Origin of the sequence: Streptococcus sp. HF-2466 (genome assembly GCF_015594645.1) — a bacterium.
Classification (GTDB): domain Bacteria; phylum Bacillota; class Bacilli; order Lactobacillales; family Streptococcaceae; genus Streptococcus; species Streptococcus anginosus.
In genome coordinates this window covers 230686-346028 of record NZ_JADNQU010000001.1, presented here as the reverse complement: position 1 = coordinate 346028, position 115343 = coordinate 230686, and the positions used below count along the sequence as shown (strand labels likewise).

Sequence of the window (115343 nt, the reverse complement as noted above, 5' to 3'; positions counted from 1 at the left end):
GGATTGCTAGGTTTTTCAACTTTCTTGAAACTATCCACTTCAAGTGTTGGCAAGCTTTGTCCCAGTTGCTTATGGTAGCGAATAGTGATTTTTCCACTTGCTCTTATCCAAGTATTATTGTCAAAATGCTCTGTATTACCAGTTGTCAGAAGTCCATAAACCCCTGAATCTGCGATACAGTGGATAATACCGAAACGGAAAAGAAACTGGCTGTTTTTATCACTTGGGTCGTTGTAGACAAAGCCAGTAAATTCTAACCGTTTCCCTGCAAATTCATCTGGATAATCATAGAGGACTTCCATGACTTCCATATAATTTTCCGTCGTAACGGAGATGACATCTTTTTTCAGATATTTTTTTGCAGCTGCCCGCATTTCCTTCTCGTAAGCACTTTTAGTAAAATAGGTACTGGTATCAGGCTTCAGGTATTGATTGGTAGTACCTTCATCAGCCTGAATGCTCTTTGAACTACCATCAGCTAGAGGAAAATGGTAGCCCTTAGCAGAAACGGTTGTAGAGTCCAAATTGACCGTTGGAAAGAAGAGAGCAACGATAAGTGGTACAACAAGAAAAGCAATGCTAGCAAATTTTGCTGAGCGGCTCGTCAAATGGCTGTGTACTTTCATTTTTTTCATCCAGACGATGAGCTGCACAATAGCTAGCACAAAAGAAAGTATCATGGAAATATATGCCAAATAAGAAAAATGCATGTTGATGTATTGATTGAGCTTGCCAGAAAGTTGCAAATACATGGTGATTTCAAAGTAACCAGCTAAAATTAGAAAACGAATCATAGCACCACCCCCACAAGCCAAGAGTAAATGACAACAACTAAACTAACAATTCCAATGAATTGCCAGATGAATCGTCCTTTGAGGTAATTTTTCATCATGAGGATATTTTTCACATCTAGCATTGGTCCAATGACGAGAAAAGCCAGAACTGGCGCTAAACCAAAGCTAGAAATGAGCGAACTGCCGATAAAGGCATCTGCTTCACTGCAAAGTGAGAGAAGAAATGCAAGCAGCATCAATAGCAAAATAGCCATAAGCGGTGTTGCACTAATGGAAGTCAGGATGCGTGTAGGCACATAGACTTGGACAATACTGGCAAAGAGACAACCAAAGACTAAGTAACGACCTGTATCAAAAAATTCGTCAATAGACTGCACAAACACTTGAAATACTTTCTTTGGCTGACTTAAATGGGAGAAGTCGTGTTCATGCTGAATGACTCGATTCTCTTTTTGAATAGTTGCTGTGTTGAGAAAGCCAAAGAAAATTCCTAGAACAATTGCTACAATAATAGAACCAAGCGCTCTGAGCAAAGCCATCTTAAAGGAATTCCCGAAGGCAGAATAGGTCGCAAAAAGAACGATAGGATTGATAACAGGTGCTGTCACCATAAAAGGCACAGCCGTGTAACTTGGTACTTTTTTTTCCAAAAAGCGATTGATAATAGGGACAATTCCACATTCGCAAGAAGGGAAAATGAAGCCAATAAACGTACCAAAGAAAATCCTACCCCATTTATTTTTAGGCAGATAGCGATAAACTTTGTCTGGTGTGATATAAACCTCTATAAAACCTGAAATAATGCTCCCAATCAGCACAAAAGGTAGTGCTTCAATAATAATGGAGAGGAAAATCGCACCAGCTTGCAAAACGCTAGGTGGCAGTTGATTAAAAAAGCTCATGACTTTTTAGCCTTTTGCTCTTTTGGGGTCTTTTTTTCTTTTTCATCAGGAAATTCTACTTTTTCAATTTTAGGTAATGTTGCAAATTCTTCAAACATTTTGTCCAAATCATCTGAACGTGTAAATTTAATAGCCATAACAGCCTCCTTTTCCTTTTTAACTATTATACTATCATTTTGAAAATTATGGTGAAATAAAGTCAGCAGAATAGGAATTAGCTTGTGAAAGAAGGAGAGGAATGTGGTATAATGTTCTTTATGGAAACAAATATTATCGAACTATCGCAAAGTTTAAAGATTAGTCAGAAGCAAATTGAAAAAGTATTGGAACTGACAGCAGAGGGCAATACGATTCCGTTTATTGCTCGTTATCGGAAAGAAATGACAGGTAATTTGGATGAGGTAGAGATTAAGGCTATTCTTGATTTGGATAAAAGTCTGACGAACCTCAGAGAGCGTAAGGCAACGGTGCTGGCAAAGATTGAGGAACAAGGAAAGCTGACGGACAAATTGCGTGCGGCCATTGAAGCAGCTGAAAAGTTGGCTGATGTGGAGGAACTCTATCTTCCTTACAAAGAAAAGCGTCGGACAAAAGCTACGATTGCACGTGAAGCAGGACTTTTTCCTTTGGCACGACTCATATTACAAAATGCTGCCACTCTTCAAGAGGAAGCAACTGCCTTAACTAACGAAACATTTCCGACGGTAGAAGCAGCTCTAGCTGGAGCTGTAGATATTTTAGTGGAAGCCATTTCAGAAGATGTACAACTGCGTGCTTGGACTTATCATGAAATGCTGACAAATTCAAGCATTGTTTCAACTTTAAAAGATCAAGATTTGGACGAAAAGCAAGTGTTTCAAATTTATTATGACTTTTCCGAAAAAATCGCAGATATGCAGGGGTATCGCACCTTAGCACTGAATCGTGGTGAAAAGCTAGGTGTTCTCAAAGTTAGTTTTGAGAATAATGTAGATAAGATTATCCGCTTCTTTGAAGTGCGCTTTAAGGTCAAAAATGACTACATTCATGAAGCAATCCAGCAAGCTGTGAAAAAGAAAATCATTCCAGCTATGGAACGTCGGATTAGGGCAGAATTGACCGAGACTGCAGAAGACGGAGCGATTCAGCTTTTTTCAGATAATCTGCGAAATCTGCTCTTGATTGCGCCACTCAAAGGACGCGTGGTACTAGGATTTGACCCAGCTTTCCGGACAGGAGCAAAATTAGCAGTCGTAGATGCAACTGGAAAAATGCTGACAACTCAGGTTATCTATCCTGTTCCACCGGCAAAAGCAGCGCAAATTGAAGCTTCTAAGCAAGATTTGTCAGACTTGATTGACCAATTTGGTGTTGAAATCATTGCTATTGGGAATGGAACAGCTAGTCGTGAAAGTGAAGCATTTGTCGCTGAAGTATTGAAAACTCATCCAAACGTCAGCTATGTTATTGTCAATGAAAGCGGTGCGTCTGTTTATTCTGCTAGCGAATTGGCGCGGCATGAGTTCCCTGATTTGACCGTTGAGAAACGTTCGGCTATCTCTATCGCACGTCGACTGCAAGACCCTCTTGCAGAGCTAGTTAAAATTGACCCAAAATCAATCGGTGTCGGTCAATACCAACATGATGTGAGCCAGAAGAAATTATCTGAAAGCTTGGATTTTGTCGTAGATACCGTTGTTAACCAAGTCGGCGTTAATATCAATACCGCAAGCCCATCTCTTCTATCGCATGTGGCAGGGTTAAACAAAACGATTTCTGAAAATATTGTCAAATATCGTGAAGAAGAAGGTGTGATTCGCTCGCGTGAGGAGATTAAAAAAGTTCCTCGTCTAGGTGCTAAAGCATTTGAACAGGCGGCAGGGTTCTTACGGATTCCCGAAAGTGATAATGTTTTGGATAATACAGGTGTTCACCCAGAGAGTTATCCAGCTGTTGAGAAATTGTTCCAAACGCTTGCAATTACGGACTTAGATCAAGCCGCTCAAGAAAAATTGCAGTCTTTAGATGTCAAAAAAGTTGCTGCAGATTTGAACTTGGGAGAAGTTACCCTCAAGGATATCATTGCAGACTTGCTCAAGCCAGGACGTGATATGCGTGATTCATTTGATGCACCAGTTCTGCGTCAAGATGTCCTTGATATAAAGGACTTACAAATTGGGCAAAAGTTAGAAGGCGTTGTCCGCAATGTTGTTGATTTTGGTGCTTTTGTCGATATTGGCATTCACGAAGATGGCTTGATTCACATTTCTAAGCTCAGCAACAGCTATGTCAAACATCCGAGTCAAGTTGTTTCTGTTGGTGATTTGGTAACCGTTTGGGTAGACAAATTGGATATAGAAAGAGAAAAGGTCAATCTTTCCTTGGTGGCACCGCGTGAATCTAACTAACTATGTCAGACAAGTCTCTTTGGAAGATTTTGGCAAAGAATTTCGACATATGGCTTCTTGGAATAAGCGTCTTCGCTCAACAGGTGGACGCTTTTTTCCAAAGGATGGTCATCTCGATTTTAATCCTAAAATCTATGAACAGTTTGGTTTAGAAACTTTCCGAAAAATTGTGCGGCATGAGTTGTGCCATTATCATCTTTACTTTGAAAAGAAAGGTTATCGACATAAGGATCGAGATTTCAAGCAATTATTGAAATCCGTGGACGGTTTGCGCTATGCGCCTACTTTATCAAACCAATCATCTGCAAAAATGCTTGTTTATCAATGCTTGCATTGTCGTGCACAATATCATAGAAAAAGACGAATCAATACTGAGCGGTATTGCTGCGGACATTGTCAAGGGAAACTCATTTTTATCAGACAGTTGCAGTCTTAATGACTATTTTCGCGAAACAATCAGAAATCCGCCTAGGGACGGATGGCATGATGACTGAAATGTGCTACACTAGATTTAGTATCAATGAAAGAGGCTAAATGATTATGAAAACAAAATTTTATAAATTACGCCGAAATAGCGCTGTATCAGGAGTCTTGGCTGGTTTGTCGGACAAATTTGGTTTAGATGTAGGGCTTGTTCGCTTTTTATTCGTTTTATTTACCATTTCTAATTTGGGCTTAGGAATTATCATCTACATCATTTTATCATCTGTGATGCCTTACAAGGAAGACGTAGAAGAAGAAATGTATGGAACAGGACCTCGTAAGCGCAAAGAAGCAGAAGCAATCAAAGAAGATGACGGCTGGTTTTGGTGAGTGTGTTGGAGCAAGCGTTTGGTTATATATGCTAGAAAGGAGTTCGGACAATGGACTCCTTTATTTTGGGAGGAGGAGAAATGGAATATTGGGATGCTTATAATGAGCAAAGAGAGCGACAAGGAAAGTTTCTAAAGAGAGGGCAACCAATTGCGGAAGGGCAGTATTACCTCTGTGTCAATGTCTTCGTTCGTCATATAGATGGGGAATTTCTCCTGATGCACCGCAGTCCAAAAAAAGAAATTCATCCTAATTATTATGAGTTTGGTGCAGGAGGAAGTGTGTTGGCTGGTGAAGATAGCATGACCGCAGCCTATCGTGAATTGCGGGAAGAAACTGGGCTGATTCCTAGAAAAATACAACTGATTGAGCAGACGACTTCACCTAAAGATCACTGCCATTTTGATTTTTATGAGGCAATCGTCACAGAGAAAGACGTGAAATATCAAGAAGGTGAAACGGATAGCCACATCTGGCTGAAACCTAGTGAACTCCGTTATTTTATGAATCGTTATCCTTTATTTCAAAATCAAAAACAAATTGTAGAAAAAATGCTCCAGTCAGAGAAGTAGTAAATGCTATATATTATATATGGTTGCATCCATTTTCTTTGCAAAATCAAGGATGAAACTCTCCTTTAATCTCAAAATTTGCTATAATAGAAAAAGAAACTATCAAAGGGGAAGAATATGACTGTAAAGATCAAAGATCTATTAAAAAAAGTCAGATTAAATGTGGTTTATGGCGATGAGAAAATGTTGGAAAGAGAAATTACGACCTCTGATATTTCCCGCCCAGGACTTGAAATGACAGGCTATTTTGACTATTACACACCAGAACGTATCCAGCTAATGGGAATGAAAGAATGGTCTTACTTGATGAAGATGACCTCTCACAATCGCTATCAGGTTTTACGGAAAATGTTTGAACGAGACACTGTTATGATTGTGGCGCGTGATCTGAAAGTACCTGATGAGATGTTGAAGGCTGCAAAGGAAAATAAAATTGTTGTTCTCAGCAGCCGCACACCGACGAGTCGTTTATCCGGTGAAATTTCTAGCTATCTAGATTCACGTTTGGCTGAGCGAACCAGTATTCATGGCGTTCTAATGGATATTTATGGCATGGGTGTCTTGATTCAAGGAGATAGTGGAATCGGAAAAAGCGAGACTGGTTTAGAACTGGTGAAACGGGGACATCGTTTAGTTGCGGATGACCGCGTAGATATCTACGCAAAAGATGAAATGACTCTCTGGGGCGAGCCAGCGGAAATTTTGCGCCATTTACTTGAAATACGCGGTGTTGGGATTATTGATGTCATGAGCCTTTATGGAGCTAGTGCTGTCAAGGATTCATCACAGGTTCAATTGGCTGTTTATCTGGAAAATTATGATGTCAATAAAACATTTGACCGTTTGGGAAATAATGGTGAAGAGTTTGAAGTATCAGGTGTGTCCATTCCAAGGATTCGTATTCCTGTGAAAACGGGTCGCAACATTTCGGTGGTGATTGAAGCAGCAGCGATGAATTACCGTGCTAAAGAGATGGGCTTTGATGCCACGAAGACTTTTGAGGAACGCTTGACCAATCTCATTAGTGAGAATGAGGTGTCTCATGATTAATCCAATTGCATTTAAAATAGGACCTCTAAGTATTCGCTGGTATGCGATTTGTATTGTAACAGGTTTAGTTTTAGCTGTTTATCTGGCTATGCGTGAAGCGCCGCGAAAGAAAATCATTCCAGATGACATTCTTGATTTTATCCTCATTGCGTTTCCCTTAGCAATCGTTGGAGCTCGCATTTATTATGTCATTTTTGATTGGGGCTATTATGCTAAAAATCCTGCTGAGATTTTTGCCATTTGGCACGGAGGAATTGCTATCTATGGCGGTTTAATCACCGGAGCGATTGTCTTGTATTTTTTCTCACAAAGAAAGCTTATCAATACGCTAGACTTTTTAGATATTGCGGTTCCAGGAGTGATGATTGCCCAAAGTCTTGGGCGCTGGGGAAATTTCTTCAATCAAGAGGCTTACGGAGCGGTTGTTAAAAGTCTAAATTACTTACCAAGTTTTATGCGCAACCAAATGTACATTGATGGTCATTACCGACAACCAACTTTTCTTTATGAGTCGGTTTGGAATTTGTTAGGATTTGCTTTAGTGATGGTTGCGAGAAGAAAGAAAAATTTCCTCAAACGTGGAGAAATGACTGGATTTTATCTTGTTTGGTATGGAATAGGTCGCATGGTGATTGAAGGTATGCGAACAGATAGTCTCATGTTTGCGGGCTTGCGTGTGTCGCAATGGTTGTCTGCTGTTCTAGTGGTTGCAGGAATCATTCTCGTCATTTACCAACGCAGAAAAAAAGATACCCCTTATTATTAAAAAGTTAGGAGAAGAAAAATGCTTGAAATTGCTTATAGTCTAGTTGCCCTCGCTTTGATTGCTTTGATTGTTTATACGATTTTTTTGGTTAGGAAAATCTCAAATGTCGTTGATGAAACAGAAAAAACAATTCAGGTGTTGACGACAGATGTCAATGTGACACTTTATCAAACCAATGAATTGTTAACGAAAGTGAATGTTTTAGCAGATGATATTAATGGAAAAATGACAACCATTGACCCGCTTTTCACTGCAGTTGCAGATTTATCTGAGTCCGTTTCGGATTTGAATGATTCCGCTCGTCATTTGAGCAAAAAAGCTGCTGCAGCAGGAAAAAATAGTATCAAAGCTGGTGCAACTTTATCGGCTTTACGTATGGTTACTAAACTATTTAAAAAATAAGAAAGAAGGTTTATTATGGGTAAATTTTCATCTATCCTTTTAGGAACAATCTCTGGTGCGGCTGCAGCGGTATTTCTCACAAGTAAAAAAGGAAAAGAAGTGACAGCTAAGGTTTCTGATTTCATGAATGAGGTCAAAGAAAATCCAGATGATTTTAAAGATCAAGTAGTACAAAAAGCCAATCATTTCTCTAATCAAGCTGCAGAAGCAGTCAACCAAGCCAAAGAAAAGGTTGAGAGCGGAGAAATTACAGGTGAAACAATTCTTGACTCTGTGAAAGAAGCAACGAAACAAGTAGTTGACTTCTCACAAGAGAAAATGCAAGAATGGAAAGAAAAAATGACACCAGAAGGTATCTCTCCAGAAGATTTCAAAAAAACTGAGCAAGAACCAGTTGATAAAGAAACCACATCGGAGGATATTGTCATTGATTTGACAGAAAACCAAGAATCGGAAAATGAAGACAAAAAAATTGAGGACTAGCACCTCAATTTTTTTAACTTTTTAACTAAATCGATTTTACATCACAACGAATCACAATAAAAACAGTGCCTTTGAAAAAGCAGGCACTTCAATCCCAAAACTATTTATTTCTTTTTCGACGAATAAATGCTTGCTGCATTTTAATGCAGACTAAACTAACACCAATTGCTAAAGTAAAAGCTAAGAAAGTGTTTATTTTAATAGACAGGAATAAAAAGCTAAATAAAGCTGTCAAGATACAAAATGTAGCAATATTCACGAAAAATAGTAATTCTTTCAGGTTTGGATTCGTTTTTGCTTCAGGAATGTAATCTTGATAAAGGGGATATTGTTCTTGCTCTAGTTCTGGATAGGTGTAGTCCTCTTGATAGGACTGATATTTTCTTGCGGTCATGTTCTCTCTCCTTACAGTACTCTCTTATTTTATCATGATTTTAATTAGATAAATATTACATAACGATTACAAAAAGGCTAAAAATGCTTTTCAAATTAAAAATATAGAAGAGAAATCAAAAATATGTTATAATTTTGCTATGAAAAAGATTATCATTACAGCGACAGCTGAGAGCGTTGAGCAAGTAAAAGAGCTTTTAGAAGCAGGTGTGGATCGCATTTATGTGGGTGAAAAAGAGTATGGTCTTCGATTACCCCATACTTTTTCTTATGACGAATTGCGGCAGATTGCAGCCCTTGTACATGAGGCAGGCAAAAAGTTGACAGTTGCTGTCAATGCTTTGATGCATCAGGAAATGATGAATAAAATCAAGCCATTTCTTGACTTTTTAGTGGATATTCAGGCGGATTATATTACTGTGGGAGATGCCGGTGTCTTTTATGTGTTAAAACGCGATGGTTATCCGTTTAAGACGATTTATGATGCCTCGACTATGGTTGCTAGCAGTCGTCAAGTGAACTTCTGGGGGCAAAAAGCTGGCGCTTCTGAGGCGGTTTTAGCACGGGAAATTCCATCGGCAGAATTGTTTAAAATGCAGGAAGTGTTAGAAATTCCTGTTGAGATACTAGTCTATGGTGCTAGCGTCATTCATCATTCTAAGCGACCGCTTTTGCAGAATTATTACAATTTCACTCATATTGATGACGAAAAGAGTCGTGAGCGTGATTTATTCCTGGCAGAGCCGAGTGATCCGAATAGCCATTATTCTATTTTTGAGGACAATCATGGGACGCATATTTTTGCGAATAATGACTTGGATATGATGACGAAACTTGGAGAGTTGGTAGAACATGGCTTTACACATTGGAAATTAGAAGGGATTTATACGCCAGGACACAATTTTGTTGAAATTGCCAAACTCTTTGTGCAAGCGCGTGAGCTGATTGAGACCAATCAATTTACACATGATCAGGCTTTCCTTTTGGATGATCAGGTTCATCAATTGCATCCAAAGAATCGTTTCTTGGATACTGGATTTTATGAATATGATCCAGATCAGGTGAAATAAGGGACGCAGGTAGTCGCGAGTTGCGACTGCTTGTTTAACTTTCACAATCTGTTTCCTTTAGCTTGATTTCAAGCCCTTTTTGCTATAAAATAAAAAGGCTGAGTATTAGAATTTAGAAAAGAGCGAGAATATGACAAAAACTTTTAAAAGACCAGAAGTTCTGGCACCTGCTGGAACGTTGGAAAAATTAAAAGTCGCCATTCGTTATGGAGCGGATGCTGTTTACATTGGCGGACAAGCTTATGGTTTGCGCAGTCGTGCTGGAAATTTTACGTTTGAAGAAATGGAAGAGGGCGTTCAATTTGCTCGTGAACATGGCGCAAAAGTCTATGTGGCTGCGAACATGGTAACCCACGAAGGCAATGAAGAAGGAGCTGGGGAATGGTTCCGCACTTTGCGGGATATTGGCATTTCTGCCGTTATCGTATCTGACCCAGCTTTGATTGCCATTGCTTGTACAGAAGCGCCAGGTTTGGAAGTACACTTGTCAACACAAGCTAGCGCAACAAACTATGAAACCTTGGAATTTTGGAAAGATTTGGGGTTGACACGTGTCGTTTTGGCGCGCGAAGTTTCCATGGAAGAATTGGCAGAAATTCGCAAACATACCGATGTTGAGATTGAAGCTTTTGTTCACGGTGCTATGTGTATTTCCTACTCAGGACGTTGTACTTTGTCCAATCATATGAGCATGCGGGATGCCAATCGTGGGGGCTGCTCTCAATCTTGCCGCTGGAAATATGATCTCTACGATATGCCCTTTGGACAAGAGCGCAAGAGCTTAAAAGGCGAAATTCCAGAAGAATTTTCTATGTCGGCTGTGGATATGTCCATGATTGACCATATTCCAGATATGATTGAAAATGGAGTAGACAGCTTGAAAATTGAAGGACGCATGAAGTCTATTCACTATGTATCTACTGTTTCAAATTGTTACAAGGCGGCAGTAGATGCTTATCTTGAAAGTCCTGAAAAGTTTGAAGCAATCAAGCAAGATTTAGTAGATGAAATGTGGAAGGTTGCGCAACGTGAGTTGGCGACAGGATTTTATTATCATACACCGACTGAAAATGAGCAGCTTTTTGGAGCACGCCGCAAAATTCCGCAATATAAATTTGTGGCAGAAGTGGTGGCTTATGACCCTGATACGCAAACAGCGACTATTCGGCAACGAAATGTCATCAATGAGGGCGACCCAGTTGAATTTTATGGTCCTGGTTTCCGTCATTTTGATGCAGTCATTACAGATTTACACGATTCAGATGGAAATAAAATTGATCGGGCTCCTAATCCGATGGAATTGTTGACGATTTCCTTACCACATCCAGTTTATCCAGGTGATATGGTACGTAGTCGTAAAGAGGGTTTGATAAATCTTTATAAAGAAGACGGCACAAGTGTCACAGTACGGGCATAAAAATCTATATTGAGAAGAGGTTTGAATGGTTAATTCTGCCTCTTTTCATTTGTAAAAAATATTTAAAAAAAATGAATGTAAACGCTTGCTTTTTTAAAAAAGAAGGTGTACAATATAATTAAAGAAAGATAAGAAAGGGCTGATTCCAATGGGTGTCGGAACTTTCATATTTTAAATCGTTTATGATGTATTAGTTTCTATTTGCTAATTGTTTTTCTTAATTGGAGGTATTTGATAAATATTTCTGAAGATGTCATGTAGTGGTTTGTAGAATTGCATCGCGTATAAAGAACGCAAAGTAAGAATAAATAAGAATGTTATTTGATGCAGTCGGTAGAAGCTTTTTAATGATTTTCACGCTTTGGTATAAAACCGCTATTGTTTTAGATGAAAAAACTTGTTTTTGATATATTGTGGACAAGAAAATCATTCTTTAGTAAAATAACGATGGAATCATCATAAGAATCTCTTTTCAGATAATTACTTTCTGAAAGTCTATCTATCACTTATTAGCAAATAGAGACGGCTCCTAGCTTTCTGTAGGTATACAGTAACTAGGAGTTTTTTGTATGCTCCGTTCTTTGAAAAAAATCATGAAAAGTAGTATAATAAATAAAATATGCAAAATACTTGCAAAACTGTAATTCGACTTGGGATTCCAAGGACCGTTAGTAAAAAAATTTGAAAAGGAGAATCAATGAGCAATATTAAATTGATTGCTTTAGGTGGCGTACGTGAGAATGGGAAAAATCTTTACATCGCTGAAGTGGATGAATCTATTTTTGTCCTGGATGTCGGATTAAAATATCCAGAAAATGAACAGCTTGGTGTGGATTTTGTTATTCCAAATATGGACTATTTGTTTGAAAATAAGGACCGTATTGCAGGGGTCTTTTTGACACACGGGCATGCAGATGCAATTGGTGCCTTGCCTTATTTACTTGCTGAAACGAAAGTTCCTGTATTTGGCTCAGAATTGACGATTGAGTTGGCTAAGTTATTTGTCAAAGGAAATGATACGGTCAAAAAGTTCAATGATTTTCATGTGATTGATGAAGACACAGAGATTGATTTTGGAGGTACAGTTGTATCTTTCTTTAAAACAACGCATTCCATTCCGGAGAGTTTAGGGATTGTTTTGAAAACGTCTGAAGGCAATATTGTTTACACAGGTGATTTCAAGTTTGACCAAACGGCTAGTCAGTCTTATGCAACAGACTTTGCACGTCTAGCAGAAATTGGTCGAGAAGGCGTTCTAGCTCTTCTTAGTGATTCTGCAAATGCGGATAGTAATATTCAAGTGGCAAGCGAGAGCGAAGTTGCAAAAGAAATTAGCAATACGATTGGTGATTGGGAAGGGCGCGTGATTGTTGCGGCGGTTGCAAGCAATCTTTCTCGTATTCAACAGGTTTTTGAAGCTGCTGCTAGAACGGGTCGTCGTGTTGTGCTGACGGGGTTTGACATTGAAAATATCGTTCGTACGGCTATTCGCTTGAAGAAATTATCACTTGTGGATGAACGTCTGTTGATTAAACCTAAAGAAATGTCCAAGTTTGAAGATCATGAACTGATTATTTTGGAAACTGGGCGTATGGGTGAACCAATCAATGGCTTGCGCAAGATGTCTATTGGTCGTCACCGTTATGTAGAGATCAAAGAAGGCGATTTGGTTTATATTGTTACAACGCCGTCTATCGCAAAAGAAGCTTTGGTGGCGCGTGTGGAAAACATGATCTACCAAGCAGGTGGTGTTGTCAAACTAATTACGCAAGATTTACGAGTGTCTGGACATGGAAATGAGCGCGATTTGCAATTGATGTTAAACCTCTTGCAGCCGAAATTCCTGTTCCCAATTCAAGGAGAATATCGTGAATTGGCAGCACATGCTAAAGCTGCCATGGCAATTGGTATGTTGCCAGAGAACATTTTTATTCCAAAACGTGGTAGCATTATGGAATATGAAAAGGGTGATTTTGTACCTTCTGGTGCGGTATCTTCTGGTGATGTCATGATTGATGGAAATGCGATTGGTGATGTCGGAAATATCGTTCTTCGTGACCGCAAAGTTCTGTCTGAAGACGGTATCTTTATCGTAGCTATTACGGTGAACCGTCGTGACAAGAAGATTATTTCCAAAGCCAAGGTTCATACACGTGGATTTGTTTATGTCAAGAAAAGCCGTGATATTTTGCGTGAAAGTGCTGACTTAATCAATAAAACAGTGGAAGATTATCTTGCAAAAGATAACTTTGACTGGGGTGAGTTGAAAGGCTCGGTGCGTGACAATCTTGCGAAATACCTCTTTGAGCAAACTAAACGTCGTCCAGCGATTTTACCCGTTGTAATGGAAGTGCGTTAAGCAAATAAATAAGTACATTTAACCTATAGTAACAAAAATAGTGGGGTCAGGACGTTTGTTCCAACCCCTTTCTTACATTTACATGAAAAGGAGAAAAAATGGCATTTTTCGAAATAGAGTATCATTCAGCAGTGTTGGAAATGGAGCGTCGTGTCAATGTCATCTATCCTGATGCGGATGCAGTAGCTCCCAGTCAGGTAGCAGATACGGATATTCCCGTTCTTTACCTTTTGCACGGTATGGGCGGCAATGAAAATTCGTGGCGAAAACGGACGAATATTGAGCGTTTACTGCGCCATACAAATTTAATTGTCATTATGCCATCAACAGATCTTGCTTGGTACACCAACACTGCTTATGGGTTGAATTATTATGATGCCATAGCAAAAGAATTGCCTGAGGTTATGCAGCGATTCTTCCCCAATATGAGTCGGAAACGGGAGAAAACATTTATTGCAGGCCTGTCGATGGGAGGTTATGGGGCTTATAAAATAGCCTTGACGACAGATCGATTCTCTTATGCAGGGTCATTTTCAGGTGCTATTGGGCTCGGTTTGGATGATGTGGATATAGAGGAACTTCCAGGCGGAACGCTTAACTATTGGCAAGGTGTGTTTGGCGATTTGAAAGCAGCTGATGTTAAGCGACATTTTTTGACGACAATGGCAAAGAAGTCAGATAAAAAGACTAAATTTTACGCTTGGTGTGGGGAGCAAGATTTTCTCTATCAAGCAAATGAAGTAGCTGTTAAACAATTGTGCGAATGTAGCTTAGATATCACCTATCATCATAATCTGGGAAAGCACGAGTGGTATTACTGGGAAAAACAATTAGAGGAATTTCTGAAATGGCTGCCGATTGATTTTGAAGTAGAAGAGCGCTTATCCTAAAGTTGCTTGAGAGATGCCCTTTTTGACAGAAATTTACATTTTTTTGTCAATATTTTATTCTTTCTTTTACAGTTCTCTATGTTAAGAAATTTTTAAGCGAATCTCATTATACTTACTCTTTACATTTGAGATTAGGAGGGAAGTATGAGGTTTATATTTCGAATATTTTCGGCGCTGTTGCGCTTGATATGGCGTTTAGTTTATAGCCTTGCATTAACAGCACTCTTTTTAGTGGGAATCTTGTATGTCATTAGTCCTTCTAAAAGCAATTTTTCGACAACACTTCAGCAAGATGTCAGTCAAATTTATCGATATGTAAGTGGACAGGATAGTCAGCTAGGTGTCGGGCAAAATGTGAAAGACCTGACCAAACAGCTATCGGACAATCATGGTCACCAAGCGTCTGGTGTCCGATGGGACACAGCGAGTGCTACGGTTTATATAGATACACAAGACGAGACATTTCGCTCAGCTTATCAGGAAGCCATTCGTGCCTGGAATCAAACGGGTGCCTTTACTTTCCAGATTGTAAATGATAAAAATCAAGCCAATATTGTAGCTACAGAGATGAATAATAGCACTGTCAGTGCGGGAGGCGAAGCAGAATCCAAAACCAATTTGCTGACCAAGCGTTTTACAAATGTAACTGTTCGACTAAATCGTTATTATCTATTAAACAGTCAATATAGCTACTCTTATGAGCGAATCGTAAACACAGCAGAGCATGAACTGGGACATGCGATTGGATTGGAACACAATGAAGAAAAATCTGTTATGCAATCTGCTGGCTCGTTTTATGGTATTCAAGCAGTAGATGTTCAAGCAGTAAAGGAGTTGTATCAAGCATAAAATGATAAGAAATATGTTTAAAATCATCAGATGTTTCTCAGAGCAAGTTTTCTTGTTTGTCTTTAATTCCAGCATTTTTGCCTGGCTTTGGCAAAGTGGTTCTGATATCGCAAATCGTATTGGAGTGACAGCTGCATGGCGAGAACATATTCCAGCTCCTATCCAAAGTTTTTTTGGCGAAAACAGTCAGGCAGTTCAAGGCTTTTTCAATCATTCAGCCGTGATGTGGTTGATTGGTTCTATGATGATCCTTTGGGTGATTCGTTTTGTAAAAGGAATCATCAAATTAGGGCTTTTTGCTTTGATTATTCTATTAGGTGTTTACCTTGTGATGCAAAATCAAGAAATTTTAAGTAGTTTTAAATGAAAATGCGGTCAAAATGAACCGCATTTTTGTTTTCTAAGATAGCAGTTAGGATAGGAATCTGCTATAATAGGGTTATGATTATTTTACAAGCAAATAAGATTGAACGCTCTTTTGCAGGGGAGGTTCTTTTTGATAATATCAACCTGCAAGTGGATGAACGAGATAGAATTGCCTTAGTCGGGAAAAATGGAGCTGGGAAGTCAACCCTGCTCAAGATTTTAGTGGGTGAGGAAGAGCCTACTTCTGGTCAAATCAATAAAAAACGAGATCTTTCCCTGTCCTATCTGGCTCAGGACAGCCGCTTTGAGTCGGAGAATACCATTTACGATGAAATGCTGCATGTTTTTGATGATTTACGTCAGCAGGAGCAACGATTGCGACAGATGGAGCTGTCTATGGGGGATTTGACTGGGACGGATCTGGAAAAACTGATGACAGATTATGACCGCTTGTCAGAGGATTTCCGTCAGGCAGGCGGCTTTACCTATGAGGCAGATATTCGTGCGATTCTTAATGGTTTCAAGTTTGATGAGTCTATGTGGCAGATGAAGATAGAAGAGCTTTCGGGCGGGCAGAATACTCGACTGGCTTTAGCAAAAATGCTGTTGGAAAAGCCAGATTTATTGGTACTCGATGAGCCAACTAACCACTTAGATATAGAGACGATTGCTTGGCTAGAAAACTACTTGAGCAACTATAGCGGAGCTCTCATCATCGTTAGTCACGACCGTTATTTCCTAGACAAAGTAGCCACTGTGACGCTGGATTTGACCCAGCACTCGTTGGATCGCTATGTGGGAAATTATTCTAGCTTTGTTCAGCAAAAGGAGCAGAAGCTCTTGACAGAGGCCAAGAATTATGAAAAGCAGCAGAAGGAGATTGCTGCTTTGGAGGATTTTGTTAATCGCAATCTAGTTCGGGCATCTACAACCAAGCGCGCTCAATCCAGACGCAAACAGCTAGAAAAAATGGAGCGTCTTGACAAGCCAGACAGAGGCAGTCGTTCTGCTAATATGACCTTTCGCTCGGCTAAGCCTTCTGGAAATGTCGTTCTGACTGTAGAAGATGCGGCTATCGGTTATGATAACCAAGTGTTATCCGAGCCTATCAATCTGGATATTCGCAAATTTAACGCAGTAGCTATTGTTGGACCAAATGGTATTGGCAAAACAACTCTTATCAAGTCCATTGTGGGACAAATTCCTTTTATCCGTGGTCAGGAGCATCTGGGGGCAAATGTGGAGCTGGGCTACTATGACCAGACTCAAAGCCGATTGACACCGAGCAATTCAGTCTTAGACGAGCTTTGGAATGATTTTAAACTAACGCCAGAAGTGGAAATTCGCAATCGTCTGGGTGCCTTTCTCTTTTCAGGCGATGATGTCAAAAAGTCTGTCAGCATGCTGTCAGGTGGGGAACGAGCGCGACTTTTACTGGCTAAGCTATCTATGGAAAACAAGAATTTTCTGGTGCTGGATGAGCCAACCAACCACCTAGATATTGATAGTAAAGAGGTGCTGGAGAATGCCTTGATTGATTTTGACGGCACTCTGCTCTTTGTCAGTCATGACCGCTACTTTATCAACCGAGTTGCCACGCAGATTATCGAGCTTTCTGATACTGGCTCCACTCTTTATCTGGGCGATTATGACTATTATCTGGAGAAAAAAGCAGAGCTGGAAGCTTTGAGAGAGGAGAAAGCTTCCGTGGCAGAACTCGCTCAGCTTCAGCCAGTCACCAACTACCAACTCCAGAAAGAAACGCAGAAAGAAGCTCGAAAATTAGCTCGCCGTTTGGAGCAGCTGGAAGCTGAAATTGAAGAGCTGGAGATGCAAACGACCGAGTTGACTACAGCTATGCAGGAAACCAATGACGCAAGCGAACTCATGGAGCTTCAGCAAAAGCTAGACCAGCTGACTGAACAGCAGGAAGCAGCCATGACGGAGTGGGAAGAAGTGGCAGAACAGGTGTGAGCGAGCTATTTTTAAGTCAAGAAAGTTCATCCGAAGCGAAGAAATTCTTCCCTGAGACTAAATCTCGAACGTTTCAAACGGGGATGAGAGTTTTTTGAGCAAAAAACCTCGTCCTTCATGAAGGATGAGGCAACTTTTAAGTAATTTGCCATTTTCCACATTTGGACGAGAAGTTTTAGGGGGAAATGGCTTTGTTCAGTTTTCGAAAGGAAGTTTTTGGAACAAATTCCGAACATTCTTGTTTCGGACAAAGCTTTTTTGAAAAAATAATGTCGGCCGATTTTCGGACAAGAAGATTTTGACAAAAAAAGACGTGTCCGAAAGTAAAATCCGAACATTTGAGACGGAATTACCCATATCCCTTTTTTTCTAGTAAGGTTATTTTGCTCGCCCGTTTGAATGAAGGAACTTTTAGGGCGAAGAAAGAATTTGATTGACGGGGAAAGTCAGGGGAAGTGTTCCATTTACTTGCTTTATCAGTAGTCCCCAGTCTTTTGAGGGCGATATATAGAAGTAGCAATCTTTGTAGAAGAGCAGATGAAATGCCTGTTGACCTAGAGGTTCAAATACTAGATTTGAAGTAGTACAGCTTTAATGTAATATCTGAAAAGACTAAAAATTGTGAAAGGAGTTAATATTGAAGAAATGGAAGCTTTAGGCAAGGTGTTTCGTGATTTTCGCTTGAATGGTAATTATTCTCTTGCTCAGGCAGCGGGGAATCAGGTATCAACTTCTCAGCTGTCCCGTTTTGAACGAGGAGAGTCTGAGCTAACAGTGGATAAGTTCTTAGCGGTTCTGGATAATATTCAGGTCAGTGTGGAAAATTTTATGGATGCAGCTAGAAACTACCAACGAGCTGAAATTGTTGAATTTATGTCCCACATTGTCCCGCTCTATTATGCTAAAGATATTGAAGGTTTTCAGAAGTTGCAGCATCAGGAGAGAGAAAAAGCTAGACAGCGACAGGATAGCCTCATTCATGAGCTCAATATTATCTTGGTACAAGGACTAATTTGTCAGCGAGATAATCGTTATGAGATGAAACCGACTGACCTAGAGCGTGTGGCGGATTACCTTTTTCAGAGAGAAAATTGGGGAATGTATGAGCTGATTTTAATCGGAAATCTTTATTCGTTCTATGAGGTGGACTATGTTTATCGGATGGGTAAGGAAGTTTTAGAGCGTGAATATTTTTATGAAAATATCAACAAGCATCGTCGGTTGGTTTTGATTTTGGCTCTGAATTTTTACCTGCATTGCTTAGAGGGAAAGGATTTTGAGAAAGCAACGTATTTCAAGAACGCAGTTGCTAAAATTTTAGATAAAGAAATTAAGCTTTACGAGCGGACAATTTTTCTCTATGTCAAGGGCTTTGAAGCATATCAAAAAGGTCAGCAGGAGCAAGGTATTGCAAAAATGAAAGAAGCTATTCAGATTTTTGAGACCTTAGAATTACCCGAACAAGTTGATTATTATCAAGAACATTACCAGAAATTTATTACACCAAAAATATAAAAAGAGAGACACTTTTCCCAAATACGGGAAAAATAGTGCCTTTCTTTTTTTATTTGTTAAAATATAAAAAAAGAATTTGGAGGTTTCTTTATGAACAAACAAGCGGTACAACTCATTGCACGCGGAGCTATCAACAAGATTGGCAATATGCTCTATGATTATGGAAACAGTATTTGGCTAGCGTCGTTAGGAGTTATAGGTCAGACCGTTTTAGGAATTTACCAATTGTCCGATTTAATAACAGCTATTTTATTCAATCCTTTCGGCGGTGTTATCACCGATCGTTTTTCTAAACGAAAAGTCTTAATGACAACTGACTTGATTTGTTCTCTCCTGTGTTTAGGAATTTCCTTTATTACTCATAAACAGTTGATGATTGGAGCTCTCATTTTCGCCAATGTGGTACAAGCTATTGCTTTTTCTTTCTCACGACCAGCAAACAAATCCTATATCACCGAGATTGTAAATAAAGAGGAAATCGTAGCTTACAATTCTCATTTGGAGGTGGTTTTGCAGTTAATCAGTGTGTCAGCTCCTGTCCTCTCTTTCTTAGTCATGAACTATGCCAATCTGCGGATTACTTTGCTTTTAGATGCACTGAGTTTTTTCCTCGCCTTTATTTTGGTTTATTTCCTACCTAACAAAGAACCAGAAATGAAATCAACTGGTAGGCTGACAGTAAGAGCAATTTTGGAAGATATGCGAGAAGGAGTGCTTTATATTCGACAACAAAAGGAAATCTTCTTTCTACTCGTAGTAGCATCTAGCGTTAATTTTTTCTTTGCAGCTTTTAACTACCTCCTACCTTTCACTAATCAGCTTTTTCAGCAAAAAGGAGCTTATGCGACCATTCTGACAATGGGAGCTATCGGCTCTATCATTGGAGCACTCTTGGCAAGTAAGATTAAGGATACTATGGAGAATTTGCTAACCACCCTTTGTCTGACAGGTTTAGGAGTTGTAATAATAGGGAGTTCTGCTATTTTTCCTGTTCCTGCTTATCTAGCTTATGGCGGTAATTTTCTTTGTGAGTTATTCATGACAGTTTTTAACATTCATTTTTTCAGCCAGGTGCAAACCAAGGTTGACAATCAGTATTTAGGTCGAGTATTCTCTGCTATTTTTACACTGGCTATTCTTTTTATGCCGCTTGCAACAGCAATTGTGACATTGATTCCAAGCGTACACCTGTTTTCTTTTATTGTCATTGGCATTGGAGTGATGAGTCTGGCTGTTTTCTCAATTTTTTATCAAAAATCATTGCAAACAAAAGGAAGCTGAGACAAAAGTGCTCAGCTTCCTTTGCTTATATAGTCAGAATGATAAGACGTAGTAGTTTGGAGAAGCTCTATTGACTTTAGTCAATGTAGAGTTTCCAATGCACAATTGATTAGGCACTTTAGTGCCAATCAAACACTGCTGAGTGGACTCTAATGCGTTGATAAATCAACTTTTACATCCCCACTCTCATTTTATACCCCTATTCAAACTCTGCCTTGCTCTTGACGTCGCCGTATTCTTCGGGGACTTCTTGCGCTAGAATGTCCTCGTAGTTGGCGAGTGGAGTATCTTGGCCATATTTATTCTTCAGGGCGGTTGTCACTAGGCGGTAAGCTAGATTGGCATTGCGGGATAGGATAGGACCGTGGAAGTAAGAGCCAAAGACATTCTTGTAGTGCACGCCTTCGCTTTGGTCTTCCTTGTTGTTTCCATTCCCATAAATAATTCTGCCGAGCGGTTTTTCGTCTTCAGATAGAAATGTCCGTCCTTGGTGATTTTCAAAACCATAATAGGTTTCGTCAAATTCATCATTATGAATCTTGATGTCGCCGATATAGCGATTATTTTTTTGATTGAGAGTGTAATGTCCCATAATTCCAAGTCCCTCAATCCGCCGACCAGAAGCTTCAATGTAATATTGACCTAGAAGCTGAAAGCCACCACAAATAGCTAGCACCACGCCGTCATGATGGATAAATTCTTCCAAACTATCTTTTTTTGCAGGCAGATCTCGTGCCACAATGGTCTGCTCGTAGTCTTGCCCTCCGCCGAAAAACGCCAAATCATAGTAATCTTTATCAAACTCATCTTCAAGTGAGACAATATCAACTTGAACGCGAGCGCCTAACTTTTCAGCTACATATTTGAGCATGAGAATATTGCCATTGTCACCGTAGGTATTCATGAGATTGCCATAGAGATGAGCAATCTTCAAATCATAAGTATAATCCCGATTTTCAGGAGAAGTTAGTGATGTATAAACCATTAGTTCATCTCCTTTCTGACGACTTGATGAGAAGCCAGCAATTCGCGAAACTCTAGCATGGCGGTGTAAGTAGCTAGGATATAGGCATGCTTGGTTTCTTGGTTTTTAATTTTTTCAAAGACCCGGCTTAAATCAGCTACTTCACTGATTTGTTCAGCATTATAGCCAGTCACCCGCAAGCGTCGGGCAATCTCAGAATGACGAACCCCGCCAGCAATCATATGCGGGATATCCATGTTTAAAACCTGCTCAAAATCTGCATCCCAGATCCAGCTCGTATCGATACCGTCCGCATAATTAGCATTGAGCAAAACGGACAAGCTAAATGGATAAGGAGCTAGTTTAATCATTTCTAGAGCTTGCGTGGCTCCAACAGGATTTTTAATGAGAACTAGCGTACACTCCTTGTCGCCAATCTTGAAAGTTTCCTGACGTCCGAAAACAGCTCTGCTCTTGTCAAAACCAGTCTTGATAGTAGTTGGCTCAACTCCAAAGAATTGAGCAACGGAAACGGCAGCTAAAGCATTGTAGATATTGTAGAGACCACCGATGTTAATGTGATAGCTTTGACCGTCAATGACAAAATCCGAACTGTTGTGACGAAGACTGGTCAATTGGGTTAGTTTGTAGTCTAATTCAGGGCGCCTAAAGCCACAGTGCTCACAAATATAATCGCCTAGATTGGCATAAGTGTTGAGCTTGTATTTTAGAATGTGCTGACATTTAGGACAGAGAATACCCTCCGTATTGTAATGAGCTAGTTTTGGCTCTCCTTTTTCTGTATCAAAACCATAATATTGAACCGGATTTTTGAGAGTAACAGAGTTAAACAGCGGACTGTCTCCATTTAGCAAGACGGTTGCCGTAGGAACCTTTTGAGCAGCATCCAAAATCATTTGGTAGGTCGTGTAAATCTCCCCGTAACGATCCATTTGGTCGCGGAAAATATTGGTAAAGACAAAAAGGCTCGGTTTAATGTAGTCGCAAATGCGTGAAAGACTAGCTTCATCAATTTCCAGTACAGCGATATTCTTGCCAGATTTTCCTTTTTTTGCGGTTAGGAAAGTGGTTGTAATGCCGCTAATCATATTGGCTCCGCTGGGATTGGTCACTACTTCGTCAAAAGCCTCTTTGAGGATTCCAACTGTCAGAGCAGTAGTCAAGGTTTTCCCGTTTGTCCCTGTAATCACCACTACTTCGTAATCACGTGCTAGTGTATTTAAAATGTCGTTGTCAAATTTCAGGGCAAGTTTTCCAGGCAGAGTTGAACCACGTCCCAGTTTACTTAAAACAAAATGGGAGGACTTCCCTGCAAGAGTACCCAACATAGTATTTATCTTCATAAGAAATATTTTATCATAAAAAAGTAAAGAAGGTTACAGAAAAATATCTTGAAAAGTGATATAATAATTAAGAATGTTTTTAGGTTGAGAAAGAGAGGACACTGAAAATGAATTTTCAGCAATTGTCCAATCTCCAATATTGGTCTAGTTTATTTTCTAGCCCTTGGAGTATTGTTACCAATATTATCGATATTGCACTGGTTGCTTGGATTTTATTTTATTTTACAAAAGCAATCGCTGGTACTAAAATTATGATTCTCGTTCGAGGGGTTTTAATCTTTGTGCTGGCTCAGATTCTTGCCAATGCCATTGGTTTAACAACGGTTTCTTGGTTGATTAACCAAGTTATCACCTATGGGGTTATTGCGGCAGTTGTGATTTTTACACCTGAGATTCGTACAGGTCTGGAAAGGCTGGGGCGTGCTACCAATTTGTTTTCGACAGCACCCATTAGCTCAGAAGAAAGAATGGTGCAGGCATTTGTCAAAGCAGTGGATTATATGAGTCCGCGGAAAATTGGGGCTCTCGTTGCTATCCAAGGTAGCAGAACCTTGCAAGAATACATTGCAACAGGGATTCCGTTGGACGCTGATGTATCTGGTGAGTTGTTAATCAATATCTTCATTCCCAATACACCGCTGCATGACGGAGCTGTCATTGTAAGAGACAATAAAATAGCCGTTTCTTGCGCTTATCTTCCGCTCACAGAAAACACAGGTATTTCTAAGGAATTTGGAACACGTCACCGCGCGGCAATCGGTCTGTCAGAAGTGTCCGATGCCCTTACTTTTGTAGTATCGGAGGAAACTGGAGGGATTTCAATTACACATAATGGAGTTTTCAAGCATAATTTGACATTAGAGGAATTTGAAGCAGAATTGCGGAAAGTGCTGATCTCAGATGAACAACCAAAATCACCATTTAGAAATCGTGTGCTAGGAGGTTGGAAACATGAAAAATCGTAAACAGATTTGGTACATCATTTCTTCCATCTTTTTTGCGGGTGTTTTATTTATTTACGCCACCACTACAAATTACCAAAATAATTCAAATGCTAGACAAACAACTTCTGAAACCTATACCAACACCTTGCCTAGTGTACCAATTGATATTAAATACAATAGTGAAAAATATTTTATCAGTGGGTTTGCATCTGAAGTGTCAGTAGTGTTGACAGGCTCTAATCGTGTGACTCTTGCTAGTGAAATGCAAGAAAGTACACGAAAGTTTAAAGTTGTGGCGGATTTGACAAAAGCTACAGAAGGAACGAGAGAAGTACCTTTGGCGATTAAAAATTTACCAAGTGGGTTGACTGCGACTGTCACACCAGCTAAGATTACAGTGAAAGTTGGCAAGAAAGCAAGCAAGACAGTTGAAGTGAAAACAACTATCAGTTCAGCCCAGTTAGCAGATGGGTTGATGGTTGATCGCGTGACGGTTGGTGACAATAAGGTAACTGTTACAAGTGACGAAGATACGCTGGCTAAGGTCGATCATGTAGAAGCGGTAGTGCCAACTAGTGAAAAAATATCAGCTAACTATTCAGGAAATGCCCCACTACAGGCAGTTGATGCAAATGGCACAGTTTTGCCAAGTGTGATTACTCCTTATGAGACAACCATAAAAATTACTGTTAAATCATCAAGTTCGTCTTCGAGTTCGACGAGCTCATCCAAATAAAAGTATTGAAAGGATTTTATAAAAATGGGAAAATATTTCGGAACGGACGGAGTTCGTGGAGAAGCAAATGTGGAGTTAACACCAGAGTTAGCTTTTAAATTAGGGCGTTTTGGTGGTTATGTATTAAGCCAGCATGAGAAAGATGTACCCCGTGTCTTTGTAGGACGTGACACACGTATTTCAGGAGAAATGCTGGAAAGTGCTTTAGTAGCTGGACTTCTGTCTGTTGGGATTCGTGTTTATAAGCTCGGAGTTATTGCCACACCAGGCGTTGCTTATCTGGTGAAATCTGAGAGAGCAAGTGCTGGTGTCATGATTTCAGCTAGCCACAATCCAGCGCTTGACAACGGTATTAAATTCTTTGGTGGCGATGGCTATAAATTGGACGATGAGCGTGAATTGGAAATTGAAGCTCTTCTTGATGCCAAGGAAGACGATTTACCGCGTCCAAGTGCGGAAGGTTTAGGAACTCTTATGGATTATCCAGAAGGGTTGCGCAAATATCAACAATATCTCGTGTCCACTGGTCTTGATTTAGAGGGAATGAAAGTTGCCCTTGATACAGCAAATGGTGCTGCTTCAACGAGTGCTCGTCAGGTATTTGCGGATTTGGGAGCTAGATTGACGGTCATCGGGGAAAATCCAGATGGGCTAAATATCAACTTGAATGTTGGCTCTACACATCCTGAAAAATTGCAAGAAACAGTCCGTGAATCAGGTTCAGCACTTGGTCTGGCATTTGACGGCGATAGCGATCGCTTGATTGCAGTTGATGAGAATGGTGAGATTGTCGATGGCGATAAAGTTATGTATATCATCGGAAAATACCTCTCTGAAAAAGGTTTGCTTGCTCAAAATACAATTGTAACAACTGTTATGTCAAATCTTGGTTTCCATAAAGCTTTGGATCGTGAAGGCATTAACAAGGTGATTACAGCTGTTGGTGACCGCTATGTTGTAGAAGAAATGCGCAAATCTGGTTACAATCTGGGCGGTGAGCAATCCGGTCATGTCATTATCATGGATTATAATACGACGGGTGACGGTCAGTTGACAGCTGTTCAATTGACAAAAGTAATGAAAGAAACAGGTAAACCTTTGTCTGAATTAGCGTCGGAAGTAACGATTTATCCACAAAAATTGGTCAATATTCGTGTTGAAAACAGCATGAAGCACAAGGCCATGGAAGTTCCTGCTATTAAAGCTGTGATTGAAAAAATGGAAGAAGAAATGGCTGGCAATGGTCGCATTCTTGTTCGTCCAAGCGGAACAGAGCCACTTTTACGGGTCATGGCAGAAGCACCAAGCCATGAGGAAGTAGATTACTACGTCGATACAATTGCAGATATTGTGCGCGCTGAAATCGGTATTGAATAAAGTAAAGAAGCTCTTGTTTGTACAGCAAACAAGGCTTTTTTCTTTCTATTGTAACTTGTTTTGTCAATCAATTTTTTATATAATACAAGCAATATATGAGGTGATGATGTGAAAACAAGAGGATTATTGGTACTGGATGTAGACAGTACCTTGATTAGAGAAGAAGGAATCGATTTGCTAGGTGCTGCAGCAGGAGTTGGTGAGCAAGTCGCATCCATTACAGAACGGGCTATGCAAGGGAAATATGATTTTGAGACAGCTTTGATAGAACGCGTGGCCTTGCTCAAAGGACTTCCTAAAACAATTTTTAAACGAGTTTTTAAGCAAATTCATTTTAGCAAAGGTGCTCAAGAGTTGATAGAGGAAATGCATCAGCGTGGATACAAGGTTGGCATTGTATCAGGCGGATTTCATGAAATGGTAGACGAATTAGCCACGAAATTGAACGTAGATTATGTAAAAGCTAATCGTTTAGAAGTGAAAGATGGTAAGCTAACCGGCAAAGTTTTAGGAACAATTGTCACAAAAGAAGTCAAAAAAGCAATACTAAGACAATGGGCGGAGGAAAATAACTTGACTCTGGCTCAAACTATTGCTGTAGGAGACGGTGCCAATGACCTCCCGATGATATTGACGGCAGGAATCGGGATTGCTTTTAACGCCAAGCCTCTTGTGAGAGAACAAGCGCCGTATCAAATCAATCAAACGGACTTGTATCAGGTTGTAAAACTTTTAGAGGGGATAGAAAGTGAGGACTAAGCCATGCATATTTTAATTGTACCGGATTCTTTTAAAGAAAGTTTATCAGCCCAAAGTGTTGCAGGGGCTATAAAAGCAGGATTTTCCAAGGCACTCCCTGAAGCAACATTTGACTTGCTACCCATTGGAGATGGTGGTGAGGGAACAATGGCAGCTTTGATTGCAGCCTTGCAGTTAGACACTTATACTCACATCGTAACTGGACCTTTCGGAGAACCTGTTTCGATGAAATATGCTCGAAAAGGTGATATCGCGCTCTTTGAAATGGCTGATTTGGTTGGTTTAGCCTCTATTTCGCCAGAAAAAAGAAATCCTCTGACCCTTGATACCAGAGGACTGGGAGAGTTAATTTTGTATCTAGCCAAGGAAGGTGTGCGGCAAATTTATATTGGCGTAGGGGGCTCTGCTACCAATGATGGTGGAATTGGAATGGCAGCTGGGCTGGGTTATGAATTTTTTGATAAAGACAATCATTTGCTTCAAGCAAAAGGTGCGTCTTTAGGTCGTGTGGCTCGCATTTCAGCTGATAATGTTCCTGCAATTTTGGAAAATCTGGACATTCAGATTTTGACAGATGTCACAAATCCTCTCTGTGGTGAAAATGGCGCCACGTACGTCTTTGGAGGGCAAAAAGGTTTGCCCGCTCTGCTATTTTCTCAAGTGGATCAGGCAATGGTGACTTTTTATAAACAGGCTAATCCAACAATTTTTTCGCTAGCTGGTGCAGGTGCCGGAGGAGGTATGGCGGCTGGTCTGGTGACATTTGCGCATGGAAAAATTGTTTCAGGAATTGATACTTGTCTTAACTTGCTTGATTTTGATAATCGTGTCAAAAGGGCTGATTTAGTCATCGTGGGTGAAGGACGAATGGATCAACAAAGTTTGGCAGGCAAAGCCCCGATTGGAGTGGCAAGAAGAACACCAAGGAATGTCCCCGTTATCGCTATTTGTGGGAGCCTAAGTGATGACTTACCTGCTTTTCCAGTAGAAAACATTCAAGCTGCTTTCCCAATCATTTCTCAAGTCGAACCTCTAGCTATTATTCTAGCCAAGGCAGAAGAAAATCTCATCCGAACAGCTCAAAATATTGGAAATCTATTAAAAATGAAAATATAAGATTTAACTCTATCGGCTGAATCTTGAGAAAGTGGAATTTGACCTATTTGCATTTTCGTTGAGGCGATTATCTCTATCACATCTGCCATTTTCGACTAATTTAATAAGGGATTAGAGCTAGTATTCTTTCACTTCCTTAATTTTTTCTTTTGTTGTCCAATCTCACTCCCATTTTTCTTTTTTTTATGATAAACTATATAAGAGGGGGTGTAGACATGATAAAGATATTTGGTCAGTTGCGCTATCATTGGCAACCAGATCTTTCTCTTCTAATCATTTATTGGTCTTTATCGGTCATTCCGATTTTTATAGGTTTTGCATTTTTATTTGAGAGTTCAGAAGTTCCGTTTTTAGTTCTTTTCTCTTTCTTTTTGTTCATGGTATTATTGGGGATTGGTGTACATAGATATTTTACGATATATGACAACGGGATTTTAAGAATTACTACGGCAAATCCATTTACACCTTCGAAGATTGAAATTTCAACAATTCGTAAAGTAGAAGTGACAAAAACTTCTATTACTCTTTTATTTGATGGCAAAGAAAAAGGCCGTACGTTTTGTATGCGTAAGTGGCCTAAGAAGTATTTTGTAAATGCTTTGGCTTTGAATGACCATTTTAAAGGTGAAGTTGAACTAATGGACAACTTCACCCACGTAGACTATTTTGAAACCTATTATGCTCATCCTAAAAAAACTACTCTTTCTTAAGAGCTTTTGTAGGACAGTTTTTGATAGCTTCAATAACATCAGGTGTTTCAGGAATTTCTTTTTCCAGAAGTTCATCTTCTTGATGAAATTTAACAATGCCATTGTCATGATAATCAAATAGTTCAGAATAAGTTTGGCAAAGCCCGCAGGCAATGCATCGTTCAGGAATGAGTGTAACTTTCATACTCATATTGTAATCGGAATTTTGAAAAAATACAAGGAGGAAGTCATGGCAAAGGAACCATGGGAAGAAGATATTTACGACAAGGGAGAAAAAGAATTGACGAGAAGTAAAAAAACGAGCGATGTAGTGGCCAATCGTGTGTTGACAATTTTAGCGGTTATTTTTTTCATCATGGTGATTACCATTGTAGGTATGATGATTTATTTATCAACTGGCGGAAGCAGCAAAAAAGCAGCAACACAGGGCTTTTATAATACTAAGGCTACCAGCAAACCAAGTGAAAGTTCTAGTGTTCCAGAGTCTTCTAAGGCAACAAGTGATAGCAGTCAAACGCAATCATCTGAAGGAACGCTTACTGTTCAAGCTGGAGAAGGGGAGGCGGCCATTGCTGCGCGTGCAGGGATTTCGATTGCTGAATTGGAGCGTTTAAATCCTTCTCATATGACAACGGGTGCTTGGTATGCCAATCCAGGTGATGTGGTGAAAATTCGATAGGAGTGTAGAATGAAACAAATTCAAATTGCCATTGATGGTCCGGCTTCAAGCGGAAAGTCAACGGTTGCTAAGATTATTGCGAAAGATTTCGACTACACTTACTTGGATACAGGCGCTATGTATCGTGCGGCGACTTACTTAGCTTTAAAGAATGATTTATCGGCAGAAAAGTGGTCTGAAATTGTCGCATTATTAGACACTTATCCAGTTAGTTTTGGGCGTGATAAAAATGGGGAGCAGCTTGTTTTTGTTGGAGATGTAGATGTGACGCATCCGATTCGTGAAAACGAAGTGACCAACAATGTCTCTTGGGTATCTGCAATTCCAGAAGTACGAGAAAAGTTGGTGGATTTACAGCGAGAAATTGCAGCTCAAGGTGGTATTGTCATGGACGGCCGTGACATTGGAACGGTTGTGCTACCTCATGCGGAATTAAAAATTTTTCTCGTAGCCTCAGTTGACGAAAGAGCTGAGCGCCGTTATAAAGAAAATCTTGAAAAAGGCATTCCGACGGACTTGGAAACTTTGAAAAAAGAAATTGCAGAGCGGGACTATAAAGACAGTCACCGAGCGGTTTCTCCTTTAAAACCAGCAGTTGATGCCATTCATTTTGATACAACGGGTATCGGAATTGCTGAAGTTGTGGCTTTTATCGAAGAAAAAGCTAAAAAAATCCTTGACAAATAATCTGAAACTTGATATTATATAAAAGTTGAGAAAAGCAGAAGTGAGAGCTTCTCGCCTTGCGACTAACGTTGTCTGGCTCTACGGATTAAGTTTCAGAGATGAAATACTATCATGTAGTGCGGGCTTGCGTTAGCAAGTCCGCTCTTGTTTTTCTCTAAAAATAAAAAAGAGGTGAAAACCATAGCAAAACAAGACTTATTCATCAATGATGAAATTCGTGTGCGTGAAGTTCGTTTGATCGGTCTTGATGGTGAGCAATTGGGCATTAAACCACTTAGCGAAGCACAAGCAATTGCTGACGATGCAAATGTGGACCTTGTTCTAATTCAACCACAAGCTAAACCGCCTGTTGCGAAAATTATGGACTACGGAAAGTTCAAATTTGAGTATCAGAAAAAACAAAAAGAACAACGCAAAAAGCAAAGTGTTGTTACCGTGAAAGAAGTTCGTCTCAGTCCAACGATTGACAAAGGTGACTTTGATACAAAACTTCGCAACGCACGCAAGTTCCTTGAAAAAGGAAATAAAGTGAAGATTTCTATTCGCTTTAAAGGGCGGATGATTACTCACAAAGAAATCGGAGCTAAAGTATTAGCCGACTTTGCTCAAGCAACGCAAGACATTGCGATTATTGAACAAAGAGCTAAAATGGATGGACGTCAAATGTTCATGCAATTAGCACCAATCCCTGACAAAAAGTAATTTGTCAGAAGTTAGAAAAAGGAGAAAAATATCATGCCAAAACAAAAAACACACCGCGCATCAGCTAAACGTTTCAAACGTACAGGTTCTGGTGGCTTGAAACGTTTCCGTGCTTACACTTCTCACCGTTTCCACGGAAAAACTAAAAAACAACGTCGTCATCTTCGTAAAGCAGCAATGGTGCATTCAGGAGATTTCAAACGTATCAAAGCAATGCTGACAGGTCTTAAATAAGAGATTTTGTAGCAGATTATTCTAGGAAATATTGGAGGAAATATAAATGGCACGTGTTAAAGGTGGCGTTGTATCACGCAAACGTCGTAAACGTATTTTAAAATTAGCTAAAGGTTACTATGGTGCAAAACATATCTTGTTCCGTACTGCAAAAGAACAAGTAATGAATTCTTACTACTATGCATACCGTGACCGTCGTCAAAAGAAACGTGATTTCCGCAAATTGTGGATTACACGTATCAATGCGGCAGCTCGTATGAATGGTTTGTCATACTCACAATTGATGCACGGTTTGAAATTGGCTGAAATTGAAGTAAACCGTAAAATGCTGGCTGACTTGGCTGTCAACGATGCAGCAGCTTTCACAGCTCTTGCAGATGCAGCTAAAGCAAAATTAGGTAAATAATGAAAATAGGCTGGGAGAATGTTTTCAGCCTTAAATCATACTGTGTCATAAAATAACGATGCAGTGGTTGATTGTTCAAAGTATAGCTTTGAAGTTGCAAGATAGAATTTGCGAAACAAGTCTCAAGACTGTTCGTTTTTCAAACTCAGCAACTTTACAGGAGTGGGATGGAACTAAATGCTATCTCACTCCTTATTTTTTTAGCTAAAACTGGAGAAAATTCGTGATTTAGGATATAATGGAAAAAAGCAAAGGAGGATGCTATGGCTTCTAAAATGTTGCATACTTGCTTGCGAGTGGAAAATCTAGAAAAATCTATTGCATTTTATGCAGATGCATTTGAATTTAAAGAATTACGGCGCAAGGACTTCCCAGAACATCAATTTACAATTGTTTATTTGGGACTTGACGGTGATGATTATGAGTTGGAATTAACTTATAATTATGGACACGGACCTTATGTGATTGGCGATGGTTTTGCTCATGTGGCTTTGAGTACGGCTGATTTGCTACAGCTTCACGCTGAACACACTGCTAAAGGATATGAGGTTACACAGCCAAATGGACTTCCTGGAACAAAGCCGAATTATTACTTTATTAAGGATCCGGATGGTTATAAAGTTGAAGTGATTCAAGAAAAAACTTTATAAGTTTGTAAATAATTGAAAATGAAAGGCTTGAAATTATTTTAGCCTTTTTTAGTAGGTAAAGTCTTTTTTAAACGAAAGAGACGAGGTAGAAAGGTAGTGTAGTGAAAAAAATACTTCTCATTGTCCTAAATGTCGCTTTTTTAATGATTATTATTTTTGGGAGTTTTCGGATTAGAAAATTATTGCAAGAAAGAAAATTAAATCGACAAATTTCACAAGTTCTGAAAAGGGCAGATACAAAATATCATTATGGTTCAGTACGAAAGCAGACAGGACGTGTAGGAAGTCAGCTCATTACGTCTTACTATCCATTAACAGAGAGTAAGCAAGATATTGGTGTTATTAAAGAGAAAATCAATGCCGATATTCAGAAATTTTCAGATAAACAAAGTCAAGCATCGCAATACGATAACCTTATTTTTTATGTGAGTCATTTTACAGAGACAAATTTTTCTGGAGTAAAGCAAGTTGACATCAAGCGAATCTCTTATCCAGTGTTGACTACGAAAGTTGGAAAGGCTAGAGAAGAGGTTTTGGACTCGCTTTACATGTTGTCTGACAATAAATTGTTTAGCTTAAATCGACTTTTTAAAAATGTTGAGCAAGCCAAAAAGTTATTGCTAGAAGAAATGCAGCAGAAAATCATCGCTCTTCATAAAACAGAAGGACAGAAGATTCTACAAGCATTTCAAACAAGAGATATCTCCCAATGGACATTCAGTTATGAAAAAGGAAAACTCAATCTATTTTATAAAAACAATGAGCGAGTTTCAAAGGTGGAAATCGCCTTACCAGCCTTATATGAGGTAATTGATGAGCATTATTTAAAGGAAGAGGATTTGGCAGCATATCAGTCCTATCAGGCTAAAAAACAGCAAAAATTAGTAGCTTTGACGTTTGACGATGGTCCCAATGCAGCGACGACACCGCAGGCTTTGGATATTTTAGCTAAATACCATGTCAAAGGAACTTTTTTCATGTTGGGGAAAAATATAGCTGGAAATGAGCAACTTGTCAAACGTGTTCATGATGAGGGGCATGAGATTGGCAATCATAGTTGGAGTCATCCACAATTACCAACTCTTGCTCTTGAGCAAGCAAAAAAACAGATTGAGGATACACAAGCAGCACTTCGGGCTGTTATCGGAGAGAGTCCAAAAATGATGCGTCCGCCTTATGGAGCTATCAACGATACAATCCGAAATGCTATTGACATGTCTTTCATCATGTGGAATGTGGATAGCTTGGATTGGAAAAATCGTAACACTGCGTCTATCATGGAGCAAGTGAAAAAGCAGACTTGTCCAGGATCAATCATTTTAATGCATGATATTCATCAAACAACCATTAATGCCTTGCCGAGTGTGATTGAATATTTGCAAAAGAATGGGTACACTTTGGTTACAGTTAGTGAACTTCTGAATCATCAATTGGAAGGACATCGGCTGTATTACGGTGCAAATTAGATAGAAAAAAAGGATAGAAATGATTGCTTCCTATCCTTTTTCTATACTCTTTTTATTTCACATAGAGTTCACGATTTTTTAAGATAATTTCTTGAACGTGGGCATATTTTTTTAGTGTTTTTAATTCTTCTGGGTGGCTGATGAATGTAATGACATAGCCCTCTTTGCCCATACGACCGGTTCGTCCGGCGCGGTGGGTATAGGTTTCAAAATCGCGAGGCAGGTCATAGTTGATGACACATTCGAGAGAATCAATGTCAATTCCTCTAGCTACCAAGTCAGTAGCAAGTAAGAGTGTGAGTTCGTCGTTTTTAAATTGCTCCAAGATGACTTTGCGGAATTTGACATTGACATCACTTGCCAGAGACACAGCTTGAATGTGACGATATTGTAGTTTTTCCTCAGCATTTCCTAAGTCTGAGAGGGCATTGAAAAAGACAAGGGCGCGAAATTCTGAGACATGAGCGAGCTTTCGCAAATATTCAACTTTGTCGCGCTGTTTAACTTGCATATAAAAATGTTGAATATTGTCAAGATGTTGATCTTCCAGTTTGATTTGGAGAGTATTTTCAGCAAGCTTGTCTTGGTCAAACTTAGCAGTCGCACTCATGTAAATCAATTGATGTTCACGTGGTACATAGTGAAGGATCTGCTGAACAAAATGATATTGCGAATCGCTAAGCAGTTGATCAAATTCATCCAGAATGATCGTATCGACAGTCATCATTTTGATTTTTTTTAGTTTAATCAATTCAAAAATGCGTCCTGGCGTCCCGATGAGAATTTCAGGGCCTTTTTTTAACCGTTCAATTTGTCGTTTTTGGCTGGAGCCAGATAGAAAGAGCTGAGCTGTTAAGCCAAGTAGTTCAGCCCATGTTTTGGTGACGTCGAAAATTTGTCCAGCTAGCTCAGTATTGGGAGCCAAGATAAGTAATTGCTGGGATTTCTTAGGCTTTAGTTTTAGAAGACTAGGAAAAAGATAGGCAAGTGTTTTTCCAGTTCCGGTAGGGCTTATCCCAAGGACATTTTCACCGTCTGTAATAGGTTGAAAGAGTTGTTCTTGAATGGGAGTTAAATACTCAAAGCCAAGTTTGGTAAGTTGGTTTTGCCAACTTTGAGGGAAATTAGTTGTTGTCATGATCAGCCTCAAATCTAATACCAGCATCTTGTCGCATGCTAAACAGAGTTTTATGCACGGCAGCAGCAGCGTCTAGCCAGTTTTGGTAAATTTCTTGTTTTATCTCACCGCTCAATACTTGAGCGAATTGTTTGGCTTCTTCAGCCATGGTGTGAGAAGAGCACGCAATTTCAAGAGTCTTTTTCTCTTTATTTAAATCTTGAAAAACAGCCGAAGTGATGAATTCAATCGAATTTAAGGTCAGTGTACCGTCTGTTGTATAAATTTCAGCAGGGAAAAAACTATTGATATTTTTTCCGGTTTGGATAGTCACTTGAAATTCTGGATAGATTAAGCTTCCTACTCCATTTAGATCGACAGTATTTGGTAATTGCTGAGCGGTGTAACAGGCATTTTCTGGTGCTCCAAAAAGTCGTATGGCTGCATAGACAGGATAAATGCCTAAGTCCATTAGAGCACCGCCTGAAAATTTCGCCGAAAAGACATTTGGTTCTTTTCCAGCTAGCAAGTTTGGCATTTTGGAAGAATACTTCGCATAGGTGAAATGCGCTCCAAGAATGGTTTTGTTTTTGAGAAACTCTGAAATGACGTCAAATGATTGCTCATGATAGTTTCGAGCCGCTTCAAAAATGTACACATGTTGTTCTTGAGCTAATGCTACCAATTCAGCCCATTCTTCTGGGCGTGAGACAGCAGGCTTTTCCACAATCACATGTTTGCCTGCTAAAACGGCAGCTTTTACTTGTGGGAAATGCAGAGAGTTGGGGCTTGCAATATAAATAATGTCTACATCACTAGTTAAAAAATCAGCCATATCTGTGTAGCAATCTACATTTTCATAATGACTGGCAAATGTTTGAGCAGCATGTATCGTCCGTGAATATACTGTAGTCAATTGGTACTCTTTTGTCGAATGAGCAGCCTTGACAAATTGGTGAACAATGTCTCCAGTTCCAATCGTTCCGAGTTTTAACATCGTTTTCTCCTTATTTTTTATCTTGTCATTTATTTTGATTTACCTCTTTCATTATATCATGATTTGTTGTAAAATAGATAAGATGATAAAAAATGGAGTGAATAATGCAAAATAGACCGATTATTATTGGCGTGACTGGTGGATCTGGTGGTGGTAAGACGAGTGTTTCAAGAGCCATTCTGTCAAATTTTCCAAATGAAAAGATTTCTATGATTGAGCATGATTCTTATTATAAGGATCAGTCACATTTGACGTTTGAAGAGCGGATTAAGACCAACTATGACCATCCTTTTGCTTTTGATACAGATTTGATGATTGCGCAAATCAAGGAATTATTGGCAGGACGTCCGGTAGATATTCCGACGTATGACTATACAGCTCATACACGCAGTGATAAAACCTATCGTCAAGACCCACAGGATGTCTTTATTGTAGAAGGAATTCTGGTTTTAGAGGACAAACGCTTACGTGATTTAATGGACATTAAGATTTTTGTTGATACAGATGATGATGTTCGAATCATTCGTCGGATTAAGCGAGATATGGATGAGCGTGGACGTAGTTTAGACAGTGTCATTGAGCAATATCTAGGTGTGGTAAAACCTATGTATCATCAATTTATTGAGCCTACGAAGCGCTATGCGGATGTGATTATTCCAGAAGGAGCTTCTAATACAGTAGCGATTGATTTGATTACAACGAAAATTGAAAAAATCTTGCAGGAAGCAAGAGAGCAATAGAAAGGAAGTCTAGTGAGGGAGTGCTAGACTTTTTAGGTGATGATGATAAATAATGTAAAAAGAAAAAGAGAATTTCATTCACGCTCGAAATTTTTTGCCTGTCTGCTGACTTTTTGTGCGGGATTTATTGATGCTTATACATTTATTGAAAGAGGCGGGACATTGGTTGCGGGCCAAACAGGAAACGTTGTTTTCTTGTCAGTTGAATTGATTCATCATGAGACAGGAGAAATAGAAGTGAAGTTGGCAACGATGCTGGCTTTTATGCTAGGCATTTTTGTGTTAACCATTTTCAAAAATAACTTTGAAAATTCTTTATGGCGCTTATCCAGCATTCTTCCACTGATTTTGGTTTGTGGGCTTACAGGATTTCTACCAGCAACCGTGTCCAATCTTTTCATTGTTCCGCCGATTGGTTTTTGTATGGGGTTGGTGGCAACAGCTTTTGGTGAAGTGGACGGCATTGTCTACAATAATTCTTTTATGACAGGCAATATCAAAAAAACAATGGTAGTTTTTGGTACTTATGTGCGGACAAAAGAAAAAACTTGCTTAGCAGAAGGCATTTTCTTCGTTGCTTTATTAGGAAGTTTTGTGACAGGAGCGATTGTTTCCACTTATTTGATACAATTTTATTTGTTGAAAACAATCTGGCTCGTAGCTATTATTTTACTAGCATTTTTAACTTTTAGAATGGTGCAATACATTCGCAGAAGATAAATTAAAACTGCAACTCAGCTTTGATGAGAGTTGCAGTTTTTGATAGAGTTATGGAATGTTAGTCTTTGTAAGAAACGATACCAATAATGGTATCAACAGCGCGTTCCATTGTTTGCAGACTGACATATTCAAAGCGTCCATGCATATTTTCACCGCCGGCAAAGATATTTGGTGTCGGAATGCCCATAAAGGAAATCTTTGAGCCGTCTGTTCCGCCACGAATAGGTTCGATAATCGGTTTGATGTCCAATTTTTCCATAACAGCCTTTGCAATATTGATAGGTGTCATGTCTTTTTCAATGACTTGACGCATATTGTAGTATTGATCTTTAAGTTCTAACTGAACACGTTCGCCTCCAAGCGTTGCATTCATCTTATCGGCAATAGAGCGCATCAGTTCTTTGCGTTGCTCAAAAGTTGCTGTGTCGAAGTCACGAATGATATAACTTGCTTTTGCTTCTTCAACAGTTCCTTCTACATTCATAAGGTGGTAGAAGCCCTCGTAGCCGTCTGTCAGCTCTGGGCGAGCACCGTCTGGCAATTGATTATGAAAGTCAATGGCTAATTGCAGAGCGTTAATCATTTGTCCTTTGGCAGTACCTGGGTGGACATTGCGTCCTTGGAAAGTAATGTCAGCTGCGGCTGCGCTAAAGGTTTCAAATTGAAGTTCACCGAGCGGTCCACCGTCAACTGTATAAGCAAAATCCACATCGAAATCTGCCGCATCAAACTTGTCAGCTCCGATACCGATTTCTTCATCTGGACCAAAGCCAACTCGAATTTCACAGTGCTTGATGTCAGGATGAGCTGTTAGATACTCAATCGCTGTCATGATTTCAGCAATACCTGATTTATCATCAGAGCCGAGAAGGGTTGTTCCATCAGTTGTAATCAAGGTTTGTCCCTTGTATTTTTTCAAACTAGCAAAATCAGCAGGGTCAAGATTAAAACCAGACTGCCCAAGCGGAATCACTTCACCATCATAATTTTCAATAATTTGTGGATTGACACCTTCTGCGTTGAAATCTGCGGTGTCCATGTGGGAAATGAGACCAATCTTGTGTGTGAAACTTGGGTCATTTGCAGGAAGAGTACCGATAGCGTAGCCATTTGGTAAATAATATACATTTTCCAAACCAACGCGTTTCATCTCAGGAATGAGGACGTTATTGGCGAAATCTACTTGGCTTTGTGTGCTTGGTGTTGTCGTAGAATGTTCATCTGAACGCGTATTTACTTTTACATAAGTCAAAAAACGTTCTAAAAGAGTAGGGTAGTTCATAACTTCTCCTTTTTGCATAGATGTAATTAGTGTATCATATTTTGAGAGGGAAGGCTATTTACAAATAGTGAAAGAATGACAATATATTTCAATAAAAATCATGAACTTGAAAAGAAGCTCATGATTCATTCTATCAGTTATTAAAAATAAACTTTTCAATAGCTGTGGCGACACCGTTCTCATCATTGGTATCTGTCACATAATTGGCTAGTTTTTTAACATAGTCGCTAGAATTGCCCATAGCCACGCCAAGACCTGCAAACTCTAGCATTTCAATGTCGTTGTTAGCATCACCAAGTGCCATAATTTCTTGAGGTTTAATCTCTAAATGTTGAGCTAATTGCTTAAGAGCTGTTGCTTTAGTAGTGCCTTTGGGCATAGCTTCGTAAATGACTGGTTGGGAACGAACGCCGCTGAAATGCTGGCAAATCTGGCTTGCAAATTGTTTTTCAAAGGTATCTAATTCATCAGGCTGGGCTAAAAACATAGCTTGAAATATAATATTTTTGCCGCTGATAGCTTCTTCGAGACTGATTTCTGTGGGGGTTGTAAAGACAAGGCTTGCGTCATAGGTGACTAGCTCACTCGGCTTTTCGTCTACTACTAAATAACGTTCTTCATCAAAAAGAGTCAACTGGGCAGGAGTTTGCTTGGAAATTTTATCCAAGTAAAGAATGTTTTCCACACTCAACTCTTTCCAAGCAACAAGCTTCCAATCCTTTGTTTGATGAGTGGAGCAGCCGTTATTGATAATGACATATTCATTATCTCCACTCAGTCCTAATTGTTCATAATAAGGTTTCACCCCGACTAGAGGGCGACCTGTACAAAGAACCAGCTTTACTCCATGTTCGACAGCTTGATGAATAGCTTGAATATGTGCTTGGGGAATTTCTTTTTGACTATTTAAAAGCGTGCCGTCCATGTCTAATGCGATTAGTTTAATCATAGCATTCTCGTTTCTGTAAATGTATTTATTTTTATTATAGCACAAATGAAACGGAATATGGCATGCCTTTTCAAGACTGGTAAAAGTCACCTTTCTTATGTTATAATAAATAAAATACCCGAAAAGGAAGAGAAAGATGAATGTAGATGAATTAAAAAAGCGGCAGGAGAAGATTCGGAATTTCTCCATTATTGCGCATATTGACCACGGTAAGTCGACTTTGGCAGATAGAATTTTGGAAGCAACGGATACTGTATCCAGCCGAGAAATGCAAGCTCAACTTTTAGATAGTATGGATTTGGAAAGGGAGCGGGGTATTACTATTAAGCTCAATGCGATTGAACTCAATTATAGAGCTAAGAACGGTGAAACTTATATTTTTCATTTGATTGATACACCAGGGCATGTGGACTTTACTTATGAAGTATCGCGATCATTGGCAGCCTGTGAAGGGGCTGTTTTGGTGGTTGATGCTGCTCAAGGTATTGAGGCACAAACTTTAGCCAATGTCTATCTGGCTTTGGATAATGATCTAGAAATCCTACCTGTTATCAATAAAATTGATCTGCCTGCTGCTGACCCAGAGCGAGTTCGGACTGAGATTGAAGATGTCATTGGTTTGGACGCAAGTGAAGCTGTGTTGGCTTCGGCTAAAGCTGGTATCGGGATTGAAGAGATCCTAGAGCAAATCGTGGAGAAAGTTCCTGCGCCGACAGGAGATGTGACTGCACCACTCAAAGCCCTTATTTTTGACTCGGTTTATGATGCTTATCGTGGAGTTATTCTGCAAGTGCGCGTGATGGACGGAGTTGTGAAGCCAGGTGATACCATTCAGCTCATGAGTAATGGCAAGACTTTTGATGTAACTGAAGTGGGTATTTTTACTCCAAAAGCTGTTGGACGAGATTTTCTTGCAACAGGGGATGTTGGCTATATCGCAGCCTCTATCAAGACGGTGCAGGATACTCGGGTCGGAGATACGGTGACCTTAGCGGACAATCCAGCAGATGAACCACTTCATGGCTACAAGCAGATGAACCCGATGGTTTTTGCTGGACTTTATCCGATTGAGTCCAATAAATATAATGATTTGCGGGAAGCTTTGGAAAAACTTCAGCTTAATGATGCTAGTCTTCAATTTGAACCCGAAACTTCTCAAGCTTTAGGTTTTGGCTTCCGTTGTGGTTTCCTCGGTTTGCTCCACATGGATGTGATTCAGGAACGTTTGGAGAGAGAGTTTAATATTGACTTGATTATGACGGCACCGTCGGTTATCTACAAGGTTAATATGACAGACGGCGAATCCCTTGATGTTTCCAATCCGAGCGAATTTCCAGAACCGACCAAGATTGATTCCATTGAAGAGCCTTATGTCAAAGCACAGATTATGGTGCCGCAGGAATTTGTCGGAGCGGTGATGGAATTGGCTCAGCGTAAACGCGGTGACTTTGTGACTATGAACTATATCGATGAAAATCGAGTCAATGTCATCTACCAAATCCCGTTGGCAGAAATTGTCTTTGATTTCTTTGACAAACTAAAATCCTCAACTCGTGGTTATGCTAGCTTTGACTATGAAATCTCAGAATACCGAAAGTCGAGTCTCGTTAAAATGGATATTCTCCTTAATGGTGACAAAGTAGATGCTCTTAGCTTCATTGTTCACAAGGAATTTGCCTATGAACGCGGAAAATTGATTGTTGAAAAATTAAAGAAAATTATTCCGCGTCAGCAATTTGAAGTGCCGATTCAGGCAGCAATTGGTCAGAAAATTGTGGCACGGACAGATATCAAAGCTTTGCGCAAGAATGTCTTGGCAAAATGTTATGGTGGAGATGTTTCCCGTAAACGTAAGCTCTTGGAAAAACAAAAGGCTGGTAAGAAGCGGATGAAAGCCATCGGATCTGTTGAAGTGCCACAAGAAGCGTTCCTCAGCGTCCTCAGCATGGATGATGAGTGATATTGTACCAAAGCTATAAAGAGAGTGGAATGCTCGCTTTTCTTGTGCCGTAAAATAGTTGTGAACTTCAAATAAATATGCTGAAATAAAAATATAGAAGGAATTGGTTATGAAGAAGAAAAAGAGCTGGCTGATTTTATTTTTAGCAGTACTCCTTATCTTTACACTAGAGGCATGTAGTTCAAGCGGAGGGAATAAACCAAAATCATCACAACAGTCATCTTCGTCAAGTAAAGTATCTGCAAAAGAAAGCAGTAGCTCAAGTTCATCAAATGCTACGAAAAAAGATGTGAAGATGGAAGAAATGCAACGTGTTGGTTCGGATGATTACGGTTATATTGATATTCCTAAAAAGTGGGTGAAGTTTACTGATGTAAATGGTGGCGATAGTATTCAATATACAGATGGTTCTGCCTATAATATTGTGACCATGAATGCCTATACGAAAGAAAAAGCCAACATCAAAGAAGGAGAAGAATTTACGGCACAAACGATTGCTAATCGCATTTACTACAATTGGCAAAACAATAAAAATGTAAATAGAGTTTGGGGCTCAAAAGGAGCAGTTGCAGGTAACGAAGCCTATCAAGTAAATATCATCATGAAATCAGGGCAGTATCTGGTTAGTTGGATTTTCAAAAAGGACGAGAAAGTTTATCTTATTGCACTTGAAGGCAATCGAGAAACCCTAATAAAGCTTCCTCCTTATATTGAAAAGACATGGAGTTTGAGTAAAGAAAAAACAAAAATTTAAAAGGAAAGTGGAGTTCAAATTGTGATTTTACAAGCATCGCGATTTCAATCCACTTTTTAAATAGTCTGGAAAGCTATAAGAAAGGGTTCTGTCATTATTTGGGGCTTTTTTGAAAGAATATTTTTCTTCAATCTATCGTAAATATTTGCTAAATTTGGTATAATAGATTGAGTTTTGTTTAAGAGAGAGAGAAAATGTCAACTTTAGAAATGTTAAAATCAGAATTAAACGGAATTGATATCCGTTTTGATGAACCTTTGAAACAATACACTTATACCAAAGTAGGTGGAGCTGCGGATTACTTGGTTTTTCCGCGAAATCGTTATGAATTGGCACGAGTGGTAAAATTTGCTAATCGGGAGCAGATTCCTTGGATGGTACTAGGAAATGCTAGTAATATCATCGTTCGTGATGGTGGTATTCGTGGTTTTGTGATTATGTTTGATAAATTAAATGGTGTTGCAGTGGATGGCTACACCATTGAAGCAGAAGCAGGTGCCAATCTGATTGAGACGACCCATGTTGCGCTTTATCACAGTCTGACAGGTTTTGAGTTTGCCTGTGGGATTCCGGGGAGTATTGGCGGTGCTGTCTTTATGAATGCCGGAGCCTATGGTGGCGAAATTGCCCATATTTTACTTTCTTGTAAGGTGCTGACACGTGATGGAGAAATCAAAAATATTAGTGCACAAGATATGAAATTTGGTTATCGCCGTTCATATGTTCAACAGACAGGTGATGTGGTGATTTCTGCCAAGTTTGCCTTAGCACCAGGTATGCACCGTGTGATTCGTCAAGAAATGGAACGTTTGACACATCTTCGTCAATTAAAGCAGCCTTTAGAGTACCCTTCTTGTGGCTCTGTTTTTAAACGTCCGGTGGGACATTTTGCAGGGCAATTGATTAGCGAGGCAAATTTAAAAGGTTATCGCATTGGTGGGGTGGAAGTTTCGACAAAGCATGCTGGCTTTATGGTTAATGTTGATAACGGAACTGCTGCTGATTATGAAAATTTGATTGCACATGTGATTGAAACAGTGAAAGCTCATTCAGGTGTGACTTTGGAGAGAGAAGTCCGAATAATCGGTGAGAAATAAAAGTATAGTTTAGTACAATTTGATAACATTCTCCAAGAAAATCAGTCAAGACAAGACTTAAATTTGTCAATCTATGAAAAAGAAGGAATTTATGGCAATTGAACAAACCAATCATTGAATTTAAAAACGTATCAAAAGTTTTTGAGGATAATAATACAGTCGTCTTAAAAGACATCAATTTTGAATTAGAAGAAGGGAAGTTTTACACTCTTTTAGGTGCTTCTGGATCAGGAAAATCAACCATTCTAAATATCATCGCTGGCTTGTTGGATGCGTCCAGCGGTGATGTTTTTCTTGACGGCGTCCGAATCAACGATATTCCGACCAACAAACGTGATGTGCATACGGTGTTTCAGTCCTATGCCCTTTTTCCGCACATGACTGTTTTTGAAAATGTGGCATTTCCGTTGCGTTTGCGTAAAGTTGAAAAACAGGAAATAGAGCGACGGGTTGCAGAAGTCCTGAAAATGGTGCGTTTGGATGGTTTTGAGAAACGCTCTATTCGCAAATTGTCCGGTGGACAACGCCAACGAGTAGCTATTGCGCGTGCTATTGTCAATGAACCGCGGGTTGTTTTGCTGGACGAGCCTTTATCTGCACTGGATTTGAAGTTGCGAACAGACATGCAGTATGAATTACGTGAATTGCAGCAGCGTTTAGGGATTACTTTTGTTTTTGTCACCCACGACCAAGAAGAAGCTCTGGCCATGAGCGACTGGATTTTTGTGATGAATGAGGGAGAGATTGTCCAGTCGGGAACACCTGTTGATATATATGACGAACCTATCAATCACTTTGTAGCGACCTTTATCGGCGAATCTAATATTCTTCCAGGAAAGATGATTGAGGACTATTTGGTTGAGTTCAATGGCAAGCAATTCGAAGCAGTGGATGGAGGGATGCGTCCTAATGAGCAGGTGGAAGTGGTCATTCGTCCAGAAGATTTACAAATTACGCTCCCGGAAGAAGGAAAACTGCAAGTTAAGGTTGACACGCAGCTTTTCCGTGGCGTGCATTATGAGATTATCGCTTATGATGAATTGGGCAATGAGTGGATGATTCATTCGACTCGCAAGGCCATTGTCGGAGAAGAGATTGGGCTGGACTTTGAACCAGAAGACATTCATATCATGCGGCTTAATGAAACAGAGGAAGAGTTCGATGCTCGGATTGAAGAATATGTGGAAATGGAAGAGCAAGAGGCTGGCTTAATCAATGCCATTGAGGAGGAGCGCGATGAAGAAAACAACCTCTAATCTTTTTGTTGCTCCTTATATTCTTTGGATTTTATTATTTGTATTGGCACCTGTTGCCATGATTGTTTGGCAGTCGTTTTTCAATATCGAAGGTCATTTCACCCTTGAAAACTACAAGACTTACTTCACTTCGCAAAATCTGACTTATCTCAAAATGAGTTTGAACTCTGTTTTATATGCGGGGATTATCACAGTTGTCACTTTAGTAATCAGTTACCCAACTGCATTTTTATTGACGCAACTAAAGCACAGACAGCTTTGGTTGATGCTCATCATCTTGCCGACCTGGGTCAATCTGCTTCTCAAAGCTTATGCTTTTATTGGGATTTTCGGACAAAATGGCTCTGTCAATCAATTTTTAAGTTTTATTGGGATAGGTGCTCAACAAATCCTGTTTACAGATTTCTCTTTTATTTTTGTAGCCAGCTATATTGAGCTGCCCTTTATGATATTGCCGATTTTTAATGTTTTAGAGGATATGGATCAAAATCTGATCAATGCTAGCTATGACCTTGGTGCCAATCGTTGGGAAACCTTCCGTCGTGTCGTTTTTCCTTTATCTATGAATGGCGTGAGAAGTGGTGTGCAGTCTGTCTTTATTCCCAGTCTCAGTCTTTTTATGCTGACGCGTTTGATCGGTGGCAATCGCGTTATTACGCTAGGTACAGCCATTGAGCAGCACTTTCTGACTACACAAAATTGGGGCATGGGCTCAACCATTGGTGTTGTCTTGATTGTAGCCATGCTCGTTATCATGTGGGCAACGAAAGAAAGGGGAGAACGATGAAAAAAACTGCTAGTATTTATTTAACAGTCGTCTTCTTAATTCTTTATTTGCCGATTTTTTATTTGATTGGCTATGCGTTTAATGCTGGCGATGATATGAGCAAGTTTACAGGCTTTAGTCTGACGCATTTTCAAAATATGTTCAGTGATACTCGCTTGATGCTCATTTTGGCACAAACCTTTTTTCTGGCTTTTTTGTCTTCTTTGATTGCCACAGCAATCGGAACGTTTGGTGCCATTTATATTTATCAAGCCAAAAAGAAATACCAAGATGCCTTTTTATCGGTTAATAATATCCTCATGGTGGCGCCAGATGTCATGATTGGGGCAAGTTTCTTAATTCTTTTTACAACTATCAAATTTCAATTAGGTTTTCTATCCGTTTTGGCGAGTCATATTGCCTTTTCAATTCCTATCGTCGTCTTGATGATATTGCCACGGCTAAAAGAGATGAATGATGACATGATTAAGGCAGCCTATGATTTAGGGGCAAGCCAAGTTCAGATGTTAAAAGAAATCATGTTGCCCTATTTGACACCAGCCATTATTGCAGGGTATTTTATGGCTTTTACCTATTCCTTGGATGATTTTGCAGTGACTTTCTTTGTGACAGGAAATGGCTTCTCAACCTTATCTGTTGAAATTTACTCGCGGGCTCGGCAAGGAATTTCGCTAGAAATCAATGCTCTTTCTGCTTTGGTATTTCTGTTTAGTATTCTTTTAGTGATTGGCTATTACTTTATTTCTCGTGAGAAGGAGGATGCGGTATGAAAAAGCTCTATTCATTTTTAATGGGCATTGTTGCCATTATCCTTGTTCTCTGGGGAGTGAGTTATCACATTGAAAGTCGGACAAAAAGTGGCTCTGGTGACAAATTGGTCATCTACAATTGGGGAGACTATATTGATCCAGAGTTGCTGACGAAGTTCACCAAGGAAACGGGTGTCCAAGTCCAATATGAAACTTTTGATTCCAACGAATCCATGTACACCAAGATTAAGCAAGGCGGGACAACTTACGATATTGCCATTCCTAGTGAATACATGATTTCTAAAATGATGTCGGAACACTTGCTTGAAAAATTGGATCATTCTCAGATTAAAGGGCTAGAAAATATTGGAAAACGATTTTTAAATCAATCATTTGATCCTAAAAATCAATACTCTATTCCTTACTTTTGGGGAACGCTTGGGATTGTCTACAACACAGAATTAGTCAAAACAGCTCCTAAGCATTGGAGTGATTTGTGGCGACCTGAATATAAAAACTCTATCATGATGATTGATGGAGCGCGCGAGGTAATGGGTGTTGGGTTAAATGCTTTAGGTTATAGCCTCAATTCTAAAAATACTAAGCAATTACAAGAAGCAGTTGATAAGCTTTATACGTTGACACCGAATATCAAAGCAATTGTAGCAGACGAAATGAAAGGCTATATGATTCAAAACAATGCGGCGATTGGCGTTAGTTTTTCAGGTGAAGCACGGCAAATGTTGGAAAAGAATGACAAGCTTCGCTATGTTGTCCCAACAGAAGCCAGCAATCTTTGGTTTGACAATATCGTTATTCCAAAAACCGTCAAAAATAAAAAAGCTGCTTATCAATTTATTAACTTTATGTTAAGACCTGAAAATGCCTATAAAAATGCTTTGTATGTTGGCTACTCAACGCCTAACATGCCTGCTAAGGCGATGCTGCCAAAAGAAATCCAAGAAGACAAAGCCTTTTACCCAGATGAGGAAACTCTGAAGCACTTAGAAGTTTATCAACAACTCGGTGCTAAGTGGCTAGGAATTTATAATGACTTGTATCTTCAAGTGAAAATGTATCGGAAATAATGCTCCGTGAAAATTGTTTCGAGCCTTGTTAGCCACCGGACTGTTAAAGGCTGCGGATAAAGAAACCGAGGTTTCCATCAAAAACCTTCTGGAAGCCAGTTGGAGTCGTAGGACAGGATTCACGCAGTGAATCTTATTCAGACTTTTTGATTTTCATTGAGAGTATAAAATTAAATATAAAAAATAACGGAAGTTGAGCAACTCCCAGACATTGTCTGATTGGTTGTCTCGCTTCCGCTTTTTTAATTGCTAGAGCTTGAAGTAGTTGTATTTGTGTCGTTGTCAGTCGTTGTGCTGCTTGTCTGACTAGAGCTAGTATCGCTTGATGTATTACTAGACTGCGTGGTGTCAGAACTAGCGCTACTCGTTTCTGTCTCGCCTTGACTTGCAGCTGTTGTGTCGCTAGATTTAGCCCCGTCTGTTGTTGTTTCTTTCTGAATTTCTTTGATAATAGTTGTTTGTGTCGTCTGGCTACTTTTTGTCTTGGTATCAGATTTATTATTGTTCATGAAAGTCAAGATTGTAATTGTTGCAGTGATAATCCCAAGAATACTCCCAATCGTAGCAAGGGTCTTCTGAAAAGCAGAAAGTCCTTTTTTGATATGATGACGAGTAGGCGTTTTTTCTTCTTTTGCATTTGCCGTTTTGTTTTTCCGAGAATAATTTTCCATTGTGAGTTGATAATCTCCTTTCTCATCTTCATTATACCCTCTTTATTTAAAATTGTCTTAAAAAAATTCAAAATGTTGAAAATTTCATATAAAGCGATTGAAAATTGATTGAAAAAATTACCTTTTACAAAAAATCAGCTCCATCCTTGTCTGTCCTGTTAGCAGATAGAAAGAGCTGATTCACTTATAAGGAAGGAACTAGGAAAGATGTGCTTGCGCAACAGCTAATCGTGCAGCAGGAACGCGATAAGGTGAGCAAGAAACATAAGTAATGCCAATCTCTTGGAAGAAAGGAATAGAAGCAGGATCTCCTCCGACTTCACCGCAAATGCCAATTGGAAGTTCTGGCTTCACTTGACGAGCTTTAGAAATAGCTATTTTCATGAGCTCGCCCACTCCAGCTCGGTCAATGGTTTGGAATGGATCGAATGACATGATTTCTTCCTCTTTGTAATGCTGGATAAATTTTCCAATATCATCACGAGAAAAACCATAGGTCATTTGTGTCAAGTCATTGGTACCAAAACTAAAGAAGTCTGCTTCCTCGGCTAATTGATCTGCGATGAAACAAGCGCGTGGCAGTTCAATCATTGTACCGATTTCATAAGGGAATGGCTGCATGTGATGTTTCTTGAAAATGTTATCAATATGCTGACAAAGAGATGTTTTGATTGAAACCAACTCCGCCTTTTCTGCGATTAAAGGAATCATGATTTCTGGTTTAATGATCATGCCTTCTTTTGCTAGTCTTATAGCACTATTAAAAATGGCTTCTACCTGCATTTTATAAATTTCAGGCTGTGTAATTCCCAAGCGGCAACCACGATGTCCCAGCATTGGGTTCGTTTCTTGTAGAGAAGTGATTTTCCGCGTTAGTGTATCAAGAGGTACTTGCAATTTCCCGGCTAATTGCTCAATTTCCTGTTGTGTTCTTGGCAAAAATTCGTGCATAGGCGGATCTAGTAAACGGACAATCATCGGTTTATCTTGAATGGTTTGATACATCTGATAGAAATCTTCTTCTTGGAAAGCTAAAAGTGTCATTAAAGCAGACTTAGTTTCGATTTCATTCGTTGATAAAATCAATCTGCGCATTTCTAAAATCCGTTCCTCACCAAAGAACATGTGCTCTGTACGAGCCAGACCAATTCCCTTGGCACCAAATTGAATAGCTGTTTTTAAGTCTTGAATCGTTTCTGCATTTGCACGAACGCTCAGTTGAGCCATTTCATCTGCCCAAGAAAGGAACATCTGTAATTCGTCATTATTATCAATCATAGTGGTTGGAATGCTTCCAATGTAGAGTTTGCCGGAAGTGCCATCTACAGAAAGGATGTCTCCCTCTTTTAAGGTTACCTTACCGCATACAAGTGTTTTTCCGTCTTCATTGATAGATAATTCTCCGCATCCTGCGACACAACAAGTGCCCATGCCACGAGCTACAACAGCTGCATGAGAAGTCATGCCACCGTGACTGGTCACGATTGCTTGACTAACTACCATTCCTTCAATGTCTTCGGGAGAAGTTTCTTGGCGAACCAAAATCACTTTCTTTCCAAGTGCATGAAATTCTTTGGCGCGCTCGGCAGTAAAGACAATTTCTCCTGTTGCGGCACCTGGACTAGCAGGAAGTCCCTGAGTTAAGTGATGAGCTGATGTTAAAGCTTTTTCTTCAAAAACAGGGTGAATCAGTTGGTCAATGGTAGAAGGACTGACTCGTAGGAGAGCTTCTTGCTTTGAAATCATTTTTTCGTTCACTAAATCCAAAGCAATTTTTAAGCTTGCTTTAGCCGTCCGTTTTCCGTTTCGCGTTTGCAGAATATAAAGCTTTTCTTTTTCAATGGTAAATTCAATATCCTGCATATCTTTGTAGTGTTTTTCAAGAATCTTGGCGTAGTTGCAAAAATCTTCATAGGCCTGTGGTAAGATTCGTTTAAGAGAGTCAATCGGTTCTGGAGTCCGAATACCAGCTACGACATCTTCTCCTTGGGCATTGAGGAGAAATTCCCCAAACAGATGAGGTTCACCAGTAGCAGGATTTCTGGTGAAAACAACGCCTGTGCCACTTTTTTGATCGCTATTGCCAAACACCATACTCTGAACATTGACAGCCGTTCCTAAGTCGTGGGGAATTTGGTTCAATTCGCGGTAAACTTTAGCGCGTGGGTTGTTCCATGATTTGAATACCGCTTTGATAGCAGCGTAAAGTTGCTCTTTAGGGCTTTGTGGGAAATTTTGATAGTGTTCCTGATAGACTTCTTTATATTGTTGAATAAGTGATTGGTGTTCTTCTTTTGAAAAGTCATTGACCTTCTTATTCAATTGTTTTTCGGTTTTTTCTAAACATTGGTCGAATTCTTCTTTGGGGATGCCGTAAACGACATCAGCAAACATCTGCAATAAACGCCGATAACAATTGTAAGCGAAATTGGCATTTGTCGCATCTGCTAAAGTCTGAACACGCAAGTCATTTAGTCCAAGATTGAGAATCGTGTCCATCATACCAGGCATAGAAATTTTAGCTCCGCTACGGACAGAAACCAGTAGTAGTGAGGGTTCATTCCCCATGAAAAATTTATTTGTTTTGGTTTCTAGTTTAGTAACCGCTTTCAAAACTTCCTCTTTTAAAATAGATTCGAAAAAGGAAGGAGTTTCTAAATAACGTAGACAACTTTGAGTTGTAATCGTAAATCCCTCAGGTACAGGTAGCCCCAAATGGGTCATTTCTGCCAAATTGGCACCCTTACCACCTAGTAGCGCCTTGTCTTCAGCGCGTCCTTCTTCAAAAGAATAAATCCATTTATCCATTTTTGCCTCCAATTTATTAAATATGTGTCATAATAAAAGACAAATACATTGTAATATACATCATATATGTTTGTCAACTGAAAAAACCAATCATAAATCGTTGACAAACGAGTTATATTTGTTATAATATGACACATAATGATGATTTGAAATTGATATTGGAAAAGGAGTAACAGTTGAAATTAACAAAACGACAAAAAGAGATCGTTGAGATTGTAAAGAAAGATCAACCGGTTAGCGGTGAAAAAATCTCAGAACTGCTAGATGTGTCTAGGGCAACTTTGCGCTCAGATTTATCCTTTCTAACCTTAGTGGGGATTTTAAAAGCAAGTCCGAAAGTTGGCTACACCTATGCTGGTTCGGATTTGGAAACGCTCTTTTTCTTTGATACATTTCAGAAGAAAGTAGAGGATGTGATGACCTCCCCCGTATTGGTGGCACACGATTCGTTTATTCAAGATGCCATTATTACTTTATTTATGTATGATTCAGATGTTCTCTATGTGATAGATGAAAAGAAGCAGCTGCTAGGCATTTTATCACGAAAGGATTTGTTAAGGGCCGCCCTCAATACCAATATTGATGTGACCCCAGTAGCCGTTTGCATGACCAGAATGCCACATATTAAGACTTGCCATAAGGATTTGAATATTCTTGAAGCAGCTGCACTTTTGCAGGACTTCGCCATTGATTCATTGCCTGTTGTGGAGGAGCAAAATGAAGGTCATATTATCGGAACAATTACGAAGTCAGCTTTGTTGGACTTTATTATCCAAGAAGCTAGAAATGCAGAAGTGAATAGATAAAAAAGGAGTTTTCATGAAACAAGAGATTACTATTTACGCTATTTCTGATTCTTTGGGAGGAACATCCCAAAAATTACTGTCAGCCGTTATGGCTCAATACCCAGATTTGATTTTTAATAATAGCTATCGGTTTCCTTTTATCAATAAAGAATCTGAATTGTTGGATATTTTGCAGGATGCTATCAAAGATGACGCAGTTGTTATCAGCACGTTGGTAGATAGCCATTTAGCTGCAACAGCTAGAGAATTTAGCAGGGTCAATCATTTATCTTATTTGGATTTGATGAATCCGTTTTTTGAGATTATCAAGGAAAAAACAGGTACTCAACCGATTGAAGTTCCGGGAGTCCTGCACCGTTTGGACACGGAATATTTCAATAAAATCTCTGCTATTGAATTTGCTGTTAAATATGACGACGGCAAGAATCCGCAAGGATTTTTGGAGTCAGACATTGTGATCTTAGGGGTTTCTCGGACTTCCAAGACTCCGCTTAGCATCTATTTAGCCAATAAAGGCTACAAAGTATCCAATCTTCCCCTGATTCCTGAAGTTCCGCTACCGCAAATCTTGGATAAAGTAGATAGAAGAAGAATGATTGGCTTGGTGTGTGACCCAGATAAATTAGCAAAAGTGAGAAGTAATCGCTTGGATGCGCTTGGTTTGACACAAACTACAAGCTATACAGATATTGAAAAAATTTATGAAGAATTGGACTATTCTAAAAAAGTATTTCAAAAATATCAAGCACATGTTATCAATATGACAGATAAATCTATTGAAGAAACGGCTTGCATTATTGAAGAACATTTGAAATCTCTGTCTTCAAATAAGTATTAAAGCCCTAAGGTGCTGTATTTAAACGAGGTGAACGAATGGAACAATACAAACGAATTTTATTAAAAGAGTTTGATTCCAAGCAAAAAGTCATTACAGAGTTAATCAATCTGGAAGCCATTTTAAATTTACCAAAGGGAACCGAGTTATACCTTAGTGATATTCATGGTGAGTTTGAGGCTTTTGACTATATCTTGAGAACCTGTGCAGGAAACCTGAACGAAAAAATCAATGACTGCTTTGGAGAGAAATTATCAAAAGAGGAAAAAGACAAGCTGACCTTACTAATTGCGTATCCTCAGGAAGTTTTGAGCGATGGGTTCCTTTATCCTTTGAAAGATAAAAGATGGTATGGAGAAATCATTCAAAATCTGTTGACTTTGCTAGCTTTTGTAGCAGCCAAATACACACGCTCTAAAGTAAGGAAAGCCTTGCCGCCACAATATGCTTACATTATTGAAGAATTGCTTTACACTGATAGAAATCTGCCGGATAGCAATATTTATTTTGAAACGATTCAGAACTATTTGATTGATTTAGGTGAAGCAAGTCAGTTTATTTCGGCATTAGCAAAAGTAATTCGGCAGTTAATCATTGATCATCTTCATATAGTCGGCGATATTTTTGACCGAGGGGCAGCCGCAGATAAAGTAATGAATGAAATCATGGCTTATCATTCTGTTGATATTCAGTGGGGCAATCACGATATTATCTGGATGGGGGCTTTCTTCGGATCAAAAGAATGCTTGCTTATTCTCTTGCGAATAGCTGCTAGATATGGCTATCTTTACGATATTGAGAGAGCTTATGGTCTCAATCTAAGACCGCTCGTTCTTTTTGCCGAAAAGACTTATTCTGAAAATGCAAAGTTCAAACCAAAATTAGGAAAAAGAAGCGATAGCTATTCTCCTAAAGAAATCCTCCAGCTGGAAAAGGTTCACCAAGCACTAGCAATCATTCAGTTTAAATTGGAAAATCAACTGATTAAAAGGCGACCGGAGTTTGATATGGCTCAACATCTTACTCTTGATAAGATTGATTACTGGGAAGAGAGTATTCTAGTTGAAGAAAAGAAGCATTTTTTAGCTAATACTTGCTTTCAAACAATCAATCCTCAACAGCCAGATCAGCTGACAGATGAGGAAGAAGAAGTGGTTGCTACTTTGCTGGATTCATTCCAGCATTCTATTCAGCTCAAGAACCACATTTCTTTTTTGATGAACAAGGGCTCCATGTATAAAATTTATAACAGTCATCTCCTTTTTCATGGTTGCATTCCTTTGGAAGAGTCTGGAGATTTTCAACCTTTGCAGATCAATGAAATTCGCTATGCTGGTAAAGAATTGCTCGACTTTTTTGAATACCACATTCGAGAAAGTTCTAAAAATCCAGAGATTCAAGACGATTTCTCAACGGATCTTATCTGGTACTGTTGGAATGGAAAACTATCTCCCTTGTTTGGCAAGGACAAGATGACCACCTTAGAGCGTTATTTTATTGAGGACAAGGAAACGCACGTTGAAAAGGAAAATCCCTATTTCTCCTATCGGAATTCTGCTAAGATTTGCAAGTTGATTTTGGAAGAATTCGGTCTCTTTTCTGAAGATTCTAGGATTGTAAATGGGCATACACCTGTAAAAACATTGAAAGGCGAATCTCCAATCCGAGGAGAAGGCATGTTATTTGTCATTGACGGTGGGTTGTGTGAAGCCTACCAAAAGAAAACGGGTATTGCTGGTTACTCCTTGCTCAATAATTCATATGGTTTTCAAATTGTCACACACCAACCTTTTCAAAATGTGCAAAAAATGATTGAGAAGGCTGTGGATCTCTCATCCTTGAAGAAAGTGATTGAGCATGTCCGTGAGCGAACTTTGATAAAATCAACGACAATCGGGCAAAGCCTCATCGAACAACAACAGGAACTATCTGCTCTCTTGCATGAATTTTATGATTAACCTTTACGGCTCTCCAAGCCAAAACTTGGAGGGCCTTTTCATTTCAAGTTTTGCTGTTGTCCCCATTTCTTTTTCGTGTTACAATAGGAGTATTGAAATGGAGAGGTTTAAGATGATTTATTTTGACAATTCAGCAACAACCAAGCCTTACCCAGAGGCTTTGGCTACCTATACAGAAGTTGCTTCTAAAATTTGGGGAAATCCTTCTAGTCTCCACAGTTTGGGCAATCAGGCAACCCGCTTGTTAGATGCATCTCGCAGGCAAATTGCGGAGCTTCTCGGTAAATCCTCTCAAGAGATTTTCTTTACGTCTGGCGGGACGGAAGGCGATAATTGGGTTATCAAGGGTGTGGCTTTTGAAAAAGCGCGTTATGGCAAGCATATCATTGTGTCTGCTATTGAGCATCCAGCAGTGAAAGAATCCGCTCTCTGGCTGATGCAGCAAGGCTTTGAAGTGGACTTTGCGCCTGTTGATAAAAAAGGTTTTGTAGATGTTGAAAAATTAGCTACCCTTATCCGATCGGATACGACTTTAATTTCAGTTATGGCGGTCAACAATGAAATCGGCTCTGTTCAACCAATTGCAGCTATTTCAGAACTTTTAGCGGACAAGCCAACTATTTCTTTTCATGTGGATGCGGTTCAAGCCATGGCCAAGATTCCAACGGAAAATTATTTAACTGATCGCGTAGACTTTGCAACATTTTCCAGTCATAAATTTCATGGCTTACGGGGTGTTGGTTTTGTCTATATCAAGTCTGGTAAGAAAATCAGTCCGCTGTTGAATGGTGGCGGTCAAGAATCAGACAAGCGTTCTACGACTGAAAATTTGGCGGGTATTGCAGCAACTGCAAAAGCCTTGCGCTTGTCTATGGGAAATCTGAAAACTTTCACCACACGAACCGCAAAAATGAAAGAGATTATCCTAGAAGAGCTAGCGAAATACCCTGATGTGACGATTTTTTCAGGAATAGATGAGTTTGCGCCCCATATCTTGACTTTCGGGATTAAAGGTGTACGAGGTGAAGTAGTGGTTCATGCTTTTGAAGAGTATGACATTTATATATCTACTACGAGTGCTTGTTCCTCTAAAGCTGGCAAACCAGCTGGAACCTTAATAGCTATGAGTGTTGAAAAATTCCTAGCTCAAACGGCTGTGCGAATTAGTCTGGATGCCGATAATGACATGAGTCAGATTGAGCAATTCCTGACAACGTTTAAACTCATTTATGAAAAAACTAGAAAAGTAAGGTAAACAATGCAATATTCAGAAATTATGGTTCGTTACGGCGAGCTTTCAACCAAAGGAAAAAATCGCATGCGTTTTATTAACAAATTGAAACGCAATATGCAAGCAGTCCTCTCTGTTTACCCAGATGTGCATGTGAAAGCAGACCGAGATCGTGCACATGTCTATCTTCACGGAACGGACTATCAACCTGTTGCAGAATCGCTTAAACAAATTTTTGGGATTCAAAATTTCTCTCCGTCTTATAAGATTGAAAAATCAGTTCCTGCTTTGGTTGAAGCGGTGCAGACAATTATGAAAGAAATTTATAAAGAGGGGATGACTTTCAAGATTGCCAGCAAACGCAGTGACCACAATTTTGAATTGGATAGTCGTGAATTGAACCAGACCTTGGGAAATGCAGTCTTTGATGCGATTCCACATGTTCAAGTCAAGATGAAAGCGCCAGATATTACACTGCAAGTAGAAATCCGCGAAGAAGCAGCCTATCTGTCCTATGAAACGATTCGTGGAGCAGGCGGTCTTCCTGTCGGAACATCTGGAAAAGGCATGCTGATGTTGTCAGGTGGGATTGATTCACCCGTTGCAGGCTATCTAGCTCTAAAACGCGGGGTGGATATTGAAGCGGTGCATTTTGCTAGCCCCCCTTATACAAGTCCCGGTGCTCTCAAAAAGGCGCAAGATTTGACGCGCAAATTAACCAAATTTGGTGGCAATATTCAATTTATTGAAGTGCCATTTACGGAAATTCAAGAAGAAATCAAAGCGAAAGCACCAGAAGCTTATCTGATGACCTTAACTCGTCGTTTTATGATGCGGATCACGGATCGCATTCGTGAAGAACGCGGTGGGCTCGTTATCATCAACGGAGAAAGCCTTGGTCAAGTTGCCAGCCAAACGCTAGAAAGCATGCAAGCGATTAATGCTGTCACCAACACTCCCATTATTCGCCCAGTTGTGACCATGGATAAGCTGGAAATCATTGACATTGCTGAAAAGATTGATACCTTTAATATCTCAATTCAGCCCTTTGAAGATTGCTGTACCATTTTTGCCCCAGATCGTCCGAAAACCAATCCAAAGATAAAAAATGCAGAGCAATACGAAGCACGTATGGATGTGGATGCTTTAGTGGAACGTGCTGTTGCTGGTATCATCATTACTGAAATTACACCAGAAGCAGAAACAGACGAGGTGGATGAAATGATTGAGGGCTTGTTGTAATAAGAACGGATTTTGAGATTGGAAGTTATTCTGGGAAATTATTAAAAATTACTAAAAGCTACTGAGTTAGTCTTTTGATAAAAAATACTTGTCAAATAATTCTAGAAATGCTATACTTAGAGAGTTGACTATGCACAGCCTGTGCAACCGCTCGAACATCGTCTAAGTGGTTCGTCCCACGATGCTAGGCGAGTCTTCACAAAATTAGGGGAAACCCGTAAAATTCATAGGAGGTGCATAATGAGCACATATGCAATCATTAAAACTGGCGGCAAACAAGTTAAAGTTGAAGTTGGTCAAGCAATCTACGTTGAAAAATTAGACGTTGAAGCTGGTCAAGATGTAACATTTGACGAAGTTGTTCTTGTTGGTGGTGAAAACACTGTTGTCGGAACTCCGCTTGTTTCTGGAGCTACTGTTGTTGGAACTGTTGAAAAACAAGGAAAACAAAAGAAGGTTGTTACTTACAAGTACAAACCTAAAAAGGGCAGCCATCGTAAACAAGGTCACCGTCAACCATATACTAAGGTTGTCATCAATACAATCAACGCTTAATTTTTAAGGAGAGCACATGATACAAGCAGTCTTTGAACGAGCCGAGGATGGTGAGCTGAGGAGTGCAGAAATTACTGGACACGCCGAAAGTGGCGAATACGGCTTTGATGTCGTGTGTGCGTCGGTTTCTACGCTTGCCATAAATTTCATCAATTCGATTGAAAAATTCGCAGGCTATGAACCAATCTTAGAATTAAACGAAGAAGAAGGTGGATTCTTACGGGTAGAGATTCCTACAGATATTCCATCTCACCAAAGAGAAATGACTCAACTTTTCTTTGAATCATTCTTCTTGGGTATGGCAAACTTATCGGAGGACTCAGCTGAGTTCGTCCAGACAAGAGTTATCACAGAAAACTAACACGGAGGAAAAACATTATGTTGAAAATGAATCTTGCGAACCTGCAACTTTTCGCTCATAAAAAAGGTGGAGGTTCTACATCTAACGGACGTGATTCACAAGCAAAACGTCTTGGAGCTAAAGCAGCTGACGGACAAACTGTAACTGGTGGATCTATTCTTTACCGTCAACGCGGTACTCACATCTATCCAGGTGTCAACGTTGGACGCGGTGGAGATGACACTTTGTTTGCAAAAGTTGAAGGCGTTGTACGCTTTGAACGCAAAGGTCGCGATAAAAAACAAGTTTCTGTTTACCCAATTGCGAAATAAGAATTGAAAGTCCCTACCTCATGGCACGGGTCTTTCTTTTGGAAATGATAATTTGAAAACAACAAAAGAAATGTAGATAAAACGAACAATCTTCATCTCATTATAAGATAGCTGTAAACAATTTTGCAGCTATCTTTATTTTAAGTACATTTCACATGTGTTTTTTATGTATTTTAGTATCATATTAGTTGAATAATTCCAGTTATCAAAGTATAATATATAATGATATCTTTAACGTGATTACAAGTAATACTATAGTTGTAATTAGTAATGAAACTCTTCTATTTCCATATATAGTTATACCTTCAGGAATAGATAAGATAAATAATTTATAAAAAGGATACTAGCATGTTTAGAAAAAATAATGAACTCCAAGGTCATGGCTTAATTCGTAAAAATAAAATTTACGGGACTGTTGGTGTTATTATATTTGGAATAATCGCAATGTTTAGTTTACACAAGAGTGTGGCGGCTGATGATATTGAAAGTCCTAAAACAACAGCACCTATACCTATAGCTGAAGCGTCAGATACAAGTCTTGTTGTACAATCACAAATGGCTAGACAAGAAGATAATACCACTCTGACAACTACAAAGGCTGAATCAGCTACTACTATGAGTTCAACTAGTAGAGCAGCTGCAACAGCACCTACTGCAGCCGCTTCTCAAGCAATGTTATCTACTGCACAGACAGAAAATCAAAATCCAAATGTAACAGTTGAAAATCAAGAATTAAAAGACGCTGTAACAGAAGCCAAGAATAATGGGATTGAAGCAAAGCAAGAGGCGGCAGAAAATATTGGAACTGCGAATACTGAAGCAGAAGTCGCTACTCTAGAAGCAGAAGCTAATGCGCGTGAAAAAGAACAAGCAAAACGTATCAAAGAAGCGACAGAGAAATACAAAAATGATCTTGTAGCAGCACAAGCCAATACAAATAAGCCGGGATATCTTAGTGAAGTTGTAACTCAAGGATTAAAATTTGAAAGTGAGCCTAATGCTCATTTATCAATTACAGGTACAACTGAATTTGGTCAACAAGATATGCCAAAAGCGATGTCGTATGAAGAGTATATAAGTAGTGGCAAGATATTTTCTAATAATCCGGTTGCCGCATATACAACCACTTTATCAGGAAGATTTGTGATACCCAAGATTGAAAAAGGTCAGACTATAACTGCTACTTATACAAATCTACAAAACTCAAGCTACAATGGTAAAAAAATTACTAAAGTGGTTTATGAAGTAACAAATTTGAACGAATCGACAGGAATCATCGGCTTTGCTGAGAAAGATCCAACAAAAGGAATCTATACTTTTTATAATTTATCAGCACCGTCTAAGTATGGTGTCAAAATCCGTTTTTATGATGAGGATAATAATCTCATTCAATTTAATCAAGACAATCCGGCTATATTGGCGCTGACAAGTTTATCAAAAACGATACTTGCTGATGGAAAGACTCATGAGGAAGGGATAACAGATTATAACTTCAAACCAGTAAAAATAACGGGTTCCTATGTTGATAAACAATCTGATAATCGTTTAGCTGCAACTACTTCTACAGCAGGAATTACGGATAGCTACGACAATCCTGATTTTTATAAAACTAGTATTGCAGGTGTAACAGAAAATGGTAGTGTTATTTCGTTTACTATGCGTAGATATTCGGAATTTGATAAAGGATATTGGCTAGCCATTACAAGTAAATTGCCTTCACCTTTCGTTTTAACTAAGCCTGATCTAAGTTATAAATTCTTTAGCTATAATAAAGCAGGAACTGTATTGCTTGACAATTATATTCAAGGTACAACTACTAAGTTGACAGAAACACAAACGGTTAAACCAAAAGGTACACTTATAGGTGAAGGCTACACAGGAACGCATGAAGACCGAATAACATTTAATGGTAAAATTTATAAATATGTATCGTCATCTGATAATATAACAGGTACAGTTAAAATAGGAATAACTAATGTATATAATTATTACGTTGAAGTGACTGGAAATGTTATCGTAAATTATAGAAATCAAGCTGGCGAAACGATTAAAGAGAGTGTTGAAGATACTTCTAATGCTTCTATTGATACCGATTACAATACGGAAGAACATAGAAAAACGACGATAATAACTCCAGAAGGCAAAACTTATGAACTAGTTCTAGACCAGTTGCCAGAGAATGAAAAAGGGAAAGTCGTTGAAGGGACGACGGAAGTGACGTACGTTTATAAGGAAGTGTTTGGGAATGTGACGGTTCATTACCAAGATGAGTCCGGTCACCAGCTCCAAGCGGATGTGAAAGTCGTTGAAGGAGCCTCCACCAATACGCCTTATGATACGACGCCCCATGCGTTAGCAACGATTGTGACGCCAGACGGGAAGACCTATGAACGGGTTTCCGAGAAGACCAAAGGTCAGGAGAAAGGCCAGGTTGTCAAAGGGACGACGGAAGTGACGTACGTTTATAAGGAAGTGTTTGGGAATGTGACGGTTCATTACCAAGATGAGTCCGGTCACCAGCTCCAAGCGGATGTGAAAGTCGTTGAAGGAGCCTCCACCAATACGCCTTATGATACGACGCCCCATGCGTTAGCAACGATTGTGACGCCAGACGGGAAGACCTATGAACGGGTTTCCGAGAAGACCAAAGGTCAGGAGAAAGGCCAGGTTGTCAAAGGGACGACGGAAGTGACGTACGTTTATAAGGAAGTGTTTGGGAATCAAAAAGTCACTTACACAGCCATTGATGATACGTCCCACACTACTTTAAAGAACAAGGTAGAGTTGACAACAGGTGATTCTGATGTGAATCTTCCAGCTGATGCCCAAACGAAGTATGATAAAGTTGTTGAGGATTATCTGGCTCAAGGTTATGAATTAGTCTCTAAAGATGAATTACCAGCTAAATTTGACACAGACAGCAGTGTGGATCAAAATGTAGTGGTTCATTTGAAACATGGCACAGCAGAAAGTCAAGAAAGCAAGAAAGTGAGCTTGACGGTTCGCTATCATGGAGCAGGTAGCCAGACGCCAGCCGATAATGTGCAAACAGCAACTTGGACACGGACGGTGACAAAAGACAAGGTGACTGGCGATATTGTAAAGACAACGGATTGGACAGCAGATAAAACAAATTATAATGCCGTTCCGTCTCCAGTAATTTCTGGATACACGGTTGATGTGGCAACTGTGGCAGCAGAAAAAGTCACACAAGAAGACATTGTTAAGGATGTTCATTATACTGCAGTCCCAGTAACCCCAGATAAACAAACTCCAACTCCTCCAGTCGTTCCGTCAACTCCGGACAAGCCAACAACTCCGACAGTTGTACCAACGACTCCTACAAAGCCAACTCCAAAGAAAACAGAGATCTTGCCAAGCACAGGTGACTCTCAAGTTGCTTCAACCCTCGCAACGCTGACTGGTGTTGGTTTACTTCTATCAGCTTTCGGTTATATTGGTCGTCGAAAAAAAGAAGATTGATGAATCTTTTGTAAACATATAAAAGTGATCTAAAGGTTGAATCATTCGATAGAAAGGATAAGCTTCACAAGCAACCTAATGTGGTTGATTTGTGGGGCTTCTTTTTTTATAAAAATATTGAAACAAGATTCTTGACAAAAGAAAAGCTTCATGGTTTAATATACCCCATAAGGGTATAAATGGAGGTGCTTATGTTTCACTTATTTACGAAAATAGATAGTATTTCTACAAGTGAATTGGAACAAAAATTAAAAAAGAAAATTCAACTGCTAGATGTACGAACACCGTCTGAATATCGGCGTGGTCATATCAAAGGCGCAAAGAATGTCCCACTCAATGAAATCGCAAGATACACGCCAGCAACAAATGAAACACTGTATGTCATTTGCCACTCCGGTGTGCGGAGCAAAATGGCAGCCAAAAAGCTAAAGAAAAAAGGCTACGATGTTGTCAATGTTCAAGGTGGTATGAGTGCTTGGACCGGAAAAGTTGTTTAAAAGTGATAAAGGAGGAAATTGAATGAAAATTATCATTGTTGGTGGGGTTGCAGGTGGAATGTCTGCAGCGACGCGTTTAAGACGGCTAAAAGAAGACGCTGAGATTATTATTTTTGAAAAGGGACCATTCGTTTCCTTTGCGAACTGTGGTCTGCCTTACTATGTTTCTGGAGAAATTGCTAATCGGGAAGATTTGTTAGTGCAAACGCCTGAGAGTTTAAAGGCACGCTTTCATCTAGATGTTCGTCCTTTTCATGAAGTGACGGCTATCTCACCAGATCAACATACAGTGACGGTTCGGCATGACGGAAAAGAGTTTACAGAGAGTTACGACAGGCTGATTTTGTCTCCGGGAGCAAAGCCTTTTGTGCCTCCGATTGACGGTTTGGAAACAGCCGAAAACACCTATACTTTGCGCAATGTTCCTGACCTAGATGAGATTATGTTGGCTTTGGAGAAAGAACCAAAAGAAGCTGTGGTGATTGGTGCTGGATTCATTGGGCTTGAAATGGCAGAAAATCTTCGTAAGCGTGGTTTGAAGGTGACGATTGTTGAGAAAGCACCGCATGTTTTGCCACCGCTTGATGAAGAAATGGCTGCTTTTGTTCAGGCTGAATTGTTGAAAAACGGTATTCAAGTAATTACTTCTCAGTCTGCTACGCGGTTTGAGGACAAGGGACAGGTCATTGTACTGGAGAATGGGCAAAAAATTGTTTCTGATGTGACCATTTTATCTGTCGGGGTGCAACCAGAGAATGCTTTAGCACAGGTAGCAGGTATTGAGCTGGGATTGCGTGGCGGTATCTTAGTCAATGAGCGTTACGAAACCAGTCAACCTGATATTTATGCAGTCGGTGATGCGATTGTGGTTAAGCAAGAGATTACAGGAGAAGACGCGCTGATTTCATTGGCTTCGCCTGCCAATCGTCAAGGTCGCCAAGTGGCGGACGTGATTGCTGGGGTAGCTCGCAAGAATAAAGGTAGCATTGGTACAGCTATCGTTCGGGCATTTGACATGACGGCAGCTTCGACAGGGTTGAGCGAGCGCATTCTTCGTATGAATGGCCTGCCTTATCAAGTTATTCATGTCAGTGGTAAGGATCATGCTGGCTACTATCCGGGTGCGACTGATGTGACCTTGAAACTCCTCTTTGAGCCAACAAGTGGCAAAATTTATGGTGCACAAGGTGTTGGGAAAAAAGGCGTTGATAAGCGGATTGATATTTTGGCAACGGCTATCAAAGGTAATCTAACCATTTTTGACTTGCCAGAGTTGGAATTTACCTATGCGCCACCGTTTGGCTCTGCTAAAGATCCGGTCAATATGCTGGGATATGCAGCCTTAAACTTGGTAGAAGGTTTGAGCGACAATATCCAGTGGTATGAATTGGAAAATGAACTAGCTGCTGGTAAGAAGTTCCTAGATGTGCGGACGGCCAGTGAGCTTCAACAAGGTCGTTTGAAAGTAGATACAGTTCACATTCCATTGAATGAGCTGCGTGAGCGTTTAGGAGAGCTAGACAAGTCGCAAGACTACATCGTGAGCTGTCATAGCGGACTTCGCAGCTATATTGCTGAGCGCATTCTTAAACAAGCAGGATTTTCTGTTAAGAACCTAGACGGCGCTTTTGCCTTGTACAAAATGGTAAAACCAGAGGGAGTAGAATATGGAAACTAGCATCAGCATGCCTGAATTTTATAAAAAATATCAGACAGAAATCTTATCCATTCTTGATGTGCGAGAAGATTATGAGTTTCAAATGGGACACGTGCCGACGGCAAAAAATCTGCCATTAAGCACTTTTGAGACGGGCTACAAACAATTGAGCCAGCAGGAGAAATACTATGTCATCTGTCAATCTGGCGCACGTTCTGCGGCTGCGTGTCAGTTTTTAAGTGCGCAAGGATTTGATGTAACCAATGTAGCTGGGGGCATGAATTTCTGGCATGGCGAGGTGGAATAAGGAAAGAGAAAAGAAACTGAATAAAAAACTTTCAAAAATAGTAAAAAGCTTAAAATCAAGTTATCAAAAACGTTGATTTTAAGCTTTTTCTTGTTCATTGCTTCATTTTGACTAGAAATTGAGTTTTTGTCCAACCTATAACTCAATAATATATGGCTCATAACCAATAGCTTCTAGGAATTTGAGTAGGTCTGTTGTGTTTAAAAAGAGTGTTTTCTCATTGGTATTGGGATGAAAGCTCATTCGTTTTTCTGACATGATTTCTTTGTCAAAATAGACTTGAATGTCTTTATCGGCATTGTTTAACAATCCAAATGGAGAGACGACGCCTGCTGGCAACATCATTTTTTCAAACAGACTGTCAGCGGATGCCATGCGGATTCTATTGGCTTTTACCAGTTCTTTAAATAAGTCCATGTCCAAGCGCTTTTTGTCGTCCATGATGAGCAAGTAGTAGGCGGTTTTCTTCTTGTTAGTGAGAAACATCGTTTTGGTGCGGACGCCTTCAATGCCTTCGATAAAGCTGTCTGCCTGCTCGGTCGTAAGTGCCGGTTCGTGTTCCACGATTTCAAATGGAATGTTTAACTTGTTCAAGGTTTCTTCTACTTTTGCGTATAAGTCCATTTTACTTGCCTCCTTTGATTTGTTTTATTACTCTTATTATACCATATTGAGGAGGACTTTTCTTTCAATGGTTGGCAACCTGCCCCCAAAAGCAGTCCATTCCGTCGATCGGGTCACTAGTCTGTCCTAAAAGCAGTTCACCTCGTTGACCGGGTTCGACCGCTTGTCCTAAAAGTAGTTCACTCCGTCGACTGGGTCGCTAGTCTGTCCCAAAAGCAGTTCACTCCGTCGACTGGGTCGCTAGTCTGTCCCAAAAGCAGTCCACTCCGTCGACCGGGTCGCTAGTCTGTCCTAAAAGCAGTTCACCTCGTCGACCGGGTCGATAATCTGTCCTAAAAGTAATTCACTCCGTCCGCCGGGCTGACGACTTGCCTAGAAACAGGTTCACTTCGTCCGCCGGGCGGACACACTCCTTTAAGAACTACTTTTGCCCATTGTGCAGTTCTATTTTTCTAAAAAAGTGATAGTTGGAATCATCCCTTATATTGTGTACCGTAAATAAACAAACCTCAGCAGTTTTCGTCGCCTGCTGAGGTTATTTTCGCTTGATAAGGTATTGGATGGCTTTCTCTAGTCGCTCTTTTTGTGCTTCGGGGTCGTCCAAAGGGTGATTGAGACATTCAGTGAGATTTTCAGTAATCATCAACTCAATGACCCGCTCGACACTAGAGCGAACAGCGGTTAATTGGGTGATAATGTCCGCACAGTCGCGCTCTTCCTCTATCATTTTTTGAATGCCGCGCAGTTGTCCTTCGGAGCGTTTCAGCCGCGTAATAAGCTTTGAATTTGCCATGTCCTTGTCCTCAGTTTATTTTTTTACATTATATCTTGAATAGACCTCTTTGTCAAAGTTCTCGCTCTTTCTTTATGATATAATGAGGGGGGATGATGTGAACGGTTTGTGTCAAACTTGGATGTTCACCATGATAGAATCCATCTATGTCGGTCAGTAACAGGAGGTAAACATGTGTCAAGAATGTTATTCTAGGGAAAGTAGAAGAACGCCTTTACTGAATCCTTTGGATTGTTTGCAACACCATAGGCAGTATATTTGCGGAACATGTGGGCGGTGTATCTGCATTGAAAAAGACCCAAAGAGAGGATTGCAAAGGTGGCATTTTCCCTTTAAGTCATTAGAAATCGCAAAGCTATACTTGCGAACCGCTGATTATACGATGAAAAAGCCATGCGGTATTTATGAAATAGAAAATAGGAAGGGAAGGCTGTCTTATAAAATTTTTGCGGCAAAAGAAGATTTACAAGTATTTTTAAAAAAGAATAAGGATAAAACATGCCCATTGCTGGCACCTGTTTTTACCGTTCATGAATACAAAGAGTATCCCAATACAGAAGTGCGAAAATTGACAGCTGATGAGATAAGCCACTACATGAGTGAAAGAAGTTGAATATCACTTGCAGCAGCTAAAAACAACTTGTTTTATCTGCTTTATTAGGAAGATATGAAAGAAGCGACGACTGGATTTCATGGGTGTATGACGGTTTAGTTATGCCTTGATTTATGGTATAATGATAAAACACTTGAAAGAGGATAAAAGGATGAATATTCAACAACTGCGCTATGTTGTAGCCATTGCCAATAGTGGCACCTTTCGTGAAGCCGCTGAGAAAATGTATGTCAGCCAGCCTAGTTTATCCATTGCGGTTCGAGAATTAGAAAAAGAACTGGGTTTTAAAGTATTTCGCAGAACGAGTAGCGGTACATTTCTGACACGTCGAGGGATGGAATTTTACGAAAAAGCTCAAGAATTGGTTAAAGGATTTGATGTCTTTCAAAATCAGTATGCCAATCCAGAGGAAGAAAAAGCAGAATTTTCCATTGCCAGCCAGCATTATGATTTCTTGCCGCCTCTGATAACAGAATTTGCTAAACGCTATCCAAAAGGTAAGAATTTCCGAATTTTTGAATCTACAACGGTGCAGATTTTAAACGAAGTTGCACAAGGACACAGCGAGATTGGCATTATCTATCTGAACAATCAAAATACCAAGGGAATGATGCAGCGGATGGATAAATTGGGGCTGGAAGTGGTAGATTTGATTCCTTTTCAGACACACATTTATCTGCGGGCGGATCACCCCTTAGCTGGGAAAGAGGAGCTTACTATGGAAGATTTGGCAGATTTGCCGACGGTTCGTTTTACACAGGAAAAGGACGAATATCTCTATTATTCAGAGAATTTCGTGGACACCAGCGCCAGTTCGCAGATGTTTAATGTGACGGACCGTGCTACTTTAAATGGTATTTTGGAGCGGACAGATGCTTATGCGACAGGCTCTGGATTTTTGGATAGCAATAGTGTAAACGGCATTACAGTAATTCGGTTAAAAGACAATTTGGAAAACCGCATGGTTTATGTCAAACGCGAAGAAGTAGAGCTTTCACTGGTCGGTGCAGCTTTTGTTGCTGTGATGGAAGAATATTTTGCAAAAAGAGGTAAAAAATGAAACGAAAAGTGACCGTGCCGCTTGTGATTGTGGCTTTGATTGCGCTGGATCAATGGGTCAAGTTTGAAATTGTCAAAAACATTCAATTAGGCGAAGTAAAACCTTTTATTCCAAAGATTTTGAGTTTGACTTATTTGCGAAATACAGGAGCGGCATTTTCAATTCTGGAAAACCAGCAATGGTTGTTTGCTGTAATTACTTTAGTGGTGATTGGCGCTGCTATCTGGTATTTGAGCAAGCACATCAAAGATTCAGTCTGGTTGCTGTCTGCTTTATGTTTGATTATTGCAGGGGGAATTGGTAATTTTATTGACCGCATGCACCAAGGCTTTGTCGTGGATATGTTTCAGCTTGATTTTATCAATTTTGCAATTTTTAATGTTGCGGATAGTTATCTGACGATTGGTGTGCTTGTGCTGATAGTGATGATGTTAAAGGAAGAGGGCAATGCAAGTTAAAGTAGAGATTGGCGGTGTACGGTTGGACAAGGCGGTTGCTGATTTGACACCATTATCCCGAAGTCATGCCAATGAACAAATCAAAAATAGACAAATCTTAGTCAACGGACAAGTGAAGAAAGCCAAGTATGCTGTCAAGGCAGGCGACGTGATTACTTATGAATTGCTCGAACCAGAAGCACTAGAATATGTTGCAGAAAATCTGCCGCTAGATATTGTTTATCAGGATGAAGATGTTGCAGTGGTGAACAAGGCTCAAGGTATGGTGGTGCATCCCAGTGCAGGGCATACGAGCGGAACGCTGGTCAATACGCTGATGTACCACATCAAGGATTTGTCCGGTATCAATGGTGTTTTGCGCCCCGGAATTGTCCATCGAATTGACAAAGATACATCAGGATTGTTGATGATTGCCAAGAACGATGATGCGCATATCAAGCTCGCTGAGGAATTAAAAGATAAAAAATCCCTGCGGAAGTATTGGGCGATTGTACATGGTAATCTGCCGAATGACAGAGGTGTTATTGAAGCACCGATTGGACGCAGTGAAAAAGATAGAAAAAAACAAGCTGTAACGGCAAAAGGAAAGCCAGCTGTTACACGTTTCCATGTTTTAGAACGTTTTGGCAATTATACGCTGGTAGAATTGCAGCTGGAAACAGGGCGTACGCATCAAATCCGTGTGCACATGGCTTATATTGGTCATCCAGTGGCAGGTGATGAAGTATATGGACCACGGAAAACGCTAAAAGGGCACGGTCAATTTTTACATGCCAGAACGCTTGGATTTACTCATCCTAAGACGGGAGAAGTCATGGAATTTACAGCAGAAGCGCCAGCTATTTTCCAAGAAACACTAGAGAAATTGAGAAAAGGAATGGAGTGAGAGAATATCTCTTTCTGCTTCATTTCTTTTTTATTTTGCTCGAAATTTTGGTATAATAATGCAATATATCAGCTTTGGAGAGGGTTATGAAGTATAAACGAATTGTATGTAAAGTCGGTACCAGTTCTTTAACAAATGAGGATGGAAGTTTATCGAGAGCGAAAGTGAGAGTGATTACCCAGCAGTTAGCCATGCTACATGAAGCAGGGCACGAGGTGATTTTAGTCTCATCAGGAGCAATAGCGGCAGGTTTCTCATCTCTGGGCTTTAAGAAACGCCCGACAAAAATTGCAGACAAGCAAGCGTCCGCAGCGGTAGGTCAGGGCTTGCTGTTAGAAGAATACACGACGAATCTGCTATTGAAAAAGATTGTCTCGGCTCAGATTTTATTAACACAAGATGATTTTGCGGATAAACGGCGCTATAAAAATGCACATCAGGCGATTTCTGTCTTGCTCAACCGAGGAGCCATTCCAATTATCAATGAAAATGATACGGTTTCCATTGCTGAGTTGAAAGTCGGTGACAATGATACGTTGAGTGCTCAGGTTGCATCTATGGTGCAAGCAGATTTGTTAATTTTATTAACGGATGTTGACGGGCTTTATACGGCGAATCCAGTCAATCATCCTGATGCCAAGCGCCTTGATTTGGTAGAGGAGATTACGACGGATTTGCTTGAAATGGCAGGTGGAGCAGGCTCTTCTAATGGAACAGGTGGCATGCTGACCAAGCTAAAAGCAGCAACGATTGCCACTATGGCAGGGGTTCCTGTTTACATTTGCTCTTCTTTGAAAGAGCAGCCCCTCATCGAAGCTGCAGAAAATCAAGCAAATGGTACATTTTTTACTGCTTCAGCCAAAAATATGAAAACGCAAAAACAATGGTTGGCTTTTTACGCTACCAGTCAAGGTTCTATCTGGGTGGATAGAGGAGCAAGCACAGCATTGAGTGAGCAAGGCAAGAGCTTACTTGTTTCAGGAATTTCAAAAATGTCAGGACACTTTTCTTATGATGATATTGTGACCGTCTATGAAAAGGACACAGAGCGCATTTTAGGAAAAGGACGTGTTCGTTTTGGGCAATCAGCTTTGCAAGATATGCTGAAAGCCAATAAACCAAAGGGAGTGGTAATTCACCGAGACCATTGGATTTCACTAACGCCTGAATTGGAATTATTATTGTCAGAATTTTAAGAGGAAGTAGGATATGAATAGTACACAAGGCTTACTAGAGAAAATCAAGCAAGCAAAAAAATCAATTAACACAGCTTCAACGGCTGAGAAAAATGAAGCTCTGTCTTTGATGGCTGATTATTTAGAAGCGACTACGGACGCAATTTTGACAGCCAATGCGGAAGACATGACAGCGGCAAAAGGTCATATTTCAGATGTCATGTTGGATCGTCTGTATTTAGATGCCAATCGCATCAAAGACATGGCAGCTGGCATTCGTCAAGTGATTGCGTTGCCAGATCCCGTTGGAGACATCTTAGAAGTCTCTCATTTGGAAAATGGACTAGAAATCATTAAGAAGCGGGTAGCTCTTGGGGTGATTGGAATTATCTATGAAAGTCGTCCAAATGTGACATCTGATGCAGCTGCTTTAGCCATTAAGAGTGGAAATGCAGTTGTTCTTCGCAGCGGAAAAGAAGCGCATAAAACAGCAGCTGCCATTGTTTCCGCGCTAAAGGCGGCACTTCGTCAGACCGCGATTTCAGATGATTGCTTGCAGTTGGTGTCAGATACCAGTCGTGAAAGTGCTCAAATCTTGATGAAAGCAAAAGGCTATTTGGACTTGCTAATTCCTCGTGGGGGTGCGGGGCTGATTCAAGCGGTCGTTGAAAATGCGACGGTTCCTGTGATTGAGACTGGTACGGGGATTGTTCATATCTATGTTGATAAGGACGCTGACCAAGAAATGGCACTAGAGATTATCAACAATGCCAAAACCAGTCGTCCTTCGGTCTGCAATGCAATGGAAGTTTGTCTAGTTCATAAAAAAATTGCTTCTCAGTTTCTCCCAACATTAGAAGAACGCTTAGTAACTGTTCGTAAAGCGCGTGGGGTAGTACCTGTTCAACTTCGATTGGATGAAACAGCTCGCTCTTTCATCTCAGGGGAAATAGCAGATCCTAGCGACTTTGATAGCGAATTTTCAGATTATATCATGGCTGTAAAGGTAGTGGATTCTTTGGAAGAAGCTATCACACATATCGAGCAGCACAGCACACATCATTCAGACGCCATTATTACCAACAATGCCACTAGCGCAGCGATTTTTACAGAGCAGGTTGATAGTGCAGCAGTCTATGTCAATGCTTCCACACGTTTCACAGACGGTGGAGAATTTGGTTTGGGCTGTGAAATGGGGATTTCTACTCAGAAATTACACGCACGCGGTCCGATGGGCTTAAAAGAATTAACGAGTTATAAATATGTTGTGCAAGGTTCAGGACAGATTAGGGAGTAAAAACATGAAAATTGGATTTATTGGCTTAGGAAATATGGGTGGCAGTTTAGCACGTGTAGTGGCTGGGCAAAAAAATCATCAAATCCTGCTCGCAAATCGAAGCCCAGAAAAAGCAAAGCAGATTGCGAATGAAGTGGGTGGCGAACCTGTCACGAATGAAGTCGTCTTTGAGCAAGCAAATGTGATTTTCTTGGGTGTGAAACCCACTCAATTTGCGGATTTGTTGCAAGAATACCATGCTATTTTAGAAAAGCGCAGCTCTGTTTTACTCATTTCTATGGCTGCTGGCTTGACCTTGCAGCAGTTAGAAGCTCTTGTTCCTACACAACATCGGTTGATCCGGATAATGCCCAACACACCCGTTGCAGTTAGTGCTGGTGTTATCAGCTATGTTTTATCAGATAAAGCAACAGAGCAGGATGAAGACTTGTTGTGTGAACTATTGGATCCTGCCGGTTTGCTGGTTCATTTAAAGGAGCAGCAGTTAGATGCGGCAACTGCCGTTGCTGGATGTGGTCCTGCGTTTGTTTATCTCTTTTTGGAAGCATTGGCTGATGCAGGGGTGCAAGCTGGCTTACCACGAGACTTAGCTCTGCAATTAGCAAATCAGACCCTTTTAGGAGCAGCAGCATTAGCCAAAGAAAGTGGTCAACACCCTGCTGTTCTCAAAGATCAGGTTTGCAGCCCAGCAGGCTCAACGATTGCAGGAGTGGCGAGTCTTGAAGCAGATGCTTTCAGAGGAAACATTATCAAAGCCGTTGCTGCATCTTATAAACGCACTCAGAAACTAGGCAAATGACATAGATGGTTTCCAATGCTTGAAGTATTTTGTGACATTAAAAAATCTATAAGAGAAAAACAAATGACTCTTTATACTTTGCAAAAATCTCCAACTTCAAAGTGTATGGCGCAATAAATCAACAACATGGTAGTTGATTGCTCAAGGTACTAGCAGATAGAAGTGAAGGTCGTTAAATCTTGTAATTTTCATTAAGTATTGAGTCAAAAAGTCTTTTAAAAATTAGTCATTTTATCTCATTTGTCAAATTTTTTAATTTATAGTAAAATAGAAAAGCATGATAAATTCTAGGTGTGATGTCTAGAGATTAGTGAAGGAGAAGTATGAATCAATTACCAAATTGTCCACAATGCAACTCAGAATATGTTTACGAAGACGGTTTGCTGTTAGTTTGCCCTGAATGTGCCTACGAATGGAATCCGACAGAAGTCGTTGAAGAAGAGCGTATCAGAGCAATTGATGCAAATGGGAATCAGCTTGCGGACGGAGATACCGTCACTCTCATCAAAGATTTAAAGGTCAAAGGTGCTCCAAAGGATTTGAAACAAGGGACGCGTGTGAAAAATATTCGGATTGTAGAAGGAGACCACAATATTGACTGCAAGATTGATGGTTTTGGTGCGATGAAGCTCAAATCAGAGTTTGTCAAGAAAATCTGAGGTTGATGATGAAGCGAAATGTGATTTTTTATAGCCGCATGGTATTGTTTATGTTAGGATTTACAGGAGTTTACCTTGAAATCACAAAGCATGGTGGCTTAGGAATGCTGATGTACTACACGGTTTTATCTAACATGATTGTCACAGCTTTTACGGCCTATTTGCTTTATCTAATGGCGCGTTCTGAACATCGTTGGCAAACGCAGTCGCTGTTTCGGCTAAAAGGCGGAGTGACCATGTGTATCATGATTACATGCGTCATTTATCATTTTATGTTGGCACCGCTCGCGACTGATTTTTATCGACTGGAAAATTTCCTCTGTCATTACATTGTACCACTATGGTTTTTAGCGGATACCTTGTTGTTTGATAAACGCTCACAATATCGTTGGTTTGACCCGATTGTTTGGACAAGTGTGCCTTTGATTTATTTGGCTTTTGCCTTGTTTAATGGTTTAGTCATCAAGTGGCCTATTCCAGGCGCAAAAGATAGTCCTTTTGCTTATTTTTTCTTAAATATTCCAAAGTACGGTTGGCCGTATGTGTTGCAATGGTCACTCAAAATCTTTATCGGCTATTTGTTGGCCGGTTATAGTTTTTATGGAGTGATGTCTTTTTCAAGACGTCAGAAACGAAAACAGCCCTCTTAAAGTTTACAAAAAACAGATGTTGTCTGTTTTTTTCTGTATTTTGCTAAAAACTCTCTATTTGACTTATTTTTTCTTGTCAAGATGTGTTTTCTGTGTTTTGTTTAACTAGTTAAATATTAACCAGTTAAACAAAAGGAGAGCTATATGAAATATAAGAAGCTTTGGGCATTGGCGGGAATTGCTTTATCTTGCAATCTTTTACTGACTGCTTGCTATTCTAACTCGTCGTCAAAAAGCAGGGATAAGGTGACGGCGAAACAAGGAGTGAAAAAGAAACATTCTAACGCTAAAAAAGGTCAAGTACCAGGTGTAGATAAGCCGACAGATGACGGTTTTCTATTCACAAGTGAATCACAGATTAAGGCTAGAACAAATGACGGCTTGATTTTAGACCATGATGGTCACACACACTTTATTTTTTATTCCGATTTAAAAAACAGCAAATGGGCTTATTTGATTCCGAAAAATGGTCAAGCTCCGTCAACCGCCGCTGCGCAGAATCTCGGTCAAGCGAGTGACGTTGATGATGGCTATGTGTTTAATCCAAAAGATATTGTTTCAGAAGATGAAAATGGCTATGTTGTTCGACACGGTGATCACTATCACTATATCTGGAAACATTCATTAAGAGGTAATGGCAGTCAAGCCTATCAGCCTCAAACGGTATCGTCTGGCAATGCTTCAGGTGAGCAATCTCTTCCGCATGCGCAGCCAAATTACACAAACCCACCTGCAAATCCACAGCATCCGGGTTCAAACAAACGTCAGTTTGCTGGTATAGATTATCCGACAAATGATGGATTTTTATTTGATGGAACAGGGATTAAAGAAAAGAAATCCTATAGCTTATTAGTGAACCATAACGGTCATACGCACGTTATCCCTTATGAACAACTCATTCAGTCCAAATGGGAATATTTAATCCCAGCAGAGTATAAAAGGCTGTTGAGGACGCTTACTATGGTCGAAAAGATCAAACACCGTCCACGCCAGCACAAGATTCTTCAAAAGAAAATAAAGAAATCGCTAAGAAAAAGACCTATCTGGCACAGCAGTTGGAAATTGATGAAAGTTTGATCCAAGTGATTGACACTGAAAAAGGGAAGGCTTTTGTTTATCCACACGGCGATCACAAACATTCAACTTTAATTAGCGACATTGATACGACCAAACCATTCGATCCACACGGTGATCCGCATGCTCATGATAAGGTAGGCATGGCAACATTGAAAGCCTTGGGATTTGATGATGAGATTATCGAAGATATTTTACATGCAACTGCGGATACAGAATTTCCGTCAAATGAAACAGACTTGGAAAAGATGAAAGCCTGGTTGGCAACGGTGAAATACCTAAATATTGGGCAAAGAAAAGATCCGCTGGAGCGTAAAGGTCTTAACTTGATGCCAAATATTGAAGTGCTAGGAATTGGTTTTACCAAAATTAAAGATATCCGTCCAGTGTTACAGTTTAAGCATTTGAAACAGCTTTGGATGACTAAGACAGAGATTACGAATTATGACTTTTTGAAAGAGTTTCCAACTCTGGAGGGTTTGGATATTTCACAAAATGGCGTTTCAGATTTATCTTTCTTAAAGAACTATCCAAATCTGAAAACGGTAGCGGCGGCTGGTAATAATATTCGTGACATTCGTCCGCTGGCTCAGTTGAAGAATTTAGAATCCTTGAATTTGGACTATAATGAAATTTCATATATTTCAGCTCTATCAAATCTTTCAAATTTACAAGCGGTTAGTCTGGAGCACAATCAACTCCAAGATGTATCAGCATTGGCTCAAAAAGCGCACCTAACACGTCTATTCTTGTCAAATAATCCTAACTTAGATCTCAATAGTTTGAAAACCTCAGCGCTTGCAGAATTGACAGTGAATGAGTCAAATATTCAAAATTTGAATTTCTTGAAAAACAATCCTGCTTTGACAAGTATTACAATGAGTGGTAATCGCCTGACTTCGTTGGCAGGGATTGAAGCAGCAAAGAATCTGACCAGCTTTACAGCAGCTCAAAATCAAATTCAGAGCTTAAATATCTCTGGAACTCAATCATCTTTGAAGGAATTGAGTTTAAGCGGCAATGCCTTGAAGAATTTGGAAGGTGTGAATCAATTTAAAGCACTTGAAAATTTAGATGTATCTAAGAATAAGATCACAAGCGTGGCGATTAGTACCCCTAACAATACCATTACCTATATTGATCTTAGTCATAATTTTATTCCAAAGTCAGAACTGGAGTTAAATGAAAATCGAATTCCAAAAGCATTGGCTCAGTATTTCCCAGCCGTTAAGGGAGGAAGCATCGAAAACAATCCATTGATCGAGGAAAAGAAAGAAGAAAAAGAGGCTTCTAAAAAAGAAGGTACTGCAAAGAGCGTAGATACCAATGAAGCTAAATCGTCTCCAGTAGAGGAATAAACTGCTGACTCAACAGACAAGGGTTCTGAAACTAAAAAAGAAGAAAAAGCGCAGCCGGATTCGAGGAAAGGATCAGATGAAGAAGCCAATAAGGTAAACAATTCTGAGAAAGAACAAGCTCCGTCAGACTTGAAAGTGGCTGAAAATGAAACAAAATCAACAGCTGAAAAGACAACTTCGTCTAATGAGCAGGAGTCTGTCTCAAAACAATAATAAAATTTTATTTTGAATTTCCTGAGAAGGCTGTTCAATTGAGATTTTTAGATAAAAAATAGCCTGAAAATTGTTACCTAAAGGAACTTTTTCAGGCTTTATTGCTTTTAACTGAAGAAAAGTATTTTTTGACTTTCAGGCACTGTACAGATAACCATTTTCCGGATTTTAACGATTTTGATTTGTTCTACATCAACTTCTCCAAGCCCTTGACATACTCCCGATATCGTTGTTCTCTTAACTTGTAAATAGCTTCATAGATATGCTGGTAATGAATGTCATAAAAGTTCATAGAAAAGTTGATGAGAATGTGTTCTACCTCTGGAAATAAGGCTTCGAGATAAGTCGAAAGGTGCTGGTCGGCTACGATAATGCTTGTTTCCTCGTGCGTCTGCAAATTCAAGGAGGTATTCAAAAAGTCAACACCAGATATTCGTGCAATAGTAGGTGGAATATTCATGGAGAAGGCATTCTTTAAAGTTGTCAAATCCGCATTGTTACTCGCAAAAATGTAAAGCGGAATAGGAGCCATGCGGGAATAAATCAGCTCTCGCAACTGAATGCTCACATGATAAATGTGGTACTTGTAAATCTCGCCTGTTAAGCCCATCTCTTGCATCCATTCTCTCACAAGCACCTTTAAAATCCGATAAAGTGGGTCGCGCAGACCTCTGTGGTTATATTGAAACGTGAGAGATATTCTTTTTGGATAAAACAGGCAAAACTTTCTTTTTCTTCCCGCAAGAAATAGCACAAAAGACGAAGAAAAGTAGAACCTTGATAAATCCGATGAAAACAGACTAGCGGATTGAGCTTTGTATAAATATCCAAATGAACCGTGCGTTTCATGACTCGCAAATAGAACAAATCTTGAAATTCTTCCTTCAGCTCTGCCAAGTATTGATAAATGTTTTTCTCACTAAAACTGGTAATTTGTGTTATCTGCTCAATCTCTAAAGTTTGAAATTCCAGCAAAATTTGTAACACTTCTGCCTTGTTTAAAATAGCTTCTTCCAAATAGTAATCTAACATCGTTCCCTCTTATTTTTCAAAATTACCACAGAAGGAAAGGGATTGTCAAGCCGGATTTTAGGGCGAGTAGAAACAAAGTAGAAGATTAGAAGCTGCTTAGAGCTGAAAGAATAGGCTTTATTTGAACTTGTCTCAATTTGAGTGTTATTTTTCTGCTAAAATTGAGAAAATTAGGACTTGAGATTCAAAACCTGACGATTACTAGCATATTGTGAAAAATTTTGTTAAGATAGAAAGCGATTAGGAGGACATCATGGATTTAGTAGAAATTAGAAAAGAAATTGATCAAATAGATGCAGATTTGATTGCTTTATTAGAAAAAAGAATGGCTTTGGTGAGTCAAGTTGCTCTCTATAAACGTCAGACTGGAAAAGCTGTATTAGATACCCGGCGTGAACAAGTAATTCTTGATAAAGTTGCAAATAGTGTACATGAAAAACAGTACGAAGAAAGCATTGTTCGGACTTTTTCTGATATTTTGAAACATTCGCGTGCTTATCAAGACCAACACGTCAAATAATAAAGGAAGTTTAAATGAAAAATGCGCGTGATATAGAATGGCTTGATAGTGGAAAGCGAGCAGTGGCTATTACAGTGTTATCCATTTTTATAGGTCTAGTAGTTGGGATTATTGATGCGATATTTGGGCGAACCCTTATCTTTTTAAGCGATATCCGCTCTATGTATCCACTCTATTTGATTCCTTTTTTAGCTTTTGCAGGATTAGTGATTGTATTTCTCTATCAGAAATATGGTGGGAAAAGTAGCAAAGGAATGACCTTGATTTTTGAAGTTGGGCATGGTGTAGAAAATCACATTCCCAAGCGCTTAATCCCTCTTGTTATAGTGACGACTTGGTTGACGCATCTTTTTGGTGGATCGGCCGGTCGAGAAGGAGTAGCAGTACAATTGGGTGCCACAGTCTCTCACTGGTTTTGCAAGAACTTTTCTATTCCTAATACTTCAAAAGTATTTTTAGTTACAGGAATGGCTGCTGGATTTGCTGGGCTATTTCAAACGCCACTGGCTGCAGTTTTGTTTGCGATGGAAGTCTTGGTTGTAGGAAACTTGCAGCTGACTGCTTTGTATCCTGCCATGATAGCCTCTCTCGTTGCTGCTTGGACATCACATGCGTTAGGTCTTGAAAAATTTATGCAACCAATTTCTGCTCATTTGGGATTATCTCCAATACTTGTTATTAAATTAGTGCTCCTTGGAGTTTTATTTGGACTTTGTGGCAATGTATTTGCTTATGCCCTCTTGTGGAGTAAAAAGAAAGTGGCAACTATTTTTCCAAATCCCTACAAACGAATCGTGGTGATGGGAATTGTCTTAAGTATTGTCTTTTTATTGTTGGATAAAGGTCGATACTCAGGGCTTGGAACAAATTTAATTACGGCTAGTTTTGCTGGACAATCTATTTATTTATATGATTGGTTCTTCAAATTACTTCTAACAGTTTTGACTTTATCAGCAGGTTTTCAAGGTGGAGAAGTAACACCGCTTTTTGCAATTGGGGCAAGTCTAGGCGTTCTACTGGCAGGTTTATTTGGACTTCCAGTTGGTTTGGTTGCTGCACTAGGTTATGCTGCTGTTTTTGGAAGTGCAACATCTACTTTTTTAGGACCTATTCTAATCGGCTGTGAAGTATTTGGCTTTACTAATTTCCCCTATTTTTTCATAGTGTGTGCGGTGGCGTTTTCTCTACATCGTCAGCATTCGATTTATGGAGCTCAAAAAATTCGATATTAAAGCATGTTCTCCTGCGAGGTTTTGACTTGTAGGAGATTTTTATTTTGTGTTATACTAGAAAAAGCAATATTAGAAAAGGGAAATCATGACAAAAGCAGATACTATTTTTAAAGAAAATATTCGAAAAATTTTACATGAAGGTGTTTTTTCTGAAAATGCACGCCCTCGTTATAAAAACGGGAAAGTGGCTAACTCTAAGTATATTACAGGTTCTTTTGCTGAATACGACTTGAGCAAGGGAGAATTTCCTATTACAACGCTTCGGCCGATTGCTATCAAGTCAGCTATCAAAGAGGTGCTCTGGATTTACCAAGACCAATCCAATAGCTTAGATATTTTAGAAGAAAAGTACAATGTTCATTATTGGAATGATTGGGAAGTGGGAGATACTCGCACGATTGGCTTGCGCTATGGCGCTGTTGTTAAGAAACATGATATTATCAATAAAATCTTGAAACAGCTAGAAATCAATCCTTGGAATCGACGAAATATTATCTCGCTTTGGGATTATGAAGCATTTGAGGAAACAGAAGGCCTATTGCCTTGTGCTTTTCAGACCATGTTTGATGTACGCCGTGTAGACGGTGACATTTATCTGGATGCAACTCTGACACAACGCTCAAATGATATGTTGGTAGCTCATCACATCAATGCCATGCAGTATGTAGCATTGCAAATGATGATTGCCAAGCATTTTGGCTGGAAAGTTGGTAAATTATTTTATTTTGTCAACAATTTGCATATTTATGATAATCAATTTGAACAAGCTGAAGAATTACTTCGACGTGAACCGACGGATTGCCTGCCACGATTAGTATTGAATGTCCCAGACGGAACCAACTTTTTTGACATTAAAGCAGAAGATTTTGAATTAGTTGATTATATCCCTGTTAAGCCACAGTTGAAATTTGATTTAGCCATTTGAGAATGAAGTGATTTTCAGATTTTCAAAATCTAAAAACTAAAGGGCTGTATCTAACTATTTTCACAAGACATCATAAAAGAACGGATTTCTTGTGCAATATAAATTGGCGCTTTGATTTGATAGTTAAAGTCAGCCTTTTTTTGTGAAATTTGATAAAATAGAAATATCAATTCAAAGGATGAGGAAATGACAAAGAAAATTGTAGCTATTTGGGCGCAAGATGAGAATGGCTTGATTGGGCGAGACAACACATTGCCCTGGCATTTACCAGCTGATCTCAAGCATTTTAAAGAAATGACAACTGGACAGGCTATTTTAATGGGGCGAGTGACATTTGATGGGATGAACCGCAGAGTATTGCCCAATCGCACGACAATTATTTTGACGAGAGACAAATCATATCAAGCAGATAATGAGCGAGTTCTGGTGTTTCATGATGTTGATTCTGTTATGAAATGGTATGAGACTCAGAAAAAAACTCTTTGTATTATTGGCGGTGGTCAGATTTTTTCTGCATTTGAGCCTTTAATGGATGAATTAGTTATTACCCGTATTCATGCTCGTTTACAAGGTGATACTTATTTCCCAAAAGATTTTGATATGACGAAATTTCAGGAGCTGTCTCATCAGTTTCATGCCAAAGATGAAAAGAATGAGTATGACTTTACTGTCACAACCTTTCAGAGAAGGGAGTCGTAATGGAACGTAGTATTTTCGGATTTTTTACGGCTCTTTTGTGTGTCGTTTGTGTTATGGCGGCAATGCAAGCTTTTCGTAAAAAACGGTATGGATTATCAGTGCTCTTTTGGCTGAATGCTTTTACAAATTTGGTGAATAGTATTCATGCTTTTTATATGACCTTATTTAAATGAGAAAAAAGAATAAACAACGAATAGAATTGGAGTGAAAAATGCCTACAAATCGTACGAACGAAATGATGGTTTATTGTTCTTTTTGTGGTAAAAGCCAAGAGGAAGTTCAAAAAATTATCGCAGGAAATAATGCCTTCATTTGTAATGAATGTGTGGAATTAGCACAAGAAATTATTAGAGAAGAATTGGCAGAAGAAGTGCTGGCAGACTTGTCAGAAGTACCAAAACCGCAAGAACTACTCAATATTTTGAATCATTATGTGATTGGACAAGACCGTGCTAAGCGAGCATTGGCCGTTGCTGTTTACAATCACTATAAACGCATCAATTTTCATGATAATCGTGAAGATGAGGAAGATGTCGAATTGCAGAAATCCAATATCCTCATGATTGGGCCAACTGGTTCTGGCAAGACCTTTCTCGCTCAAACTTTGGCAAAAAGTCTGAATGTTCCTTTTGCGATTGCAGATGCGACAGCTTTGACAGAAGCTGGGTATGTCGGAGAAGATGTTGAAAATATTCTCTTGAAACTCTTGCAAGCAGCAGATTTCAATATTGAGCGTGCTGAACGTGGTATCATCTATGTAGATGAGATTGATAAAATTGCGAAGAAAAGCGAAAATGTCTCTATTACTCGTGATGTGTCTGGTGAAGGTGTTCAGCAAGCGCTCCTCAAAATTATTGAAGGAACTGTAGCCAGCGTACCTCCGCAAGGCGGCCGCAAGCACCCTCAACAAGAGATGATTCAAGTAGATACGAAAAATATTCTCTTTATCGTTGGTGGTGCATTTGACGGTATTGAAGAAATTGTCAAACAACGTCTAGGCGAAAAAATTATCGGTTTTGGTCAAAACAACAAGGCCATTGATGAAACTGGTTCTTATATGCAAGAAATCATCTCTGAAGATATTCAAAAATTTGGCTTGATTCCGGAATTGATTGGTCGTTTGCCTGTGTTTGCAGCGCTTGAGCCTTTAACAGTTGATGATTTGGTGCGAATCCTTCGCGAACCAAAGAATGCTTTAGTGAAGCAATATCAGACTCTTCTTTCTTATGATGATGTCAAATTGGAGTTTGATGATGATGCTCTCCAAGAGATTGCCAACAAAGCCATTGAACGTAAGACAGGTGCGCGTGGATTGCGGTCGATTATCGAGGAAACTATGATGGATGTCATGTTTGAAGTTCCAAGTCAAGAAAATGTGAAGTTAGTGCGGATTACCAAGGAAGCAGTTGACGGAACGGATAAGCCGATTTTAGAAACAGCATAAAGAGGTGTGCAATGGAAATTAACACACACAATGCAGAAATTTTGCTAAGTGCAGCAAATAAATCTCATTATCCGCAAGATGAGATTCCTGAAATTGCCCTTGCTGGACGATCAAATGTTGGTAAATCTTCCTTTATCAATACATTGTTAAATCGAAAAAATCTAGCTCGAACTTCTGGCAAGCCAGGAAAAACGCAATTGCTGAATTTCTTCAATATTGATGACAAACTTCGTTTTGTGGATGTCCCAGGATATGGCTATGCTAAAGTTTCTAAGACAGAACGAGCGAAGTGGGGCAAGATGATCGAGGAATATCTGACGAGCAGGGAAAATCTCAGAGCAGTTGTCAGTCTAGTGGATTTTCGGCATGAGCCAAGTGCAGACGATGTACAAATGTACGAATTTCTCAAATATTATGAAATACCAGTCATTGTCGTAGCCACGAAAGCAGATAAAATTCCACGCGGCAAATGGAATAAGCACGAATTAGTCATTAAGAAAAAGTTAGATTTTGATAAAAATGATGATTTTATTGTTTTTTCATCTGTTAATAAAGATGGTTTAGAAGCAGCTTGGGATGCGATTTTGGAAAAAATTTAGAGTTGAAGAAAGACTGAGAATCATTTTCTCGGTTTTTTATAATGAATCTGTCACCAAATTGTAACTAAGGGCTGGGAATTTTATGTTATAATCAAAATATATTATACTGGAGAATAAGCTATGAGAAAGAAAAAATTGAAAAAAAGAATTTTAACAGTTCTAGCTTTGGCGGTCGCCGCTTTATTGGTTAGTGCAGTTTTGTCTAAGCAAGTTCACCCAGCTAGTGCCAATGATGAGGCTTATCAACGTCCGTTAACTCAAACAGAGGTGTTCATTTCACAAATTGGTGAAACGGCTCGTCAATTAGGACAAGAGAATGATTTGTATGCTTCGGTTATGATTGCACAAGCCATTCTGGAAAGCAATTCTGGACGTTCTGCTTTATCAGCCGCTCCTCATCATAATTTATTTGGCATCAAAGGACAGTATGCTGGGCAATCAGCAACAATGGCTACACTAGAAGATGATGGGCAAGGAAATACTTATAATGTCAATGCAGAATTTAGATCCTATCCAAGTTATGTTGAATCTTTACAAGACTATGTGGCGATTTTAAAACATAGCCGCTACACTTATGCTTGGAAGAGTAATACGACCAGCTATATGAATGCGACTGCTGCTTTAACAGGTGTCTATGCAACGGATACAAGCTATAATGTTAAGTTGAATAATTTGATTCAACAATATAATTTGACACAATACGATGTACCAAATGTGCAAGCAACCAATGTTGCAACAACTAACAAAGTCTACAATCCTTATCGTCAACAATACACAACACAAGAAGTGTTAGATTTGGATGTTGTTTGGGCAAATCGTCATCAATAATATTTTATTCGAAAGAAATTTAGTAGGAGAAGAACGAAATCGTTCTTCTCCTTTTTATCTGGAATTCATCTAACAAAAATTCTCCTATAAAAATAATTGTATCCGCTAATAAATCACAGAGAAGGCTAGATTATGATAAAATAGAACTAGTTTTGTATAAGAAAAGAGATTTCATGAAAGATTTATTGAAATATTTTAAGAGTTATATCAAAGAATCCTTGTTGGGGCCACTTTTTAAATTATTAGAAGCTAGTTTTGAACTATTGGTGCCAATTTTGGTTGCAACAATTGTAGACCAAACAATCCCTAAAAAAGATAGTGCGCATCTTTATACCATGGTCTTTTTACTGGTTGTCCTAGCATCGTTTGGTGTTGTCGTGGCGATTATTGCTCAATATTATTCCTCAAAAGCAGCGGTAGGGTTTACACGTCAATTAACTAAAGATTTATATCAAAAAATCATGCGTTTGCCAAAAGCTAGTCGAGATAACTTGACGACATCTAGTCTGGTCACTCGTTTAACAAGTGATACTTATCAAATTCAGACCGGTATCAATCAATTTCTTCGTCTTTTTTTGCGCGCGCCGATTATTGTTTTTGGCTCGATTATCATGGCATTTTTGATTAGTCCAAGTATTACACTGTGGTTCTTACTCATGGTTGTCATCCTAACGGGTATTATCTATATCATGTCACGCTTGGTAAATCCGCTGTACGCTAAAATTCGCCAGATTACAGATAAAATTGTCAATATGACACGCCAACAACTGCAAGGTATGCGTGTTATCCGTGCCTTTGGGCAAACAAATAAAGAAATCCATGAGTTTAGAGATACCAACGAAATCTATAAGACCTGGCAGATAAAAACAGGGGTTTGGTCTAGCTTGATTAGCCCGTTGACTTTTTTAGTGGTAAATAGCACTTTGGTCATGGTTATTTGGCATGGAAATCTAGCTATTGGACAGGATTTGCTGACGCAAGGGAAATTAGTTGCTTTAGTCAATTACCTTTTGCAAATCTTGATAGAGTTGTTGAAACTGGCGATGCTCATCACCTCTTTGAATCAAAGTTACATCAGCGCTGGACGAATCCAAGAGGTCTTTGAACAGGAAGAGGAAGATGTGTTATCAGAACTGCCAATACGGCATTCTGTTGGTGCTCGATCTATTTCTGCTCAAAATGTTACCTTTACCTATCCACAAGCTGCTAGTCCCTCCTTGGAAAATATTTCGTTTGACGTACTATCTGGTCAGACTTTGGGAGTGATTGGCGGAACAGGCTCAGGAAAATCAACTCTGGTGCAGCTGTTGGCGCACTTGTATTTGATTGCTGCTGGTCAGTTGGTTATTTTCAAAAATGGTCGAAGTCCTAGAAACCTTGAAGAGTGGCGCACTTGGATGAGTTTGGTGCCACAAAAAGCAGAATTGTTCTGTGGAACGATTCGTTCAAATTTATTGCTGGGTTTGGAAGACGAGGTGACGGATGAACAACTTTGGTGGGCTCTTGATATTGCGCAGGCTAGTGACTTTGTACAGGAAAAAGAAGGTCAGCTAGATGCAGTAGTAGAAGCTTTTGGTCGGAATTTTTCCGGTGGTCAACGCCAACGGTTGACGATTGCGCGCGCTATTTTACAAAAAGCACCTTTTCTGGTGCTGGATGATTCCACTTCGGCACTTGATTATTTAACAGAAGCTAAACTATTGCAAGCTATCAAAGAGCAGTTAAAGAACACGAGTTTGATTTTAATTTCACAGCGAACCAATAGCTTGCGTGCAGCTGATCAGATACTTGTCTTGGATAAAGGCCATCAGGTAGCTCTTGGCGCACATGAAGATTTGCTTCAAACGAGCGCTATTTATCGAGAAATTCATCTCTCACAACATAGCAAGGAGGAAAAGCATGAAAATGAGGTATTCTAAAAGTGGTCTGAAACGCCTTGCAAGTGATTTATTGCAGCAGCGCTGGCTTTTCCTACTAGCTACAATTGGAACGATTGTTCAGGTTGCTTTGACCATTTATTTGCCGATTTTGATTGGGAATGCAGTGGATAGTGTTCTACTTCCCGATGCAAGTCAGCATTTGCTTCCAATTCTCTCGAAAATGGGTCTGGTGATTGTTGCCAATACAGCGATTCAATGGCTCAATCCTTTAGTCTATAATCAGTTGATTTATAGTTATAGTCAGAAACTTCGGGACGCAGTTATTCAAAAAATTCATCGACTTCCCTTGGCTTATCTTGATCGTCAAGGGAGCGGTGATTTAGTGAGTCGCTTGACGACGGATGTGGAGCAGCTAAATAATGGTTTACTTATGGTCTTCAATCAGTTTTTTGTAGGCGTGTTGACTATTCTTGTAACGATTGTGACAATGGCAAGGATTGACTTTTTCATGATGATGTTAGTCTTGCTTTTAACTCCCTTATCTATGCTGATTGCGCGTTTTATTGCCCGTAAAAGTTACAAGTTGTTTCAAAAACAAACCACAGCTCGAGGGCTTCAGACACAGCTCATTGAAGAAAGTCTCTCTCAAGAAAGTTTGATTCAAAGTTTTAATGCTCAAGAGCAATTCATTACGAATTTTACAAAGGGCAATGAGAGCTATGCGGACTATTCTCAGGATGCTATCTTTTATTCCTCTACTGTCAATCCAGCGACTCGCTTCGTTAATGCTCTTATCTATGCCATTGTTGTTGGATTTGGTGCGGTTCGTATCATTAACGGCTCTAGTTTCACAGTTGGACAATTGGTGACATTCTTAAATTATGTCAACCAATACACTAAGCCCTTCAACGATATTTCGTCTGTTATGGCTGAATTGCAAAGCGCCCTTGCTTGTGCAGAGCGCTTGTACATGATTTTAGATGAAAAAGAAGTTGTGGAAACGGGGAAAGAAGAACTTACGAGTGAGGCAGTACGGGGAGCGATTCGTTTTGAACATGTCCGTTTTGGTTATGAAAAAGATAAACCTTTGATTCACGATTTAAACATGACCGTTCCAGCAGGAAGCAAAGTTGCTATTGTTGGACCAACTGGTGCTGGAAAATCGACTTTAATCAATCTCCTCATGCGTTTTTATAATGTAGATGCGGGTAAGATTAAGTTAGACGACAGAGATATTACAGATTACACCAGAGTCTCATTTCGCCAACAGTTTGGTATGGTTTTACAAGAAACATGGCTGAAGACAGCGACGATTCATGAAAATATTGCTTTTGGGCGACCAGAGGCTAGCCGAGAAGAAGTAATTGCAGCAGCTAAAGCTGCTAATGCTCATTTCTTTATCCAGCAATTGCCGCATGGCTATGATACTTATCTAGCAGATGCAGGAGATTCTTTGTCACAAGGACAACGCCAGCTATTGACCATTGCGCGTGTTTTTCTAGCGGTTCCTAAAATCCTGATTTTGGATGAAGCAACCTCCTCTATTGATACGCGGACTGAAGTACTCATTCAAGAGGCTTTTAATAAGCTCATGGTAGGGCGAACCAGTTTTATCATTGCTCATCGCTTGTCTACCATTCAGAATGCAGATATCATTTTAGTGCTGGTTGACGGAGATATTGTGGAATATGGCAGTCATCAAGAGCTGATGCAAGCAAAAGGCGTTTATTACCAAATGCAAACAGCTCAAGGGAGCTTGGCTGTTTAAGATTAACTAGGAGAACAAATTTATGGCTGTTCATTTCTGACTGGCTCTAGTCCTGTTTCAGTCAAGCGGTAGATTTTCTGACAAACTTCTTTGAGAAAGGTGCGGTCGTGTGAAACGGTAATGATAGCACCGCTATAGTCTGTAAAAAGCTTTCGTACTTGTGGCTGAGAAGTGGGGGAAAAGTTGCGTGTCGGCTCGTCTAGCAACAAGACATTTGCTTGATCTAATACTATTTTTAGAAGCAGTAATTTAGCTTTTTGTCCACCAGATAGCTGGGAAATGGGATGATGTACTTCGTTGCGCGTGAATTGCAGACTGGCTAGGTGTGTGAGGATTTTTTCTCGCTCAATAGCCTCTCCTGTAGATGTTAGAAAATCTATTGGAGAATCGGCTTCGTTTAAACTATCAGGATAGATTTGAGGCATATACCCTAGCGTAATGCCTTTTTTCTTTTGCAATAGATTTCGCAGTTCTTTGATAAAAGTAGATTTTCCGGCACCATTTTCACCAATAATCCCAATCTTTTCCTGCCCTAAGAGTTCAAAATTTATATTTTTGGCTAAGGTGCGTTCCCCTACCTTCAAATACATCTGTTTGAGAGTGACTACTCTTTTTGTAGATGGCAGAGGAGTAATAGTAGAAAATTGTAGATTGATAGCATCTGCTTGTGTTGGTAACTCTGTCATTTTAGTGGCTTCTCGATTAAAACGTTTTTCTTGTGAGAGAATATTTTTCATTTTTTTGGCTAGTAATCTACCAGCTGTGCTGTCATGAGTATGACGCAAGACATGCTCCACACTTTGTTTGACTCGCTGGTGTTTTGCCATTGCTTTTTGATATTCTTCTCGTTCTTTTTTTGCGTCTTTAGTTTGCTTTTCAAATGTAGCTTGTCGTTGCTGGCTGTAATTCTCATAATCCAGATTCCTCACAGTCGTCCGAGTTTCTTGCTTTTTCTTAACCAATTCCAAATGCACGATTTTTGTTGCTGTATGACCTAAAAGACTTTCATCATGTGAAACAAACATAACTGTTTGAGGTGTATTTTGAAGAAAATTTTCCAGCCAAATCAGAGTGTCTATGTCTAAATCATTGGAAGGTTCATCTAAAAAGAGCAGGTCCCAATCAGTAGAGAGGATTTTTAAAAGCTGCACTTTTAATGTTTCACCACCGGATAAAGTGGCTATTGTTTGCTGGCTAGTAAAACGTTGACTGTCAAACTTTAATTCTTGAGCGAAGCGATAAAGTTTGTTGTAATCTATGTCTACTTCCAAATCTCCAAAAAAATAGTCGTTGAGAGAGAGTTTTCTTTCATTTTCAGGTAAAGTTTGCGGCAAATAAGCATAACGATTATAGCTTTTTTGAATCTCTCCCGTATAACTAACATAGTCTGAAACAAGTGCGTCATTCATGAGTAGTTTGAGAAGAGTAGATTTTCCATTTCCTTCTTCTCCGATAATGGCAATTTTATCACTTGTATTGACTGTAAGTGATAAATCATTGACCATGTTTTTGAAGTCTTTTAAATGGGTAATGGTTAAATGTCGAATTTGTAGCATATATGTCTCCTTATGATGTTCATTGTCATTTTAGAGCTAAGAAAAACAGCCCTATTTATCTAGCAGAGCTGTTCTTGTTTTTGGATTGCCAACAAACATTGCAAAACGGAGTAGTTTGCAACGAATAGATTATCATTGAGAAGTTTGAAAAAAATTTCTTTTATGAAAAATAGGCAAGAGCATGACAAAAAATCTACTAGATAAAGTTTCCTTTAAGCAATAGATTTCTTGTACATAAACTCCTTACCTCCGAATTTTACTGATTTTAGTGTAGCAAAAAAGATATAAAATGTCAAAAGAGTACCGAGAAAAAAGTTTGTCACTAAGAATAAATAGAATGAAAGTGCAACTGTTGTGTTATTGAGTTTTCTTCTAGAAAGTAAACGAGTCTGGAACATTTTTGTTCCAGACTCGAAGTCATATTATACGTTCAAGACTTTATCTAGGAAGTCTTTGAGGCGTGGGTGCTGCGGATTATCAAAGATTTGGTCGGGTTTACCGTCTTCTAAAAACTCTCCGTCAGCCGTAAAGATAACACGGTTTGCCACTTGGCGAGCAAATCCCATTTCATGAGTTACAATAATCATAGTCATGCCTTGCTTGGCCAATTCTTTCATAACATTGAGAACATCTCCAACCATTTCGGGATCAAGAGCAGAAGTAGGTTCGTCAAAGAGCATAATATCAGGATTCATAGCAAGTCCCCGTGCAATTGCAACACGTTGTTTTTGTCCACCTGAGAGGCTATCTGGCATGGCATCAGCTTTATCAGAGAGACCGACTTTTTCTAATAATTCCATACCAAGTTTATCTGCTTCAGCTTGTGTCATTCGCTTGTGCTCGACAGGAGCAAAGGTGATATTTTCCAAAACTGTCATGTGAGGGAAGAGATTGAAGTGTTGGAAAACCATACCAATATTTTCACGAACTAAGTCGACATCTGTTTTTTTATCGGTTAAGTCGAAACCGTCCACGGTAATAGATCCACTTGTAACTTCTTCCAGCAGGTTGAGACTGCGAAGAAAGGTTGATTTTCCCGAACCTGAAGGTCCGATGATACAAACGACATCCCCTTCATAGAATTTGGTTGTGATTCCTTTTAGAACTTCATTTTCTCCGTAGTATTTATGTAAATCATTGACATCAATTTTTAATTTAGCCATTATTTAATCCTCTTTTCTAAGCGTTTTGCAAGTCTCGTTAAAAGAGTGATGATAATCAAGTAAAAGACTGCTAGGATAGCATACATTTTGAAGCTTTGATAGTTACGAGCAATGATGATTTTACCCGTTTGGAAAAGTTCGACGAGACCGATAGCAGAGACGATTGTAGTATCTTTCAAAGCGATAACAAACTGATTGACGAAGTTTGGTAACATGATTTTTGTCGCTTGTGGCAAAATAATCTTTCTCATGGTTTTTGAGTAAGAAATACCAAGACTTCGGCTGGCTTCCATTTGTCCAACTGGAACAGCTTGAATCCCACCACGGACGATTTCTGCAATATAAGCGCCAGCATTGAGAGAAAGAGCAATTGTACCAGCCACAAAATCGTTAATCGGACTTTGATGCCCTGTCATTGATTCAATGAGATTTGGAATACCCCAGAAGATAAAGGCTGCGAGAATCATAAGCGGGATTCCACGAATGACATCCACGAAGATTTCTGAGATGACGCGGAGTGTTTTGACGGGACTCACGCTAAACATACCAAAGATAATTCCAATTACCATAGCAATAGCAAATGACAGAAGCGCAAGAGCAATGGTGATACCAAGTCCGCTTAACAATTGTTTATAGTTGTTTTGGAGAAGCCCCCAAATGGTTGTTTCATCAACTGTACTATCTGAAGAGCTAGAAGCAGAGCTGGTCTTTTTCAAATATTTATCAAGAATTTTTTGATATTGACCGTTTTTCTTAATATTTGCCAAACCATTATTAAACATTTGGATCAATTCAGGATTACTACCCTTTTTTACGGCAAAAGCAGTATCTCCAATAGGAGTTCCTTTGATTGGTGTTTTCAGTTTTTGGCCTTGGCTAATGGAGTATTTAACAACAGGTTCGTCATCCATAACGGCATCTACAGAGCCAGAGTTTAAGCTATCATACATTGAAGAAGCATCAGCGAATGTTTTAATTTTGTAATCATATTTACTTTGATTTTTTGTTAAGAAGGTTTGCGAAGCAGTACCATTTTTAACGCCGACTGTTTTGCCTTTCAAGTCCTTATAAGAAGTAATTGTGCTGGATTCTTTGACAGCAAGGATTGCGTTTGCTGTGTAATAAGGCTCTGAGAAATCAAAGGTTTCTTTACGAGCGTCTGTCACAGACATCCCTGCAATCATTCCGTCAGCTTGTCCAGATTGTACAGCATTTAAAGCGGCATCAAATCCGGGATTTGTAATTTCAATCGTGAAACCTTGGTCTTTGGCAATGGCTTTTATCAAATCCATGTCAATCCCAGTATACTTGTTATTACTATCCTGAAAAACGAATGGTGCAAAGGAAGAATCACTCGCAATGGTATATGTTGATTTTACGGGAGTAGCTTTTTGACCAGCAGGGGTAGTGGTTTCTGGAGTAGAACTAGTTGTTTTTGTATTTGTAGAACTTGTCCATTTTGTGATGATTTTGTCAAGAGAACCATCTTTTTTCATTTGAGCAAGCGCTTCATTGAATTCCGTTACTAGATATTCATATTTGCTTCCCTTTTTGACACCAAAAGCAAAACTACCAACAGCTTCTCCTTTTATAGAGATTTTTAAATTTTGACCTTGTTTAATAGCATACTCAATGACTGGTTGGTCGTCCATCATGGCGTCAATTGAACCAGAATTCAAGCTGTTGTAAGTCAAATCAGTTGTGTCAAATGTTTTGATAGTAAATTTGTATTTGTTTTTGATTTTTTCTAGAAAGCGTTGAGAGGCCGTTCCGTTTTTAACCCCAACAGTTTTTCCTTTTAATTGTGAATAACTACTGATTGTATTTGTTTTAGTCGTTGCGATGACAACTTTTGTATCATAATAAGTATCAGACATGGTGAAGACTTTTTCACGGTCTTTGGTTTTTGTCATTCCAGCCATGATAGCATCTGCCTGACCAGATTGAACAGCATTGACCGCTGCATCGAAGCCAGGGAAAGTCATATTGATGTCCCAACCTTTTAGTTCAGCAACTTTATTGATGATATCTACATCAATACCTTTATAAGTTTGATCGGAATCTTTAAATTCAAAAGGTGCGTAAGCTGTATCAGATACCACTTTGATTGTATCGGCATGAATAGCTGGTACTGCAAAGAGTGGTAGTAAAGCTAACAAAAAAGTTATAATTTTTTTCTTCATGAGTCTCTCCTTTAAAGAATATTTTTAAATTATACCAGAAATATCTTCGAAAGGCAAATATTTCACGTTTTTATGTTAGATTTTATAACATGGACGAAAATTTCTTTTTTGATTTGCGTAAAATAAATATGATATAATAATAAAAAATAGAAAGGGAATTTTATGTTTAAATCTCGTATGCTTGATAATGTGAAACAGTCCCGTTACATTCCGCCTATTTGGTTGGCTGTTATCCTCTCGATTGTTTTTGTTTATGGAGGTGAAATTGTCGGTGGGCTTGCATTGGTTCCAATTTCGATACTGCTGGGTCTTGTGCTTGGCCTTGTTCATTCTGGGGCGGGCTTTGTAATGATACAAGAACTGATATCACATTATATGATTTTCATCCAACTCTTCCTCTTTTCCTTTATTTCTTTAGCTCTCTTTCTTTGGGTGAAATGCGTTGAAAAAAGACTTTTTTCAAGTCTTGGTTTTTTTAAGGAAAATTGGTTTAAAGAACTAGCAAAAGGATTTTTGATTGGAGCGGCACAGTTTTCTCTCATAGTTGTCTTACTTTTGGTGACAGGTGTAAGTAGGTTAGAACTCAACCATCTTAGTTTGGAGCCCTTTCTCTTTATTATCGCCCTGATTCCGTTTTGGATTTTACAAGGCGGAACAGAAGAATTGGTGACGCGTGGTTGGCTATTTCCTACGGTTACTGCCAAGTCAAATATTTTGGTCGGTATCTTAATTTCTGCTGGTCTATTTGGTGCTCTCCATTTATTAAATCCCGGTGTAACGCTTCTTTCGATTATCAACATTATTCTTGATGGTATTTTCGCTTGTTTTTACATGCTAAAAACGGACAATATGTGGGGTCTGGCTGGTATCCACGGGGCTTGGAATTTTGTTCAAGGTAATATTTATGGTATTCAGGTCAGCGGTCAGGGAGCAGAAGCTTCCGTCTTTGCCTATAATACGAAATCTAGTGTTGATTGGCTTTCGGGTGGGGCTTTTGGAGCAGAAGGTTCTATTTTTACCAGTCTGGTGTTAATTCTCAGTATTGCCTATCTGTATTGGTCTCTTAAAAAAGAAGAAAAATTGCCTACAGCATTGCAATTTAGAAAATCAAATCTCACTTAGTTTTACTAGGTGAGATTCTTTATATCCTAAGTCAGTGATATTTTAAGAATTGTGATAAAATAAGAGAAGATTGTATAGAGGAAAAGAATAATGATAAATAGAATTACGGACAATAAATTTAAGTTAGTTTCCAAGTATGAGCCTTCAGGAGATCAACCACAGGCGATTGAGCAATTAGTGGATAATATAGAGGGTGGTGAGAAAGCTCAGATTCTCATGGGAGCGACAGGAACTGGGAAGACCTACACTATGAGTCAGGTCATCCAAAAGGTCAATAAACCGACCCTAGTTATCGCTCATAATAAAACTCTGGCTGGTCAGCTCTATGGTGAATTTAAGGAGTTTTTTCCTGACAATGCGGTAGAGTATTTTGTGTCTTATTATGACTATTACCAACCAGAAGCCTATGTGCCTTCCAGTGATACCTATATTGAGAAGGACAGCTCGGTCAATGATGAGATTGACAAACTTCGTCACTCAGCAACCTCGGCTCTTCTGGAGCGCAACGATGTGATTGTTGTGGCGTCAGTCAGCTGCATTTATGGTTTGGGCTCGCCTAAGGAATACTCCGATAGCGTGGTCAGTCTGCGACCTGGCTTAGAGATTTCGCGGAATCAACTTCTCAATGATTTGGTTGATATTCAATTTGAGCGCAATGATATTGACTTTCAACGGGGAAAATTTCGTGTACGTGGCGATGTCGTGGAAATCTTCCCAGCTTCTCGCGATGAACATGCCTTTCGGGTGGAATTTTTCGGGGATGAAATTGACCGCATTCGAGAAGTAGAAGCATTGACTGGTCAAGTGTTGGGCGAAGTAGATCATTTAGCTATTTTTCCTGCCACTCACTTTATGACCAATGACGAAAATATGGAGATTGCTATTGGTAAAATTCAAGCAGAATTAGAAGATCAGCTAGCCTTTTTTGAAAGAGAAGGGAAGCTTTTAGAAGCTCAGCGGTTGAAGCAAAGAACGGACTATGATATTGAAATGCTGCGCGAAATGGGCTATACGAGTGGTGTAGAGAATTATTCTCGCCACATGGACGGACGGAGTGAAGGTGAGCCACCTTACACTTTACTAGATTTCTTTCCAGATGATTTTTTGATTATGATTGACGAAAGTCACATGACTATGGGGCAAATCAAAGGTATGTATAATGGTGACCGTTCTCGGAAAGAAATGTTGGTTAATTATGGATTTCGCTTACCTTCTGCCTTGGATAACCGTCCGTTGCGTCGGGAAGAATTTGAAAGTCATGTGCACCAGATTGTCTATGTATCTGCTACGCCAGGGGATTATGAGCGGGAGCAGACGGATACAGTAATTGAGCAAATTATTCGACCAACTGGTCTGCTGGATCCAGAAGTCGAAGTGCGTCCGACTATGGGTCAAATAGATGATCTTTTAGGCGAAATCAACGTACGTACTGAAAAGAATGAGCGGACTTTTATCACGACGTTGACTAAAAAGATGGCAGAAGATCTGACGGATTACTTTAAAGAAATGGGTGTTAAGGTCAAGTACATGCACTCGGATATCAAGACTTTAGAACGGACAGAAATTATCCGCGACTTGCGGTTAGGTGTCTTTGATGTTTTAGTCGGAATCAACCTGTTGCGTGAAGGAATTGATGTGCCAGAGGTTAGTCTGGTTGCCATTCTTGATGCAGACAAGGAAGGTTTCTTACGCAATGAGCGTGGTTTAATCCAAACCATTGGTCGAGCTGCCCGTAATAGTGAAGGCCACGTCATCATGTACGCTGACACGATCACAGATTCCATGCAAAAAGCTATGGATGAAACCGCCCGTCGTCGTCAGATTCAAATGGCTTATAATGAAGAACATGGTATTGTACCGCAAACAATCCAGAAAGAAATTCGTGATTTAATCAGTGTGACAAAAGCCTCTCTACCAGACAAGGAAGAAGTGGTAGATATTGAAAGTCTTAACAAGCAGGAACGCAAGGATATGATTAAAAAGCTAGAAGGACAAATGCAAGAAGCGGCTGGTCTTCTGGACTTCGAGCTGGCCGCCCAAATCCGCGATATGATTTTGGAGATTAAGGCGGTGGATTAGAAAGATAAACAAAGCAAGAAGGAAAGAAGAATGCGTTACACACTCTTACTTCGCGGCATTAATGTCGGTGGGAAAAACAAGGTAGCTATGGCTGATTTGAAGGCCGATTTGACGGGACTCAGTTTTGAGAACCCTATCTCCTACATCAACAGCGGCAATCTCTTTTTTGACAATTAGGAGCACGAGAAAAAGATTAGGACGATTTTGACGGCTTATTTCAGTCAATCCTATGACTTTCCAATCCCTTTTGTCCTGCTCAGCTCTGCTATTCTCTAAGAAGAAGTGGCAAAACTGCCTGCTTGGTGGCAGGATGAGGCAGCCTATCGGCGCGATGTCCTCTTTTACCTGCCGGAAGCCAGTCACGAGCAGATAGAGGAATAGGCAAGGAACTGGTCAAATGACAGGGAGCTGCTGCATTTCGGTCAGACAGCCTTCTTTTACAGAAATAGCGATCAGGCTGACTATCTCAAGTCCAACTACTACAAGAAGCTACTCAAATCTAGTTTTTACAAGTCTTTGACTATTCGCAATGGGAAAACCTTTCAGAAAATTTTGAAGTTGGCAGATACTAGTTAAAGAGGCATTATTTTGTTTTTTTGGAAAACTAATGATGAATTGTTAATGAATATATATGTTTGAATAAAGAGAAAGAATTTTTACTTTTATTTGTATCATGCTGAAAACATTCAATAGATAGGAGAATTTATGATTGAATTTAATGATGTTACAAAAGTGTACGATGACAAGATAGCGTTGAATCATCTGAATTTAACGCTTCAGAGTGGAGAAATTATAGGATTAATTGGACACAATGGTGCTGGAAAATCAACAACGATCAAATCATTGGTTAGTGTGATTAATCCAACGCATGGTCAGATTTTTGTGGATGGCAAGGAATTAGCGGCTAATCGGTTGGCAATCAAGAAGAAAATTGGTTATGTAGCTGATTCGCCGGATTTATTCTTACGTCTGACAGCAAATGAATTCTGGGAATTGGTTGGAACTTCTTATGATATGAGTCCTTCAGATTGTGAGAAACGTTTATCGAAGCTACTGGAATTATTTGATTTTACAGCTCATCGCTATGAAGTTATTGAATCGTTTTCACATGGAATGCGACAAAAAGTATTTGTCATTGGTGCTCTTTTGTCTGATCCAGATATCTGGGTGTTGGATGAGCCTTTAACTGGTTTGGATCCGCAGGCGGCTTTTGACCTCAAACAAATGATGCGAGAGCATGCAGATAAAGGAAATACTGTTTTGTTCTCAACCCATGTTTTAGAAGTGGCAGAGCAATTGTGTGACCGTATTGCCATTCTCAAAAAGGGAGAATTGTTGTTTTACGGTACGATTGAGGAATTGAAAGGTCAACATCCTGAAAAATCCTTAGAAAGTATTTACCTCAGTTTGGCTGGTCGTAGAGAAGAGGTGAGTCCTGATGCGTCTTAAAGCGATTCGCTCCCTCATTCATGCAAATATCATTTATACGACGCAATCAACTAGGCTTTCTAGTTATCGTAAAAAACAGCAAAAAAATCCAAAGAAAAAAGGAAATGTTGCTAGAAATCTAGTGATGAACTATCTCTACGCTGGAATTTTGTATGCTTGTATATTTGGTGTACAGGGTGCTTTTTTACCGCTTGCTCAAAATCCAGGGCTATTTTCGAATTTTGTCAGCGTCTTTTATCTTTTCATCTTTGCACAGGGATTTCTTTCCTTTTACAATGTTTTTTATGAAAGTAAAGACTTGCAAGCTTACCGACCTTATGCCTTTAGTGAGAGCGAAATTATGGTTGGGAAAGGATTTTCTGTTCTTTTAACTACTTTAATGGGAGTGTTTCCCATTGTTATTTACTTTATTGGTTTGCAAATGCAATCGGGTCAACCAATCTGGCTTGCAATCCCTATTCTGCTTATTTCTTTAGGAGTACTGTTTTCGACACTTATTTTCCTTCTTTTGGTTGGTGTTCATTTTATTACGAAAACAACTATTTTTAGGAAATATAAAAAGCTTGCCTCTAATATTTTACTGGCTCTTGCTACAATAATGGCTTTTGGTGCGATTTTATTGGTGAATTTGCAAAATAACTCTAACGTTAAAAACGCAATATTGCAAGATCAACCTGCTTATTTTCCGCCAATGACGATTTTTCATGCTTTCAGTATGCAACCTTTTGCTTTGAATTCTTTGCTGGGAATGGGAGCTTGGGTAGTCGTAGCTGTTATATTATTTATAATTGTTAAGCGAAAGGTTTTACCAGAATTTTATGAAGCTGCAATGACTACAACAGCAACGGTCAATAGACAAAAACGAACGAAAATTTTCAAGATGAATGGACTTAGGAACTTTCCGCAGTTTGTGTTGCGCTATCAATTAAACCTAATCAGTGATGGCTCCGTCTTATTACAAACTCTTTTGATGCCTAGTGTGTTACCTTACTTTATTCTAATTCCGTTAATGGCTAGTTTTATGCAGAATAGTGAAATGATTTCTCCTTATTTGACAACAAGATTTGCTTTTCCACTGATGTTGATAGCAACATTTGTAGCAAGTTTAAATACAGGTGGAGCAAATTTAACAGGAATTGGCATTTCACTTGAACGTGAAAATTATGATTATTTGAAAGTATTACCCTTTGATATGGCACGTTATCTTAAATTTAAGTTTTGGAATTTATTTGTCATTCAATCCATTTTGCCATTCATTTTGTTAGCAATCTTTTCATTTGTGGTTGGTGTACAACCTATTGCTATTCTATTGATGCTAATCGCTTGGTTATTGACTTGTCTAGCATGGAGTGCTTGGGGATATCATCGTGATAAACGCCTACAAGTTACTAACTGGTCGAATGTGACGGAATTATTTAATCGTGAAAATAATTCACTAAAGATGATTTTGGGCATTGTTGCTATGATTATTTACATAATCATTATTGCAGTGAGCGCTTATTTCATTTTGGTATCACCAGATTTAGTGGGCTATTTGTTAGCGGGTACTTTTCTGATTGCTCTTGCAATGATGGCATTTTTACTGACAAATCATTATTTGAAAAAAGTTCAAGCTGAAGTAGAAAATTAAGCTGAAAGTTTTTGAATACTTACTATGTTTTTATTGCTTAGCAAGAATATATTGATAAGAGTCTATAAATTTTTATGTGCGCTTTGAAACATCTATATACTAAATTTATGCTATAATAAATACTATGTACACCAAACCAACTTCTGCTTATGTACACATTCCGTTTTGTACTCAAATTTGTTATTATTGTGACTTTTCCAAAGTTTTTATCAAAAATCAGCCTGTTGATGCTTACTTAGAGCATTTGATTCAGGAGTATAGAGCTTATGATATAAAAAAGTTGCGGACGCTCTATATTGGCGGTGGGACACCGACAGCTCTTTCAGCGCAGCAGATGGAGTTTCTGTTAGCAGAGCTGACGAAAAGTTTGGATTTATCATGTTTAGAAGAGTTGACGATTGAGACCAATCCAGGTGATTTGGATCCAGATAAGATTGCTGTTTTAAAGGCTTCGGCTGTTAACCGAGTATCTCTAGGTGTGCAAACTTTTGATAATCACATGCTCAAGCAAATTGGGCGCAGCCATTTAGAGAAAGATATTTATGAAAATATCACCAATCTGAAGCAAGCTGGGTTTGACAATATCTCTATTGACTTGATCTACGCATTACCCAAGCAGACCATGGACAACGTGCGGGAAAATGTAGCCAAGGCTATTGCACTAGACATCCCTCATATGAGTCTTTACAGCTTAATTCTAGAAAATCACACGGTTTTTATGAATCGGATGAGGCGAGGAAAGCTGCCTTTGCCTAAAGAAGACTTGGAAGCGGAGATGTTTGAGTATATCATTGAGGAGTTGGAAAAGGCTGGGTTTGAACACTATGAGATTTCCAACTTTTCTAAGCCAGGCTTTGAGAGTCGACACAATCTCATGTACTGGGACAATGCAGAATACTTTGGTATTGGGGCTGGAGCTTCCGGCTATGTCAATGGGGTTCGCTACAAAAATCATGGTCCGATTCGTCATTACTTAGAGGCAGTTGAAAAGGGCAATGCTCGTGTGAGTGAGGAACATCTGAGTAAGCAAGAGATGATGGAAGAGGAGATGTTTCTGGGCTTGCGTAAGAAGTCAGGTGTTTCTAAAAAGCGTTTTGAAGAAAAATTTGGTATTTCTTTTGAGCAGCAGTATGGTCATGTAGTAACAGAATTGACTGAGCAAGGACTCTTAGTTCCTGATAAAGAAATCGTCCGTATGACTAAAAAGGGTCTTTTTTTAGGTGATACGGTCGCAGAGAAATTTATATTGGAGTAAATTATGGGTTTAACTTATCAAATGAAAATGAAAATTCCGTTTGACATGGCGGATATGAACGGTCATATCAAGTTGCCTGATGTTATTTTGCTGTCCTTACAGGTATCAGGTTTGCAATCCATTGATTTGGGGATTAGCGACAAGGATATGCTGGAGAAATACAATCTGGTCTGGATTATTACTGACTATGATATCGATGTGGTACGGCTGCCTAAATTTGGTGAAGAAATGACGATTGAAACAGAAGCACTTTCCTATAATCGTCTCTTTTGTTATCGTCGTTTTACCGTTTTTGATGAAAATGATGTTGCTGTGATTGAAATGATGGCTACCTTTGTCCTTATGGACAGAGACAGTCGAAAAGTGCACGCTGTAGAGCCAAAGATTGTTGCGCCTTACGAGGCAGAATTTTCTAAAAAGTTGATTCGTGGACCAAAATATCCAGAACTGAAAGATTCGACCAGTAAAGATTATCATGTTCGGTTTTATGATTTAGACATGAATGGTCATGTCAACAACAGCAAGTATCTGGACTGGATTTTTGAAGTTATGGGTGCTGATTTTCTCATGAAACACGTTCCCAAAAAAGTTCACCTCAAGTATGTCAAGGAAGTGCGACCTGGTGGGCAGATTACCTCTAGCTATGATTTGAATGGATTAGAGAGCAATCATCAGATTTCCAGCGATGGTGATACCAATGCACAAGCTATGGTAACTTGGCAAGAAATTTCATAAGAGAAACAATAGAAAGAGAAGTATGACCTACAAAGGATATTTAATTGATTTAGATGGAACGATTTATAAAGGAAAAGACCGAATCCCAGCGGGAGAAGCTTTTATCCATGAATTGCAGCGGCGTAATATTCCATATTTATTTGTGACAAATAATACAACACGTACTCCTGAGACTGTTCAAACAATGCTAGCGGAACAATTCAATGTTGAAACGCCGATTGAAACGATTTATACAGCGACTTTAGCAACGGTTGACTACTTAAATGATAAAAATCTAGGCAAGAAAGTCTATGTTATCGGTGATGTCGGACTTAAGCAAGCCATTGCAGAAGCTGGCTATATCGAAGATACGGATAATCCAGATTATGTAGTCGTGGGATTGGATTGGGAAGTGGACTATGAAAAATTGTCAATTGCTACGTTAGCTATTCAAAAGGGAGCTCATTTCGTAGGAACCAATCCAGATCTTAATATTCCAACGGAGCGCGGTCTCATGCCTGGAGCAGGATCGATTATTACTCTCATTGAAGTAGCAACTCGTGTGAAACCTGTTTATATCGGGAAGCCAAATGCAATTATCATGGAAAAGGCGGTTGAGCATCTAGGACTACCGCGGCAAGAAGTGATAATGGTTGGGGATAATTACCTGACGGACATTCGGGCTGGGATTGACAATGGTATCCCTACGCTTCTGGTGACAACTGGCTTTACGAAACCAGAAGAAGTGCCAGGCTTGTCAATCCAACCAGATTATGTACTTTCTAGCCTAGCGGAGTGGGATTTTGATGCGCACTAAACTGACCTTTTGGCTGAGTATGCTCTGCTTTTTAGCAGTGGCTATTTTGTTGACCATTTATCTGACTTGGCTGTTTTATCCTTTGGAAATTTCTTGGTTGCATTTAGAAAATCAAGTTTACCTCAAATCTGCAACCATTCAGTATAATTTCAATGTTTTGATGAATTACTTAACCAATCCATTTCAGCAAAAGCTCTCCATGCCTGATTTTCGCTCATCAGCAGCAGGTCTGCACCATTTTCAAGTCGTGAAATATCTTTTTCATCTGGCGCAAGTTGCTTTTCTAGCAACCTTACCAGCGGTTTGTTTGTTTGTAAAAAACATTATAAAAAAAAGATATCTATCTGTCTTTTCAAAGGCGATTTTAGCTATTATTTGGTTGCCTATTGTAATTGCTGGTGTGGCGCTGGGGATTGGCTTTGATGCGTTTTTCACTCTCTTTCACCAGATTTTATTTGTTGGGGATAAAACTTGGTTATTTGACTCTGCTAAAGATCCTGTTATTTGGATATTACCAGAAGAATTTTTCCTCCACGCCTTTCTTTTGTTTTTTATTCTTTATGAAGGCTTTGCTGTGGGGTTATACCTGTGGAGTCGAAAAATCTATTTGAAGAAGGAGGAAAAATGATGTCAGCCAATCAGCAAGTGCGAAAAGATGTTAGTTTATTTTCTGCTTTGTGTCTGATTTATGTCTTCGTCATGACAATGATTAGCTTAATCTATCAGACGATTGTAACCTTGTTTCAAGCGATTCGTTATCCCGGAAATCTTGAGAGAATCCAAAAAGCAACGGAAAGTTTTATGTCACGCGATGGCAGCTATTATCTAATTGCTGTTTGTGCAGGAGTATTTATCTTTTGGTTGTATCGGGACGGAAAATTATTTAAGTCTGATTTACGAACGCAGAAAAGGGTCATGACTCCCAAAACGTTTGGAATAGTTTTATCATTCTTACTTCTGGGTCAATTAGGTTTTGTACTCTTTAATCAAATATTTGAGGCAGTATTGAATATCTTTGGATTTAGCTTATTTAAAGCCATTGAATCAGCTTCCGCGGGCTCAGATAGTGTAACGATGTTTTTGTATGCAGGTTTTTTCGGTCCTGTTTCAGAAGAATTGATTTTTCGCGGGGCAGGCTTACGAACATTTGAAAAATATGGAAAAGTCTTTGCGATTTTGATGTCTTCCCTCATATTTGGTTTATTTCATGGAAATATCCCGCAGTTCTTTTTTGCAGCTTTTGTTGGAATTATCTTCTCTTATGTGACCTTGGAGTATTCAATTCTCTGGGCAATGGTTTTCCACGTTTTTAATAACTTGGTCATCGGAGATGGTTTAACTTATTTGTATTCGTTTTTGCCGGACGATATAGGTGGTCTCTTACACTTATTTATCCTGCTAGTCGGTGCAAGTGTCGCAGTAATTTTCCTGATTAAAAACAAAGCAGACATAAAAATGTATGTACAAGAAAATCGTTCATTTCCAGGGGCCTATAGGCAAGCTTTTCGTTCTGTTTGGTTCTGGATTTTTACAATCTTCATGTTTTTAACATCTTTGACCTTGATAAGTCATTTGTGAAAGAAGATTTTTGAAAGGACTTTCAACTTTCTTTCATTTATGATAAAATAAAGGTAACAAAAGAGGAGCGTATCAATCATGGAACAAACATTTTTTATTATAAAACCAGACGGTGTAAAACGTGGCTTGGTTGGAGAAGTACTGAAGCGCGTAGAACAACGTGGTTACAAAATCGAACGTTTGGAAATGAGAACCAATGTTTCAAATGAGTTAATTGATCAGCATTATGAAGCCCTATTAACGAAAGATTTTTATCCCTCAATCCGTGATTATATGACAAGCGGGCCTGTGATTATCGGTGTTTTATCGGGAAGCCAAGTGATTTCAGGTTGGCGTCACATGATGGGCGCTACTCGTCCGGAAGAAGCTCTACCAGGAACTATTCGCGGAGATTTTGCACAAGCAGCTGAAGCTGGTGAAACGATTCGAAATGTTGTTCATGGTTCAGATTCTGAAGAGTCTGCCAAACGGGAAATTGCGCTTTGGTTTGGTAATCATTAAAACATAGTAGTATAAATTCGAGAGAGTACAGATAGCCATTGCTTTTGTTCTCTCTTTTTTTACTATCCGAATTGTACTGGGTGTGTTATAATAAAAAGGAATTGGAAATGTTTTAATATACTGAAAATTAATTGTTTTATCAAGGAGGAGATATGTCAGATAAAAAAATTCATTTAGTAATTGTAACGGGGATGAGTGGAGCGGGAAAGACCGTGGCCATCCAGTCTTTTGAGGATTTAGGTTATTTTACAATTGATAATATGCCTCCTACACTTGTTCCTAAATTTTTGCAGTTAATCGAAACAACGCAAGACAATGACAAGATTGCTATGGTTGTAGATATGCGTAGTCGTTCCTTCTTTTCTGAGATTCAGAAAGTTCTAGATGAGATTGAAAGTAACGCTGGACTTGATTTTAAGATTTTGTTTTTAGATGCGGCAGATACAGAATTAGTTGCACGTTACAAGGAAACGCGGCGTAGCCACCCCTTAGCAACAGACGGTCGTATTTTAGACGGTATCAAGCTAGAACGTGAGTTACTAGCACCGTTGAAAAACATGAGTCAAAACGTGGTAGATACGACCGAATTAACACCGCGCGGATTGCGTAAAACCATTTCTGAGCATTTTTCAGATCAGACAAAACTTCAATCGTTTCGCATTGAAGTGGTGAGTTTTGGCTTTAAATATGGTCTTCCGCTAGATGCCGACCTTGTTTTTGATGTACGTTTTTTACCAAATCCATATTACCAACCAGAACTTCGCAATCAAACAGGGCTTGACAAACCCGTTTATGATTATGTGATGAATCATACGGAGTCAGAAGAATTTTATCAGCACTTAGTGGCTCTTATCAAACCGATTTTACCCGGCTATAAAAAAGAGGGGAAATCTGTTTTAACAATTGCGGTTGGTTGTACAGGCGGTCAACACAGAAGTGTGGCTTTTGCACAACGTCTAGCAGATGATTTGGCAAGCGAATGGACCGTTCATTCATCACATCGAGACAAAGACCGCAGAAAGGAAACGGTGAATCGTTCATGAGGAGACCGAAGATTGCTGTTATTGGTGGTGGAACCGGAATTTCGGTCATTTTGGACAGTTTACGTAAGAAAGATGTAGACATTGCTGCTATTGTGACGGTCGCTGATGACGGAGGAAGTTCGGGGGAATTGCGAAAAAACATTCAACAATTGACACCGCCCGGTGATTTGCGAAATGTTTTGGTGGCTTTATCGGACATGCCGCGCTTTTATGAAAAAGTTTTTCAATATCGCTTTGCAGCTGAAGACGGTGCTTTAGCTGGACATCCACTTGGGAACTTGATTATTGCAGGTATTTCAGAAATGCAAGGGTCGACTTACAACGCTATGCAGCTACTGACTAAGTTTTTCCACACAACTGGCAAAATTTATCCGTCTTGTGATATACCTTTAACGCTTCATGCTGTATTTACTGATGGAAGCGAAGTCGCTGGAGAAAGTCATCTCGCAGAACACCAAGGTATGATTGAACGAGTTTATGTCACCAATACCTATAATGACCAGAAGCCGGTGGCTAGTCGCAAAGTGGTAGAGACGATTTTAGAAAGTGATATGGTTGTTTTGGGACCAGGGTCATTGTTTACCTCTATCTTACCCAATATGATGATTGAAGAAATTGGACAAGCTCTTTTAGAAACAAAGGCGGAAATCGCTTATGTCTGCAATATTATGACCCAGCGTGGTGAAACCGAGCATTTTACAGATAGTGACCATGTAGCCGTTTTGCATCGACATTTAGGAAAACGATTTATTGATACTGTTTTGGTGAATATTGAGGAAGTTCCTCAAGAGTATATGAATTCTAATAAATTTGATGAGTATTTGGTGCAGGTTGAGCATGATTTTAAAGGTTTGAAAGAGCAAGTACCTCGTGTCATTTCGTCTAATTTTCTTCGCTTGGAAAATGGCGGAGCTTTTCATGATGGTGAATCAGTCGTCGATGAACTTATGCAGATTATACAGGTGCGCAAATGAGTTTTACCATTAAAGTGAAAGAAGAACTGCTTGGCCTAGGCAAAAAAGATAAAATGGAATTATCGGCTATCATTAAGATGTCAGGCAGTTTAGGAATTTCTAGTCAAGGCTTAACATTATCTGTTACGACAGAAAATGCAAAAATCGCTCGTCACATTTATGAATTGTTGGCAGCTTTTTATCAAGTCAAATCGGATATTCGTCATCATCAAAAAGCGAATCTTCGGAAAAACCGTGTTTATACTGTTTTTTTAGATGAAGGTGTGGAACAAATTTTAGCTGATTTGCACTTGGCAGACTCTTTTTTTAGAATTGAAGCAGGTATTGATCAAGCTATTTTATCAGATGATGAGGCTAGCCGATCGTATTTACGAGGAGCATTTTTATCAACGGGCAGTATGCGTGATCCAGATTCTGGGAAATATCAGCTGGAAATCTTGTCGGTCTATTTTGACCATGCGGAGGATTTAGCAGCTTTGATGCGAAAGTTTTTATTGGACGCCAAGACAATTGAGCGCAAAAAAGGCTCAGTAACCTATCTGCAGCGAGCTGAGGACATTATGGACTTTTTGATTGTGATTGGGGCTATGGAAGCGATGACTGAGTTTGAGTCGGTCAAACTTTTGCGGGAGGCTAGAAATGATCTGAATCGGACGAATAATGCAGAAACAGCGAATATTGCTCGAACGGTGACAGCTAGCATGAAAACCATTCACAACATTAGCAAAATCATTGACACAGTTGGTTTAGAAAGTTTGCCGGTTGATTTGCAAGAGGTAGCTTATCTGCGTGTCAATCATCCGGATTATTCTATCCAGCAGTTGGCAGAAAGTCTTAGTAAGCCTTTGACGAAAAGTGGTGTCAATCATCGCTTGAGGAAAATCAATAAAATCGCAAATGAGTTGTAGAAAATGCAAAGAAATGTGGCTTATATATTATAGTCGGAATCAATTTGAGAATTTCCATTAAAACTTTACGGTTTTCTCTTGAAGATTTTCAAAAAGTGTGATATAGTAATAAAAATTAAATAATCCTTTAAATCTGTCCCGTGAGGCAGACAAGGAGTCAAAGTATAAGATGGTATAGTACAGTGAGGCTGTTAGCAGTTTCTCTATGCTTACCTAGATTTTCTGAAGTCTCCTTGTGAAGGAGACTTTTTCTTTTAACTTTTTATACAGGAGGTTTTCCATGAAAACAAAAGAAGTTGTTGATGGTTTGACAATGAAACGTGCCATTACACGGATCACTTATGAAATCATTGAGCGCAACAAAGAGCTAGACAAGATTGTCTTAATTGGTATAAAAACACGGGGTGTTTACATTGCACAGCGGATTCAAGAACGATTAGCGCAACTTGAAAAGATTGATGTACCCATCGGTGAGTTGGATACCAAACCATTCCGCGATGATTTTAAAGTGGAAGAAGATACAACACATGTTCCTGTTGATATTACAGACCGCGAAGTCATCTTGGTAGATGATGTCCTCTATACAGGACGCACCATTCGTGCTGCTATTGATAATCTAGTTAGCTTGGGACGTCCATCACGCGTGAGCTTGGCTGTTTTAGTAGACCGTGGGCATCGTGAGTTGCCGATTCGAGCAGATTATGTGGGCAAAAACATTCCAACTAGTCGAACAGAAGAAATTATTGTGGAAATGATAGAACAGGATGGTCAAGACCGTGTCTTGATTGCGGAGGAGTTATAAGAAAATGAGTCAAGATGTGAAATATGATGTACACGATATGCCAAAACCTGGTTTGCTTGTAGGATTATCCTTTCAGCATTTGTTTGCCATGTTTGGGGCAACGGTTCTTGTTCCAATTCTGGTTGGAATTGACCCAGCAGTTGCCTTGTTTTCAAGCGGTCTAGGAACCTTAGCGCATTTAACAGTTACCAAGTACAAAGTGCCAGCTTATATGGGGTCTAGTTTCGCTTATATTGCAGCTATGCAAATGTTGATGAAAACAGACGGTATCGCAGCAGTCGCTCAAGGTGCCATTACAGGTGGTTTGGTTTACTTCATTGTAGCTCTTATTGTGAAGTTCGCTGGGAATGCTTGGATTGATAAGATTTTGCCGCCAGTTGTGGTAGGACCAATCATTATGGTCATCGGACTAAGCCTAGCAAGCACAGCTGTAAATGATGTCATGCTAAAAGACGGTAAATACAATTTAACTTATTTCATCATTGGAATTGTCACTCTCTTTGCAGTCATCCTCTTTAATATCTATGGTAAAAAGATTGTTGGAATTATTCCGGTGCTGTTAGGCTTGATTGTCGGATATGTCTTCGCGCTCATTCTTGGAATGGTAACAGGAGAAGAAATTATTTCCTTTGCAAAAGTCTCTCAAGCTTCATGGTTCCATGTCCCACCTATGCACCTTCCTTTCTTAGACTATAATGTAAAATTTTATCCAAGTGCGATTTTAACAATGGCTCCAATTGCATTTGTAACTATGACAGAGCACTTTGGTCATGTTATGGTATTGAATAGCTTGACCGGAAAAGATTTCTTTAAAGACCCAGGATTGGATAAAACTCTTGCCGGAGATGGTCTTGCACAAGTTATCGCTGGGATTTTCGGTGCGCCACCAGTAACGAGTTACGGTGAAAATATCGGTGTGATGGCTCTCAATAAAATCTATAGCGTTTATGTTATTGCAGGTGCAGCAGTACTTGCGATTGTGATGAGTTTTGTCGGAAAAGTATCGGCACTCTTACAATCCATTCCAACTCCAGTTCTAGGCGGTATTTCTATTGCGCTCTTTGGAGTCATCGCTTCTAGTGGTTTGAAAATTTTAATTGAAAAGCAAACGGACTTTGACAATAAGAAAAATCTGTTGATTGCTAGTGTGATCTTAGTCGCTGGGATTGGAGGATTAACGCTTCAACTTTCAGGTCTGCAAATTTCAGGGGTCGCCTTGTCAACGGTTCTTGGAATTGTGCTCTATCTTATCTTGCCTGAACCTAAAAATTAGTTTGAATTCTTAATTTTATTGAAAGAAACGCCGTATCTAATAAAAGGAGAAATACACCATGTCATCTAATCAAATCGCTCTTAAAAACGTTGTCTCTATGGAAACTCTTACCAATGAGGAAGTCTTAAGTTTAATCAAACGTGGCATTGAATTTAAAAATGGAGCAAAAGCTCATTATGATGAACAGCATATTATCGCTAATCTCTTCTTTGAGCCCTCTACGCGAACACATAAAGCCTTTGAAGTAGCGGAATTAAAGCTAGGTTGTGACCTGTTGGATTTTGATTCAAAGACCAGCTCTATCAACAAAGGAGAGACCTTATATGATACGATTTTAACCATGTCAGCGCTCGGAGTGGATGTCTGTGTCATTCGTCATCCAGAAGTGGACTATTACAAGGAATTAGTCGAAAGTCCAACGATTACAACTTCAATTGTGAATGGTGGTGATGGCTCTGGACAACATCCGAGTCAAAGTTTGCTAGATTTGATGACCATTTATCAAGAGTTTGGGCATTTTGACGGCTTGAAGATTGCGATTGCAGGCGACTTAGATCACTCGCGCGTGGCCAAGTCAAATATGCAAATCTTGAAGCGTCTGGGTGCAGAACTTTATTTTGCAGGTCCAGAGGTATGGAGAAGTGAAGAATTTGCAGATTATGGGCAATTTGTCACACTTGATGAAGTCGTTGACCAAGTGGATGTCTTAATGCTTCTGCGCGTGCAGCACGAGCGTCATGATGACAATTCACTCTTTTCAAAAGAAAATTATCATAGATTGCACGGCTTAACTCAGGAACGATATGACAGACTGAAGGATACAGCCATCATCATGCATCCAGCTCCAGTCAATCGCGATGTTGAAATTGCAGATCATCTGGTAGAAGCTCCAAAATCGCGGATTGTAGAGCAAATGACAAATGGTGTATTTGTCCGTATGGCAATTATTGAGTCTGTTTTAAATGGACGAAAAGAGCAATAGACACTAAGGTATTGCTGTAAGAACAAACGGAGGGGAAAATGGAAAAACGCTTGTTAATTCTGGAAGATGGGACAGTATTTGAAGGAGAGGCATTCGGGGCTGATATGGATGTGACCGGAGAAATCGTCTTTAATACAGGTATGACCGGTTATCAAGAATCTATTACAGATCAATCATACAATGGGCAAATTTTGACCTTTACCTACCCGTTAATCGGAAATTATGGAATTAACCGTGATGACTACGAATCGATCACTCCTACTTGTAAAGGGGTGGTTGTTTATGAGTGGGCACGAAGGGCAAGCAATTGGCGCAATCAGATGACCCTAGACGAGTTTTTAAAGGTCAAGAAAATTCCAGGAATTGCTGGTATTGATACGCGGGCATTGACGAAAATCATTCGGCAGCATGGAACGATGAAAGCAACAATAGCCAATGTAGGCGACCAAATGGTGCATCTGCAAGATCAGTTGAAGGCGACCGTTTTGCCGACTGACAATATCAAACAAGTCTCAACGAAAACGCCATATCCAGCACCGGGTTCAGGTCCTAGTATTGTGTTAGTTGATTTTGGATTGAAACATTCGATTCTTCGTGAATTGGCGGCACGCAATTGTAATGTGACGGTTGTGCCTTATGACACAAGTGCAGCAGATATTCTCCACCTTCACCCTGACGGTGTCATGTTATCCAACGGTCCAGGTAATCCAGATGATGTACCGCAAGTGCTAGACATGATTCGAGGGATTCAAGGTAAAATTCCTCTTTTTGGTATCTGCATGGGACATCAACTTTTTAGTAAGGCAAATGGAGCTCAGACCTATAAAATGAAATTTGGTCACCGTGGTTTTAATCATGCTGTCAGAGAGATTGCGACAGGGCGGATTGATTTTACCAGCCAAAATCATGGTTATGCTGTTAGTCGGGAAAATTTTCCGAGCGAGTTGTTGATTACACATGAGGAAATCAACGATAAGTCTATTGAAGGTGTGCGGCATCGGTTTTTCCCTGCTTTTTCAGTGCAATTTCATCCTGATGCTGCACCAGGGCCACATGATGCCAGTTATCTCTTTGATGAGTTTATGGAAATGATTGATGCTTTTAAACAACAGCATAGTTCATTGTAATCAATGGATTAGGAAATAGGAGAAAAACATGCCAAAACGTACAGATATTCAGAAAATTATGGTGATTGGCTCTGGTCCCATTGTCATTGGACAGGCTGCTGAGTTTGATTATGCAGGAACGCAGGCTTGCTTGTCTTTGAAAGAAGAGGGCTACACGGTCGTTTTAGTTAATTCCAATCCTGCAACCATTATGACAGACAAGGAAATTGCTGATAAGGTTTATATTGAGCCAATCACGCTGGAATTTGTCACCAGAATTTTACGGAAAGAGCGACCAGATGCACTTCTACCGACTTTGGGTGGGCAAACAGGTCTCAATATGGCAATGGAATTATCTAAAGAAGGCATCTTGGATGAACTGGGTGTCGAACTTTTGGGAACCAAGCTGTCGGCTATTGACCAAGCTGAGGATCGTGATTTATTCAAGCAGCTCATGGAAGAGCTGAAACAGCCTATTCCGGAATCTGAAATTGTAAATACAGTTGAAGAAGCAATGGAGTTTGCAGCGAAAATAGGCTACCCAGTCATTGTTCGCCCAGCCTTTACCTTAGGGGGAACTGGCGGCGGAATGTGTGCCAATGAGGAAGAATTGCGAGAGATTGCAGAGAATGGTCTGAAATTATCTCCCGTGACTCAGTGTTTGATTGAGCGCTCTATTGCTGGTTTCAAAGAAATTGAGTACGAAGTTATGCGTGATGCGGCTGACAATGCTTTGGTGGTCTGCAATATGGAAAACTTTGATCCAGTCGGTGTACACACAGGCGATTCCATTGTCTTTGCACCAACGCAAACTCTTTCGGATTATGAAAATCAAATGTTGCGGGATGCTAGCTTGAAAATTATTCGCGCTCTAAAAATCGAAGGCGGCTGTAATGTTCAATTGGCATTGGATCCACATAGCTTTAATTACTATGTCATTGAAGTCAATCCGCGCGTGTCTCGTTCGTCTGCCTTAGCTTCTAAAGCTACAGGCTACCCTATTGCTAAATTGGCTGCAAAAATCGCCATTGGCTTGACGCTAGATGAGGTTATTAATCCGGTCACAGGCACAACTTATGCCATGTTTGAACCGGCTCTGGATTATGTTGTAGCTAAAATTCCACGTTTTCCTTTTGATAAATTTGAACATGGAGAACGTCATCTGGGAACGCAAATGAAAGCAACAGGAGAAGTCATGGCTATTGGACGTAATATCGAAGAAAGTTTGCTCAAAGCCTGTCGTTCTCTGGAAATTGGTGTTGATCATAATGAAATGCCAGAACTAAATCTAGTGGCAGATGATGATTTACTGGAAAAGGTCGTCAAAGCTCAGGATGATCGTCTTTTCTATATATCTGAAGCAATCCGCCGTGGCTATGATATCGAAGAAATTGCAAAACTAACCAAGATTGATTTGTTCTTTCTGGATAAATTACTTCACATCCATGAATTAGAGCAGAAGTTAATGACTCATATTGGAGATGCAAATCTGCTTAGACAGGCTAAGCAAAACGGCTTTGCAGATACTAAATTAGCTCGGCTTTGGAAAATGACAGCAGAAGAAATACGTCAATTTCGTAAAGAAGAGCGGATTCTTCCAGTCTATAAAATGGTTGACACCTGTGCAGCTGAGTTTGAATCAAGCACACCATATTTTTATTCCACTTATGCTTTGGAAAATGAATCAATCAAGTCAGACAAAGAATCTGTTCTGGTGCTAGGCTCTGGACCTATTCGGATTGGTCAAGGAGTAGAATTTGACTATGCGACCGTGCACTCGGTCAAGGCTATTCAAGCAACTGGCTATGAAGCAATCATTATGAATAGTAATCCTGAAACGGTCTCAACAGATTTTTCGGTTTCTGATAAGCTTTACTTTGAACCCTTGACTTTTGAAGATGTCATGAATGTCATTGAACTGGAAAAACCTAAGGGAGTTATCGTTCAGTTTGGTGGACAAACCGCTATCAATCTAGCTGAACCATTATCAAAAGCTGGTGTGAAAATTTTAGGTACTCAAGTGGCTGATCTTGACCGTGCAGAAGATCGTGATTTGTTTGAACAGGCTCTTAAGGATTTGAATATTCCGCAGCCACCAGGTCAGACAGCGACGAATGAAGAAGAAGCGGTAGCAGCTGCTCGTAAGATTGGTTTTCCTGTTTTGGTTCGTCCGTCCTACGTTCTGGGTGGTCGGGCTATGGAGATTGTCGAGAATGAAGCAGATCTTCGTTCTTATATGCGAACTGCTGTCAAGGCTAGCCCTGATCATCCGGTGTTGGTGGACTCTTACATTGTCGGTAAGGAATGTGAGGTAGATGCTATTTCAGACGGTCGTCAGGTCTTGATTCCAGGGATTATGGAGCATATTGAACGGGCTGGAGTTCACTCAGGTGATTCTATGGCTGTTTATCCTCCGCAAACCTTATCTGTTCAAGTGCAGCAGACTATCGCCGATTATACTAAGAAATTGGCTATCGGACTTCACTGTATCGGTATGATGAACATTCAGTTTGTCATCAAAGATGAGAAGGTTTATGTCATTGAGGTCAATCCTCGTGCTAGCCGGACGGTGCCATTCTTGTCGAAAGTGACAAATATTCCTATGGCACAGGTGGCAACTCAACTGATTTTAGGTCAAACTTTGGCGGAGCTAGGGTATGAAGACGGTCTTTATCCAGAAAGTCAAAATGTTCATGTTAAAGCTCCAGTCTTTTCCTTCACCAAGTTAGCTAAGGTTGACAGTCTTTTAGGACCTGAGATGAAATCTACAGGCGAAGTCATGGGGACTGATTCAACTCTTGAAAAAGCGCTTTATAAAGCTTTTGAAGCATCTTATTTCCACCTTCCTGCTTTTGGTAATGTCATTTTTACCATTGCTGATGATACTAAAGAAGAAGCATTGGCGTTAGCACGTCGCTTCTCAAATATTGGTTACAGTATTTTAGCCACGGAAGGTACTGCTAAATTCTTTAAAGAAAATGATATTCAAGCGCAATTGGTTGAAAAAATCGGTACAGATGATCGTAATGACATTCCTGCCTTTGTTCGCAAAGGTAAGGTTCAGGCGATTATCAATACAGTCGGAACGAAACGAACAGCAGATGAACACGGTCAGGCTATCCGTCAATCAGCCATTGAGCATGGAGTGCCGCTATTTACAGCACTTGATACAGCTGATGCCATGCTAAAGGTTTTAGAAAGTCGTAGCTTTATGACAGAAGCAATTTAGAGCGGTATTCTTTTTGTCATGATATTAAGTTCTTTTTTTAAAAGCTCTTGACAAATCTATTTATCTATCTTATACTTAATACAATTAAATACAACTTTAATCATGTCCTGTGAGGCATAAAAGTAATCGTTAAAATGGATTAGTGCGCTAATCTACTATTTTGCTGTAAACTTTTGGCTCAGGATTTCCTGAGCTTTTTGATTTTTAAGGCTGTATTCAATTAATAAATGTAGTCTGTGAGCTACGATTAAGGAGAATGTGCATGTCTTTAGACAAAAATAATAAGCGAGCATTAGTTGCTGCAATTGTTGCATCAGGAACAGACGACTTAAATGTCATGTTCTTAGCTTTTTCGATGTCGTCTATCATTTCAGAATTGGGCGTTACAGGAGCCCAAGGGGGCTGGATTGCGACGATTACCAATCTAGGAATGTTGGTTGGTGGTTTGCTCTTTGGTATACTGGCTGACCGTTATCACAAGTTCAAAGTCTTTAAATGGACGATTGTTATTTTTTCATTGGCGACAGGACTGATTTACTTTACACAAAATATTTATTATCTCTATCTCATGCGTTTCATTGCTGGGATAGGTGTTGGTGGAGAGTATGGAGTTGCCATTGCGATCATGGCAGGAATTGTTCCTGTTGGAAAAATGGGACGCATTTCATCTCTAAACGGAATTGCAGGTCAAATCGGTTCCATTACTTCAGCGCTGTTAGCAGGTTGGCTGGCACCGGCACTTGGCTGGAAAGGCCTTTTCCTCTTTGGACTTGCGCCTATTGCCTTGGTTTTGTGGATGATATTAGCGATTGACGATGACCATATTCGAGATAATGGCAATGTGAAATCAACGGCAAAAGAACGCCAGCCTATTAAAATGAGCGAATTGTTTAAAACACCAGCTCTAACAGCTCAGACGGTAGCACTAATGGTCATGACGACGGTACAAATTGCTGGGTATTTTGGGATGATGAACTGGCTTCCAACCATTATCCAAACAAGCCTGCATATTTCTGTAAAAGATTCCTCACTTTGGATGGTCTCAACGATTTTGGGAATGTGTCTGGGAATGCTCACTTTCGGTCAAATCCTTGATAAATGGGGACCAAGATTTGTTTATTCAATCTTTCTTTTAGCTTCTTCTATGTGTGTTTACCTCTTCCAATTCGCCAATTCAATGCCAGCCATGATTGTCGGTGGTGCGATTGTCGGCTTCTTTGTAAACGGTATGTTTGCTGGTTATGGCGCGATGATTACGAGATTGTATCCGGCTCACATTCGCTCCACAGCTAATAATGTCATCTTAAATGTTGGCCGAGCAATTGGAGGATTTTCATCTGTGATTATTGGAAAAATTTTAGATATCTCGAGCGTTTCAATGGTCATGATTTTCCTAGCAAGCCTTTATTTGATTAGCTTTGCTGCCTTGTGGACGATTAAGAATTTAAAAGCAGAACGTTACTCACTGTTAGGAGAAGAATTAGTCGTAAAAGAAGCGTAATATACCAAGTTTTAATGAAAGTCTGTTCATTTGAATGACAGGCTTTTTACATTTCATGATATAATGAAATCAGGCAAGTATAGGAGGAGATGGGATGAATTTTAAACAGCTGTCGTATTTTCAGGATATTGTTCGTACAGGGAGTTTTACAGAAGCAGCAGAAGAAAATTTTATTTCGCAATCAGCCATGTCCCAACAGATGAAGTCGCTGGAAGAGGAGCTTGGTGTGACCCTTTTTGAACGAAAAAATCGCGGATTTCATTTAACGAGAGCTGGGAAATTTTTTTATCAAAAAAGTCAACGGTTGCTAGAAGATTATAATGGCTTGGTAGCTGATACACAAGTTTTGACAGGAACACAGCCAGTTTCCATGCGGATAGGTCTATTGTGGGGAATGACAGAAAGCGTACTGCCCCAGATTTTAGCTGAATTCAAAGAGCGTTTTCCAAGTGTTCAGTTGGAGATCATGGTAGGAAGTCATGAAGAGATTGGCACGGCACTGCGCAAGCAAAAGTTGGATATGACCATTAGCGACCAGCGAAAAGCATTTTCTGGCAATTATGCGAATATTTGCTTAACTTCTTTCCCGCTTTATATCAGAGTTGGACATACTCATCCTTTATCCCAATCAAAATCTGTTCAGATGAAAGACTTGCAGGTCTATCCAGCTTTGTTATTAGCTGTGAAAGGACAGGAAAAGATAGAATCTGATTATTATCGTGACAATCTTGGTTTTCAGTCGGAATTTAATTTTGCTTATTCTCCAGAAGAAGCAGCATTGCAACTCATGGTTTCTACTGCTTATTTTCCTTTTGAAAAAATGACTACTAAGGCAACTTCAAACCTTTATTGCGAATATTGCGAATTTCCTCTTTTGCAGAATCAGCAACCGATAGAGCGAGACTATTTTCTTTTTTATCGTTTGGAGCACGCTCATCCTTACACAGAAGATTTTTTAGAAATTGCTAAACGTTATTTCAGATAAGTTTTTCTTATCTGATTTTTCTTGTAATTCAAATTGATTTGTCAAAAGCAAAGCCGTACAATAAGAAATGTAAAGAAGAAAGTGAGGAAATATCATGGATATTGATAATAAAGTCTCTTTTCCGGATTTGCTAGGCTTATCTGAAACGGATCCAGAATTTGTTGCACTTTTTAAGCAATTCGCTTTTCAGGAAGTGCCGAAAGACCTCCCCTTCTCATTAGATGAAAGAAGATATTACTTAGCCACTTTAGCTGTTTTAGTTGGCAGTCAAGGGCTTGAAGCCTATAAAGAGATTCTTCCCGTTGCTTTGGACAATGGGGTGAAAGCCGTGGAAGTCAAAGAATTGCTGTATCAAGCGGTTGCTTATCTAGGTCTTAGTCGGGTTTATGCCTTTTTCGCACCAACGAATACGATTTTTACCAATCAAGGAATGTCACTTCCTTTGGCTAGCCAAAAAAATCCGAAAAATCAAACTCGTTTAGAAGCTGGTGAAGAAGCTCAGATTGCAATTTTTGGCGACCAAATGAAAGGTTTTGCGACAAAGGGAGAGCCGGATGTACGCCATATCAACAAATGGTTAGTCGATAATTGTTTCGGTGATTACTATACTCG

Annotated in this window: 111 protein-coding genes, 2 pseudogenes and 2 other annotated features (2 of these 115 only partly in view); of the genes and pseudogenes, 93 read left to right on the top strand and 20 right to left on the bottom strand. The window is 39.5% G+C overall.

Annotation, left to right across the window (positions count from 1 at the left end):
- The 3 genes in view from IYQ91_RS01765 to IYQ91_RS01755 are tightly spaced (each overlapping or abutting the next) and all read right to left on the bottom strand, a layout consistent with a single transcriptional unit that may run on beyond the window.
- On the bottom strand, window positions 1–794 hold the 5' portion of the coding sequence (locus IYQ91_RS01765; RefSeq protein ID WP_003032772.1) for a TIGR03943 family putative permease subunit. The gene continues 22 nt to the left of window position 1, outside the view; 794 of the gene's 816 nt are visible here — the first part of the coding sequence; it begins with the start codon at window positions 792–794; its stop codon lies beyond the left edge, outside the window.
- The gene (locus tag IYQ91_RS01760) at window positions 791–1696 is read right to left on the bottom strand and encodes a permease (RefSeq protein ID WP_195672891.1); all 906 of its coding nucleotides are present in this window, start codon (window positions 1694–1696) and stop codon (window positions 791–793) included. The genes IYQ91_RS01765 and IYQ91_RS01760 overlap by 4 nt, the downstream gene beginning before the upstream one ends.
- A complete protein-coding gene (locus IYQ91_RS01755) occupies window positions 1693–1833 on the bottom strand; it encodes an SPJ_0845 family protein (RefSeq protein WP_003035023.1) in 141 nt (46 codons plus the stop codon). The genes IYQ91_RS01760 and IYQ91_RS01755 overlap by 4 nt, the downstream gene beginning before the upstream one ends.
- 120 nt (window positions 1834–1953) lie before the next feature.
- Here IYQ91_RS01755 and IYQ91_RS01750 point away from each other — a divergent pair, with 120 nt between their 5' ends.
- From IYQ91_RS01750 to IYQ91_RS01715, 8 genes are all read left to right on the top strand, one after another.
- Window positions 1954–4083 carry a Tex family protein gene (locus IYQ91_RS01750; protein WP_195672998.1) on the top strand — a complete coding sequence of 710 codons (2130 nt, stop codon included), beginning with the start codon at window positions 1954–1956 and terminating at the stop codon, window positions 4081–4083.
- Window positions 4070–4519 (top strand): SprT family protein, encoded by a 450-nt coding sequence (locus IYQ91_RS01745; RefSeq protein ID WP_195672890.1) that lies wholly within the window; start codon window positions 4070–4072, stop codon window positions 4517–4519. Before IYQ91_RS01750 ends, IYQ91_RS01745 begins: the two co-directional genes overlap by 14 nt.
- A gap of 104 nt (window positions 4520–4623) precedes the next feature.
- Complete coding sequence (locus IYQ91_RS01740) at window positions 4624–4896, top strand: PspC domain-containing protein (protein WP_025271868.1); 273 nt, start codon at window positions 4624–4626, stop codon at window positions 4894–4896.
- Window positions 4897–4946: 50 nt separating this feature from the next.
- Window positions 4947–5468: an NUDIX hydrolase gene (locus IYQ91_RS01735; protein ID WP_195672889.1), complete on the top strand. Its 522-nt coding sequence runs from the start codon at window positions 4947–4949 to the stop codon at window positions 5466–5468.
- Window positions 5469–5585: 117 nt separating this feature from the next.
- Window positions 5586–6518, top strand: coding sequence for an HPr(Ser) kinase/phosphatase (gene hprK, locus IYQ91_RS01730; RefSeq protein WP_003032689.1), 933 nt, complete (start codon window positions 5586–5588; stop codon window positions 6516–6518).
- Window positions 6511–7284 (top strand): prolipoprotein diacylglyceryl transferase, encoded by a 774-nt coding sequence (gene lgt / locus IYQ91_RS01725; RefSeq protein WP_195672888.1) that lies wholly within the window; start codon window positions 6511–6513, stop codon window positions 7282–7284. Before hprK ends, lgt begins: the two co-directional genes overlap by 8 nt.
- Window positions 7285–7302: 18 nt before the next feature.
- A complete protein-coding gene (locus tag IYQ91_RS01720) occupies window positions 7303–7686 on the top strand; it encodes a DUF948 domain-containing protein (RefSeq protein ID WP_195672887.1) in 384 nt (127 codons plus the stop codon).
- A gap of 15 nt (window positions 7687–7701) precedes the next feature.
- Complete coding sequence (locus IYQ91_RS01715) at window positions 7702–8169, top strand: YtxH domain-containing protein (protein ID WP_106100543.1); 468 nt, start codon at window positions 7702–7704, stop codon at window positions 8167–8169.
- A gap of 100 nt (window positions 8170–8269) precedes the next feature.
- Here the strand turns inward: IYQ91_RS01715 and IYQ91_RS01710 are convergent, their stop codons facing one another.
- Window positions 8270–8563 carry a DUF3270 domain-containing protein gene (locus tag IYQ91_RS01710; protein ID WP_195672886.1) on the bottom strand — a complete coding sequence of 98 codons (294 nt, stop codon included), beginning with the start codon at window positions 8561–8563 and terminating at the stop codon, window positions 8270–8272.
- Window positions 8564–8702: 139 nt separating this feature from the next.
- Between IYQ91_RS01710 and IYQ91_RS01705 the strand changes: the two genes are divergently transcribed.
- From IYQ91_RS01705 to IYQ91_RS01665, 9 genes are all read left to right on the top strand, one after another.
- Window positions 8703–9632 (top strand): peptidase U32 family protein, encoded by a 930-nt coding sequence (locus tag IYQ91_RS01705; RefSeq protein WP_195672885.1) that lies wholly within the window; start codon window positions 8703–8705, stop codon window positions 9630–9632.
- Window positions 9633–9762: 130 nt separating this feature from the next.
- On the top strand, window positions 9763–11049 hold the full coding sequence (locus IYQ91_RS01700; RefSeq protein WP_195672884.1) for a peptidase U32 family protein: 1287 nt from the start codon (window positions 9763–9765) through the stop codon (window positions 11047–11049).
- Window positions 11050–11746: 697 nt separating this feature from the next.
- Window positions 11747–13408 carry a ribonuclease J gene (locus IYQ91_RS01695; protein WP_049508163.1) on the top strand — a complete coding sequence of 554 codons (1662 nt, stop codon included), beginning with the start codon at window positions 11747–11749 and terminating at the stop codon, window positions 13406–13408.
- Between the two features lie 98 nt (window positions 13409–13506).
- Complete coding sequence (locus IYQ91_RS01690; RefSeq protein ID WP_195672883.1) at window positions 13507–14298, top strand: alpha/beta hydrolase; 792 nt, start codon at window positions 13507–13509, stop codon at window positions 14296–14298.
- A gap of 144 nt (window positions 14299–14442) precedes the next feature.
- Window positions 14443–15147, top strand: a complete 705-nt coding sequence (locus IYQ91_RS01685) for a M57 family metalloprotease (protein ID WP_195672882.1) — start codon at window positions 14443–14445, stop codon at window positions 15145–15147.
- A 1-nt stretch (window position 15148) separates the two neighbouring features.
- Window positions 15149–15514: a hypothetical protein gene (locus IYQ91_RS01680; protein ID WP_195672881.1), complete on the top strand. Its 366-nt coding sequence runs from the start codon at window positions 15149–15151 to the stop codon at window positions 15512–15514.
- A 74-nt stretch (window positions 15515–15588) separates the two neighbouring features.
- Window positions 15589–17487, top strand: a complete 1899-nt coding sequence (locus tag IYQ91_RS01675; RefSeq protein ID WP_195672880.1) for an ABC-F family ATP-binding cassette domain-containing protein — start codon at window positions 15589–15591, stop codon at window positions 17485–17487.
- 645 nt (window positions 17488–18132) lie between these two features.
- Window positions 18133–19002: a helix-turn-helix domain-containing protein gene (locus IYQ91_RS01670; RefSeq protein WP_195672879.1), complete on the top strand. Its 870-nt coding sequence runs from the start codon at window positions 18133–18135 to the stop codon at window positions 19000–19002.
- A gap of 90 nt (window positions 19003–19092) precedes the next feature.
- Window positions 19093–20283: an MFS transporter gene (locus IYQ91_RS01665; protein ID WP_195672878.1), complete on the top strand. Its 1191-nt coding sequence runs from the start codon at window positions 19093–19095 to the stop codon at window positions 20281–20283.
- 199 nt (window positions 20284–20482) lie between these two features.
- Here IYQ91_RS01665 and gatD read toward each other — a convergent pair whose 3' ends face one another.
- Both gatD and murT read right to left on the bottom strand, forming a co-directional pair.
- A complete protein-coding gene (gene gatD, locus IYQ91_RS01660) occupies window positions 20483–21268 on the bottom strand; it encodes a lipid II isoglutaminyl synthase subunit GatD (RefSeq protein ID WP_195672877.1) in 786 nt (261 codons plus the stop codon).
- Window positions 21268–22611 (bottom strand): lipid II isoglutaminyl synthase subunit MurT, encoded by a 1344-nt coding sequence (gene murT / locus IYQ91_RS01655; RefSeq protein ID WP_195672876.1) that lies wholly within the window; start codon window positions 22609–22611, stop codon window positions 21268–21270. Before murT ends, gatD begins: the two co-directional genes overlap by 1 nt.
- Before the next feature lie 107 nt (window positions 22612–22718).
- On the opposite strand from murT, the gene cdaA reads away from it, so the two are divergent.
- The 6 genes from cdaA to IYQ91_RS01625 all read left to right on the top strand — a co-directional run bounded on the left by cdaA (window position 22719) and on the right by IYQ91_RS01625 (window position 28253).
- Complete coding sequence (cdaA, locus tag IYQ91_RS01650; RefSeq protein WP_049508177.1) at window positions 22719–23576, top strand: diadenylate cyclase CdaA; 858 nt, start codon at window positions 22719–22721, stop codon at window positions 23574–23576.
- A complete protein-coding gene (locus IYQ91_RS01645) occupies window positions 23563–24291 on the top strand; it encodes a YbbR-like domain-containing protein (RefSeq protein WP_195672875.1) in 729 nt (242 codons plus the stop codon). The genes cdaA and IYQ91_RS01645 overlap by 14 nt, the downstream gene beginning before the upstream one ends.
- Before the next feature lie 24 nt (window positions 24292–24315).
- Complete coding sequence (gene glmM / locus IYQ91_RS01640) at window positions 24316–25668, top strand: phosphoglucosamine mutase (protein ID WP_195672874.1); 1353 nt, start codon at window positions 24316–24318, stop codon at window positions 25666–25668.
- Between the two features lie 108 nt (window positions 25669–25776).
- Window positions 25777–26427, top strand: a complete 651-nt coding sequence (gene serB, locus IYQ91_RS01635; RefSeq protein WP_195672873.1) for a phosphoserine phosphatase SerB — start codon at window positions 25777–25779, stop codon at window positions 26425–26427.
- A 3-nt stretch (window positions 26428–26430) separates the two neighbouring features.
- Window positions 26431–27543 carry a glycerate kinase gene (locus IYQ91_RS01630; protein ID WP_195672872.1) on the top strand — a complete coding sequence of 371 codons (1113 nt, stop codon included), beginning with the start codon at window positions 26431–26433 and terminating at the stop codon, window positions 27541–27543.
- A gap of 215 nt (window positions 27544–27758) precedes the next feature.
- A complete protein-coding gene (locus IYQ91_RS01625; protein ID WP_057489621.1) occupies window positions 27759–28253 on the top strand; it encodes an EbsA family protein in 495 nt (164 codons plus the stop codon).
- Here IYQ91_RS01625 and IYQ91_RS01620 read toward each other — a convergent pair.
- Window positions 28240–28437 carry a ferredoxin gene (locus IYQ91_RS01620; protein ID WP_003032851.1) on the bottom strand — a complete coding sequence of 66 codons (198 nt, stop codon included), beginning with the start codon at window positions 28435–28437 and terminating at the stop codon, window positions 28240–28242. The genes IYQ91_RS01625 and IYQ91_RS01620 overlap by 14 nt on opposite strands.
- A 45-nt stretch (window positions 28438–28482) precedes the next feature.
- On the opposite strand from IYQ91_RS01620, the gene IYQ91_RS01615 reads away from it, so the two are divergent.
- From IYQ91_RS01615 to IYQ91_RS01585, 7 genes are all read left to right on the top strand, one after another.
- Complete coding sequence (locus IYQ91_RS01615; protein WP_003032880.1) at window positions 28483–28932, top strand: SAG1386/EF1546 family surface-associated protein; 450 nt, start codon at window positions 28483–28485, stop codon at window positions 28930–28932.
- A gap of 9 nt (window positions 28933–28941) precedes the next feature.
- Complete coding sequence (cmk, locus tag IYQ91_RS01610; protein ID WP_022527073.1) at window positions 28942–29619, top strand: (d)CMP kinase; 678 nt, start codon at window positions 28942–28944, stop codon at window positions 29617–29619.
- A gap of 26 nt (window positions 29620–29645) precedes the next feature.
- Window positions 29646–29775 (top strand) — a sequence feature (ribosomal protein L20 leader region).
- A 15-nt stretch (window positions 29776–29790) separates the two neighbouring features.
- The gene (gene infC, locus IYQ91_RS01605; RefSeq protein ID WP_195672871.1) at window positions 29791–30321 is read left to right on the top strand and encodes a translation initiation factor IF-3; all 531 of its coding nucleotides are present in this window, start codon (window positions 29791–29793) and stop codon (window positions 30319–30321) included.
- Between the two features lie 33 nt (window positions 30322–30354).
- Window positions 30355–30555, top strand: coding sequence for a 50S ribosomal protein L35 (gene rpmI / locus IYQ91_RS01600; RefSeq protein ID WP_003025048.1), 201 nt, complete (start codon window positions 30355–30357; stop codon window positions 30553–30555).
- A 46-nt stretch (window positions 30556–30601) separates the two neighbouring features.
- The gene (gene rplT / locus IYQ91_RS01595) at window positions 30602–30961 is read left to right on the top strand and encodes a 50S ribosomal protein L20 (protein ID WP_000124834.1); all 360 of its coding nucleotides are present in this window, start codon (window positions 30602–30604) and stop codon (window positions 30959–30961) included.
- A gap of 263 nt (window positions 30962–31224) precedes the next feature.
- Window positions 31225–31611: a VOC family protein gene (locus IYQ91_RS01590; protein ID WP_195672870.1), complete on the top strand. Its 387-nt coding sequence runs from the start codon at window positions 31225–31227 to the stop codon at window positions 31609–31611.
- 101 nt (window positions 31612–31712) lie between these two features.
- Window positions 31713–33077 (top strand): polysaccharide deacetylase family protein, encoded by a 1365-nt coding sequence (locus IYQ91_RS01585; RefSeq protein ID WP_195672869.1) that lies wholly within the window; start codon window positions 31713–31715, stop codon window positions 33075–33077.
- 52 nt (window positions 33078–33129) lie between these two features.
- Here IYQ91_RS01585 and IYQ91_RS01580 read toward each other — a convergent pair whose 3' ends face one another.
- On the bottom strand, window positions 33130–34215 hold the full coding sequence (locus tag IYQ91_RS01580; RefSeq protein WP_192876132.1) for a DEAD/DEAH box helicase: 1086 nt from the start codon (window positions 34213–34215) through the stop codon (window positions 33130–33132).
- Window positions 34202–35191 carry a Gfo/Idh/MocA family protein gene (locus tag IYQ91_RS01575; RefSeq protein WP_195672868.1) on the bottom strand — a complete coding sequence of 330 codons (990 nt, stop codon included), beginning with the start codon at window positions 35189–35191 and terminating at the stop codon, window positions 34202–34204. The genes IYQ91_RS01580 and IYQ91_RS01575 overlap by 14 nt, the downstream gene beginning before the upstream one ends.
- A gap of 104 nt (window positions 35192–35295) precedes the next feature.
- On the opposite strand from IYQ91_RS01575, the gene udk reads away from it, so the two are divergent.
- Together udk and IYQ91_RS01565 are read left to right on the top strand one after the other, a co-directional pair.
- Entirely contained in the window at window positions 35296–35931 is a 636-nt protein-coding gene (gene udk / locus IYQ91_RS01570) for a uridine kinase (protein WP_049513421.1), read from the top strand.
- Between the two features lie 39 nt (window positions 35932–35970).
- Window positions 35971–36651 (top strand): YoaK family protein, encoded by a 681-nt coding sequence (locus IYQ91_RS01565; protein WP_195672997.1) that lies wholly within the window; start codon window positions 35971–35973, stop codon window positions 36649–36651.
- A 58-nt stretch (window positions 36652–36709) separates the two neighbouring features.
- Here the strand turns inward: IYQ91_RS01565 and pepT are convergent, their stop codons facing one another.
- Window positions 36710–37933, bottom strand: a complete 1224-nt coding sequence (gene pepT, locus IYQ91_RS01560) for a peptidase T (RefSeq protein ID WP_195672867.1) — start codon at window positions 37931–37933, stop codon at window positions 36710–36712.
- A 133-nt stretch (window positions 37934–38066) separates the two neighbouring features.
- Window positions 38067–38882, bottom strand: coding sequence for a Cof-type HAD-IIB family hydrolase (locus tag IYQ91_RS01555; protein ID WP_195672866.1), 816 nt, complete (start codon window positions 38880–38882; stop codon window positions 38067–38069).
- A gap of 136 nt (window positions 38883–39018) precedes the next feature.
- On the opposite strand from IYQ91_RS01555, the gene lepA reads away from it, so the two are divergent.
- The 7 genes from lepA (at window position 39019) to IYQ91_RS01520 (ending at window position 46573) form a co-directional block, all read left to right on the top strand.
- Window positions 39019–40842, top strand: a complete 1824-nt coding sequence (lepA, locus tag IYQ91_RS01550; RefSeq protein ID WP_195672865.1) for a translation elongation factor 4 — start codon at window positions 39019–39021, stop codon at window positions 40840–40842.
- A gap of 109 nt (window positions 40843–40951) precedes the next feature.
- Window positions 40952–41596 (top strand): hypothetical protein, encoded by a 645-nt coding sequence (locus IYQ91_RS01545; protein ID WP_195672864.1) that lies wholly within the window; start codon window positions 40952–40954, stop codon window positions 41594–41596.
- Window positions 41597–41790: 194 nt separating this feature from the next.
- Window positions 41791–42693 carry a UDP-N-acetylmuramate dehydrogenase gene (gene murB, locus IYQ91_RS01540; RefSeq protein WP_195672863.1) on the top strand — a complete coding sequence of 301 codons (903 nt, stop codon included), beginning with the start codon at window positions 41791–41793 and terminating at the stop codon, window positions 42691–42693.
- A gap of 98 nt (window positions 42694–42791) precedes the next feature.
- Window positions 42792–43949 carry an ABC transporter ATP-binding protein gene (locus tag IYQ91_RS01535; protein WP_195672862.1) on the top strand — a complete coding sequence of 386 codons (1158 nt, stop codon included), beginning with the start codon at window positions 42792–42794 and terminating at the stop codon, window positions 43947–43949.
- A complete protein-coding gene (locus tag IYQ91_RS01530; protein WP_024051800.1) occupies window positions 43930–44736 on the top strand; it encodes an ABC transporter permease in 807 nt (268 codons plus the stop codon). Before IYQ91_RS01535 ends, IYQ91_RS01530 begins: the two co-directional genes overlap by 20 nt.
- Window positions 44733–45506, top strand: coding sequence for an ABC transporter permease (locus tag IYQ91_RS01525; RefSeq protein WP_022525953.1), 774 nt, complete (start codon window positions 44733–44735; stop codon window positions 45504–45506). The genes IYQ91_RS01530 and IYQ91_RS01525 overlap by 4 nt, the downstream gene beginning before the upstream one ends.
- A complete protein-coding gene (locus tag IYQ91_RS01520) occupies window positions 45503–46573 on the top strand; it encodes an ABC transporter substrate-binding protein (protein ID WP_195672861.1) in 1071 nt (356 codons plus the stop codon). The genes IYQ91_RS01525 and IYQ91_RS01520 overlap by 4 nt, the downstream gene beginning before the upstream one ends.
- 242 nt (window positions 46574–46815) lie before the next feature.
- Here the strand turns inward: IYQ91_RS01520 and IYQ91_RS01515 are convergent, their stop codons facing one another.
- Complete coding sequence (locus IYQ91_RS01515; protein WP_003032874.1) at window positions 46816–47244, bottom strand: DUF6556 family protein; 429 nt, start codon at window positions 47242–47244, stop codon at window positions 46816–46818.
- Between the two features lie 198 nt (window positions 47245–47442).
- Window positions 47443–50052: a pyruvate, phosphate dikinase gene (ppdK, locus tag IYQ91_RS01510; RefSeq protein ID WP_195672860.1), complete on the bottom strand. Its 2610-nt coding sequence runs from the start codon at window positions 50050–50052 to the stop codon at window positions 47443–47445.
- Between the two features lie 176 nt (window positions 50053–50228).
- Between ppdK and IYQ91_RS01505 the strand changes: the two genes are divergently transcribed.
- The 12 genes from IYQ91_RS01505 to IYQ91_RS01450 all read left to right on the top strand — a co-directional run bounded on the left by IYQ91_RS01505 (window position 50229) and on the right by IYQ91_RS01450 (window position 63295).
- Window positions 50229–50858, top strand: coding sequence for a CBS domain-containing protein (locus IYQ91_RS01505; protein WP_195672859.1), 630 nt, complete (start codon window positions 50229–50231; stop codon window positions 50856–50858).
- Between the two features lie 13 nt (window positions 50859–50871).
- Complete coding sequence (locus tag IYQ91_RS01500) at window positions 50872–51696, top strand: pyruvate, water dikinase regulatory protein (RefSeq protein WP_195672858.1); 825 nt, start codon at window positions 50872–50874, stop codon at window positions 51694–51696.
- Window positions 51697–51731: 35 nt separating this feature from the next.
- The gene (locus tag IYQ91_RS01495) at window positions 51732–53651 is read left to right on the top strand and encodes a fructose-1,6-bisphosphatase (protein ID WP_195672857.1); all 1920 of its coding nucleotides are present in this window, start codon (window positions 51732–51734) and stop codon (window positions 53649–53651) included.
- A 112-nt stretch (window positions 53652–53763) separates the two neighbouring features.
- Window positions 53764–54906: a cysteine desulfurase family protein gene (locus IYQ91_RS01490; RefSeq protein WP_195672996.1), complete on the top strand. Its 1143-nt coding sequence runs from the start codon at window positions 53764–53766 to the stop codon at window positions 54904–54906.
- 3 nt (window positions 54907–54909) lie between these two features.
- A complete protein-coding gene (gene thiI, locus IYQ91_RS01485) occupies window positions 54910–56124 on the top strand; it encodes a tRNA uracil 4-sulfurtransferase ThiI (protein WP_195672856.1) in 1215 nt (404 codons plus the stop codon).
- Between the two features lie 135 nt (window positions 56125–56259).
- Window positions 56260–56330 (top strand) — a sequence feature (ribosomal protein L21 leader region).
- A gap of 34 nt (window positions 56331–56364) precedes the next feature.
- The gene (rplU, locus tag IYQ91_RS01480; RefSeq protein ID WP_126406899.1) at window positions 56365–56679 is read left to right on the top strand and encodes a 50S ribosomal protein L21; all 315 of its coding nucleotides are present in this window, start codon (window positions 56365–56367) and stop codon (window positions 56677–56679) included.
- A gap of 16 nt (window positions 56680–56695) precedes the next feature.
- Window positions 56696–57040 carry a ribosomal-processing cysteine protease Prp gene (locus IYQ91_RS01475; RefSeq protein WP_003032850.1) on the top strand — a complete coding sequence of 115 codons (345 nt, stop codon included), beginning with the start codon at window positions 56696–56698 and terminating at the stop codon, window positions 57038–57040.
- A gap of 17 nt (window positions 57041–57057) precedes the next feature.
- On the top strand, window positions 57058–57351 hold the full coding sequence (rpmA, locus tag IYQ91_RS01470) for a 50S ribosomal protein L27 (RefSeq protein WP_003032879.1): 294 nt from the start codon (window positions 57058–57060) through the stop codon (window positions 57349–57351).
- Between the two features lie 348 nt (window positions 57352–57699).
- Window positions 57700–60834, top strand: coding sequence for a GbpC/Spa domain-containing protein (locus IYQ91_RS01465; protein ID WP_195672855.1), 3135 nt, complete (start codon window positions 57700–57702; stop codon window positions 60832–60834).
- Window positions 60835–61025: 191 nt separating this feature from the next.
- Complete coding sequence (locus IYQ91_RS01460; RefSeq protein WP_037596896.1) at window positions 61026–61331, top strand: rhodanese-like domain-containing protein; 306 nt, start codon at window positions 61026–61028, stop codon at window positions 61329–61331.
- A gap of 22 nt (window positions 61332–61353) precedes the next feature.
- A complete protein-coding gene (locus tag IYQ91_RS01455) occupies window positions 61354–63009 on the top strand; it encodes an FAD-dependent oxidoreductase (RefSeq protein WP_195672854.1) in 1656 nt (551 codons plus the stop codon).
- Window positions 62999–63295 carry a rhodanese-like domain-containing protein gene (locus IYQ91_RS01450; protein ID WP_003024965.1) on the top strand — a complete coding sequence of 99 codons (297 nt, stop codon included), beginning with the start codon at window positions 62999–63001 and terminating at the stop codon, window positions 63293–63295. The genes IYQ91_RS01455 and IYQ91_RS01450 overlap by 11 nt, the downstream gene beginning before the upstream one ends.
- 135 nt (window positions 63296–63430) lie before the next feature.
- Here IYQ91_RS01450 and IYQ91_RS01445 read toward each other — a convergent pair whose 3' ends face one another.
- Window positions 63431–63919 (bottom strand): prolyl-tRNA synthetase associated domain-containing protein, encoded by a 489-nt coding sequence (locus IYQ91_RS01445; RefSeq protein ID WP_195672853.1) that lies wholly within the window; start codon window positions 63917–63919, stop codon window positions 63431–63433.
- A gap of 535 nt (window positions 63920–64454) precedes the next feature.
- Window positions 64455–64712: a metal-sensitive transcriptional regulator gene (locus IYQ91_RS01440; RefSeq protein ID WP_195672852.1), complete on the bottom strand. Its 258-nt coding sequence runs from the start codon at window positions 64710–64712 to the stop codon at window positions 64455–64457.
- Between the two features lie 172 nt (window positions 64713–64884).
- Between IYQ91_RS01440 and IYQ91_RS01435 the strand changes: the two genes are divergently transcribed.
- The 10 genes and pseudogenes from IYQ91_RS01435 to IYQ91_RS10125 all read left to right on the top strand — a co-directional run bounded on the left by IYQ91_RS01435 (window position 64885) and on the right by IYQ91_RS10125 (window position 74954).
- A complete protein-coding gene (locus IYQ91_RS01435; RefSeq protein ID WP_195672851.1) occupies window positions 64885–65325 on the top strand; it encodes a hypothetical protein in 441 nt (146 codons plus the stop codon).
- Between the two features lie 151 nt (window positions 65326–65476).
- A complete protein-coding gene (locus IYQ91_RS01430) occupies window positions 65477–66385 on the top strand; it encodes a LysR family transcriptional regulator (protein ID WP_195672850.1) in 909 nt (302 codons plus the stop codon).
- Entirely contained in the window at window positions 66382–66843 is a 462-nt protein-coding gene (gene lspA / locus IYQ91_RS01425) for a signal peptidase II (protein ID WP_195672849.1), read from the top strand. The genes IYQ91_RS01430 and lspA overlap by 4 nt, the downstream gene beginning before the upstream one ends.
- Window positions 66833–67729 carry an RluA family pseudouridine synthase gene (locus IYQ91_RS01420; protein WP_195672848.1) on the top strand — a complete coding sequence of 299 codons (897 nt, stop codon included), beginning with the start codon at window positions 66833–66835 and terminating at the stop codon, window positions 67727–67729. Before lspA ends, IYQ91_RS01420 begins: the two co-directional genes overlap by 11 nt.
- Before the next feature lie 86 nt (window positions 67730–67815).
- Window positions 67816–68925 carry a glutamate 5-kinase gene (gene proB / locus IYQ91_RS01415; protein WP_195672847.1) on the top strand — a complete coding sequence of 370 codons (1110 nt, stop codon included), beginning with the start codon at window positions 67816–67818 and terminating at the stop codon, window positions 68923–68925.
- A gap of 13 nt (window positions 68926–68938) precedes the next feature.
- Complete coding sequence (locus tag IYQ91_RS01410; RefSeq protein WP_195672846.1) at window positions 68939–70201, top strand: glutamate-5-semialdehyde dehydrogenase; 1263 nt, start codon at window positions 68939–68941, stop codon at window positions 70199–70201.
- Window positions 70202–70205: 4 nt separating this feature from the next.
- A complete protein-coding gene (gene proC / locus IYQ91_RS01405; RefSeq protein ID WP_195672845.1) occupies window positions 70206–71000 on the top strand; it encodes a pyrroline-5-carboxylate reductase in 795 nt (264 codons plus the stop codon).
- A gap of 323 nt (window positions 71001–71323) precedes the next feature.
- Window positions 71324–71659, top strand: a complete 336-nt coding sequence (locus IYQ91_RS01400; RefSeq protein ID WP_003032271.1) for a zinc ribbon domain-containing protein YjdM — start codon at window positions 71324–71326, stop codon at window positions 71657–71659.
- Window positions 71660–71667: 8 nt separating this feature from the next.
- The gene (locus tag IYQ91_RS01395) at window positions 71668–72309 is read left to right on the top strand and encodes a Pr6Pr family membrane protein (RefSeq protein ID WP_022525936.1); all 642 of its coding nucleotides are present in this window, start codon (window positions 71668–71670) and stop codon (window positions 72307–72309) included.
- Between the two features lie 144 nt (window positions 72310–72453).
- Window positions 72454–74954: pseudogene (locus IYQ91_RS10125) on the top strand (pneumococcal-type histidine triad protein).
- A gap of 187 nt (window positions 74955–75141) precedes the next feature.
- Here IYQ91_RS10125 and IYQ91_RS09945 read toward each other — a convergent pair.
- Entirely contained in the window at window positions 75142–75585 is a 444-nt protein-coding gene (locus IYQ91_RS09945) for a hypothetical protein (protein WP_229311590.1), read from the bottom strand.
- 8 nt (window positions 75586–75593) lie between these two features.
- The gene (locus IYQ91_RS09940) at window positions 75594–75986 is read right to left on the bottom strand and encodes a hypothetical protein (RefSeq protein WP_229311589.1); all 393 of its coding nucleotides are present in this window, start codon (window positions 75984–75986) and stop codon (window positions 75594–75596) included.
- Between the two features lie 253 nt (window positions 75987–76239).
- Between IYQ91_RS09940 and IYQ91_RS01380 the strand changes: the two genes are divergently transcribed.
- The 10 genes from IYQ91_RS01380 (at window position 76240) to IYQ91_RS01335 (ending at window position 85881) form a co-directional block, all read left to right on the top strand.
- Window positions 76240–76506, top strand: a complete 267-nt coding sequence (locus tag IYQ91_RS01380; RefSeq protein WP_049517663.1) for a chorismate mutase — start codon at window positions 76240–76242, stop codon at window positions 76504–76506.
- A gap of 14 nt (window positions 76507–76520) precedes the next feature.
- Complete coding sequence (locus IYQ91_RS01375; protein WP_195672844.1) at window positions 76521–77738, top strand: chloride channel protein; 1218 nt, start codon at window positions 76521–76523, stop codon at window positions 77736–77738.
- An 85-nt stretch (window positions 77739–77823) separates the two neighbouring features.
- A complete protein-coding gene (locus IYQ91_RS01370; RefSeq protein WP_195672843.1) occupies window positions 77824–78663 on the top strand; it encodes a thymidylate synthase in 840 nt (279 codons plus the stop codon).
- Window positions 78664–78849: 186 nt separating this feature from the next.
- Complete coding sequence (locus tag IYQ91_RS01365; protein ID WP_195672842.1) at window positions 78850–79362, top strand: dihydrofolate reductase; 513 nt, start codon at window positions 78850–78852, stop codon at window positions 79360–79362.
- Window positions 79362–79535: a hypothetical protein gene (locus IYQ91_RS01360; protein WP_003032252.1), complete on the top strand. Its 174-nt coding sequence runs from the start codon at window positions 79362–79364 to the stop codon at window positions 79533–79535. The genes IYQ91_RS01365 and IYQ91_RS01360 overlap by 1 nt, the downstream gene beginning before the upstream one ends.
- Window positions 79536–79573: 38 nt before the next feature.
- Complete coding sequence (gene clpX, locus IYQ91_RS01355) at window positions 79574–80806, top strand: ATP-dependent Clp protease ATP-binding subunit ClpX (protein ID WP_003027977.1); 1233 nt, start codon at window positions 79574–79576, stop codon at window positions 80804–80806.
- Between the two features lie 11 nt (window positions 80807–80817).
- Entirely contained in the window at window positions 80818–81405 is a 588-nt protein-coding gene (yihA, locus tag IYQ91_RS01350) for a ribosome biogenesis GTP-binding protein YihA/YsxC (RefSeq protein WP_003032247.1), read from the top strand.
- Window positions 81406–81525: 120 nt separating this feature from the next.
- Window positions 81526–82233, top strand: a complete 708-nt coding sequence (locus IYQ91_RS01345; RefSeq protein WP_195672841.1) for a glucosaminidase domain-containing protein — start codon at window positions 81526–81528, stop codon at window positions 82231–82233.
- Window positions 82234–82406: 173 nt separating this feature from the next.
- Complete coding sequence (locus tag IYQ91_RS01340) at window positions 82407–84152, top strand: ABC transporter ATP-binding protein (protein WP_195672840.1); 1746 nt, start codon at window positions 82407–82409, stop codon at window positions 84150–84152.
- Window positions 84133–85881: an ABC transporter ATP-binding protein gene (locus IYQ91_RS01335; RefSeq protein WP_195672839.1), complete on the top strand. Its 1749-nt coding sequence runs from the start codon at window positions 84133–84135 to the stop codon at window positions 85879–85881. The genes IYQ91_RS01340 and IYQ91_RS01335 overlap by 20 nt, the downstream gene beginning before the upstream one ends.
- Before the next feature lie 20 nt (window positions 85882–85901).
- Here the strand turns inward: IYQ91_RS01335 and IYQ91_RS01330 are convergent, their stop codons facing one another.
- From IYQ91_RS01330 to IYQ91_RS01320, 3 genes are all read right to left on the bottom strand, one after another.
- Window positions 85902–87437: an ATP-binding cassette domain-containing protein gene (locus tag IYQ91_RS01330; RefSeq protein ID WP_195672838.1), complete on the bottom strand. Its 1536-nt coding sequence runs from the start codon at window positions 87435–87437 to the stop codon at window positions 85902–85904.
- 422 nt (window positions 87438–87859) lie between these two features.
- A complete protein-coding gene (locus tag IYQ91_RS01325; RefSeq protein ID WP_003024883.1) occupies window positions 87860–88600 on the bottom strand; it encodes an amino acid ABC transporter ATP-binding protein in 741 nt (246 codons plus the stop codon).
- On the bottom strand, window positions 88600–90783 hold the full coding sequence (locus IYQ91_RS01320; protein ID WP_195672837.1) for an ABC transporter substrate-binding protein/permease: 2184 nt from the start codon (window positions 90781–90783) through the stop codon (window positions 88600–88602). Before IYQ91_RS01320 ends, IYQ91_RS01325 begins: the two co-directional genes overlap by 1 nt.
- Window positions 90784–90945: 162 nt before the next feature.
- Between IYQ91_RS01320 and IYQ91_RS01315 the strand changes: the two genes are divergently transcribed.
- The 22 genes and pseudogenes from IYQ91_RS01315 to IYQ91_RS01210 all read left to right on the top strand — a co-directional run.
- A complete protein-coding gene (locus IYQ91_RS01315) occupies window positions 90946–91905 on the top strand; it encodes a CPBP family intramembrane glutamic endopeptidase (protein ID WP_195672836.1) in 960 nt (319 codons plus the stop codon).
- A gap of 90 nt (window positions 91906–91995) precedes the next feature.
- The gene (gene uvrB, locus IYQ91_RS01310; RefSeq protein ID WP_195672835.1) at window positions 91996–93984 is read left to right on the top strand and encodes an excinuclease ABC subunit UvrB; all 1989 of its coding nucleotides are present in this window, start codon (window positions 91996–91998) and stop codon (window positions 93982–93984) included.
- A 30-nt stretch (window positions 93985–94014) separates the two neighbouring features.
- Window positions 94015–94560, top strand: a pseudogene (locus IYQ91_RS09935) (DUF1697 domain-containing protein).
- A 129-nt stretch (window positions 94561–94689) separates the two neighbouring features.
- Complete coding sequence (locus IYQ91_RS01300; RefSeq protein WP_195672834.1) at window positions 94690–95433, top strand: ABC transporter ATP-binding protein; 744 nt, start codon at window positions 94690–94692, stop codon at window positions 95431–95433.
- Entirely contained in the window at window positions 95423–97063 is a 1641-nt protein-coding gene (locus tag IYQ91_RS01295; RefSeq protein WP_195672833.1) for a hypothetical protein, read from the top strand. Before IYQ91_RS01300 ends, IYQ91_RS01295 begins: the two co-directional genes overlap by 11 nt.
- A gap of 124 nt (window positions 97064–97187) precedes the next feature.
- Complete coding sequence (gene hemW, locus IYQ91_RS01290) at window positions 97188–98318, top strand: radical SAM family heme chaperone HemW (RefSeq protein ID WP_195672832.1); 1131 nt, start codon at window positions 97188–97190, stop codon at window positions 98316–98318.
- Window positions 98319–98321: 3 nt separating this feature from the next.
- Window positions 98322–99053: an acyl-[acyl-carrier-protein] thioesterase gene (locus IYQ91_RS01285; protein WP_003027992.1), complete on the top strand. Its 732-nt coding sequence runs from the start codon at window positions 98322–98324 to the stop codon at window positions 99051–99053.
- A 22-nt stretch (window positions 99054–99075) separates the two neighbouring features.
- Window positions 99076–99849 carry a TIGR01457 family HAD-type hydrolase gene (locus IYQ91_RS01280; protein ID WP_195672831.1) on the top strand — a complete coding sequence of 258 codons (774 nt, stop codon included), beginning with the start codon at window positions 99076–99078 and terminating at the stop codon, window positions 99847–99849.
- Complete coding sequence (locus IYQ91_RS01275; RefSeq protein WP_195672830.1) at window positions 99839–100477, top strand: TIGR01906 family membrane protein; 639 nt, start codon at window positions 99839–99841, stop codon at window positions 100475–100477. The genes IYQ91_RS01280 and IYQ91_RS01275 overlap by 11 nt, the downstream gene beginning before the upstream one ends.
- Window positions 100477–101427 (top strand): CPBP family intramembrane glutamic endopeptidase, encoded by a 951-nt coding sequence (locus IYQ91_RS01270; RefSeq protein ID WP_049517679.1) that lies wholly within the window; start codon window positions 100477–100479, stop codon window positions 101425–101427. The genes IYQ91_RS01275 and IYQ91_RS01270 overlap by 1 nt, the downstream gene beginning before the upstream one ends.
- A 78-nt stretch (window positions 101428–101505) precedes the next feature.
- Window positions 101506–101928 (top strand): nucleoside-diphosphate kinase, encoded by a 423-nt coding sequence (ndk, locus tag IYQ91_RS01265; RefSeq protein WP_003024857.1) that lies wholly within the window; start codon window positions 101506–101508, stop codon window positions 101926–101928.
- Window positions 101929–102080: 152 nt separating this feature from the next.
- Window positions 102081–102971 carry an RNase adapter RapZ gene (gene rapZ / locus IYQ91_RS01260; protein ID WP_195672829.1) on the top strand — a complete coding sequence of 297 codons (891 nt, stop codon included), beginning with the start codon at window positions 102081–102083 and terminating at the stop codon, window positions 102969–102971.
- On the top strand, window positions 102968–103945 hold the full coding sequence (locus IYQ91_RS01255; RefSeq protein ID WP_003024850.1) for a YvcK family protein: 978 nt from the start codon (window positions 102968–102970) through the stop codon (window positions 103943–103945). The genes rapZ and IYQ91_RS01255 overlap by 4 nt, the downstream gene beginning before the upstream one ends.
- Window positions 103942–104853: a DNA-binding protein WhiA gene (gene whiA / locus IYQ91_RS01250; protein WP_195672828.1), complete on the top strand. Its 912-nt coding sequence runs from the start codon at window positions 103942–103944 to the stop codon at window positions 104851–104853. Before IYQ91_RS01255 ends, whiA begins: the two co-directional genes overlap by 4 nt.
- Before the next feature lie 280 nt (window positions 104854–105133).
- Window positions 105134–105655 carry a bifunctional pyr operon transcriptional regulator/uracil phosphoribosyltransferase PyrR gene (gene pyrR / locus IYQ91_RS01245; protein WP_003024846.1) on the top strand — a complete coding sequence of 174 codons (522 nt, stop codon included), beginning with the start codon at window positions 105134–105136 and terminating at the stop codon, window positions 105653–105655.
- A gap of 4 nt (window positions 105656–105659) precedes the next feature.
- Window positions 105660–106928, top strand: coding sequence for a uracil-xanthine permease family protein (locus IYQ91_RS01240; RefSeq protein ID WP_195672827.1), 1269 nt, complete (start codon window positions 105660–105662; stop codon window positions 106926–106928).
- Between the two features lie 58 nt (window positions 106929–106986).
- Window positions 106987–107910 (top strand): aspartate carbamoyltransferase catalytic subunit, encoded by a 924-nt coding sequence (locus IYQ91_RS01235; protein ID WP_195672826.1) that lies wholly within the window; start codon window positions 106987–106989, stop codon window positions 107908–107910.
- A 38-nt stretch (window positions 107911–107948) separates the two neighbouring features.
- Complete coding sequence (locus tag IYQ91_RS01230) at window positions 107949–109037, top strand: carbamoyl phosphate synthase small subunit (protein ID WP_003042289.1); 1089 nt, start codon at window positions 107949–107951, stop codon at window positions 109035–109037.
- Between the two features lie 28 nt (window positions 109038–109065).
- Window positions 109066–112245, top strand: a complete 3180-nt coding sequence (carB, locus tag IYQ91_RS01225; RefSeq protein ID WP_195672825.1) for a carbamoyl-phosphate synthase large subunit — start codon at window positions 109066–109068, stop codon at window positions 112243–112245.
- A gap of 262 nt (window positions 112246–112507) precedes the next feature.
- Window positions 112508–113746, top strand: coding sequence for an MFS transporter (locus IYQ91_RS01220; protein WP_037590212.1), 1239 nt, complete (start codon window positions 112508–112510; stop codon window positions 113744–113746).
- Window positions 113747–113840: 94 nt separating this feature from the next.
- Window positions 113841–114731, top strand: coding sequence for a LysR family transcriptional regulator (locus IYQ91_RS01215; protein WP_195672824.1), 891 nt, complete (start codon window positions 113841–113843; stop codon window positions 114729–114731).
- Window positions 114732–114825: 94 nt separating this feature from the next.
- Window positions 114826–115343: the 5' portion of a carboxymuconolactone decarboxylase family protein gene (locus IYQ91_RS01210; RefSeq protein ID WP_003024831.1), read on the top strand. Its footprint extends 226 nt past the window's final position; only the first 518 of its 744 coding nucleotides appear in the window; it begins with the start codon at window positions 114826–114828; its stop codon lies off the right edge, out of view.

Bases quoted from the DNA above. Each gene is read 5' to 3' on its own strand.
- IYQ91_RS01750 (WP_195672998.1), top strand. From the start codon at position 1,954: ATGGAAACAAATATTATCGAACTATCGCAAAGTTTAAAGATTAGTCAG.
- IYQ91_RS01565 (WP_195672997.1), top strand. From the start codon at position 35,971: ATGATGATAAATAATGTAAAAAGAAAAAGAGAATTTCATTCACGCTCG.
- IYQ91_RS01445 (WP_195672853.1), bottom strand. From the start codon at position 63,919: ATGGACTTATACGCAAAAGTAGAAGAAACCTTGAACAAGTTAAACATT.
- IYQ91_RS01235 (WP_195672826.1), top strand. From the start codon at position 106,987: ATGTCATCTAATCAAATCGCTCTTAAAAACGTTGTCTCTATGGAAACT.
- IYQ91_RS01490 (WP_195672996.1), top strand. From the start codon at position 53,764: ATGATTTATTTTGACAATTCAGCAACAACCAAGCCTTACCCAGAGGCT.
- IYQ91_RS01690 (WP_195672883.1), top strand. From the start codon at position 13,507: ATGGCATTTTTCGAAATAGAGTATCATTCAGCAGTGTTGGAAATGGAG.
- IYQ91_RS01705 (WP_195672885.1), top strand. From the start codon at position 8,703: ATGAAAAAGATTATCATTACAGCGACAGCTGAGAGCGTTGAGCAAGTA.
- pyrR (WP_003024846.1), top strand. From the start codon at position 105,134: ATGAAAACAAAAGAAGTTGTTGATGGTTTGACAATGAAACGTGCCATT.
- IYQ91_RS01220 (WP_037590212.1), top strand. From the start codon at position 112,508: ATGTCTTTAGACAAAAATAATAAGCGAGCATTAGTTGCTGCAATTGTT.
- rpmI (WP_003025048.1), top strand. From the start codon at position 30,355: ATGCCAAAACAAAAAACACACCGCGCATCAGCTAAACGTTTCAAACGT.
- IYQ91_RS01325 (WP_003024883.1), bottom strand. From the start codon at position 88,600: ATGGCTAAATTAAAAATTGATGTCAATGATTTACATAAATACTACGGA.
- IYQ91_RS01465 (WP_195672855.1), top strand. From the start codon at position 57,700: ATGTTTAGAAAAAATAATGAACTCCAAGGTCATGGCTTAATTCGTAAA.
- IYQ91_RS01555 (WP_195672866.1), bottom strand. From the start codon at position 38,882: ATGATTAAACTAATCGCATTAGACATGGACGGCACGCTTTTAAATAGT.
- rapZ (WP_195672829.1), top strand. From the start codon at position 102,081: ATGTCAGATAAAAAAATTCATTTAGTAATTGTAACGGGGATGAGTGGA.
- IYQ91_RS01615 (WP_003032880.1), top strand. From the start codon at position 28,483: ATGGCAAAGGAACCATGGGAAGAAGATATTTACGACAAGGGAGAAAAA.
- IYQ91_RS01715 (WP_106100543.1), top strand. From the start codon at position 7,702: ATGGGTAAATTTTCATCTATCCTTTTAGGAACAATCTCTGGTGCGGCT.
- IYQ91_RS01645 (WP_195672875.1), top strand. From the start codon at position 23,563: ATGAAAAATCGTAAACAGATTTGGTACATCATTTCTTCCATCTTTTTT.
- pepT (WP_195672867.1), bottom strand. From the start codon at position 37,933: ATGAACTACCCTACTCTTTTAGAACGTTTTTTGACTTATGTAAAAGTA.
- IYQ91_RS01435 (WP_195672851.1), top strand. From the start codon at position 64,885: ATGTGTCAAGAATGTTATTCTAGGGAAAGTAGAAGAACGCCTTTACTG.
- murT (WP_195672876.1), bottom strand. From the start codon at position 22,611: ATGAAGATAAATACTATGTTGGGTACTCTTGCAGGGAAGTCCTCCCAT.
- IYQ91_RS01240 (WP_195672827.1), top strand. From the start codon at position 105,660: ATGAGTCAAGATGTGAAATATGATGTACACGATATGCCAAAACCTGGT.
- carB (WP_195672825.1), top strand. From the start codon at position 109,066: ATGCCAAAACGTACAGATATTCAGAAAATTATGGTGATTGGCTCTGGT.
- cdaA (WP_049508177.1), top strand. From the start codon at position 22,719: ATGAATTTTCAGCAATTGTCCAATCTCCAATATTGGTCTAGTTTATTT.
- IYQ91_RS01320 (WP_195672837.1), bottom strand. From the start codon at position 90,783: ATGAAGAAAAAAATTATAACTTTTTTGTTAGCTTTACTACCACTCTTT.
- lspA (WP_195672849.1), top strand. From the start codon at position 66,382: ATGAAACGAAAAGTGACCGTGCCGCTTGTGATTGTGGCTTTGATTGCG.
- yihA (WP_003032247.1), top strand. From the start codon at position 80,818: ATGGAAATTAACACACACAATGCAGAAATTTTGCTAAGTGCAGCAAAT.
- clpX (WP_003027977.1), top strand. From the start codon at position 79,574: ATGCCTACAAATCGTACGAACGAAATGATGGTTTATTGTTCTTTTTGT.
- ppdK (WP_195672860.1), bottom strand. From the start codon at position 50,052: ATGGATAAATGGATTTATTCTTTTGAAGAAGGACGCGCTGAAGACAAG.
- thiI (WP_195672856.1), top strand. From the start codon at position 54,910: ATGCAATATTCAGAAATTATGGTTCGTTACGGCGAGCTTTCAACCAAA.
- IYQ91_RS01620 (WP_003032851.1), bottom strand. From the start codon at position 28,437: ATGAAAGTTACACTCATTCCTGAACGATGCATTGCCTGCGGGCTTTGC.
- glmM (WP_195672874.1), top strand. From the start codon at position 24,316: ATGGGAAAATATTTCGGAACGGACGGAGTTCGTGGAGAAGCAAATGTG.
- IYQ91_RS09940 (WP_229311589.1), bottom strand. From the start codon at position 75,986: ATGTTAGATTACTATTTGGAAGAAGCTATTTTAAACAAGGCAGAAGTG.
- IYQ91_RS01670 (WP_195672879.1), top strand. From the start codon at position 18,133: ATGGAAGCTTTAGGCAAGGTGTTTCGTGATTTTCGCTTGAATGGTAAT.
- IYQ91_RS01530 (WP_024051800.1), top strand. From the start codon at position 43,930: ATGAAGAAAACAACCTCTAATCTTTTTGTTGCTCCTTATATTCTTTGG.
- udk (WP_049513421.1), top strand. From the start codon at position 35,296: ATGCAAAATAGACCGATTATTATTGGCGTGACTGGTGGATCTGGTGGT.
- hemW (WP_195672832.1), top strand. From the start codon at position 97,188: ATGTACACCAAACCAACTTCTGCTTATGTACACATTCCGTTTTGTACT.
- cmk (WP_022527073.1), top strand. From the start codon at position 28,942: ATGAAACAAATTCAAATTGCCATTGATGGTCCGGCTTCAAGCGGAAAG.
- proB (WP_195672847.1), top strand. From the start codon at position 67,816: ATGAAGTATAAACGAATTGTATGTAAAGTCGGTACCAGTTCTTTAACA.
- IYQ91_RS01345 (WP_195672841.1), top strand. From the start codon at position 81,526: ATGAGAAAGAAAAAATTGAAAAAAAGAATTTTAACAGTTCTAGCTTTG.
- IYQ91_RS01735 (WP_195672889.1), top strand. From the start codon at position 4,947: ATGGACTCCTTTATTTTGGGAGGAGGAGAAATGGAATATTGGGATGCT.
- IYQ91_RS01590 (WP_195672870.1), top strand. From the start codon at position 31,225: ATGGCTTCTAAAATGTTGCATACTTGCTTGCGAGTGGAAAATCTAGAA.
- IYQ91_RS01340 (WP_195672840.1), top strand. From the start codon at position 82,407: ATGAAAGATTTATTGAAATATTTTAAGAGTTATATCAAAGAATCCTTG.
- IYQ91_RS01680 (WP_195672881.1), top strand. From the start codon at position 15,149: ATGATAAGAAATATGTTTAAAATCATCAGATGTTTCTCAGAGCAAGTT.
- IYQ91_RS01740 (WP_025271868.1), top strand. From the start codon at position 4,624: ATGAAAACAAAATTTTATAAATTACGCCGAAATAGCGCTGTATCAGGA.
- IYQ91_RS01720 (WP_195672887.1), top strand. From the start codon at position 7,303: ATGCTTGAAATTGCTTATAGTCTAGTTGCCCTCGCTTTGATTGCTTTG.
- IYQ91_RS01365 (WP_195672842.1), top strand. From the start codon at position 78,850: ATGACAAAGAAAATTGTAGCTATTTGGGCGCAAGATGAGAATGGCTTG.
- IYQ91_RS01380 (WP_049517663.1), top strand. From the start codon at position 76,240: ATGGATTTAGTAGAAATTAGAAAAGAAATTGATCAAATAGATGCAGAT.
- IYQ91_RS01460 (WP_037596896.1), top strand. From the start codon at position 61,026: ATGTTTCACTTATTTACGAAAATAGATAGTATTTCTACAAGTGAATTG.
- IYQ91_RS01285 (WP_003027992.1), top strand. From the start codon at position 98,322: ATGGGTTTAACTTATCAAATGAAAATGAAAATTCCGTTTGACATGGCG.
- IYQ91_RS01675 (WP_195672880.1), top strand. From the start codon at position 15,589: ATGATTATTTTACAAGCAAATAAGATTGAACGCTCTTTTGCAGGGGAG.
- IYQ91_RS01500 (WP_195672858.1), top strand. From the start codon at position 50,872: ATGAAACAAGAGATTACTATTTACGCTATTTCTGATTCTTTGGGAGGA.
- IYQ91_RS01755 (WP_003035023.1), bottom strand. From the start codon at position 1,833: ATGGCTATTAAATTTACACGTTCAGATGATTTGGACAAAATGTTTGAA.
- IYQ91_RS01665 (WP_195672878.1), top strand. From the start codon at position 19,093: ATGAACAAACAAGCGGTACAACTCATTGCACGCGGAGCTATCAACAAG.
- IYQ91_RS01520 (WP_195672861.1), top strand. From the start codon at position 45,503: ATGAAAAAGCTCTATTCATTTTTAATGGGCATTGTTGCCATTATCCTT.
- murB (WP_195672863.1), top strand. From the start codon at position 41,791: ATGTCAACTTTAGAAATGTTAAAATCAGAATTAAACGGAATTGATATC.
- IYQ91_RS01760 (WP_195672891.1), bottom strand. From the start codon at position 1,696: ATGAGCTTTTTTAATCAACTGCCACCTAGCGTTTTGCAAGCTGGTGCG.
- IYQ91_RS01270 (WP_049517679.1), top strand. From the start codon at position 100,477: ATGTCAGCCAATCAGCAAGTGCGAAAAGATGTTAGTTTATTTTCTGCT.
- IYQ91_RS01455 (WP_195672854.1), top strand. From the start codon at position 61,354: ATGAAAATTATCATTGTTGGTGGGGTTGCAGGTGGAATGTCTGCAGCG.
- IYQ91_RS01515 (WP_003032874.1), bottom strand. From the start codon at position 47,244: ATGGAAAATTATTCTCGGAAAAACAAAACGGCAAATGCAAAAGAAGAA.
- IYQ91_RS01580 (WP_192876132.1), bottom strand. From the start codon at position 34,215: ATGACAACAACTAATTTCCCTCAAAGTTGGCAAAACCAACTTACCAAA.
- IYQ91_RS01695 (WP_049508163.1), top strand. From the start codon at position 11,747: ATGAGCAATATTAAATTGATTGCTTTAGGTGGCGTACGTGAGAATGGG.
- IYQ91_RS01300 (WP_195672834.1), top strand. From the start codon at position 94,690: ATGATTGAATTTAATGATGTTACAAAAGTGTACGATGACAAGATAGCG.
- IYQ91_RS01545 (WP_195672864.1), top strand. From the start codon at position 40,952: ATGAAGAAGAAAAAGAGCTGGCTGATTTTATTTTTAGCAGTACTCCTT.
- IYQ91_RS01360 (WP_003032252.1), top strand. From the start codon at position 79,362: ATGGAACGTAGTATTTTCGGATTTTTTACGGCTCTTTTGTGTGTCGTT.
- IYQ91_RS01275 (WP_195672830.1), top strand. From the start codon at position 99,839: ATGCGCACTAAACTGACCTTTTGGCTGAGTATGCTCTGCTTTTTAGCA.
- IYQ91_RS01335 (WP_195672839.1), top strand. From the start codon at position 84,133: ATGAAAATGAGGTATTCTAAAAGTGGTCTGAAACGCCTTGCAAGTGAT.
- IYQ91_RS01700 (WP_195672884.1), top strand. From the start codon at position 9,763: ATGACAAAAACTTTTAAAAGACCAGAAGTTCTGGCACCTGCTGGAACG.
- lepA (WP_195672865.1), top strand. From the start codon at position 39,019: ATGAATGTAGATGAATTAAAAAAGCGGCAGGAGAAGATTCGGAATTTC.
- whiA (WP_195672828.1), top strand. From the start codon at position 103,942: ATGAGTTTTACCATTAAAGTGAAAGAAGAACTGCTTGGCCTAGGCAAA.
- proC (WP_195672845.1), top strand. From the start codon at position 70,206: ATGAAAATTGGATTTATTGGCTTAGGAAATATGGGTGGCAGTTTAGCA.
- IYQ91_RS01630 (WP_195672872.1), top strand. From the start codon at position 26,431: ATGCATATTTTAATTGTACCGGATTCTTTTAAAGAAAGTTTATCAGCC.
- IYQ91_RS01375 (WP_195672844.1), top strand. From the start codon at position 76,521: ATGAAAAATGCGCGTGATATAGAATGGCTTGATAGTGGAAAGCGAGCA.
- IYQ91_RS01525 (WP_022525953.1), top strand. From the start codon at position 44,733: ATGAAAAAAACTGCTAGTATTTATTTAACAGTCGTCTTCTTAATTCTT.
- IYQ91_RS01440 (WP_195672852.1), bottom strand. From the start codon at position 64,712: ATGGCAAATTCAAAGCTTATTACGCGGCTGAAACGCTCCGAAGGACAA.
- rplT (WP_000124834.1), top strand. From the start codon at position 30,602: ATGGCACGTGTTAAAGGTGGCGTTGTATCACGCAAACGTCGTAAACGT.
- IYQ91_RS01430 (WP_195672850.1), top strand. From the start codon at position 65,477: ATGAATATTCAACAACTGCGCTATGTTGTAGCCATTGCCAATAGTGGC.
- IYQ91_RS01710 (WP_195672886.1), bottom strand. From the start codon at position 8,563: ATGACCGCAAGAAAATATCAGTCCTATCAAGAGGACTACACCTATCCA.
- gatD (WP_195672877.1), bottom strand. From the start codon at position 21,268: ATGGTTTATACATCACTAACTTCTCCTGAAAATCGGGATTATACTTAT.
- IYQ91_RS01330 (WP_195672838.1), bottom strand. From the start codon at position 87,437: ATGCTACAAATTCGACATTTAACCATTACCCATTTAAAAGACTTCAAA.
- IYQ91_RS01410 (WP_195672846.1), top strand. From the start codon at position 68,939: ATGAATAGTACACAAGGCTTACTAGAGAAAATCAAGCAAGCAAAAAAA.
- IYQ91_RS01475 (WP_003032850.1), top strand. From the start codon at position 56,696: ATGATACAAGCAGTCTTTGAACGAGCCGAGGATGGTGAGCTGAGGAGT.
- IYQ91_RS01625 (WP_057489621.1), top strand. From the start codon at position 27,759: ATGATAAAGATATTTGGTCAGTTGCGCTATCATTGGCAACCAGATCTT.
- IYQ91_RS01295 (WP_195672833.1), top strand. From the start codon at position 95,423: ATGCGTCTTAAAGCGATTCGCTCCCTCATTCATGCAAATATCATTTAT.
- IYQ91_RS01575 (WP_195672868.1), bottom strand. From the start codon at position 35,191: ATGTTAAAACTCGGAACGATTGGAACTGGAGACATTGTTCACCAATTT.
- IYQ91_RS01395 (WP_022525936.1), top strand. From the start codon at position 71,668: ATGAAGCGAAATGTGATTTTTTATAGCCGCATGGTATTGTTTATGTTA.
- uvrB (WP_195672835.1), top strand. From the start codon at position 91,996: ATGATAAATAGAATTACGGACAATAAATTTAAGTTAGTTTCCAAGTAT.
- IYQ91_RS01400 (WP_003032271.1), top strand. From the start codon at position 71,324: ATGAATCAATTACCAAATTGTCCACAATGCAACTCAGAATATGTTTAC.
- IYQ91_RS01685 (WP_195672882.1), top strand. From the start codon at position 14,443: ATGAGGTTTATATTTCGAATATTTTCGGCGCTGTTGCGCTTGATATGG.
- hprK (WP_003032689.1), top strand. From the start codon at position 5,586: ATGACTGTAAAGATCAAAGATCTATTAAAAAAAGTCAGATTAAATGTG.
- rplU (WP_126406899.1), top strand. From the start codon at position 56,365: ATGAGCACATATGCAATCATTAAAACTGGCGGCAAACAAGTTAAAGTT.
- IYQ91_RS01215 (WP_195672824.1), top strand. From the start codon at position 113,841: ATGAATTTTAAACAGCTGTCGTATTTTCAGGATATTGTTCGTACAGGG.
- IYQ91_RS01495 (WP_195672857.1), top strand. From the start codon at position 51,732: ATGGAACAATACAAACGAATTTTATTAAAAGAGTTTGATTCCAAGCAA.
- lgt (WP_195672888.1), top strand. From the start codon at position 6,511: ATGATTAATCCAATTGCATTTAAAATAGGACCTCTAAGTATTCGCTGG.
- IYQ91_RS01420 (WP_195672848.1), top strand. From the start codon at position 66,833: ATGCAAGTTAAAGTAGAGATTGGCGGTGTACGGTTGGACAAGGCGGTT.
- IYQ91_RS01255 (WP_003024850.1), top strand. From the start codon at position 102,968: ATGAGGAGACCGAAGATTGCTGTTATTGGTGGTGGAACCGGAATTTCG.
- IYQ91_RS01370 (WP_195672843.1), top strand. From the start codon at position 77,824: ATGACAAAAGCAGATACTATTTTTAAAGAAAATATTCGAAAAATTTTA.
- IYQ91_RS01230 (WP_003042289.1), top strand. From the start codon at position 107,949: ATGGAAAAACGCTTGTTAATTCTGGAAGATGGGACAGTATTTGAAGGA.
- IYQ91_RS01315 (WP_195672836.1), top strand. From the start codon at position 90,946: ATGTTTAAATCTCGTATGCTTGATAATGTGAAACAGTCCCGTTACATT.
- rpmA (WP_003032879.1), top strand. From the start codon at position 57,058: ATGTTGAAAATGAATCTTGCGAACCTGCAACTTTTCGCTCATAAAAAA.
- ndk (WP_003024857.1), top strand. From the start codon at position 101,506: ATGGAACAAACATTTTTTATTATAAAACCAGACGGTGTAAAACGTGGC.
- IYQ91_RS01450 (WP_003024965.1), top strand. From the start codon at position 62,999: ATGGAAACTAGCATCAGCATGCCTGAATTTTATAAAAAATATCAGACA.
- IYQ91_RS01280 (WP_195672831.1), top strand. From the start codon at position 99,076: ATGACCTACAAAGGATATTTAATTGATTTAGATGGAACGATTTATAAA.